This window comes from Arthrobacter sp. HLT1-20 (assembly GCF_054510895.1).
Genome location: NZ_JBTNDR010000001.1, coordinates 1 through 115343 on the forward strand (window position 1 = coordinate 1; position 115343 = coordinate 115343).

At 63.1% G+C, this 115343-nt stretch carries 100 protein-coding genes and 3 tRNA genes (1 of these 103 running past the window's edge); 62 read left to right on the forward strand and 41 right to left on the reverse strand.

The window, feature by feature from the left end; genetic code table 11:
- Positions 1–331 precede the first annotated feature (331 nt).
- Positions 332–1318 carry an EamA family transporter RarD gene (gene rarD, locus ACX80Q_RS00005; protein ID WP_459328486.1) on the reverse strand — a complete coding sequence of 329 codons (987 nt, stop codon included), beginning with the start codon at positions 1316–1318 and terminating at the stop codon, positions 332–334.
- 73 nt (positions 1319–1391) lie between these two features.
- Complete coding sequence (locus ACX80Q_RS00010; RefSeq protein WP_459328487.1) at positions 1392–2492, reverse strand: hypothetical protein; 1101 nt, start codon at positions 2490–2492, stop codon at positions 1392–1394.
- Between the two features lie 222 nt (positions 2493–2714).
- On the opposite strand from ACX80Q_RS00010, the gene ACX80Q_RS00015 reads away from it, so the two are divergent.
- The 6 genes from ACX80Q_RS00015 to ACX80Q_RS00040 all read left to right on the forward strand — a co-directional run bounded on the left by ACX80Q_RS00015 (position 2715) and on the right by ACX80Q_RS00040 (position 12433).
- The gene (locus ACX80Q_RS00015) at positions 2715–3806 is read left to right on the forward strand and encodes a putative Ig domain-containing protein (RefSeq protein ID WP_459328488.1); all 1092 of its coding nucleotides are present in this window, start codon (positions 2715–2717) and stop codon (positions 3804–3806) included.
- Between the two features lie 180 nt (positions 3807–3986).
- A complete protein-coding gene (locus ACX80Q_RS00020) occupies positions 3987–5393 on the forward strand; it encodes an FAD-dependent oxidoreductase (RefSeq protein ID WP_459328489.1) in 1407 nt (468 codons plus the stop codon).
- A 157-nt stretch (positions 5394–5550) separates the two neighbouring features.
- Entirely contained in the window at positions 5551–7401 is a 1851-nt protein-coding gene (locus ACX80Q_RS00025) for a DUF7927 domain-containing protein (RefSeq protein ID WP_459328490.1), read from the forward strand.
- 232 nt (positions 7402–7633) lie between these two features.
- Complete coding sequence (locus ACX80Q_RS00030) at positions 7634–9355, forward strand: sigma-70 family RNA polymerase sigma factor (RefSeq protein WP_459328491.1); 1722 nt, start codon at positions 7634–7636, stop codon at positions 9353–9355.
- 130 nt (positions 9356–9485) lie between these two features.
- Positions 9486–10994 carry an amino acid permease gene (locus ACX80Q_RS00035; protein WP_459328492.1) on the forward strand — a complete coding sequence of 503 codons (1509 nt, stop codon included), beginning with the start codon at positions 9486–9488 and terminating at the stop codon, positions 10992–10994.
- A 98-nt stretch (positions 10995–11092) separates the two neighbouring features.
- On the forward strand, positions 11093–12433 hold the full coding sequence (locus ACX80Q_RS00040; RefSeq protein ID WP_459328493.1) for an anaerobic C4-dicarboxylate transporter family protein: 1341 nt from the start codon (positions 11093–11095) through the stop codon (positions 12431–12433).
- A gap of 14 nt (positions 12434–12447) precedes the next feature.
- On the opposite strand, the gene ACX80Q_RS00045 is transcribed toward ACX80Q_RS00040, so the two are convergent.
- The gene (locus tag ACX80Q_RS00045; protein WP_459328494.1) at positions 12448–13614 is read right to left on the reverse strand and encodes an N-formylglutamate amidohydrolase; all 1167 of its coding nucleotides are present in this window, start codon (positions 13612–13614) and stop codon (positions 12448–12450) included.
- Between the two features lie 164 nt (positions 13615–13778).
- On the opposite strand from ACX80Q_RS00045, the gene ACX80Q_RS00050 reads away from it, so the two are divergent.
- Positions 13779–14555, forward strand: a complete 777-nt coding sequence (locus ACX80Q_RS00050; protein ID WP_459328495.1) for an oxygenase MpaB family protein — start codon at positions 13779–13781, stop codon at positions 14553–14555.
- Between the two features lie 7 nt (positions 14556–14562).
- On the opposite strand, the gene ACX80Q_RS00055 is transcribed toward ACX80Q_RS00050, so the two are convergent.
- Positions 14563–15198: a DUF2461 domain-containing protein gene (locus ACX80Q_RS00055; RefSeq protein WP_459328496.1), complete on the reverse strand. Its 636-nt coding sequence runs from the start codon at positions 15196–15198 to the stop codon at positions 14563–14565.
- A 150-nt stretch (positions 15199–15348) separates the two neighbouring features.
- On the opposite strand from ACX80Q_RS00055, the gene ACX80Q_RS00060 reads away from it, so the two are divergent.
- Both ACX80Q_RS00060 and ACX80Q_RS00065 read left to right on the forward strand, forming a co-directional pair.
- Positions 15349–15813 (forward strand): Fur family transcriptional regulator, encoded by a 465-nt coding sequence (locus ACX80Q_RS00060; protein WP_459328497.1) that lies wholly within the window; start codon positions 15349–15351, stop codon positions 15811–15813.
- Between the two features lie 5 nt (positions 15814–15818).
- The gene (locus tag ACX80Q_RS00065) at positions 15819–17285 is read left to right on the forward strand and encodes a catalase (protein ID WP_459328498.1); all 1467 of its coding nucleotides are present in this window, start codon (positions 15819–15821) and stop codon (positions 17283–17285) included.
- Between the two features lie 216 nt (positions 17286–17501).
- Here the strand turns inward: ACX80Q_RS00065 and ACX80Q_RS00070 are convergent, their stop codons facing one another.
- Complete coding sequence (locus ACX80Q_RS00070) at positions 17502–17831, reverse strand: ankyrin repeat domain-containing protein (protein WP_459328709.1); 330 nt, start codon at positions 17829–17831, stop codon at positions 17502–17504.
- Between the two features lie 83 nt (positions 17832–17914).
- Complete coding sequence (locus ACX80Q_RS00075; RefSeq protein WP_459328499.1) at positions 17915–18763, reverse strand: hypothetical protein; 849 nt, start codon at positions 18761–18763, stop codon at positions 17915–17917.
- Positions 18764–18915: 152 nt separating this feature from the next.
- On the opposite strand from ACX80Q_RS00075, the gene ACX80Q_RS00080 reads away from it, so the two are divergent.
- From ACX80Q_RS00080 to ACX80Q_RS00095, 4 genes are all read left to right on the forward strand, one after another.
- Entirely contained in the window at positions 18916–19617 is a 702-nt protein-coding gene (locus ACX80Q_RS00080) for a histidine phosphatase family protein (protein ID WP_459328500.1), read from the forward strand.
- Positions 19604–20950, forward strand: a complete 1347-nt coding sequence (locus ACX80Q_RS00085) for a sensor histidine kinase (protein ID WP_459328501.1) — start codon at positions 19604–19606, stop codon at positions 20948–20950. Before ACX80Q_RS00080 ends, ACX80Q_RS00085 begins: the two co-directional genes overlap by 14 nt.
- Positions 20947–21621: a response regulator gene (locus tag ACX80Q_RS00090; RefSeq protein ID WP_459328502.1), complete on the forward strand. Its 675-nt coding sequence runs from the start codon at positions 20947–20949 to the stop codon at positions 21619–21621. The genes ACX80Q_RS00085 and ACX80Q_RS00090 overlap by 4 nt, the downstream gene beginning before the upstream one ends.
- A 306-nt stretch (positions 21622–21927) precedes the next feature.
- Positions 21928–25401: a M66 family metalloprotease gene (locus ACX80Q_RS00095; protein WP_459328503.1), complete on the forward strand. Its 3474-nt coding sequence runs from the start codon at positions 21928–21930 to the stop codon at positions 25399–25401.
- Between the two features lie 112 nt (positions 25402–25513).
- Here the strand turns inward: ACX80Q_RS00095 and ACX80Q_RS00100 are convergent, their stop codons facing one another.
- Positions 25514–26290 (reverse strand): VOC family protein, encoded by a 777-nt coding sequence (locus tag ACX80Q_RS00100; RefSeq protein ID WP_459328504.1) that lies wholly within the window; start codon positions 26288–26290, stop codon positions 25514–25516.
- Positions 26291–26472: 182 nt separating this feature from the next.
- Positions 26473–26961 (reverse strand): YajQ family cyclic di-GMP-binding protein, encoded by a 489-nt coding sequence (locus tag ACX80Q_RS00105; protein WP_103464955.1) that lies wholly within the window; start codon positions 26959–26961, stop codon positions 26473–26475.
- 242 nt (positions 26962–27203) lie between these two features.
- Between ACX80Q_RS00105 and ACX80Q_RS00110 the strand changes: the two genes are divergently transcribed.
- The 4 genes from ACX80Q_RS00110 (at position 27204) to ACX80Q_RS00125 (ending at position 29371) form a co-directional block, all read left to right on the forward strand.
- The gene (locus tag ACX80Q_RS00110) at positions 27204–27581 is read left to right on the forward strand and encodes a hypothetical protein (protein ID WP_459328505.1); all 378 of its coding nucleotides are present in this window, start codon (positions 27204–27206) and stop codon (positions 27579–27581) included.
- A gap of 231 nt (positions 27582–27812) precedes the next feature.
- A tRNA-Tyr gene (locus tag ACX80Q_RS00115) sits at positions 27813–27897 on the forward strand.
- Between the two features lie 95 nt (positions 27898–27992).
- Positions 27993–28727, forward strand: a complete 735-nt coding sequence (locus ACX80Q_RS00120) for a hypothetical protein (protein WP_459328506.1) — start codon at positions 27993–27995, stop codon at positions 28725–28727.
- Between the two features lie 269 nt (positions 28728–28996).
- Positions 28997–29371 carry a sunset domain-containing protein gene (locus ACX80Q_RS00125; protein WP_459328507.1) on the forward strand — a complete coding sequence of 125 codons (375 nt, stop codon included), beginning with the start codon at positions 28997–28999 and terminating at the stop codon, positions 29369–29371.
- Between the two features lie 64 nt (positions 29372–29435).
- Here the strand turns inward: ACX80Q_RS00125 and ACX80Q_RS00130 are convergent, their stop codons facing one another.
- Positions 29436–29702 carry a hypothetical protein gene (locus ACX80Q_RS00130; protein ID WP_459328508.1) on the reverse strand — a complete coding sequence of 89 codons (267 nt, stop codon included), beginning with the start codon at positions 29700–29702 and terminating at the stop codon, positions 29436–29438.
- 194 nt (positions 29703–29896) lie between these two features.
- Here ACX80Q_RS00130 and ACX80Q_RS00135 point away from each other — a divergent pair, with 194 nt between their 5' ends.
- Both ACX80Q_RS00135 and ACX80Q_RS00140 read left to right on the forward strand, forming a co-directional pair.
- Complete coding sequence (locus tag ACX80Q_RS00135) at positions 29897–30349, forward strand: hypothetical protein (RefSeq protein WP_459328509.1); 453 nt, start codon at positions 29897–29899, stop codon at positions 30347–30349.
- Positions 30336–30716 carry a thioredoxin family protein gene (locus tag ACX80Q_RS00140; RefSeq protein ID WP_459328510.1) on the forward strand — a complete coding sequence of 127 codons (381 nt, stop codon included), beginning with the start codon at positions 30336–30338 and terminating at the stop codon, positions 30714–30716. Before ACX80Q_RS00135 ends, ACX80Q_RS00140 begins: the two co-directional genes overlap by 14 nt.
- A gap of 76 nt (positions 30717–30792) precedes the next feature.
- Here the strand turns inward: ACX80Q_RS00140 and ACX80Q_RS00145 are convergent, their stop codons facing one another.
- Entirely contained in the window at positions 30793–31071 is a 279-nt protein-coding gene (locus ACX80Q_RS00145) for a putative quinol monooxygenase (protein WP_459328511.1), read from the reverse strand.
- Positions 31072–31145: 74 nt separating this feature from the next.
- Positions 31146–32087 (reverse strand): DNA-3-methyladenine glycosylase family protein, encoded by a 942-nt coding sequence (locus ACX80Q_RS00150; RefSeq protein ID WP_459328512.1) that lies wholly within the window; start codon positions 32085–32087, stop codon positions 31146–31148.
- Between the two features lie 113 nt (positions 32088–32200).
- Between ACX80Q_RS00150 and ACX80Q_RS00155 the strand changes: the two genes are divergently transcribed.
- Positions 32201–32773: a hypothetical protein gene (locus tag ACX80Q_RS00155; RefSeq protein ID WP_459328513.1), complete on the forward strand. Its 573-nt coding sequence runs from the start codon at positions 32201–32203 to the stop codon at positions 32771–32773.
- Positions 32774–32839: 66 nt separating this feature from the next.
- On the opposite strand, the gene ACX80Q_RS00160 is transcribed toward ACX80Q_RS00155, so the two are convergent.
- Positions 32840–33763, reverse strand: a complete 924-nt coding sequence (locus ACX80Q_RS00160; protein ID WP_459328514.1) for a LysR family transcriptional regulator — start codon at positions 33761–33763, stop codon at positions 32840–32842.
- 145 nt (positions 33764–33908) lie between these two features.
- Between ACX80Q_RS00160 and ACX80Q_RS00165 the strand changes: the two genes are divergently transcribed.
- The gene (locus ACX80Q_RS00165; RefSeq protein WP_459328515.1) at positions 33909–37361 is read left to right on the forward strand and encodes a bifunctional proline dehydrogenase/L-glutamate gamma-semialdehyde dehydrogenase; all 3453 of its coding nucleotides are present in this window, start codon (positions 33909–33911) and stop codon (positions 37359–37361) included.
- Between the two features lie 97 nt (positions 37362–37458).
- Here ACX80Q_RS00165 and ACX80Q_RS00170 read toward each other — a convergent pair whose 3' ends face one another.
- From ACX80Q_RS00170 to ACX80Q_RS00185, 4 genes are read right to left on the reverse strand one after another with little or no spacing between them, the layout of a single operon-like run.
- A complete protein-coding gene (locus ACX80Q_RS00170) occupies positions 37459–37860 on the reverse strand; it encodes a VOC family protein (protein WP_459328516.1) in 402 nt (133 codons plus the stop codon).
- 54 nt (positions 37861–37914) lie between these two features.
- Positions 37915–38325: a helix-turn-helix transcriptional regulator gene (locus ACX80Q_RS00175; RefSeq protein ID WP_459328517.1), complete on the reverse strand. Its 411-nt coding sequence runs from the start codon at positions 38323–38325 to the stop codon at positions 37915–37917.
- A 9-nt stretch (positions 38326–38334) separates the two neighbouring features.
- Positions 38335–38904 carry a P-loop NTPase family protein gene (locus tag ACX80Q_RS00180; RefSeq protein ID WP_459328518.1) on the reverse strand — a complete coding sequence of 190 codons (570 nt, stop codon included), beginning with the start codon at positions 38902–38904 and terminating at the stop codon, positions 38335–38337.
- Between the two features lie 9 nt (positions 38905–38913).
- On the reverse strand, positions 38914–39351 hold the full coding sequence (locus ACX80Q_RS00185; RefSeq protein WP_459328519.1) for an SRPBCC family protein: 438 nt from the start codon (positions 39349–39351) through the stop codon (positions 38914–38916).
- Between the two features lie 111 nt (positions 39352–39462).
- On the opposite strand from ACX80Q_RS00185, the gene ACX80Q_RS00190 reads away from it, so the two are divergent.
- Positions 39463–40848, forward strand: a complete 1386-nt coding sequence (locus ACX80Q_RS00190) for a cystathionine beta-synthase (protein ID WP_459328520.1) — start codon at positions 39463–39465, stop codon at positions 40846–40848.
- 24 nt (positions 40849–40872) lie between these two features.
- The gene (locus ACX80Q_RS00195; RefSeq protein WP_459328521.1) at positions 40873–42036 is read left to right on the forward strand and encodes a cystathionine gamma-synthase; all 1164 of its coding nucleotides are present in this window, start codon (positions 40873–40875) and stop codon (positions 42034–42036) included.
- A 122-nt stretch (positions 42037–42158) separates the two neighbouring features.
- On the opposite strand, the gene ACX80Q_RS00200 is transcribed toward ACX80Q_RS00195, so the two are convergent.
- Both ACX80Q_RS00200 and ACX80Q_RS00205 read right to left on the reverse strand, forming a co-directional pair.
- Positions 42159–46193, reverse strand: coding sequence for an alpha-N-acetylglucosaminidase TIM-barrel domain-containing protein (locus ACX80Q_RS00200; protein WP_459328522.1), 4035 nt, complete (start codon positions 46191–46193; stop codon positions 42159–42161).
- A gap of 182 nt (positions 46194–46375) precedes the next feature.
- Entirely contained in the window at positions 46376–47545 is a 1170-nt protein-coding gene (locus ACX80Q_RS00205; protein ID WP_459328710.1) for an ROK family protein, read from the reverse strand.
- A 367-nt stretch (positions 47546–47912) separates the two neighbouring features.
- Here ACX80Q_RS00205 and ACX80Q_RS00210 point away from each other — a divergent pair, with 367 nt between their 5' ends.
- Complete coding sequence (locus ACX80Q_RS00210; protein ID WP_459328523.1) at positions 47913–48596, forward strand: transglycosylase family protein; 684 nt, start codon at positions 47913–47915, stop codon at positions 48594–48596.
- A gap of 97 nt (positions 48597–48693) precedes the next feature.
- Here the strand turns inward: ACX80Q_RS00210 and ACX80Q_RS00215 are convergent, their stop codons facing one another.
- Positions 48694–50109: an amidohydrolase gene (locus ACX80Q_RS00215; RefSeq protein ID WP_459328524.1), complete on the reverse strand. Its 1416-nt coding sequence runs from the start codon at positions 50107–50109 to the stop codon at positions 48694–48696.
- Between the two features lie 175 nt (positions 50110–50284).
- On the opposite strand from ACX80Q_RS00215, the gene ACX80Q_RS00220 reads away from it, so the two are divergent.
- The 18 genes from ACX80Q_RS00220 (at position 50285) to ACX80Q_RS00305 (ending at position 72593) form a co-directional block, all read left to right on the forward strand.
- Positions 50285–51034 carry an SDR family oxidoreductase gene (locus ACX80Q_RS00220; protein ID WP_459328525.1) on the forward strand — a complete coding sequence of 250 codons (750 nt, stop codon included), beginning with the start codon at positions 50285–50287 and terminating at the stop codon, positions 51032–51034.
- Between the two features lie 248 nt (positions 51035–51282).
- Positions 51283–51375 (forward strand): K(+)-transporting ATPase subunit F, encoded by a 93-nt coding sequence (gene kdpF / locus ACX80Q_RS00225; protein WP_459328526.1) that lies wholly within the window; start codon positions 51283–51285, stop codon positions 51373–51375.
- A gap of 9 nt (positions 51376–51384) precedes the next feature.
- Positions 51385–53040 carry a potassium-transporting ATPase subunit KdpA gene (gene kdpA, locus ACX80Q_RS00230; RefSeq protein ID WP_459328527.1) on the forward strand — a complete coding sequence of 552 codons (1656 nt, stop codon included), beginning with the start codon at positions 51385–51387 and terminating at the stop codon, positions 53038–53040.
- A complete protein-coding gene (gene kdpB, locus ACX80Q_RS00235; RefSeq protein ID WP_459328528.1) occupies positions 53037–55157 on the forward strand; it encodes a potassium-transporting ATPase subunit KdpB in 2121 nt (706 codons plus the stop codon). The genes kdpA and kdpB overlap by 4 nt, the downstream gene beginning before the upstream one ends.
- Before the next feature lie 4 nt (positions 55158–55161).
- Positions 55162–55758 (forward strand): potassium-transporting ATPase subunit KdpC, encoded by a 597-nt coding sequence (gene kdpC / locus ACX80Q_RS00240; RefSeq protein ID WP_459328529.1) that lies wholly within the window; start codon positions 55162–55164, stop codon positions 55756–55758.
- Positions 55759–55761: 3 nt separating this feature from the next.
- Positions 55762–58326, forward strand: coding sequence for a DUF4118 domain-containing protein (locus ACX80Q_RS00245; protein WP_459328530.1), 2565 nt, complete (start codon positions 55762–55764; stop codon positions 58324–58326).
- Positions 58327–58336: 10 nt separating this feature from the next.
- Positions 58337–59011 (forward strand): response regulator, encoded by a 675-nt coding sequence (locus tag ACX80Q_RS00250; RefSeq protein ID WP_459328531.1) that lies wholly within the window; start codon positions 58337–58339, stop codon positions 59009–59011.
- Between the two features lie 82 nt (positions 59012–59093).
- The gene (locus ACX80Q_RS00255; protein ID WP_459328532.1) at positions 59094–59693 is read left to right on the forward strand and encodes a PadR family transcriptional regulator; all 600 of its coding nucleotides are present in this window, start codon (positions 59094–59096) and stop codon (positions 59691–59693) included.
- A gap of 59 nt (positions 59694–59752) precedes the next feature.
- Entirely contained in the window at positions 59753–61213 is a 1461-nt protein-coding gene (locus tag ACX80Q_RS00260) for an MFS transporter (protein WP_459328533.1), read from the forward strand.
- Between the two features lie 96 nt (positions 61214–61309).
- A complete protein-coding gene (locus ACX80Q_RS00265) occupies positions 61310–61972 on the forward strand; it encodes an MOSC domain-containing protein (protein WP_459328534.1) in 663 nt (220 codons plus the stop codon).
- Between the two features lie 66 nt (positions 61973–62038).
- On the forward strand, positions 62039–65704 hold the full coding sequence (locus ACX80Q_RS00270) for a DUF1349 domain-containing protein (protein ID WP_459328535.1): 3666 nt from the start codon (positions 62039–62041) through the stop codon (positions 65702–65704).
- Between the two features lie 478 nt (positions 65705–66182).
- The gene (locus ACX80Q_RS00275) at positions 66183–68189 is read left to right on the forward strand and encodes a DEAD/DEAH box helicase (protein ID WP_459328711.1); all 2007 of its coding nucleotides are present in this window, start codon (positions 66183–66185) and stop codon (positions 68187–68189) included.
- Positions 68190–68442: 253 nt separating this feature from the next.
- Positions 68443–68514, forward strand: a tRNA-Thr gene (locus ACX80Q_RS00280).
- A gap of 64 nt (positions 68515–68578) precedes the next feature.
- A tRNA-Met gene (locus ACX80Q_RS00285) sits at positions 68579–68652 on the forward strand.
- A gap of 161 nt (positions 68653–68813) precedes the next feature.
- Entirely contained in the window at positions 68814–69479 is a 666-nt protein-coding gene (locus ACX80Q_RS00290; protein ID WP_459328536.1) for an NAD(P)H-binding protein, read from the forward strand.
- 10 nt (positions 69480–69489) lie between these two features.
- On the forward strand, positions 69490–71064 hold the full coding sequence (locus tag ACX80Q_RS00295) for a Na+/H+ antiporter (RefSeq protein WP_459328537.1): 1575 nt from the start codon (positions 69490–69492) through the stop codon (positions 71062–71064).
- A gap of 4 nt (positions 71065–71068) precedes the next feature.
- Positions 71069–71611, forward strand: coding sequence for a GNAT family N-acetyltransferase (locus ACX80Q_RS00300; protein WP_459328538.1), 543 nt, complete (start codon positions 71069–71071; stop codon positions 71609–71611).
- A 67-nt stretch (positions 71612–71678) separates the two neighbouring features.
- A complete protein-coding gene (locus tag ACX80Q_RS00305; protein WP_459328539.1) occupies positions 71679–72593 on the forward strand; it encodes a hypothetical protein in 915 nt (304 codons plus the stop codon).
- Here the strand turns inward: ACX80Q_RS00305 and ACX80Q_RS00310 are convergent.
- Positions 72590–73153: a GNAT family N-acetyltransferase gene (locus ACX80Q_RS00310; RefSeq protein WP_459328540.1), complete on the reverse strand. Its 564-nt coding sequence runs from the start codon at positions 73151–73153 to the stop codon at positions 72590–72592. The genes ACX80Q_RS00305 and ACX80Q_RS00310 overlap by 4 nt on opposite strands.
- 173 nt (positions 73154–73326) lie before the next feature.
- On the opposite strand from ACX80Q_RS00310, the gene ACX80Q_RS00315 reads away from it, so the two are divergent.
- The 3 genes from ACX80Q_RS00315 (at position 73327) to ACX80Q_RS00325 (ending at position 75767) form a co-directional block, all read left to right on the forward strand.
- Positions 73327–74199: an HpcH/HpaI aldolase/citrate lyase family protein gene (locus tag ACX80Q_RS00315; protein ID WP_459328541.1), complete on the forward strand. Its 873-nt coding sequence runs from the start codon at positions 73327–73329 to the stop codon at positions 74197–74199.
- 128 nt (positions 74200–74327) lie between these two features.
- On the forward strand, positions 74328–75245 hold the full coding sequence (locus ACX80Q_RS00320) for a DUF2797 domain-containing protein (RefSeq protein WP_459328542.1): 918 nt from the start codon (positions 74328–74330) through the stop codon (positions 75243–75245).
- A 276-nt stretch (positions 75246–75521) separates the two neighbouring features.
- Complete coding sequence (locus ACX80Q_RS00325; RefSeq protein ID WP_459328543.1) at positions 75522–75767, forward strand: DUF3188 domain-containing protein; 246 nt, start codon at positions 75522–75524, stop codon at positions 75765–75767.
- A gap of 110 nt (positions 75768–75877) precedes the next feature.
- Here the strand turns inward: ACX80Q_RS00325 and ACX80Q_RS00330 are convergent, their stop codons facing one another.
- On the reverse strand, positions 75878–77434 hold the full coding sequence (locus ACX80Q_RS00330; RefSeq protein WP_459328544.1) for an MFS transporter: 1557 nt from the start codon (positions 77432–77434) through the stop codon (positions 75878–75880).
- Between the two features lie 79 nt (positions 77435–77513).
- Here ACX80Q_RS00330 and ACX80Q_RS00335 point away from each other — a divergent pair, with 79 nt between their 5' ends.
- From ACX80Q_RS00335 to ACX80Q_RS00365, 7 genes are all read left to right on the forward strand, one after another.
- Entirely contained in the window at positions 77514–78080 is a 567-nt protein-coding gene (locus ACX80Q_RS00335; RefSeq protein WP_459328545.1) for a TetR family transcriptional regulator, read from the forward strand.
- 38 nt (positions 78081–78118) lie between these two features.
- Positions 78119–78568: an FAS1-like dehydratase domain-containing protein gene (locus ACX80Q_RS00340; protein WP_459328546.1), complete on the forward strand. Its 450-nt coding sequence runs from the start codon at positions 78119–78121 to the stop codon at positions 78566–78568.
- Positions 78568–79008 (forward strand): MaoC family dehydratase, encoded by a 441-nt coding sequence (locus tag ACX80Q_RS00345; protein ID WP_459328547.1) that lies wholly within the window; start codon positions 78568–78570, stop codon positions 79006–79008. The genes ACX80Q_RS00340 and ACX80Q_RS00345 overlap by 1 nt, the downstream gene beginning before the upstream one ends.
- Positions 79005–80336: an MFS transporter gene (locus ACX80Q_RS00350; protein WP_459328548.1), complete on the forward strand. Its 1332-nt coding sequence runs from the start codon at positions 79005–79007 to the stop codon at positions 80334–80336. The genes ACX80Q_RS00345 and ACX80Q_RS00350 overlap by 4 nt, the downstream gene beginning before the upstream one ends.
- Positions 80333–81424 (forward strand): UDP-N-acetylmuramate dehydrogenase, encoded by a 1092-nt coding sequence (locus tag ACX80Q_RS00355; protein WP_459328549.1) that lies wholly within the window; start codon positions 80333–80335, stop codon positions 81422–81424. Before ACX80Q_RS00350 ends, ACX80Q_RS00355 begins: the two co-directional genes overlap by 4 nt.
- A gap of 174 nt (positions 81425–81598) precedes the next feature.
- Positions 81599–82726, forward strand: coding sequence for a fatty acid desaturase family protein (locus tag ACX80Q_RS00360; protein WP_459328550.1), 1128 nt, complete (start codon positions 81599–81601; stop codon positions 82724–82726).
- Positions 82727–82873: 147 nt separating this feature from the next.
- The gene (locus ACX80Q_RS00365) at positions 82874–84007 is read left to right on the forward strand and encodes a winged helix DNA-binding domain-containing protein (protein WP_459328551.1); all 1134 of its coding nucleotides are present in this window, start codon (positions 82874–82876) and stop codon (positions 84005–84007) included.
- A gap of 66 nt (positions 84008–84073) precedes the next feature.
- Here ACX80Q_RS00365 and asd read toward each other — a convergent pair whose 3' ends face one another.
- From asd to ACX80Q_RS00440, 15 genes are all read right to left on the reverse strand, one after another.
- On the reverse strand, positions 84074–85210 hold the full coding sequence (asd, locus tag ACX80Q_RS00370; RefSeq protein WP_459328552.1) for an aspartate-semialdehyde dehydrogenase: 1137 nt from the start codon (positions 85208–85210) through the stop codon (positions 84074–84076).
- A gap of 144 nt (positions 85211–85354) precedes the next feature.
- A complete protein-coding gene (locus tag ACX80Q_RS00375) occupies positions 85355–85774 on the reverse strand; it encodes a hypothetical protein (protein ID WP_459328553.1) in 420 nt (139 codons plus the stop codon).
- Positions 85771–85893, reverse strand: a complete 123-nt coding sequence (locus ACX80Q_RS00380; RefSeq protein WP_459328554.1) for a hypothetical protein — start codon at positions 85891–85893, stop codon at positions 85771–85773. Before ACX80Q_RS00380 ends, ACX80Q_RS00375 begins: the two co-directional genes overlap by 4 nt.
- Positions 85893–86270: a hypothetical protein gene (locus tag ACX80Q_RS00385; protein WP_459328555.1), complete on the reverse strand. Its 378-nt coding sequence runs from the start codon at positions 86268–86270 to the stop codon at positions 85893–85895. The genes ACX80Q_RS00380 and ACX80Q_RS00385 overlap by 1 nt, the downstream gene beginning before the upstream one ends.
- Positions 86267–86905 (reverse strand): hypothetical protein, encoded by a 639-nt coding sequence (locus tag ACX80Q_RS00390; protein ID WP_459328556.1) that lies wholly within the window; start codon positions 86903–86905, stop codon positions 86267–86269. The genes ACX80Q_RS00385 and ACX80Q_RS00390 overlap by 4 nt, the downstream gene beginning before the upstream one ends.
- Before the next feature lie 46 nt (positions 86906–86951).
- Positions 86952–88004, reverse strand: a complete 1053-nt coding sequence (locus ACX80Q_RS00395; RefSeq protein WP_459328557.1) for a WXG100 family type VII secretion target — start codon at positions 88002–88004, stop codon at positions 86952–86954.
- Positions 88005–88099: 95 nt separating this feature from the next.
- Positions 88100–88684 carry a dihydrofolate reductase gene (locus ACX80Q_RS00400; protein WP_459328558.1) on the reverse strand — a complete coding sequence of 195 codons (585 nt, stop codon included), beginning with the start codon at positions 88682–88684 and terminating at the stop codon, positions 88100–88102.
- Positions 88681–89499 (reverse strand): thymidylate synthase, encoded by an 819-nt coding sequence (locus tag ACX80Q_RS00405; protein WP_459328559.1) that lies wholly within the window; start codon positions 89497–89499, stop codon positions 88681–88683. Before ACX80Q_RS00405 ends, ACX80Q_RS00400 begins: the two co-directional genes overlap by 4 nt.
- 10 nt (positions 89500–89509) lie before the next feature.
- Positions 89510–89902, reverse strand: a complete 393-nt coding sequence (locus tag ACX80Q_RS00410) for a GntR family transcriptional regulator (RefSeq protein ID WP_459328560.1) — start codon at positions 89900–89902, stop codon at positions 89510–89512.
- A gap of 6 nt (positions 89903–89908) precedes the next feature.
- Positions 89909–91561 carry a hypothetical protein gene (locus ACX80Q_RS00415; protein ID WP_459328561.1) on the reverse strand — a complete coding sequence of 551 codons (1653 nt, stop codon included), beginning with the start codon at positions 91559–91561 and terminating at the stop codon, positions 89909–89911.
- Between the two features lie 101 nt (positions 91562–91662).
- Positions 91663–92679 (reverse strand): isopenicillin N synthase family dioxygenase, encoded by a 1017-nt coding sequence (locus ACX80Q_RS00420; RefSeq protein WP_459328562.1) that lies wholly within the window; start codon positions 92677–92679, stop codon positions 91663–91665.
- A gap of 122 nt (positions 92680–92801) precedes the next feature.
- Positions 92802–93767 carry an NUDIX hydrolase gene (locus tag ACX80Q_RS00425; RefSeq protein ID WP_459328563.1) on the reverse strand — a complete coding sequence of 322 codons (966 nt, stop codon included), beginning with the start codon at positions 93765–93767 and terminating at the stop codon, positions 92802–92804.
- Positions 93767–96010 (reverse strand): RNA degradosome polyphosphate kinase, encoded by a 2244-nt coding sequence (locus tag ACX80Q_RS00430; RefSeq protein WP_459328712.1) that lies wholly within the window; start codon positions 96008–96010, stop codon positions 93767–93769. The genes ACX80Q_RS00425 and ACX80Q_RS00430 overlap by 1 nt, the downstream gene beginning before the upstream one ends.
- Positions 96011–96092: 82 nt before the next feature.
- Positions 96093–97079, reverse strand: coding sequence for a mycothiol synthase (gene mshD / locus ACX80Q_RS00435; protein WP_459328564.1), 987 nt, complete (start codon positions 97077–97079; stop codon positions 96093–96095).
- A gap of 321 nt (positions 97080–97400) precedes the next feature.
- Entirely contained in the window at positions 97401–98099 is a 699-nt protein-coding gene (locus ACX80Q_RS00440) for a winged helix-turn-helix transcriptional regulator (RefSeq protein WP_459328565.1), read from the reverse strand.
- A gap of 143 nt (positions 98100–98242) precedes the next feature.
- Here ACX80Q_RS00440 and ACX80Q_RS00445 point away from each other — a divergent pair, with 143 nt between their 5' ends.
- The 5 genes from ACX80Q_RS00445 (at position 98243) to ACX80Q_RS00465 (ending at position 103138) form a co-directional block, all read left to right on the forward strand.
- A complete protein-coding gene (locus ACX80Q_RS00445; RefSeq protein ID WP_459328566.1) occupies positions 98243–98977 on the forward strand; it encodes a permease in 735 nt (244 codons plus the stop codon).
- Between the two features lie 187 nt (positions 98978–99164).
- The gene (locus tag ACX80Q_RS00450; protein ID WP_459328567.1) at positions 99165–99767 is read left to right on the forward strand and encodes a nitrobindin family protein; all 603 of its coding nucleotides are present in this window, start codon (positions 99165–99167) and stop codon (positions 99765–99767) included.
- Positions 99768–99838: 71 nt separating this feature from the next.
- Positions 99839–100936: a CAF17-like 4Fe-4S cluster assembly/insertion protein YgfZ gene (gene ygfZ / locus ACX80Q_RS00455; protein WP_459328568.1), complete on the forward strand. Its 1098-nt coding sequence runs from the start codon at positions 99839–99841 to the stop codon at positions 100934–100936.
- 91 nt (positions 100937–101027) lie between these two features.
- Positions 101028–101591, forward strand: coding sequence for a PadR family transcriptional regulator (locus ACX80Q_RS00460; RefSeq protein WP_459328569.1), 564 nt, complete (start codon positions 101028–101030; stop codon positions 101589–101591).
- Positions 101592–101632: 41 nt separating this feature from the next.
- Positions 101633–103138 (forward strand): DHA2 family efflux MFS transporter permease subunit, encoded by a 1506-nt coding sequence (locus tag ACX80Q_RS00465; protein WP_459328570.1) that lies wholly within the window; start codon positions 101633–101635, stop codon positions 103136–103138.
- Here the strand turns inward: ACX80Q_RS00465 and ACX80Q_RS00470 are convergent.
- Positions 103077–103808: a GNAT family N-acetyltransferase gene (locus ACX80Q_RS00470; RefSeq protein WP_459328571.1), complete on the reverse strand. Its 732-nt coding sequence runs from the start codon at positions 103806–103808 to the stop codon at positions 103077–103079. The two genes, ACX80Q_RS00465 and ACX80Q_RS00470, sit on opposite strands and share 62 nt — an antisense overlap.
- Before the next feature lie 301 nt (positions 103809–104109).
- Between ACX80Q_RS00470 and ACX80Q_RS00475 the strand changes: the two genes are divergently transcribed.
- From ACX80Q_RS00475 to ACX80Q_RS00485, 3 genes are all read left to right on the forward strand, one after another.
- Positions 104110–106845, forward strand: a complete 2736-nt coding sequence (locus tag ACX80Q_RS00475) for an autotransporter outer membrane beta-barrel domain-containing protein (RefSeq protein ID WP_459328572.1) — start codon at positions 104110–104112, stop codon at positions 106843–106845.
- A gap of 94 nt (positions 106846–106939) precedes the next feature.
- Positions 106940–108406, forward strand: a complete 1467-nt coding sequence (locus tag ACX80Q_RS00480; protein ID WP_459328573.1) for a SpaH/EbpB family LPXTG-anchored major pilin — start codon at positions 106940–106942, stop codon at positions 108404–108406.
- Between the two features lie 78 nt (positions 108407–108484).
- Entirely contained in the window at positions 108485–109381 is an 897-nt protein-coding gene (locus ACX80Q_RS00485; protein ID WP_459328574.1) for a class C sortase, read from the forward strand.
- A gap of 172 nt (positions 109382–109553) precedes the next feature.
- Here ACX80Q_RS00485 and ACX80Q_RS00490 read toward each other — a convergent pair whose 3' ends face one another.
- From ACX80Q_RS00490 to ACX80Q_RS00500, 3 genes are all read right to left on the reverse strand, one after another.
- On the reverse strand, positions 109554–110579 hold the full coding sequence (locus ACX80Q_RS00490) for a 6-phosphofructokinase (protein WP_459328575.1): 1026 nt from the start codon (positions 110577–110579) through the stop codon (positions 109554–109556).
- Between the two features lie 125 nt (positions 110580–110704).
- Positions 110705–110956: a hypothetical protein gene (locus ACX80Q_RS00495; protein ID WP_459328576.1), complete on the reverse strand. Its 252-nt coding sequence runs from the start codon at positions 110954–110956 to the stop codon at positions 110705–110707.
- A 68-nt stretch (positions 110957–111024) separates the two neighbouring features.
- A complete protein-coding gene (locus tag ACX80Q_RS00500) occupies positions 111025–112368 on the reverse strand; it encodes a PspC domain-containing protein (RefSeq protein ID WP_459328577.1) in 1344 nt (447 codons plus the stop codon).
- Positions 112369–112482: 114 nt separating this feature from the next.
- Between ACX80Q_RS00500 and ACX80Q_RS00505 the strand changes: the two genes are divergently transcribed.
- Complete coding sequence (locus ACX80Q_RS00505; RefSeq protein WP_459328578.1) at positions 112483–113757, forward strand: ATP-binding protein; 1275 nt, start codon at positions 112483–112485, stop codon at positions 113755–113757.
- A complete protein-coding gene (locus tag ACX80Q_RS00510; RefSeq protein ID WP_459328579.1) occupies positions 113754–114410 on the forward strand; it encodes a LuxR C-terminal-related transcriptional regulator in 657 nt (218 codons plus the stop codon). The genes ACX80Q_RS00505 and ACX80Q_RS00510 overlap by 4 nt, the downstream gene beginning before the upstream one ends.
- Before the next feature lie 76 nt (positions 114411–114486).
- Here ACX80Q_RS00510 and ACX80Q_RS00515 read toward each other — a convergent pair whose 3' ends face one another.
- Positions 114487–115343 carry the 3' portion of a pyridoxal phosphate-dependent aminotransferase gene (locus tag ACX80Q_RS00515; protein ID WP_459328713.1) on the reverse strand. The gene runs 376 nt beyond the window's last position, so the window shows 857 of its 1233 coding nt (coding positions 377–1233); the start codon falls outside the window, past its right edge; its stop codon occupies positions 114487–114489.

Here is a 115343-nt window from a genome sequence, read left to right on the forward strand (position 1 = left end):
TCTCTCTCCCTATTTTGGTTTTGTGGCCCGGGGCTGTTCCCCCTCGTTTTTTCTTCTCCCCCCCCCCCCACAACTGCCTTCCACACGCCGTCGAGAGCTCCCCCGGCCGTGGTCCGCAAGGTCTCATCGAGAGGCACCAGTGCATGGTCCGTGGGCTCGATGCAGGCTGCGTCCAGTCCCAAGCCAGCGCTGGCGGGGGGTGCGACCCGTGATGCCGAACTCGGCAGCCCGGCGGCTCAGCTGCAGAAACCTGCGCGGTAGATAGGCGTCTGGCGGGGGCGCAGGCTAGGTTAATGCTGGTGCCGCCCATCATGCCCTGCTCCACAAAAAGCTAGAGCGCGGCCACCTTCCGCAACCGGGACGTGCGGCGGTAGTTGGCCAGCATGTCCACCACCAGGATGATCAAGGCAACCCAGACAATGGAAAATCCGATCCAGCGTTCCAAGCTCATATGTTCGCCAAAAATGGTCAGCGCAACAATGAACTGGATGACCGGCGTCATGAACTGCAGCAGGCCAATGCCCGTCATGGACAACCTGCTCGCGGATGCGCCAAACAACAGCAGCGGCACAGCCGTGATGATGCCGGAGGCCGCAAGCAGCCAGAAGTGGCCAGGGCCGAACCCCGTCAAGGTGGCCTGTCCCAGAACGGTCAGCACAGCCATGGTGGCGAGGGCGAAGGGGGCCAGCACCGCCGTTTCTATGCTGAGGCTGGTGATGGCATCAACCTTGCCACCCATACGGTTCTTCACAAATCCGTAGCTGCCAAAGCTGAAGGCTAGTACCAGAGCAATCCAGGGGAGTTTGCCGTAGCTGAAGGTCAGCACCACAACAGCAACGAAGCCCACTCCCACAGCTGTCCACTGCAGCGGTCGGAGCTTTTCCTTGAGGACCAACACGCCAATCAGTACGGAGACCAGTGGGTTGATGAAGTAGCCCAGGGAAGCCTCAATGGCGCTGCCTGTGGTCACGGCGAACACGTAGGTGAGCCAATTGATCACGATGAGGAAGCCGGCAACCGTCAAGGTTCCCATGATGCGGCGATTCTTCAGCGCAACACGTACTTTTCCCCAGCCACGGCTTACGGTGATGACAAGGGCGCAAAAGAAAAGCGACCACACCACGCGGTTTGCCACGATCTCGATGCTGTTGGCGGGCATGAGCAACAAGAAGTAGATGGGCAGCAAACCCCACAGCCCATAGGCCCCCACACCATAAAGGACGCCGGTTGCTGCTTCCGAGCGTGCAGGCTTGCCGTACTTCAGCCGATTCTTCGTAGGATTGTTGATTTGGGGTTCTTTAACGCTCACAATCCCCATAACAACACCGATGCGAAATAAAATCCACGTCCACTTCGAATCGAGTGGACGGCAAGCGGCTCCCGTACAGGGTTTAGAACACGTGCTGGACGTTACCGCTCAGTACCGGGGCGTTATTGGCGCCATTGGATTGGAATCCCAAAATCTTGATGGGATTGGTTCCGGTGGCTGTGATGGAGAGGTTGGAGAGTGCGCAGCCGGTCAGCAGCCACTGATTGGCGCCATGGTTGTTTGCCTTGATGTTGGTGTACCACAGGGTGTTGCCGCTGAAGGTGGGAGGCAACAGCCCATCGACTACAACGCCTGCCCCGGGATCGGCGCTTGTGCCGCCAACGGGGAATGCTGCATTGCTGGTCCAGCGCGGACCGCCGCTGCCGTTGCTGTGGTTGAAGGTGTTGCCGGAGACTGCGCCATGATTCCAGTTGTCCGAGGTCTGGCTGCCGTAAGGGCTGGTTTTTGCGTATGCGTAGTAGGCGCCGTAGCAGTTCACCACAACGTTTGATGTGACAGTCAAGTTGCCACAGCTGTTCCAAATCGCTAGGCGGTTTGCTGTGAAGATGTTCTCGGACAGCGAGCAGTACTCGGCACGGTCGGTGAAGGAGACACCAAAGTAGCACCTGACAAAGGTGTTGCCCTGGATGTGTCCGCGGTAGGAGAAGTAGTCATCGCCCGTGGAACCTGTAACCACCACGCCGGCGCCGAGCCAGAAGTTGAAGTCACAGTCAGTGATGCGGAAGCTTGTGCAGCGGGTCAGCTTGATGGCCGTGTGTGCGAAGTTTGCGGGCTGGTTCAGCGGATCCTGAGTGCGGCCCTGAAGGGTCAGTCCGCGAATGGTGATGCCCATCTTTGACGTTGCCGTGAAGGCTGTCATGTTCTCCGTTGCCACGGTGATGATGGCGCCGTTTCCCTCAATCAGGGTGTTGTTGGGCAAATCAACCGTGGCTGCCAAGGTGTAGGGGGCGCCTGCCACCAGTTGGACCTGCGGAGTCGCGGCCAGCACAACCGCCCAGTCATCGCCCGGGCTCAGCACGGGAAGCGCGGTCGCCCCAGTGGCGGCCTGTGCGGCGGGCGAGAGGGCCACCCCGGCCAGGGCGCCCAAACCAGCAACGCCTGCACCGGCCAGGAGGCCGCGCCGGCCCAACGACGAGGAAGGTCTGGAGGTTTGACGTGCCATGTGGGATCTCCTGTAACAATCAATCGCTGACGATGAAACTGAACTAATGTGACTCAGAATACACATCCGCTGTCTCGGTGGTGCAGGAATGCATGAAATGTGACGAGACCGGACTGCGTGCAGCCGTCAGAGTTGCACCATCAAGCACTTTTAGGGGAGTCATCAATGAGGCAGTGGCGTGGAGCTAAGTCTGTGCTGGCCGCTTGTGCCGTGGCTTTTCTGATGGTCAGTGGGAGTGTGATGGTGGCCGGGACTGCCCAGGCCTCAGTGTCCGCTGAAGTTGCCGTTCGCATCGAGGCGGGCCCACAAGTCAACCAACCGCTGGCGAATTCAGGGTGCTATCCCAGCGGGCTTTCCCGCAGCTACAGCGTGGTCACGTTCCGCACCACCACCTCGGGGACCGGAAGCTTCAGGGCTGCTGTGACGGCTCAAAATGGCGAGCTGGTGGCGGCGCTCTACGACGGTTCCTTCACACCCACCAATACAGTTGCGCGCTGCCTCAAACGCACTGTTGGTGCTGCTGCCGGTGACAGCGCCTCGATCCATTGGAGCGCCCCAGCCTCGGCGGATTCAACGGACGCCCACACGTGGTCACTGGTGGTTTTTGCTGACGCAGCCACAGCCGTGGATGCGTCTGTATCCCTGACCAGCAACGGGACCGTGAGCATTGAGGGCCAGCCATTGACTTTGCTGGCCGAGGACTTGGCCGATGCCGCTGCGGGACAACGCTACGAAGGCACCGTGGCGAGCATCAACGGGACGCCGCCGTACAAGTATTCCGGCACGGGCTTTCCAAGCGGGTTGGCTATCGACGCGCTCACGGGCGCCATCAGCGGCACCCCCGCCGCGGGAGGCGCCTTCATGCCGGTCGTTACCGTTACAGATTCAGCAGCCACGCCAGTCACAGCATCCAAGACCCTGCCCTTGATAGTGGTTGCCGAGGCTCCGCCCACAACCCCCGCGCCCACAACCCCCGCGCCCGCAACCACAGCGCCGGCAACCACAGCGCCGGCAACCACTATTCCGGAAACCACTGTTCCCTCCACAACGCCACCGGCGGAGACAACGCCGGCAGCAACATCATCCGCGCCCACAATTCCGGCAGAAACCGCTCAACCGCCCACAACCCGGGGTGCAACAGAATCGGGGGCAAACAGCCCGGCGGGGGCAGCCTCGGCTGCAGGGGCCGGCACGGGGAAGCTCCCCACGACAGGCTCCACAGTCCTGGTTACGGCAGCCGCGGGGTCAATAATCCTTGCCGCGGGACTTGTCGTCACCGGCGGAATCAGGCGCGGAAGGGCTCGCCACAGCTAGCGCTCGCGCTGAGGGGACCGGCCCTCCCGTACGGTGAGGGTTTAGTCACTTTCATTCGGCGGCCCTTACCGGTCCCGCAGCTTGGCAATTAGACTATGAACGCGGCGCTTAATTAGCGCTTCCGTGCGTAACCTTTGTATCTCTAGATGTTGCGATTCACAGTTCGGAAGGACTTCTTTCTTGGCTAATTCAAGCGCCACCCGCCCATTCCGTGTCGCCATCATTGGCTCCGGCCCGGCGGGCGTTTATGCGGCAGATATCTTGACCAAGTCTCAGGAAGTGGCTGGTGGCGATGTTCAGGTCAGCATCGACATCTTTGAATCGCAGCCGGCACCCTATGGCCTGATCCGCTATGGCGTTGCCCCGGACCACCCCCGCATCAAGGGGATCGTGAACGCCCTGCACAAGGTGCTGGACAGGGGAGACATCCGGTTCTTTGGCAACGTCACCTACGGACGGGATCTGCTCCTGAGTGATCTGCAGTCCTGCTACGACGCGGTCATCTTCGCCACGGGTGCCACCAAGGACGCTGTCCTGGACATCCCTGGTGTTGACCTTCACGGCTCCTACGGTGGCGCCGATTTTGTCTCTTGGTACGATGGCCACCCCGATGTGCCGCGCACGTGGCCGCTGGAGGCCAAGGAAATCGCCGTCATTGGCAACGGCAACGTGGCCCTGGATGTGGCCCGGGTGCTCTCCAAGCACGCCGAAGACATGCTGGTGACCGAAATCCCGGAGAACGTCTACGCCGGTCTGGTGGAATCGCCCGTGACGGATGTCCACATTTTTGGCCGCCGCGGTCCTGCACAGGTCAAATTCACCCCGTTGGAACTGCGCGAACTCAGCCACTCCCGCGACGTGGACATTGTCCTCTATGAAGAGGACTTTGACTTCGATGAGGCATCCGACGCAGCCATCAAGAGCAACAACCAGATCAAGACCATGGTCAACACCTTGACCAACTGGCTCGCGGAAGACCACGACGAAAACCGTGTTCCGGCGTCGCGCCGTCTGCACTTGCACTTCCTGCACACACCCGTGGAGATCGTTGGCACGGACGGGCGCGTGTCCGGGATCCGTTTTGAGCGCAATGAGCTCGACGGCACGGGCAACGTCCGCGGCACCGGCGAGATGCTGGACTACCCGGTCCAGGCCGTCTACAGGGCCGTGGGGTATCTGGGCTCGGAGCTGCCCGAGGTCGATTTCGATGCCCGCAAGGGTGTTATCCCGAACGACGGCGGACGGGTGTTGGGTGCCGACGGAACCCAGATTCCCGGCATCTACGCCACCGGCTGGATCAAGCGGGGGCCCGTGGGCCTGATTGGGCACACCAAGGGAGATGCCTTGGAAACCATTGGCTGCCTTCTCGAGGACCGCCTCACCCTTCCCCAAGCCCAGCGCCCGGGCGAGGATGAGATTGTCCAGCTGCTGGAAGCTCGCGGGGTGGACTACACCACCTGGGAAGGCTGGAACAAGCTCGATGCCCATGAAAAACAGTTGGGCGCGGCCGCCTCGGAGGCCGGTCCCGTGCAGCGCGAGCGCGTTAAGGTGGTTGACCGCGACGAGATGGTGAACATCTCCAAGTAGGTAGATACTCCGCAATTCTGATGTGCCCGAGAATCCGTCAAATATGAACTAGTTCACATTTGACGGATTTTCTCGTCATAAACAGTGGCGGCAGCACTCTCACCCTATGACCAGCCGAATTCCCGGTTGGCGTCAAGGTGAAAGTTGATTGCTACTCATGACGAGAAAAACCCTTTGGCGGGGGCACAAAGTTGCCGGTGCGGTGGCTGCCATTGCAGTGGCCGGAACCATGGTGGCAAGCGCATTGCCCGCATTGGCCAGCACCACGGCCGCTCCCGCCAACATTTCCGCCGAGGCAGCGCCAGCCGTGTCTCCCAACCCCGAACTTCCGCAACGTTGCGGCCTGAATCTGGCCATGGTCTTTGACATGTCGTCGTCCATGACCAATGACGACGTCAAGGGCGTCAAGTCGGCAAGCACCGCAGCCGTTGCTGCACTGCAAGGTACAGGTACTACCCTGGGCGTCTACAGCTTTGCCACCTTCGCAACGCAGCAGTTGGCGCCAACCTCCCTGGCCACCGGGCAGGGAACAGACAGCGTGAAGGCGAGCATCGACGGGCTCGTCCGGCCCGGCGATTCCCAGGCCTGGTTCGGCGGCACCAACTGGCAGCAGGGCCTGAACATTGTCCCCACCGACGGCTACGACGGCGTGATCTTCTTTACCGACGGACTTCCCACCTTCTTTGGTCAAACCCCGCTCAATGAAGAACAAAACGGTGCCAGCGGGAATGGTGGCACGGGCCAAGGCGGCGACAGCAACGTCATATCCTCCCTGGATGCTGCCATCCCCGAGGCCAACCGGCTCAAGGACGCCGGGACGCGGGTCATTGGTGTGGGAGTAAAGGGTGCCGATGCTGCCCGGCTGGCCCAGATCTCCGGCCCGAATGAGGGATCCGACTACTTCACCACCAACTATGACGACTTGGCGAAAATCCTGAAGGACATCGCCACAGCAGGATGCACTGGCACCTTGAACGTGAACAAGGCCGTTGAGGCCTTCGGCTCCACGAACACCACACCCGGCGAAGGCTGGAAGTTCGATGCCACACCCGCCAATGCCGCCGCATCCGTGCTGACCACCGGCGCCAACGGCCAGGCCGGCATTGCCTTGGACTTTCAAGCCAAACAGCCTGTCACCGTGACCATCAAGGAACGGCAGCAGCCGGGCTACACGGTGGTGCAAAACGGCGGCTACAACGCCGTGTGCACCCGTGACGGTGCGCCGCTGGCCGTGGCAAATACTAACGACGCCGGCAACGTTGGCTTCGAGGTCACCGCAGTGGCCGGCACCGTCACCTCCTGCACAGTGACGAACAAGGCCCCCGTCATGGCATGGACCATGGCCAAGACCTCTGATACGCAGGGCTTGGTCAGCCCGGGTGACACCATCAATTACACGGTTGAGGCACGCAACACCGGTGAGGGAACCGTGGATGGCATTTCCTTCCGTGACGACCTTACCGGCGTCTTCAAGGCTGCCTCATTTGTTGCCGGCTCAGCAAAACTCACAGTAGCCGGTGGTTCCCCAAGCAACGTGGCTGACCCCACTGCCAAGGTGCTGACTGCGGGGCCGTTCAGCCTGGCCAAGGGCACCACGGCAACCCTGAAATATCAGGTCACAGTCAATGACGATGTCTTCGGAGCAACCCTAACCAACTCGGTCACGGGGTCGGGTAAGGTTCCGCCCGCTGAATGTGTTGACGAGAAGCCCTGCACCACCACCCACATCGTCACACCCAAGCCCACCACGTCGGCGAGCGTATCCCCGAGTGCGACGCCGACCCAGAACGCGACGGCTACGACCAAGCCCACCACGCCTGCCGCAACGAGCAAGGCCGCAACAACCGGAACAGCGGGCGGCCCGACAGGGAGCGCGGCAACAGCCGTGGCGGACAAGGACTTGGCGCAGACCGGAGCCACGGCATTCCTGCCCTTACTTCTTGGTGGGTTGTTGACGGCCGGCGGTGTCACCATGCTGCTGCTTCGACGGATTCGCCGCACGCACTAGGAGTCACGGGTAAGGACTTCTAGGAGAAGTACGTTTTGCCGTCGCGGGCGGCCCACTGATGAACAGATGGGCAGCCCGCGGCATTGGTGGTTAAGGCAAAAAAAGTTTGTTCAAAAAGTTATCAATTGTCGCGTCATGATTCTCGGCTTATGCACTCACAGTGCAAAAGCAGTCCATGAACGTAGACTAATCATTCCTGCGAGCAGGCCTCAGCCAGCGTAGAGGGGACAAGTTGACTCGGAATCACGTTGATGAACCCGGCGAAGGTACTGGCATCACGCCTGCCGGTGATGAAGCGATGCTGCTTCAAGTGCGCGCCGGCAACACCGAAGCCTTTGCTGGCCTGTACGAACGCCACGTTGGCTCCGCCATGCTTACCGCGCGTGGATACGCCCGCAATCCCAGCGACATTTCTGATCTGGTGGCGGAGGCCTTCGCCAAGGTGCTGGAGAGCATCCAAGCTGGACATGGGCCCACCGTCTTCTTCCGCGCGTACCTGTTGACAACGCTGCGCCGCCTGGCCACCGCCAAACGGGTCGCGGATGAAAAAAATGTCCCCACGGATGACCTTGAAGCGGTCATGGAGGCTGCACCGCACAAGAACCCGGCCGTGGCGGCCTTCGAGACGGAGGTTGTGGGCAGGTCATTCCAGGATTTACCCGAGCGCTGGCAGGCAGTGCTTTGGTACTCCGAAGTGGATGGCATGACCCCGGCGGACATGGCCCCCATGATGGGCATCTCCGCCAATGCCGTGGCCGCCCTTGCTGTGCGTGCACGTGAGGGCCTGAAACAGGCCTACCTGCAAAATCATGTATCAACTGCCGAAGCCGGGTGCAGCTACTACGCTGGCAATCTGGGCGCCTACGCGCGTGGCGGGCTGACGCGGAGGCGCTCAGACAAAGTCGAGGCCCACCTGCAGGACTGTTTGCGTTGCACCGAAACGTTGCTGCATCTCAATGACGTGGGCGCGGGAATGCGGTCCATCATTTTCCCCGCGCTGCTGGGTTTCAGCCTTGCCGGGAAGGGCACCATCGGCGGCTCAGGCGTTGCCTTGGGCGTGGGAAAGCTGTCTGCCAACGGAGGCAAGGGGACGGGTGCCGTGGCGGGCGCCGTCGGCCCAGTTGGCGCGGCCGTGGCCGCCTCTGCGATTGGTCTGCTTCTGGTCGCCGCTGCGGTGGGCGCCGCCGTGTTGCAACCCAGCCTGAATGCTGGCAGCAATCCCGCCCCCATTGCCTCATCCATGGATGTGGAGAGTCCCGCAGGCATTGCCCAGCTCCCGGCCGCGCCAAGTGTCCGGGCCTTGGAGCCCGCGCCTCAGCCCACGGAGAGCCAGGCCGCTGGGCCGCCGCTGGGAAGTGGCCATGACGTGGGCCAAGGCGTCCAGCTGCCACCAGCCACATGGCGAGCATCGTTGGTCCCTACGGCGAGGCCTGCGCCATCGCCACGCCCAAGTCCGCACGCTCCCAGGCCGACTTTGACGCCGGATCCTGGCTCCCCGCCGTCGCCCACTAAAACAGCACCGTCACCAACCCCAGCACCAAGCCCAACGCCAGCACCGTCGCCAAGCCCAACGCCATCGTGGGAAGGCGGGAACATCTCGGCCTCGGCAACCATTTCGCGCTGGGGTTTCCCTACTGCAACGGTCCGGGTGAGCCTCACCCATGCCAGTGAGGAAGAACTTCGCAACGCCACAGTGTCCTTCACCATTTCCAAATATTGGGTGGAGCTGCCGCTGGGCATCAGCGGTCCAGACGGTTGGGAGTGTGTGGATGCCTCGAGCGCAATGCTGGGCCAAGTCATCTGCACCGCAGCCAGCTGGCAGCAGGGGGAGGCAAGTTTCGATCTGACGGTGCCAACCATGAGCATCATGAGCGGCTACCCCCTGGAGCTCGCGGCCGCTGCGACTGGCGCCGCCGATTTGAGCGAAACCCTGCTTTTCCCCCCTCCCAACTGACGTGTTCGACATGACACAACATGTCGTACGAAAGTCTCGAATAGTGAGACAAAGTTCAGTGAAAGTGATTATTCTGATAGTGATCGCTACTGTGGGCTAGTTGAAAATACCTGAAGATTAAGCGGTTTACATGAACTTGTTCAGAACTAAATCGATCGAGCATTCTCTAGCAGATGCCGACGAACCAGGCCACGGCCTCAAACGAACCCTCACCACTTGGGACCTGATGATCATGGGAATTGCCGTCGCCGTTGGCGCGGGCATCTTCTCTGTTGGCGCAAAAGCTGCGGCTCATCATGCCGGACCGGCCGTCACCATTTCCTTCGTTTTGGCGGCCATCACCTGCGCCTTGGCCATCATGTGCTACGCCGAATTTGCTACGGCAATTCCAGTCACCGGCAGCGCCTACGTGTTTACCTACGCCACAGTGGGCGAACTCCTGGCCTGGATCATTGGCTGGAACTTGATCCTTGAATTGCTCATGGCGGCCTCGGTGATTGCCAAGTACTGGGGTATCTACCTCAGTAACTTCTTTGAGGCAGTGAACCTGGACATTCCCTCAAACTTCGCGTTGGGTCCGGTGACAGTGTTCTGGGGGCCGCTGGTTGTTGTTGCTGTCTTCACGTTCATTCTTGTCATGGGCACCAAACTTGCTGCCCGCATCAATAACGTCTTCACCCTGATCAAAATTGGGATCGTCCTCTTTGTGATCGTGGTGGGTTTCTTCTACGTCAAGGTGGAGAATTACCAGCCGTTCGTTCCGCCGTCCCAGCCGGCAGTTGTCACTGACACCTCCTGGCAGGTCCAGCCGTTCCTGTCATTGCTGACCGGCGCCGACCCGTCCATGTACGGCTTTGTTGGCATTGTCTCCGGTGCGGCCCTAGTGTTCTTTGCCTTCATTGGTTTTGACGTTGTGGCCACCAGCGCCGAAGAAGTGAAGAACCCTTCCAAGACCCTGCCCCGCGGCATCTTTGCCGGCCTGGCAGTTGTGACAGTCTTGTACATCCTTGTCACCCTGGCCGTCACCGGAATGGTGTCCTACAAGGATCTGGCCCAGGTTGCTGATCCATCGCTGTCCACGGCGTTCTCGCTGGTGGGTGCCGAATGGGCCGTCGTCATCATCTCCCTGGGTTCCCTCATTGGCCTGACCACTGTGATCATGGTGCTGCTTATGGGCTTGGCCAGAGTCATGATGGCCATGAGCCGCGACGGCTTGCTGCCTCGTGGATTGAGCAAGACCTCTGACCGCCACGCAACGCCCGCGCGGACACAAATCCTCAGTGGCGTTTTTGTTGCCATCTTGGCTGGTTTCACGCCGGTGGAACTGTTGAGCGAAATGATCAACATTGGCACCCTCAGTGCCTTCGTCATGGTGAGTATTGGCATTTTGGTGCTTCGCCACAAGCGCCCGGACCTGAAGCCCGCATTCCGGGTTCCCTTTGGGCCGGTGATTCCCGTCCTTTCAGCCGTGCTGTGCATTTACCTGATGCTGAATCTGGCAACGCTGACCTGGGTATTCTTCGCCGTTTGGGTTGCCATTGGCTTGGTGTTTTACTTCAGCTACGGGCACTGGAACTCGCGTCTGCGTCGCGAAGAAGCGCTCGCGGCAGCCGAGAAAACAGGCGCGCCGCAGCTGTAACTGAGTGTGCCAAAAAACTGGCTGCCCCCATCCGACCCTTTCTTAGGGGACATCCGGTATCGTTTTGACGAAATTGGGTATTCGGCTGGGGGCACCAAATGGAGACAGTTCGGTTCGTCATTGAATTGCTGGTGGTGTTGGCTGCCATCGTCATGGGCACCAGGGCCAGCGGGGTTGGCTTGGGCCTGTGGGGCGGTGCTGGTGTAGCCGTGCTGGTGTTCATCATGGGCCTTCCGGTGGGCTCACCGCCGGTGGATGCCCTCCTGATTGTCATGGCCGTGATCGTTGCCAGCGCCACCATGCAGGTGGCTGGCGGCATCGACTGGATGGTTTCCATTGCTGCGAAACTCATTGCAGCGAACCCCAAACGGATCACTTTCATAGCGCCGTTGGTGTCCTTCCTCTTCGCTGTGGGGGCCGGTACAAGCAACATCCTGTACCCGCTCCTGCCGGTAATTTCTGATCTTTCGTACCGCAACGGGGTGCGGCCCTCACGCCCGCTTTCGCTGTCAGTGGTTGCCACCGGTGTGGCGCTGGCCTGCAGCCCCGTTTCTGCCGCGATGGCAGCCATGGTGACCCTTACGGCCGTTGGGCCCTACAATTTTGAGCTCATTGACATCATCAAGGTCACCTTCCCGGCAGCCTTGATAGGCATAGTTGTTGCAGCGTTCGTGGTCAACAAACTGGGCAAGGAGATTGAAAACGATCCCGAGATCCAGGCCAAGATCGCCGCTGGGGTCCTGGCAGCACCGGGCGCCGGCGGACACGCTGCTGAGGTTCAGGTCACCGTCACGAAGGCTGGCCGTAATGCTGCGTTGATCTTCTTTGTGGGCGTTGCCGCCATTGTTGTCTTTGGGCTGTGGAAGGACCTCCGGCCCGCCGATGCGGACGGTCAACCCATGGCCATGACCCCCATGATCGAGGTCATCATGCTTCTGGTCGGCACCTTGATCCTGCTCGTCTGCAAGCCCAAGGTGTCCGAGGTTCCCGGCACCACAGTATTCAAGGCGGGCATGGTCTCAGCCATTGCGCTCTTTGGCCTGGCCTGGCTGACGGACACATTCCTGAGCGCCCACAAGGATCAGATCGCCTCAGGTGTGGGGGCGCTGGTGCAGCAAGCCCCCTGGATCTTCGCCCTGGGCGTGTTCCTGGTCTGTGTGCTCACCACCAGCCAATCCACGGCTACAAGAACTGTGGTGCCCATTGGCCTGGCTGCGGGAATGGCCCCGGCCCTCCTCTCAGGAATGTGGGCAGGCGCCTTTGCCGGCATCTACCTGCTGCCCACCAATGGTTCACAGATTGCCGCGGCAAACTTTGATACCAGCGGTTCCACCAAATTGGGAACCAAACTCTACGATCACTCCTTCTTCATTCCCACGCTGGTGCTTGCCGTGGCCACCCTGATTCCCGGGGCGATCCTGGGAGCGATCCTCAGTTAGCCGGCGGCGGGGGACTACTCCGGACGAGCCGCCAGGTAGGCGCGGAACTCGTCCCAGCTGTTTTTGCAGGAACGCGCCACGTGGGCTGTCCAGGCCTTGTCCTCCTCGGGCCAGTCGACGCCCGGCCGCTGCAGCGCGGCAGTGGCTTCAGCACCGAGCAGGTATTCCCGAAGGAACTCCGCCTGGACAGCGCCAAGAGCAATGTGGCTGGCTCCAGCCGGACGGCGGAAGGTTGAATCCGTCAATTCGCGGAACAAGGCGCCGGAGGCGATGATCTCCTGACTCCCCAAATAGGGCTTGTTCAGGGCCACCGCTGCTGGGTCCGGGACCTGAAAACCCAGCCTGTGGCATTCGGCGAGGATCCGGAGCATGGCCGGATCCATTGTGACAACGTCTGTTCCTCGAGGCTCACCCTTCGCGTCCCCCCGGTTGGACAAGGCCACTACCTCCGGGAGTCTGTCCGCTTCGGCCCGCTCCACATTGACTGCCCCCTCCCGGGTGGTCGTGTGATTCATGGTGTCGTGAAATGACAAGGTGAACACGTGCCCCGGGATGCCGCTGCTGGCTGCACGCGCCGTTGCGGACTCCACCACGGCGCCGCGCAGGCTGTCGCGGGTCGACTCGTACACTTCCAGTCCGCGGTGGGCCACCTCTTCAAAGACGTCAACCATGTGCTGGAGCTCGGCGTCACTGGTGGGAACCTTGAGCAGCGGGTAAAACGAGAAGGTGACGGGACGGATGGTGTCCACGCCACCGAGGTCCACCTTGTTCCAGGTGCCGGCCGCACGGACACGTTCAAATGCCTCCCGAAGCTGAGCCCTCAGATCGGCGGGCCTGGCCCGGTTCGGATCCCGCAACAAGCGGGGGTGCGGGTTCTGGACGTAAACAATGTTCGGATCCGCCGCCGCCCAGGCCTGACAGACGGGACCGGTGGTGCGGTCGCTGTAGTCGAATTGAAGGCGGTGGGTAAATTCCGGGGCCAGGAACTCCACGAGTTCTTCGGGGACGGCATCCCCCGCATGGGGCGTGGAAACCACCAGATCGGCAGCCGCAATGGCATCTTCCAGGGTCCTCCCGTTGTCCTTACCCTGGTAGTACGTGATGTCCGCACTTGAAAAGGTTGTCCCGGCTGGAATTACCACGGGGGAGCCATTGGCTTGCGAAGTGGACAGAGCTGACATGGGAATGACCGGACCTTCCATAAAGGGCGGAGAGAAGTGTTTTGAGCCTACCGGTGCGTACAGTCGCTGGAAAGTGTTTGTGCAGCACGCCTGCTTTTGTGTCAGGCTGGCTGTGCGGAACCGGCAATGTCCGCCCAGTGGACGACGGGGATCAAGGAGAACTGATGGTGCAGGAGCGGGGCATTGCCAACATAGCGCCCGAATCCGTCATGTTGGCGGGGGCGGGCCGGGCCATCCTGCTGCAGCTGGCCAACCCGGGAGTTGGGTATGGGGTTGCGCATCATTCGCACTTCGCGAACAATCCGCTCCGTCGCCTGCACGGGACGTTGGGCTACATTTACGCCCTCACCAACGGCACTCAGGAGCAGCGGGCAAATGTGGTCCGGCAGGTGCTACGGGCACACAGCGGGGTGAGCTCGGCGGCGGCCAGCACTCACCCGGCCTACGACGCACGGGATCCGCGGCTGCAATTGTGGGTTGCTGCAACACTGTACGACTCCGGCATGCAGGTCTACAGCCTGGTCTTCCCAGCGCTGTCTGCGGCAGAGGCCGAAGCCGTCTACCTGGACTACGGTGTGCTGGGAACGGCATTGGGGATGCCCGCCGAGTTGTGGCCCGCCTCAACGGCTGACTTTAACCAGTACTGGGACAGTCACGTGAACCTGCTTCGTGTTGATGCGACCATCCGTGGGGTGGCCAACGAGATGCTGGCGGCCAGGAACGCGCCCCGGTGGATCAAAGCGCTCATGCCACTGGCACGCTTTCTCACTGTAGGGCTGCTGCCTGCACCAGTTAGGGAGCAATACCATTTTCGCTGGACGCAGCGGCAGGAGCGCGCATTGCAAGCCTTCCTGTGGATGCTCCGTTGCGCCGTCAAAGTTACCCCGGCCCGGCTGCGCCATGCCCCCATGCGCTATTACCTCAGGCGTATTCCCGGATAGCCCGCAGCTACGGGGCAGCGTAGCGAACCACCCAATCCACCAGGGGGCGCAGCTGCTCCCAGTGGCCGGCCACGTGCTTGCCTGCGTCCACGCTTTCAAGCCAGTCAGGTATTCCCAACGCCATGGAGGCGCTGAGAGTCTTGTGTTTGAGTAGCTCGGCCCGCCCGTGGTCCTTGGGGAAGCCCCTCGGGACAGTCTTGAGGGTCTCACCCTCAATGCTGAAACCGGAACCGGAAAGCCCGGCGAGGATGGCCGCCAAAGCGTTTCCGCTGACCGTTGCATCCACTGCCGCGCGGTAGCGAGACAGCTGGGCGGGGGAGAAGGAATGGTAGCCGCCACCCATCAGCAGGCCGTCGGCACTGAGCTGCAGATAAAAGCCCACACCCTCGTGGTTAGACAGAAACATGCCCTGCGCCGTCTTGTAGGGCGTCTTGTCCGTGCCGAACCGCACGTCCCGGTAGGGCCGGAACAGCTTGGCCGCACCAAATCTGGACTCTAGCGAATCCGCCAGCGCCTGCAGCGGGAGCCGCACATCGGCGTCGTACGTGTCCTTGTGCTCCACCCACCAGGCCTTGTTGTTGTTGTTTTCCAGTGCTGCGTAGAACTCCATTGCTGTTGCTGGAATGCCCGTAAAAGTGTTCATGGACCGAGCCTAGGGACACGGCGGCGAGGGCGCCAGGGGTAGCGCGGCCATGGTGCATATGTACGGGCCGAATCGGGGCTGTGCAGGAATTAATCCAATATTAACCCAGCCTTACTGGACTGAGTCCAGAAAAGCTGCCATGATGGACCCATGGTTGAAGAACGGGCGCTGGAGGAGATGTTGCGGGCAGTTTCACTGCGCGTGACCCGGCCTCGCGTTGCCGTTCTTGCTGCAGTCAACTCTCATCCGCACGCCGATGCCGACACCATTATTGGTGCCGTGCGGGCTGTTCTGGGCAGCGTGTCCAAACAGGCCGTGTACGACGTGCTGGCGGCACTGGTGGAGGCCGACTTGGTGCGCCGCATTGAACCGCAGGGCTCTCCGGCCCGCTTTGAAACGCGGGTGGGGGACAACCATCACCACGTGGTGTGCCGCTCCTGCGGGAACATTGCTGACGTGGACTGCGCCGTGGGCGAAGCTCCATGTTTGCATGCCTCCAACAGCCACGGATTCGTCATTGACGAGGCCGAGGTCATCTACTGGGGCATGTGTCCGGACTGCACAGCCAAAAGACTTGTGAATCAACAAAATCCGACTATCACTAGGAGCGAATAGCAAATATGACTATCGAAAACACCTCCCCGCTGACCACGGCCGCAGGCGCCCCGGTTGCCAACAACCAGGACAGCATGACAGCTGGCCCCCGCGGCCCCATGCTCCTGCAGGATGTTTGGTTCCTGGAGAAGCTGGCCCACTTCAGCCGCGAGGTCATCCCCGAGCGCCGCATGCACGCCAAGGGCTCCGGCGCCTTCGGCACCTTCACGGTGACCAACGACATCACCAAGTACACCAAGGCTGACATCTTCGCCGAGGTGGGCAAGAAGACGGAAATGTTTGCCCGTTTCTCCACCGTGGCCGGCGAACGCGGCGCTGCCGACGCCGAGCGCGACATTCGCGGCTTCTCGCTGAAGTTCTACACCGAAGAGGGCAACTGGGATCTGGTGGGCAACAACACCCCCGTGTTCTTCTTCCGCGATCCCCTGAAGTTCCCGGACCTGAATCGTGCAGTGAAGCGCGATCCCCGCACCAACATGCGCAATGCCGAGAACAACTGGGACTTCTGGACTAACCTGCCCGAGGCGCTGCACCAGATCACGATCGTCATGTCCGATCGCGGCATCCCGGCCAGCTACCGCCACATGCACGGCTTCGGCTCGCACACCTTCTCCCTGATCAACGCCGCGGGCGAGCGTTTCTGGGTCAAGTTCCACCACATCACCCAGCAGGGCATCAAGAACCTGACCGACGCCGAGGCCGGTGCACTGGTTGCCGCGGACCGCGAGTCCAGCCAGCGCGACCTCTTTGATTCCATCGAAAACGGTGACTTCCCGAAGTGGAAGCTTATGGTGCAGATCATGCCCGAAGCCGATGCTGACACCTACAAGTACCACCCGTTTGACCTGACAAAGGTCTGGTCCAAGAAGGACTACCCGCTGATCGAGGTGGGCGAGTGGGAGTTGAACCGCAATGCGGAGAACTACCACGCCGATGTTGAGCAGTCCTCCTTCACCCCGGCCAACGTAGTTCCGGGCATCAGCTTCTCCCCTGACCGCATGCTGCAGGGCCGCTTGTTCTCCTACGGTGACGCAGCGCGCTACCGCCTCGGTGTGAACCACCATCAGATCCCGGTGAACGCGGCGCGCAACAACGTCAACACCTATCACCGTGACGGTGCGGGCCGTGTTGATGGCAACCAGGGCCGCACCCCCGGCATCGAACCGAACTCCTACGGCCGCTGGCCCGAGCAGCCGGCCTACGCCGATCCGGCACAGGCCATTGGCGCCGTTGCTGACCGTTTCAACTACCGCGAAGACGATGCCAACTACTTTGAGCAGCCAGGCATCCTGTTCCGCGAAAAGATGACGCAGGAGCAGCGCCAGGTGCTCTTCGAGAACACCGCGCGAGCCATCGACGGCGCCTCGGCGGCCACCGTTGAGCGCCACATCTTCAACTGCACCCAGGCCGATCCGGCCTACGGTGAGGGTGTCCGCAAGGCCATCGAAGCCCACCAGGCGTCCAAGGCTTAGTCCCCGCGCCCTCCCAAGACGGAGCCGCTGGCGCGCCTCCGTTTTGGGTCCCTCGGGCGCGTGGGCCCAGCCACGTACGACGGCGGCACGTGCCTTTCGCTTCGCAGCGAAGGGCGGGTGCCGCCGTCGCACTTTAACATTCGTCGCAGCCTGCCGAACGTACAGTAGATGCCGATCCGGGGGCCCAACATCGACCACAACTGTACGTTCGGCAGGCTAGGGGAGCAGGTGTTCGCGGCCGAACATGGCGGCAGCGGCACGTGCCGAGGGGGTTCCGGCGTCGAGATCGGCCCCTGCGGCAATGAGCAGGGCAACCACCTCATCCTCGCCCTTGAAGAGTGCGCCGGCCACGGGGGTCTGGTCGCGGCCATTGCGCAGATCGGGATTGGCGCCCCTGGCCAGCAACAGGGCCACCGTTTCGGCCTGGCCACTGTAGGCGGCGAGCATCAAGAGCGTGTTGCCCGCGGAATCTGTCTGGTTGAGGTCGAAGCCATGGTCCAGGAATTCCGTGAGCTGGGCGCTCTCGCCGGCGCGGGCAAGGTCCATGGCCAGTGCTACGAGGCGCTGGGTTTGGCCGTCATCGAGGGTGCCGTCAGTGGCGGCGTGGTCTTGGGGTGCTGGTTCGTGGCTCACCCCTCCAGCCTAGCGGCACAGGGGTCCTTGGCTAGTGGAGGGCTAGTGGAGCGGGCCGGGGGAGGCCGGTGGGCGTTAGGCCCAGCTGCGGGCAGATCCAGAGCCCCCGCAAGAACAAATTCCGCCACCGGATTACGGGACCCACCATGGCGGCGGCCAAAAATGTTGATGGTCGCCTCGCCGCCATCACCCATCCCGACCGGGCCGCCGCCATCCCACTGTTCACAGGCCCACAAGGTGGCGCCCGAAAAGGGCGGATCGGCGCGGGTGAGCAGGGATTCCAGGGTGGCGGCAAGTTCCAGGATCCTTTCAACTCCCAAGTTCCTCAGCATGACTGAAGGGGGTTCCGGGGCGGTGGTCCAGTGTGAGCCGCCAAGCTGAACGATGCGGAATGCCCCTGATGGCAGCGCGGGCGGCGGGGTCTCCGGGACGTCAAGGCTGTGCAGGGCCTGCCGCAATGCAGAGTCAGCGCCCGGTGTTACAGCTTCAACAAGCCGGTCATGGGCGGGGGGCCGCAAGATGCTGGAGGGTGCCGGAAGTTCGTCACCCTCCAGGAACACGTGCACGGTAGGCGTTGAGGTTTCTGCCACCGGCTCCCCGATGGCATCCCCCACCGGCTGCCAGTTCAGGGACACATAGATATGGCCGCGGACAGGGCCGTGAAGGTATTCCGTTGCAGCAATGAGTCGGCGGTAGCACTGCAACAGGTCGCCGGCGGAATCACTACCAAATGCCAGGGCCGGATCATTGAGCCGGATGACAAAGTGCCCGGTGGTCAGGGCAGCTTTGGGCCGGCGGATGCCCCAAAATGTCGAAGCAAACAATTGTTCACGCACTGCTGCCATGCCGATCCTCCATCCCGGACACGAGGTGAAAGCATATCCCACATAAGGCCGTTGCCCCGCGGTGATGATGGCGCCGTGACGGCCGGTGACACCAGCCCCGCCCTGGCACCCAATGCGGCACACAATGCTGGCGAGTAGGACAGAATGGAAGCATGCGACTGATCTTGATTAGGCACGGCCAAACCCCCAACAACGTCCTGGGCCTCTTGGACACGGCAGTGCCGGGGCCGGGTCTGACATCCTTGGGCGGGCTGCAGGCGGAGGCGCTGGTGGATGCCCTGGCAGGTGAAACCATTGACGACCTGTACATTTCAAATCTGACCCGCACAGCATTGACGGCCGCACCCTTGGCTGCCGCGCGCACGCTCACCCACACCGTCAAGACCGGATTGCGCGAAATTAGCGCTGGCACCTTGGAAATGAAGGGCGATAGGGCTTCCGTTGAGGCGTATCTCCTGACCCTGAAATCATGGCTTACGGGCGATCTTGAGGTCCGCATGCCCGGCGCTGAAACGGGCCGGCAAGTGCTGGAACGCTTTGATGCGGTGGTTGCGGAAGCGGCCACCCTGCGCGGCGACGGCACTGTTGCCATGGTCAGTCACGGTGCCATGATCCGGTTCTGGGCAGGCTACAGGGGCATCAACCTCGACTGGTCGGATGCCAAATATCATGACCTCTCCAACACAGGAATTGTCATCCTGGAAGGTGAGCCAACCCCGAGCAGCAGCCCGGGAGGGTGGGAGATCCGCGCGTGGCATGGCTCACCGGCCGGCGGGCTCAAGGGCCTGGAAGAAGACGGACCCACAGCAGAACTGACAGCAGAGGCCATAGTCAACGGACATGAAAACGGCTAAGAACTCCCCAACACACCCCGGTGGGGTACCCGCACCGTTGGAGGCGATGACCTCCGCAGTGGCCCCCACCAACGAATCCACGCCGTTCAGCACAGTAAATCTGTGGCGCATGAAAGGGATCAGCTGGGTTTGGCTGGCCACGGCTGCCATGTGCATTGCCCTGCTCGCCGTGGGGGCGCCACTGAACATGAACCTGTACGGCATGTCGCTGCCCTTTGGACTGGGCCTGACAATCCTGCACGTGGCATCGCTGGGCCTCACGGCGGCCAGGCCGGTTGCCGGGGTGCTGGTCTCCATCATTCCGATGACGATTCTGCCGTTGGTTTCCATTCCCGTGGGCGCAGCGCCCATGCCCTTCAGCGTGGTGGCGATCGTTACACAAGTTCTTGTCATCTGTGTGGCTGGCTTGCGCGCCCACTGGATGGTGGCGGCAGGTGCCTGGCTGGCCAGCGTTATGGTGGGTGTTGTTTCCAACTACCTGACCCTGGGCGGGGTCCAGTCCGACGGCGCGCAAAACAATGTGGTCATTTTTGCTGCCGTGTCTGGCGGGCTCATGGTGGCTGCCGTGGTGGCCCAGCAATGGCAGCACCTGCGCGCGGAGCTGGCAGCCGAACGCACTGTAAGTGCGGAGGAGCAGTCGCGGCGCCGTCTCGCGGAGGAACGCACCCGCATTGCCCGCGAACTTCACGACGTGGTGGCTCACGGCATGTCGGTGGTGGTGGTGCAGGCAACCACCGCCAGCTACCGTCACGCAGGCCTGAGTGATGAGCTGAAACAGGAATTTGATGACATTGCCGCCAACTCACGCCGTGCCATGACGGAGATGCGCAGCATGCTCGGTTCACTGCGGAACGCCGAGGCTGGCCGTGAGCTGGGGCCACAACCCACCCTGGACGATCTGCCACAACTTTTTGCCTCGGCCCGCTCTGCGGGAGTGCGCATCGCCGAACCCGCGCTGTCCGACGTCGAACATCATGAAATTGGTGAGATCATTGCCCTGACCACCTACAGGATTGTTCAGGAAGCGTTGAGCAATGTCATCCGGCATGCCCCGGGCGCCACCGTCCGGGTGGGTTTTGCGGTGCACAATGGCACCCTAACCGTTTCGGTGGTCAACTCCAGCTCAGCCGTGGGGGCCGTCATGGCGCAGCTGGACAAGGGTGCGCACGTGGGCCAGGGTCTCATTGGAATGCGTGAACGGGCGGCCATTGTGGGCGGCTCCGTGGTGTGTGTTCCCACGGCTGGCGGCGGTTTCAGCGTCACAGCCAAGCTGCCGCTGAGCGCTGGCACCTCAAACGCGGGAATGTCAGGCAAAGGAGGCGGCCAGCTGTGAGTATCAGGGTGCTTGTTGTGGATGACCAGGCCATGGTCCGGGAGGGGTTCGCCGCCCTTCTTGGCGCCCAGGATGACATTGAGGTGGTGGGCCAGGCCGAGAACGGTGCCCGCGCCGTGGAGATGGCGCGGGAGCACCGCCCGGACGTGGTGCTGATGGATGTCCGCATGCCAGTCATGGACGGCCTGGAGGCGGCCCGGCAGATACTCGCTGGCGCACCGCAGGAAGCTGAGAGCACTATTCATGTGCTGATGCTGACAACCTTCGATGTTGACGACTACGTCTACGACGCCCTGCGCCTGGGTGCCAGCGGCTTCTTGCTCAAGGATGCGCTCGCCGACGAACTGGTGGCGGCAGTGCGGATTGTGGCCTCTGGTGAAGCCCTGCTGGCCCCGTCGGTGACCAAGCGGCTGATTGAGCAATTTGCCGTTGCTGGCGCTAGGCCCGTGTTGTCCAGGGAACGTCTGGATGGGCTAACCGACAGGGAACTTGAGGTCATGACGTTGCTGGGGCGCGGCTTCTCCAACCAGGAAATTGCTGCGGAGCTGTTCATCGCCCAGCAAACGGTCAAGACGCATGTCAGCAAGATCCTGGCGAAGCTCGGGTTGCGGGACAGGGTCCAGGCAGTGGTGCTGGCCTATGACACGGGGCTGGTTGAGCCGGGCTCTTGAACGCCCCGCTCACTAGCTAAAAGGTGGAGGCTGCCGCTGGCTCTTTGGCCAGTTGACTCGGCGCGTGCCTGTCCGATGTGCCAGACATTTTGTTATCCATAACTTAATTGCTGGTACCGGTCTCATTTTGGCTCGCAATAGTGTTACTTTCTTCTCTAGCAGCTGATGGGGGCCAGCAGCTGTGGGCGGTGTCCTTGCGCCCGCGTTGGATCCTTTCGTCCTATCTGGACAGTGCGCTTCAAGCCACGATTTCTACGCTGGGTGCTGTGCTCACGGGTGCAGGCGCCCCTGACACCTAGGAACGCAGTGAAGAGAACCTCGCCTTTCAAAGGCCAAAGAAGTACCACCGGCAAAACAATCCTCGCAGGGGCAGTGCTCGCCGTTTTGGTGGGGTCCACACTGCCCGCCACCGCCGCACCCGCCGTTCCGCTGAACGCATCGGCGTTTGTGCTGGCTGCGGGAACTGCCGCCATTGACATCAGCGGTGTGAGCATCACCGGCCAACTCACCGACGTCACCCGCGATGTCCTGCTGAACCCCTACACCGTGGGCGAAAAGGTCAACTACACCTTCAAGGTGAGCAACACCCGCGCCCAGACGGTGACTGTTGTCCCGCTTTCCGGAAATTTTAAGCCGTTCATTCCAGCCGACGGCGGCGGAAACTGCCGCTACATAAACCTGCCGGCCGGTGCCAGCTACAACTGCACCACTGCCAAGCACACAGTCACGGCCGCCGACCTGGCCGCGGGCTACTTCAACACCACCACCTCATGGCAGGTGGGCGCCGAGAGCAAGACGCTGTCGACGCCGCCGGTGAACCTGCGTTCCGGTGCCGCAACGGCCGTTGGCCAGCTGAGCATTTCAGGAACGCCAGCCAACCCGCAACGCAACACAACAACCTCGCCGTATGTCGTGGGTGAGGCTGTTGACTACAACTTCACCATTCGCAACAACAGCACCAGTTCAGTAGAAGTGGCCACGGTTGCCGGTGCATTTGCGCCGTTCCTGTCCGCCGACGGTGCGGGCAATTGCAGCCAACCCAGCCTCGCCGCAGGGGCAAGCTACAGCTGCACCACGGCCAAGCACACAGTGACCCGCGAGGAACTGGACAGGGGCTACTTCCTGCCCATCACCTCATGGCGCGCGGACACGGCAACTGTTGCCGTCACCACCGATCCGGTCAAGCTCGGGACACCCTTGGTGGACCCCCTGGCCGGCTACCTGAACGCCGCCCCCGCCGACCGCGGGCTGGGCTTCCACGACGTTGACAAGACAGGGGCGCCGCGGGCCATCCGCAACGACCTGTCCGCCGGCGCACTGGGCGGCATGGTGGAATTTGCCCAAAACCTCACCGTCAACCCGGCCGGAAACGACGCCGCGGAGATGCCGGACCTGGTGGCCCAACGCCAGGCACTGTTGCTCTTCACGCCGTCGCAGGCCACCAGCAGCGTCAGCGTCGCGGCCAGCGTCAAGGGCGTTGCCAAGGGCGTGTTCACGCTCAAGGCCCCTGCCTCACTGCCCGAAACCGATGCGAACTTCCCGGCCGGACGCCCCTCGGTGGTGTATTCCAAGCGGGCGTGGAGCGTTGACCTGCCGTGGGATGTGGTTGTCCCCGGCCTGGCACTGACGTTCACGGCGGCCGACGGCGGCACCGGAACCCTCCCGGCGTCGAACATCACCATGGCGCCGCCGTCAGAACTTGTCATCAACAACATTGAACTGGGCATGCTGACCACGCCCAACATGAGCGGGGACCATGCGTTCATCAACAAGCCGGCGCAGGCTGCGGCCGACTACTTCCAGACCATTCCGGTGTCCAAGCTGGTCATGGCCAAGTATGAATCGGTGCAGCTGAACAAGGTCATCGTGGCCAACGGCAACGTCTACACCCCGGAGAATCCTTCCGTGACCAACGGCGATGTGTACTCGGGCGACATGCGCGAAAACGTGGGCAAGGCGCAGGTCTCCACGGGCATCAACCTGGCCAACTTTGGCCAGACCTCCGGGCCCATGAACCAGCAGCAGCCGTCCCTGTACAACCAACGGATCATCCACCATTCGGCCGGCCTCTACGCCAACGGTCGAGCCGAACACGGCCTGTCCGGCGGTAACGGCATGGCCACGGTGTACGCCACCAGCGGCAACGAACTCAGCCACGAGCTGGGCCACTCCTACGGACTGGGCCACTACCCGGGCCAGAACTCCTCGCTGCCCGGGGACGCGGCAACCATCAACGCCACCCACCACGCCGATTCCGGCTGGGGCTACAACGCCTACCGCGGCGCCCTGCGCAGCAACTTGCGCATGGGTGATTTCCAGCCCAACGGCGTGAGCATCAACAACCTGCCGTTCACACAGACCTTCGGCGGCGCCTACAACTACCTGGTGGATGCCATGTCCGGGGGCTGGGTTGAGAGTAAGTACTCGAACTACACCATGCACACCGGCTACAGCGCGGACAGGATCCAGGAATCGTGGGCCAACGTGGTTCCGGATCTGGCCTACCCCAGCGGCTACCGCAACTGGGATGCTGCCTCTCAGTCCTTCGTTGACGCCAAGGTGCTCAATCCCGCGTTCAGCTCGTTGCGCCCCACAGCCGTGGGGGTGCCGGTGGTGACACTGCTGGGCGGCTATGTGCCGGCCGACTCCACCAAGGCGGTGCTGTACCCGGCCTTCCGTTCCAACTGGGGCAATGCGTTCACCTACCCGGCACCGGTTCAGGACGCCCCGGCGGCCACCCGGGTGTGCTGGATGGACGTTGACTTCCAGAATGGATCCGCCAAGCAGTTTGCCCTCAGCGGCGGCGTCAGCGGTGTCCCCGTTGGCAACGCGCTGCAGTTCAATATCAACATTGCCCAGGCTGACAAGCCCACCGGCGCCCAGCTGTCCTGCAAGCAAAACGGCGTGACCAGCCAATACGGCAACAGGATCGACATCGCCACGGACAGCCCGGCCATGCCGGCAGCCGTGACGATTGGCCAGGACGCCGGCTACACGGCAGTGCGCGACGCCGAACTGCCGGCCCTGCAAACTGAGCTCGAAGCTCTTGCCGGCAGCAGCTTCCCCGTCCTGGGGCAGGCTTCGAAGGCTTCGTTGACCAGCTGGAAGGGCAGCCTGGGGCTCTTGAACCCGGCAGCCAAGACTGTTGCCGAGAAAATCCTCAGCATGGATGCGGCCGCTGCGAATGCGGAGAAGTTTGTGGGCTACTACCAGGACACCATGGCCACCCCCGCCACACAGGCCCGGTTCACGGAACTGCTCAGCAGTTCGGGTCTGACTCCCTCTACGGCCACCCCGGTGGTTCCTGCCGGTGCGGCCATCAAGGTTGATGTTGGCACCAATGGAGTTGCGGCCGGGCATTGCCTGAAGCTCTATACGAACGCCGACGGTTCGCTGGAGGCCCGTGTTCCCAGGGGGGACATGGTGGCCACCGAATGCACCGGCGCAGCCAATGAGAAGTGGGCCATGGATGCCCGCGGTGCCGTGCACAGCGTTGCCCGCCCGGATCTGTGCATCACCAGCACCAACCCGAGCAGGCCCAGCAATTGCGACGCCTCCAACGTGTCCCAGCAGTGGGTGTACCAGGCTGACGGCCATTTGAACTCGGTGGCCTCGCCGGGCTACTCGGTTGACCTGAACAGGGCCACCCGCCTGCCCATCCTGTACCAGACCTCGGGTGGCAGCAACCAAAAGTGGATGGGGCTGGCCGCCAGCACCGTGCCGGCTCTGGTTCTGCTTGACGCCGCGACCCTGAAGAAGCTGGGGGAGCTCGGCCTCTAACGTTAAGCAACTAGCCCGCAGAAATCGACGAAAATATGCGTTTTGGGCGCATTTTTCGTCGATTTCTGCGGGCCAGTTTGTTGTGAACGACGGCGCGCGCCTCCTCGGGTGCCTAGGCCGGGGGCTGGACCAGCTTGAACATGGCTCCCGTGCAATCGGTCAAACCGGCAATCCTGCCGTAGGGGGAGTCCTCCGCGGCGTTGATGACCGTGCCACCCAAGGTGAGGGCCAAGGCCACTGTTGCGTCGACGTCGTCCGTCTGGAAGTAAACCTGCCAGTTGGAAGGTGCCTCGTCCGGCAGGTAAGCTGCGGCGTCCATGATGCCGGCCAGTTCACGTTCGCCGGCCACAAGATTGGTGTAGCGGAATTCGGGGGTGTCGCTCATGACAGAGGTCTGCAGGCCAAAAATGTCCCTGTAGAAACTCACTGCGGCCGGGTAGTCCTTGCTGTGCAGTTCATGCCATGCGGCGGCGCCGGTTTCCTCGTGAGCCTGAAAACCAGTGTGGCCACCAAATTCCCACAGACCCACGGAGGCGCCGCTGGGATCGCCAAGCATGGCCATTTTTCCTTGTTCCGGCACATCCATGGGCTCCATGTAGGAGATGGCGCCGGCGTTGGTGGCTGCCGACATGGTCGCGGCAATGTCATCCACACGCAGGTAGGTGCTCCACATATCCGGGTAGCCCTGGCCGCCGTCCTGACTCTGCATGAGTCCGGCTACGCTGTTACCGTCCTTCAAGGCCGTGGTGTAGCCGCCATACTTCTCTTCATCCCCCACCTCGTAATTCCAGCCGAAGAGGGCAGTGTAGAACTCGCGAGAGCGGCTCATATCCGAGGTCATCAGGTCAATCCAGCACGGTGCGCCGGCGGGGAAATCTTGCGATGTCATGGCAGCTCCAAAATACACATTGTTGGCTAGGAAATTGTTGGCTAGGGACAAGGGAAGACTATGCCCGCAGGTGAGCTGCGGGCAAGGGCAAAAAAGCGCCCGCCCAATGAACACTTGCCCACTGTGCGGTGGGTGAGTTCTTCGGGCGGGCGCTTTGAATGCGCTGCATCCAGCCTGTGAGGCTAGCGCATGTTCACGAACTGCAGATCGGCGTCCTCGAATTTGCGCAGGAGAGCCATGACTTCCTGGAGGTCGTCGCGGCTCTTGGAGCTCACACGGAGCTCATCGCCCTGAATGGTGGACTTGACGCCCTTGGGGCCCTCGTCGCGAATCAGCTTGTTGATCTTCTTGGCGATGTCCTGGGCGATGCCCTCCACGATCTCAGCCTCGAGGCGGTATTCCTTGCCCGAGGCGTAAGGCTCACCGGCGTCCAGAGACTTCAGGGAGATGCCGCGCTTGATCAGCTTGGATTCGAAAACGTCCATGACGGCCATGACGCGCTCTTCGGAATTGGCCTTGATCAGGATCTTTTCGCCGCTGAAATCGATCTCAGCGCCGACTCCCTTGAAGTCGTAGCGCTGGACTACTTCTTTCTGGGCCTGGTGCAGCGCATTGGCCACCTCTTGCTTGTCGACCTTGCTGACGACGTCGAATGTTGACTCACTAGCCATGATTCCTCCATGTGCGTGGAAATTTGAGCGATTGATCTGGATACAAGCGTAGCGCCCGAGGGCCCCAAAGCGTGGGTCCCCGGCGGAGAGGGCCCCGCCGCGAGCTTGCGAGGGGTGGGAGCCGTTGGGGAGAAGCGAGGTTTAGGGGCGCTCACAGTTTCCTCAAAGGGTCTGTACTGCCCGTGCACATTTGCCATTGGCAGAGTTGACGTTGTTGAGACCGCCAGTAATGAGGAGGACCCATGGCCGCCAATGACCCAGTAGCGTCAGTGCCCCGCAACGAGCCCACACCGCAAGGTTTAGGAGAAAAAGTTGCCAGAGCCAAAGCCAAGCCCGCCAAGAAAACTGTAGGAGCAGCTGTAGGAACGGCTGTGGCGGCGGCAACGCTGGCGGCTGTGACGGTTTTGAGCGGCCCCTCGCTGTCTGGTGCACCGGCGTCGGGCCTGAATTCGGCGAGCATCGTCAGTTCGCCGCCCAACTCGGCCTCCTCGCGGATCGCCGGAGTGCAGCAGGATGTGGCACGGGCTGTGCAACTGGGACAAATAACCGCAGAGCAGGCAGCCTTCCTGGAAAACCAGATCGTGAAGCGGATCCAACTGGGCACCTCGGACGTGGTCTAGGCCCCAAACCGCCGCCCATTTCGCTTGCATGCGTTTTGGCGGCTTGTGAGCGGTTGCTGAACCGCCCACAAGCCGCCAAAGCGCACAGGTGCCGGAAAACCGCTGTTTTGGGGTCGAAGCTGGGCCGCTAGAGATCTCGATTCGGTTTTTCGGCAAAACCCTAGTACAGTTTTACTGCTCCCACTTGTTGGGGGCGAAAGTTGAACCTGATGTTGAGGTTTGACTGGCCATGGCAGATTACCCGAGCGGCCAAAGGGGGCTGACTGTAAATCAGCTGGCAACGCCTTCACTGGTTCGAATCCAGTATCTGCCACCATACGGGAAACCCGGAACCACAGCGAGAAATCGCTTCGGTTCCGGGTTTTTTGTGTTCTGTGCCGCTCACGCCGCGGGCGGAACTACAGTTAAGGTATGGAATACGTTGTGCCTCTGATTATTGTGCTGGTCGTCGTCATCGCTGCGGTTCTCGCGACCAGAATCCTTGGGCGCCGGGGCCGGGCAACCTCGCCGGCGGGCGCCGCTGCGGCCAAGACCGGCACGCCGTCACGCCGTGGCAGGGAGGCAACGCGGGAGGAGGCCGAGGAGGCTAGTGCCAGGCTCACCCCCGAGGTGCACCGGGTCATCTATTCCTTGATAGCCCAGAATCAGGTGCTCAATGCCGTTAAGGAATACCGCAGGGCCACGCGCCTGAGCCTGGGCGAATCGGTGGCTGCCATCGCCGCGCTGGCACAATTCCCTCAGCCGTCACCGGAACAGGCAAAGGCGGAAGCCGCACTGACGGTGGATGACATCATCAACGCCGCCCCGCAGCCAGCCGCCGTGCAGGAGCCGGCAATCGTGGAGCAGCCAGCAGCCGGGCAGGAACCGGCAATCGTGGAGGAGCCAGCCGCCGTGGAGGCGCTGACTCCGGAGGTCAACGCCGCTCCGGTTGCTGGCAGCAAGTACCGCTACCGGGCCATCGTGGCCCACGGCGACGAGGTCCGTGAAGTGGCCAGCACCCGCCTGAATGAAGAGATTTTCAGCCAAATCCGCGCTCTGGCCCTTGCTGGCGACCACGACGGCGCAGCCCGCCTTCTGTGCAGCCATGCGGACATCGGTGTTGCCGAGGCAAGGGAGTTTGTGTCAATGATTGAACCGAACCCGTAACCTCCAGCGCGGCGCAGCGACGTAGTGTTCATGAATTTTCCGCCCGGCTGGATCGAGTGGGGCGTTGCATTCACGCCATAAGTTTCTGCTCTAACTCCTTGGGGAAAAAAGAAATCATCCGCTAGCGGTCCCACTCAGGGCCTGCGCCGACGCGTCCTTGTGACCCTGACGGCCTTGGCTCTGGTGGTCCCGATTGTCAGCATCCCCGCGAACGCCAGGCTGCCACGCCGGCCTGGCGGGTTGCCAGCTTCTCTGCCAGCCCTGCCACAGTGTATTTCGACGCTGACGGGTCCACCCCCAACAAGGCCGTACGGACGTTCAAGAGCAATTCCACCTGCTACCTGAAGACAACATTTGCGGCTTCTGTTTCCGGCAAGTGGTCCGTCCGGTGGGGCACGCAGGGGAGTGTTGCTGCGGCGTCGAGCGTACAGGCCTATGTGAAGGTTGTGCCGGCGCCCAAGCCAACATCTGCAAAACCGGCTAGCAAGTGGCGCTGCCCCGCGTGGGCGCCCATCAAGGGCGACGCCCCCAGTAAGATCTACCACCTCAAGGGGCAGCGCTTCTACGTGAAGACCACCCCTGAAATTTGCTTCTCAACAGAAACCGCGGCGAAGGCTGCCGGTTACCGCAAGTCGAAGGTCTGAGCCTTCCCGTACGGCAACAAAAACGCCCGATTCCATGACGGAATCGGGCGTTTTTTGTTCGGTGTCAGTTGATCTCGGGTTCGCCATCAAGGACAAAGCCGTCCTGGTGGTGGATCAGCTGGCGGCCCATGCCGGCGTCGAGCTGGATCCAGAGGCACTGGCGGTCGCTGCTGAGCGTCTCCACGCGGCCGGACAGGCGCCAGCCGCGGCCGTTGACCAGGGCCACCGGCTGATTCTTGCTCAGTGCCGGCCAGACCTCGTGGTTCTCGGGGTCAATGAATGCGCGGTGGTGGATGGGGCGTGTCATGGGGTCTCCTGAAGTGAAAGTCATCGCTGCTTCCTTTTCTATAGTCAATAGCGCCAGTATCCACGTCCCGGGTGAATTGGCTGTGAATATCATGTGTCCGCCCGGAGACCTTTCCTTGAAGGATGATGCTCGACGCCGGTGCCCGGGCGGGCGCGATCCTCACGTGCCGCCCGGCAGCGCCATGTTCTAGAACTACGGCTTCTTCACCATCCTGGCCTTTGTCCCGTTCATCCTGGGCTTCAACCATCCTGGGCTTTGACGCCTACGGGATCGGCGCCGTGTTCTCGGTCTTCGTGGCGCCCCTCGTTCAGCGCCGGTTCGGAGCAACCTGGGCGCTCATGGGTTCACTGCTTGGCCCCATGGTGATCCTGACCGGGCTGGCCCTGGCTGCCGGGCATTCGGTCACCACGCTTGTGGTGTTGACTGCCATCTCCGGCGCGCTGGCCCCGTTCATGGCTGCCAAGATCGCCGCACACTTCAACGCCTCAGCCACCTTCTATGTTGCAGCAGTTGCTGTGTTGATCAGCGCTGTAGTCATCTTTGCCGGCCGCAAGTTCCTGACGGCGCACGAGCCGCACAGGGTCTGGACGGCCAGCCAGGCTCACGCGTTGAGCGAAACCACTGCCATCCAATGGTGCTCTCACGTACGGTTAACCCATGGCTACAGTTGATATCACCACAGAATCTTTTGGTCCCACGATTGAGGGCAACGACATCGTGATCGTTGACTTCTGGGCATCCTGGTGCCAGCCCTGCGTGCGCTTTGCGCCCACCTATGAGGCTGCCTCCGAGAAGCACGACGGCGTGGTGTTCGCCAAGGTGGACACCGAGGCCGAGCAGCAGCTCGCCGCCGAGGCAAACATCACTTCCATCCCCACGCTGATGGCGTTCAGGGAAAAGGTGCTGGTTTTCGCCCAGCCCGGTGCGCTCAACGGCACACAGCTTGACGAGGTCATCACGGCCGTCAAGGCGCTGGACATGACTGAGGTTCACGCCGCCGTGGCAGCCAAGCAGGCCGAGGCCCCGGCTGCCGAGTAGAGTTCTTCGCGCAAACGCCAAGAGGCCCGTCATCAGCTGGTGACGGGCCTCTTGGCGTTTGCCGGGCAGAAGCCTGTTAGAGGCGTTCCAGCTTGGCCGGCTCAGCCAGCAGGGCGCTGAGGGACTCGTCCAAGTCCTGCACCGCGATGCCCTTGCCGTGCTTTTCCAAGTCCTCTTCGGTTGCCCACTGCTCAGTCAGGACGATCTTTTCCTCGGATTCCTCCGTGATCTCATACTGGATGCAGCCGGTTTCTTCAATGACCTGCTCAATCGCGATCTCGAGGGCGAGCTTCACGCGGAAGAATTCGCCCTCATTGGGGATGAACGTGGCCTGTAGGTTGATGATCTCACTCATGCCACAAGCCTAGGCGATGGCGGGGCCGGGGCTGGAAGCAGTTCCGCAGTGTGAACGCATCTGGGTTTGGGCAACTAGTGCCCGCGGTGGTCCGCGATGGTCATGCGTGGGCCAAACGCCGGCTTGCGGAAACCGCTGAGCTGGAGCATTCGCACCACCCGCTGCCGGTGCCCGCGCCACGGTTCAAGAAGTTCCAGCATGCCAGCATCGTCCACGGGTTTCCCCGCCAGCGCCCAGCCCACATAGGCGGCCAGGTGGTAGTCGCCCACTGCCACCTGATCGGCGTCGCCATGCGTGCGTTGGGTGACTTCCGCCGCCGTCCACACGCCAATCCCGGGGATGCTTTGCATCTTCGCGCCGGCGTCCGCTGCCGGCAGCTGTGCCAAACGCTCCAGGCCCGACGCCGATCGCAGCATCCGCAGGACCGTGGCCGAGCGCTGTGGCCCAACACCCGCCTGGTGCCATTCCCAGGACGGAATCGTGGCCCACTGGGCGGGGGTGGGGGCCACCAGGAGATCGTGGGGAACATCTGAGCCAACGCCCGGAGCCTTGGCACCGAATCTGCGCAACAAGGTCGCATAGCTGCGATGGGCCTCCAGCGATGTGACCTTTTGCTCCAAGATGGCAGGCACCAACGCGTCAACCATCCGCCCGGTGGAGGGCAGCCGCACGGCATGGTGCCGGCGCCGGGCTTCCCTGACGGCGCGGGGGAGCGTTGCCGCAAACCCGGGGGTGTCGAAGGCAGACCAGTCATCGTGGACGCCCAGCAGTGCGGGAACCGTGGCCAGTGCATGTTCGCCGCCGGACCCCCACGTGCGGATGCGCAGTTCCTGGCCGTGTTGGGTGATGCCCACGGTGGCGGGGCCGCCGGCCGTGTTGAAGGCCAGCCAGGCTGCATGAGGCGCCAGATGAACGGTTTTGTCCCGCGGGCCGCGGCCAATGATGCCCAGGGTTTCGTGCAGGGAGTAGGGGCCGCCGGCATCCCACAACATGGCGGGTCCTTCTGCGGCGGTCATGAATCCATGGTGGCACATGGGGCTGACACTGGACGCCGTGGCAGGCCAACGGTAGCGTCAAAGCCAGCAGAGAGGGGGACGTTATGCAAATCTTGGGTCAGCCAAGTTGGCGGATGAGCGAGGATCTCTCCTGGCCAATGAGCGTGGCGCTGCACATTCGAGACGCCCTGGGGCTGCCGGCCACCAAACCCTTTTTCATCCCACCGGTGACCCCTGCTGTGGCCGAGCACCTTGCTGTGACGGGTCCGGAGCTTGACCTGGTCCTGGCCGCTGACTGGACCCTGTGGTTCTCCGACTTGCTGGCCGACCACCTGGACATGCCCAGCAACGCAGGCATCGAGTACATGTCACTGGGGGATCGGGATGCCGGGTTCCGGTGCCTAGTGGAGTCTTGCTTTGAGGCTGCCCGGACGGCTGCCAACAGTTCCCGGGCTGCCTACGATGATTACTTCCAGCGAAACCTCAGGGGCCAGGGGATGATGATCACCTCTCTGGTGGCGTCCCTTGAAAAGGAGCTGGGGCACAGGGCCGCAGCTTTTGACTTGGATGTACGGATCCTACCGGTGGAGGGATTATGGCTCCATCGGGACTCTGAGCATCGGGTGCTCATGAGCCAGGCTGCCCGCCGGGACAAGGAACAGCTGCGCCACCTGCTGGGCCCCATCGTGAGGGAACTGGCGCAATAAGCCAGCCGTCCGGCGTCGTGCATGGGAAGAGTGCGCGCCATGGGTGAAGCTGCTGAGATGCATGGCTCAGGCAGTGAGTGACCGCGCTGATTGCTCCAGAATTTCCCGGCACGCCAAAAGCGCTGGGCGACGGCGGCTGGCACGCCGCGCGGAGGTGAAAACCGTGCGCCGGGGGAGCCCGGGCAAGTCGATAAGGGTCAGTGCCGGCGGGCGCCCGGTCCACATGAGGTCCGGCATCAGCCCCACAGCGTTGCCGGATTCAATGAGCCTGATCTGCGCCTGCAGATCGGCTGTTTCGAAACGTACATCGGGTTCAAAGCCTGCCTGCCGGCACGCTTGTTCGGCCCAGTGCCGGGATGCAGCGCCCCGGGGTTCCATGACCCAGGGCAGCTGTGCCGTGTCCTCAAGGCCTCTGATGGGACCTGTCCGCAAGCGGCTCATGCCTCCGGCGACGCCCTCGGAGGGGACCGCCAGCCTGATGGCGTCAGTGGTGAGCGTGATCCTGTCCAGCTCCGGATGCAGGGGAGCGGCGTGGCCGGGATACTGCTCAGCCACCACCAGGTCAAAGTCCCGTGCCCACGTCTCATAGAGTGCCGTTTCGGGTTCGCGCTGCACCATTTCAATCCGCACATCGGGGTACGTCGCCGCCATGGCCGTGAGCATGTCCGGCAGCAACGCCAAGGCCGCCGATTGGAACACGGCCAGCTTCACGGTGCCGGTCACAGTGGTCAAAGAGGCGGACAGGTCAGCCTCTGCGCGTTCCAGGGTCTCCAAAAGCTCCGTGGTGTGCTCCACCAGAATCTCCGCCTGGGGTGTCAGCTGCACGCGGCGGCCCACCTTGAGCAGGAGTGGCACGCCCACTTCCTTCTCCAACAGGGCCAGCTGTTGGGACACGGCGGACGGGCTGTATTGCAGTGCCGCGGCCACGTCAGCCAGGGTCCCCCTCAGATGTAATTCACGCAGCAGACGAAGGCGTTTGACGTCCAGCATGGGCACCTCCAAAAGGATTAGTAAAAATGACTATTATTCATCATAAATCACCACTTTTGCTTATTGAACAAAGGTCTCATACTTGTGACTAGAAAAGCTTTTTATCCTCCCCTTGGCACCAGCAGAAATGAATGCATCAGCAACTATGACTAGTTCCGTCGCCGCGGCCACCTCCGCAAACATTCCGGTTCCCAGCAACGATCTTGCGCAGGAAACCATCGCCCTTGTCCGGCACTGGCTCACCGAAGCCGCCACGTTCCCGGCGGACGTCTCGGCCCAGCGCCTGGCCGGCGTCCTGAAGGACCCCAACGGCCTTGACTTCACCGTCGGTTTTGTTGATGGTGTGGTCCGTCCCGAGGACCTGGCCGTTGCCGCCCGCAACCTGGCCATCCTGGCCCCCAAGGTTCCGGCGTTCCTGCCCTGGTACATGCGCAGCGCCGTCCGTGTCGGCGGCATGATGGCCCCCATCCTGCCGGGCATTGTCATCCCGATTGCCCGCAGGGTGCTCCGCGACATGGTGGGCCACCTCATTGTGGATGCCACCGACGCCAAGCTGGGCCCGGCCATCGCCAAGATCCGCAAGGGCGGCGTGGACCTGAACATCAACCTCCTCGGCGAAGCAGTCCTGGGCGAGAACGAAGCCGCCCGCCGCCTTGAGGGGACCCTGAAGCTGCTGGCGCGCGACGACGTCGACTACGTCTCCATCAAGGAATCCTCCACCGTGGCACCCCACTCGCCGTGGGCCTTCGACGACGCCGTGGACCACATCGTGGAGAAGCTCACCCCGCTGTACACGCTGGCCAACTCCTTCCCCAAGGCCAAGTTCATCAACCTGGACATGGAGGAGTACAAGGACCTCACCATGACCATCGCGGTGTTCAAGCGCATCCTGGACAAGCCGGAGTTCAAGAACCTGGAGGCCGGCATCGTGCTTCAGGCCTACCTGCCGGACACCCTTGCTGCCATGATCGATCTGACCGAATGGGCCACAGCGCGCCGCGCCGAGGGTGGCGCCGCCGTGAAGGTGCGCATCGTCAAGGGCGCCAACCTGCCCATGGAGCAGGTCCAGGCCTCCGTCTTCGGCTGGCCGCTGGCCACCTGGGGTACCAAGCAGGATTCGGATACCAACTACAAGCGCATTGTGAACTTCGCGCTGACCCCCGAACACATTGACGCCGTCCACGTTGGCGTGGCCGGCCACAACCTCTTCGACGTGGCCCACGCCTGGCTGCTGGCCAAGCAGCGCGGCATCGACACCGCCACCGGCCAGTTGGAATTTGAGATGCTGCTCGGCATGGCCACCGGCCAGGCCGAGGCCGTCCGCAAGGATGTTGGCTCCCTGTTGCTGTACACACCCGTGGTTCACCCGGGCGAGTTCGACGTCGCCATCGCGTACCTGATCCGCCGCCTGGAAGAGGGCGCAAGCCAGGACAACTTCATGTCCGCCGTCTTCGAGCTCTCCGATAACGAGGCACTGTTCCAGCGCGAACAACAGCGCTTCCTGGCCTCCCTGGCCGACCTGGACACCACCGTTCCGCCCACCAACCGCGTCCAGGACCGCAACCAGCCCAGCGCGGAAGCGCCCGTGGATTCCTTCGCCAACACCCCGGACACAGATCCGTCACTGGTGGCCAACCACGCCTGGGGCAAGGACATTCTGGCCCGCATCCCCGGTTCCCTGCTGGCCGTTCGTCTCGTCGCGGACACCACCGTCACGGAACTGGCCGCGTTGAACAGCATTGTTGACACCGCCGTCGCTTCCGCTGCGACCTGGGGCGCCATGAGCGGTGCCGAGCGCGCAGCGATCCTGCACCGTGTCGGCGACGTGATGGAGTCCCGCCGCGCGGAGTTCATGGAGGTCATGGCATCGGAGACCGGCAAGACGCTTGACCAGTCCGACCCCGAAATCAGCGAGGCAGTGGACTTTGCCCACTACTACGCCGAGCGCGCCAAGGACCTGGAAACGGTCGACGGCGCCACCTTTGTCCCGGCGAAGCTCACCGTGGTCACCCCGCCGTGGAACTTCCCCGTGGCCATCCCCGCCGGATCCACCCTCTCAGCCCTTGCCGCCGGCTCCGCCGTCGTCATCAAGCCCGCCCCGCAGGCCCAGCGCAGCGGATCCCTCATGGTCCAGGCCCTCTGGGATGCCGGCGTGCCGCGCGACGTCCTGGCACTGGTCCAGCTTGGCGAGAACGAGCTGGGCAAGGCCCTGGTGGCACACCCCTCCGTGGACCGCGTGATCCTCACCGGTGGTTACGAGACCGCTGAACTGTTCCGCAGCTTCCGCACCGACCTGCCCCTGCTGGCAGAGACGTCCGGCAAGAACGCCATCATCGTTACTCCCAGCGCCGACCTTGACTTGGCTGCGAAGGACGTGGTCCAGTCCGCGTTTGGCCACGCCGGCCAGAAGTGCTCCGCGGCATCGCTGGTCATCATGGTTGGTTCCGTGGCGAAGTCAGCCCGCTTCCGCAACCAGCTGCTCGACGCCGCCGCCAGCCTCAGCGTTGGCTACCCGGAGACCGCAACCACCCAGATGGGCCCGGTCATCGAAGCGGCCAGCGGGAAGCTCCTCGGCGCACTGACCACCCTGGAGGCTGGCGAAAGCTGGGCCATCGAGCCCCAGCAGCTCGATTCCACGGGCCGCCTCTGGTCCCCGGGCGTCCGCACAGGTGTTGCGGCGGGCTCCAACTTCCACCTGACCGAGTTCTTCGGCCCCGTGCTGGGCGTGATGCAGGCAGAGACGCTCGAGGAGGCCATTGCCATGGTCAACGCGATCGACTACGGCCTCACCAGCGGGCTGCACTCGCTGGACTCCGCGGAAATTGGCCTCTGGCTGGACACCGTCCAGGCCGGAAACCTGTACGTCAACCGTGGCATCACCGGCGCCATTGTGCAGCGCCAGCCCTTCGGCGGCTGGAAGAAGTCCGCAGTGGGTGCAGGCACCAAGGCCGGCGGACCCAACTACCTTGTTGGTTTGGGCTCCTGGGAAACCGCTGAAGCCACGGCCACCGAGCCGCTGGGAGACGCGGCCGCCAAGATCGTTGCCGCTGCCACGGAGCTGTCCGCCGAGGAACAAGCATTCCTGCTGCGCGCATTGCACAGCGACGCCGCAGCATGGGCTGCTGAATTCGGTGCGGCCAAGGATGTCTCGGCTCTGTCTGCCGAGCGCAATGTGTTCCGCTACCTGCCGCTGAACCCGCTGGTTCGCCTGGCAGAAGGCGAATCCATGGCCAAGCTCCTGCGCGTTCTTGCGGCAGGAATCCTGGCCGGAGCAACCCCGGAAGTCTCCTCCGGCGTCGCGCTTCCCTCCGCTGTGCAGGCCCTGCTGCTGAGCCTGCGCATCAACGTCACCATGGAGTCCGACGCCGAATGGCTGGGCACCGCCCGCGCCTTCGGTGCCGGCCGCATCCGCTTGATCGGCGGAGACGCCAGTGCTGTTTACGAAGCAACCGGCGGACGACCGGATCTGGCCATCTACCGCGGTCAGGTCACCGAGGCCGGCCGCGTTGAGATGCTCCCGTTCCTGCACGAGCAGGCAGTCAGCATCACGGCGCACCGCTTCGGCACCCCGAACCACCTCTCGGACGGCCTGATCTAGCCCTAACCCTCCCCGCTGCCCAACTGAGACGCAGTAGTTGCTAGAAACCGCGTGGTTTACAGCAACTACTGCGTCTTAGTTGTTTAAGTGGCTGCGGTTAGCCCTGCGAGACGCGGACCATGTTCCCGGAGGGGTCCCGGAATGCGCAGTCCCGAGGACCCCAAGGCTGGTCCGTGGGTTCCTGCAGCACCTCGGCGCCGGCGGCCGTTGCCTTCTCAAAGGTTGCCGCCAGATTGTCGGTGCTGAACACGAGCATGGGGAGCACTCCCTTGTTCAGCAGCACCGCCATGGCGTCGCCGTCGGCCTTGGAACGGCCGGCATGCGGTTCGGAGATGACAATGCCCAGGCCCGGCTGGGTGTCCGTGCTGAGCGTGACCCAGCGGAATTCCCCGGACTTGACGTCATTGCTGACGCTCAGGCCAAGGGCATCGCGGTAAAAGTCGATTGACTCCTCGGCGTCGTTGACTGTGATGTTTGTGTATTGCAGTGAAATAGCCATAGGACGAAACTATCCCCGCGGAGCCCTGCTGCGCTTCTCCATTCCTGCTCAACTCTACTGAGAGCGGTTGACCCTGGCCGGCCCGGTGGTGTTCTTGGCAAAGCACGGCGGCATGGCCTCAATGGCACTGTGTTCCCTGGCCCCGTAGCTGCTGGGGGTCTCGCCCATGATCTCGGTGAACCGCGTGCTGAAGGAGCCCAGCGAGGTTGCCCCGACACTCATGCAGGCATCCGTCACGGACACCCCGCTGCGCAGCAGTGCGGCAGCTCGTTCAATGCGGCGGGTCATGAGGTAGCTGTACGGCGATTCGCCATAGGCTTCCCGGAATTTGCGGGAGAAGTGGGCCGTGGACATGAGCGCCTTCGCGGCGATCGTGGGCACATCTAGCGGCAGGGCGTAGTCCCTGTCAATCATGTCCCGGGCCCGGCGCAGGTGGGCCAGATCGGCCAGTTCCTCGGGTGTCATGGCTTGAGGCTACCAGCCGGCGGCGAGGGAGCGGCGAAGGCTCTTCACCCAGTGTTCCGCCTCCCGGGGCGAGCGCAGGCGCACAATCTGCAGCTCCGGCTGCGCTTTTTCCAGCGCCGGCACCGCGGCCTTGAGCTTGCTGCGGGTCCGCCAACCCCAACGGATGATATGGTCCCGGTCGGTGAACACCCGGTGCAGCGCAGGCTCCACGTTGCCGTTCCACAATTCCTGGTGCCGCAGCCGGCGCCCCACGGTGCGGCGGATGAGGCGCCACATGGAAACCGGCATGGGGAAATCCAGCCAGATGAGGGTGTCCGCCCGCTGTGCCAGCATGCCCCGGGCCTGGCCGTACTGCCACTCCGTCACCCAGCCACGGCCCTGGGTGAGACGGTCGACGTCGGCCATGAAGTCCGTGCGCTGCGTCCAGTTGGGTCCGTGGAACAGGCTGTCTATCTCCGTGTGGGGAACCTGAAGCAGCTGCCCCAAACGCCCGGCAAACGTTGTCTTCCCCGCACCGGAGACGCCTGCCACCAGGATTCGTTGCGGGTGCGCGCGAAGGGGATCGGTGGCGGAGAGCATCCCGTGATTCTATGCGTTGGCCTCGGCATAGGCCTTGAACGCCACCATTGACTTGTAGCTTTCCTTCGGGAAACTGGCACCAAAGAGCAGACCAACCACCTTCATGAAACCCTTCATCTCAAAGATGTTGTGCGCCACCCACTGGGTGGCCGTGCCGTCCATGTCAATGAACTGGTTCTCGCAGATGTTGTGGACGCCCTTGGCGTCGTAGTTACCGTCAAAGTGGTCCGGCAGCTCCCGGCGCACAATGGTCTCCACCATTTCCATGGTGCCGCGCCCGCGTTTGAACGTGAGCTTTGAGGTGGCTCCGTTTTGGCCCGGAACACCTGCCAAAGGCTCAAAGGAGAGAAGGCCGTCCATCCAGTGCTGCATATTCTCCGGATTGTCGAACAGCTCGATGAAGCGTTGCCGGGGTACGTTGACAATGATGTCTTGGGTGTATTCCATGGCCGAATCCTATACCCGCACACGGCTGCGCGCAGGGGGCGGGGTGGTGGGCCGCCAACAAGGCGTCATGCCCGGTGGTCACGGCGGCCGCTTACCGATACGTTTGGACTCATGAAGTACGCGAACTCAGTCCTTGACCTGATCGGCAACACCCCCTTGGTGAAACTGAACAAGGTCACCGAGGGCATTCAGGCAACCATTTTGGTGAAACTTGAGTACATGAATCCCGGTGGATCCGCCAAGGACCGCATCGCGGTGAAGATGCTGGACGAGGCTGCCAAGGAGGGCCTGATCCTGCCCGGCGGGACCGTGGTGGAACCCACCAGCGGCAATACCGGTGTGGCGATGGCCATGGTGGCCCAGCAGCGCGGCTACAACTGTGTGTTTGTGGTCCCCGACAAGGTGGGGGAGGACAAACGTGCCGTGCTGCGGGCCTACGGCGCCGACGTTGTGGTGACGCCTACGGCGGTGGCGCCGGACAGTCCGCAGTCGTACTACGGTGTCTCCGACCGTTTGGTCACCGAGATTCCCGGCGCCTACAAGCCCGACCAGTTTTCCAACCAAAACGGACCGCTGAGCCACTACGAAACAACAGGTCCGGAGATCTGGGCTGACACAGCGGGCAAGGTCACGCACTTCGTGGCAGGCGTGGGCACCGGCGGGACCATCTCCGGCACGGGCCGCTACTTGCGCGAGATCTCCAAGGACCGGCCCGCCACTGAGGGCGGGGAAGTGCAGATCATTGGCGCCGATCCCGAAGGTTCCGTGTATTCAGGCGGCACCGGAAGGCCTTACCTGGTTGAAGGCGTGGGTGAGGACATCTGGCCGCCCTCCTATGACCCCAAAGTGCCGCACCAGGTCATCGCCGTGAGCGACAACGACAGTTTCGCCATGACCCGGCGCCTGGCACGGGAAGAGGGGCTGCTGGTGGGCGGCTCCTCCGGCATGGCTGTGGTGGCCGCACTGGAGGCGGCCAAAGACCTGGGTGAGGAGGCCGTCGTCGTCGTCCTGTTGCCGGACAGCGGCCGCGGCTATTTGGCAAAGATCTTTGACGACAGGTGGATGCAGTCGTACGGTTTCCTGAAGGCCACGGACGAGCCGGCCATTGGGGAACTGCTCCAGGCCAAGACGGGGCAGCTTCCGGACCTGGTCCACATCCACCCGAATGAGACAGTCCGGGACGTCATCAACCTGATGGCCGAATACGGGGTCTCGCAGATTCCCGTGCTGTCCGCCGAGCCGCCGGTGGTCATGGGCGAGGTGATTGGGTCGGTGGATGAGCGCACACTTACGGGCAAGCTGTTCCGCCACGAAGCCAAGCTGACGGACAAAATCCGCGAACACATGCAGGCCCCGCTGCCCATCATCGGCTCGCTTGAGCCCATCGCCGCGGCGCGTGCCAAGCTGCAGGATGTGGACGCGCTCATGGTGACGTTTGTGGGTGCACCCGTGGGTGTGCTGACGCGCCACGACCTGCTGAACTACCTCAACGACTAACTTTTCACCACGCTAGGAGACACCATGACTGAAGGATTCAACACCCGAGCCGTTCATGCCGGCCAGACACCGGACCCCACCACGGGTTCCGTCATCGTGCCGTTGTACCAAACCACCACGTTCGCCCAGGACGGCATTGGCCAGCTGCGCAATGGCTACGAGTACGGCCGCGGCACCAACCCCACCCGCGATTCCCTCCAGGCCCAGCTTGCGGCCCTCGAAGGCGGCGATTTCGCGTTCAGCTTCGCCTCCGGGCTGGCCGCCGAGGACGCCCTGATCCGGGCGCTGCTGCTCCCGGGCGACCACATCATCATGGGCAATGACGTCTATGGCGGCACCTACCGGCTCATCAACCGGGTCCTGTCGGTGTGGGGTATCAGCAACGCTGCCGTGGACATGTCCGACGCCGGCGTGCTGGCTGCCGCCGTTGCCGCGGGTGGGCCGGAGGGCAAGACGAAGATGGTGTGGGTGGAGACGCCGTCGAACCCCATGATGAAGATTACCGACATTGCCGCGCTCGCCGAGGTGGCGCACGCTGCCGGGGCGCTGCTGGTGGTGGACAACACCTTCGCCTCCCCATATCTGCAAAACCCGCTGGCCCTCGGCGCGGATGTCGTGGTGCATTCCACCACCAAGTACATTGGCGGGCACTCGGACGCTTCCGGCGGGGCGATTGTGCTCTCCGATCCCGAGGCCGCCGAGAAGATCGGTTTTGTGCAGTTCGCCGTGGGCGCAGTGTCAGCCCCCATGGAGGCGTGGCTGACCACCCGCGGGCTCAAGACCCTGGGGGTGCGCATGGACAGGCACTGCAGCAACGCGCAGGAGATTGCCGAATGGCTGCTGACCCGGCCCGAGGTGGAGCGCGTGCTGTACCCCGGCCTGCCCGGCCACCCGGGACACGCGCTGGCGGCGAAGCAGATGCGCGGCTTTGGCGGCATGATTTCGGTGCAGTTCAAGGGCGGCGAGGCGGCGGCCCGCAAGGTTGCCGAGTCCACGCAGTTGTTCACCCTGGCCGAGTCCCTGGGCGGGATTGAATCGCTCATGAACTACCCCTCGGAGATGACGCACGCTTCCGTCAAGGGGACCGAGCTGGCCGTGCCGGTCAATTTGATCCGGCTGTCGGTGGGCATTGAGGACGTTGCCGACCTGATTGCCGACCTGGAGCAGGCCCTCAACACCCTCGGCTAGAATCCCCACACACAGACGCTCTCGCAGCAATGGTGCAATTTTCACAAACGCTATCGCAGTGAACTGCGAGAGCGTTTGTGAGAATCCAGCCATTGCTGCGAGAGCGTTTGGGGTTGTTGCTGCTAGATGTGGCGTGCCCGGCGGCGGGCCAGTGTCAGCACAGTTCCCAGCAGCAGAACCACCATGCCCATGAGCAACAGCGGCGTTGACGCGGCACCGGTGTTGGACAACTGGGTGGTGCCGTCCGTTGCCGACGGGCTGATGGTGTTCGACGGCGTTGCGCCGGGTGTGCCGCTGTCTGCCGTTTTCGTCGCGCTCGCCGTGGCGCTTGGCGACACGGACGCCGTCGCCGTCGCCGTCGCCGTTGCGGACGCGGACGCCGTTGCCGTCGGTGTTGCCGTGGGGATGGCGGCGATGACGAGCGGCGGAACCGAAGCCGAGATGTTGCCGGCAACGTCTCTTGACCGGTAGGTCAGCGTCAGCGCGCCGTCGCCCGCAGCAAAGGGCGCACTGTACGTGCGCCAGGTGGTGCCGCCGTCGGTGCTGGATTCAATGGACGCCACACCGGAGCCTGCATCGGCAGCCGTGAACGTGACCGTGCGCTGGGAAACACTGCCTGCAACTGTGGGGCGGATGGTGTCCACCTTCACCGGGCCCAGCGTCTTGGGTTCTTCTTCGAGGCCACTGGCGGAAACCGATCGGTACTGCACGGTGGTGATGCCCTCGGGGAGTACCACCGGTGCGGCGTACGGGGACCAGGCCCCGTCGCCGAAGCGGTACTCGGTCCGGCCGGCCCCGGCCCGGGCGGCATTGGCGGGCGCCTCGCCCGCGACCTCTGTTGTAAGGGTCAGGATGGGGGCAACCATGTGCCAGCCGGAGGCGGCAGCCGCGGCGATGCTCGCCGTGGTGACAGGGGCCGCCTCAGGGTCGGCACAGGTGACGCGGGCGTTGGCCCAGTCGGCGCGGTCAAACCAGTTAACTGTGCCCTCGGTGACCTTCAGTGTCAGCTTCTCGACTCCCTTGATGGGGACGTTGATGGACTTAGGCTCGCCGCCGGTGACCACGCCGCTGTTGTACAGCTCAACGCCGTCGCCCAGTACCAGGAAGGTCACGGACGGGGTCTTGCCCGCCTGGTCCATGGTGCCGTCAATGCCGGCCAGAGCCTGGAAGACGCTGCAGCGGCCGCCCACGTTGAACTCCAGTGTGGTGGGAGCCTGCACACCCAAACCTGTTGCGTAGCTGACGCCGTTCAGGGTCAATGGACGGCGCACGCGGGTTGCGGCGTCGCCAATCTCGGTGTCGCGGGCAACCAGGCCGTGTTCGGCGCCAAAGTCAGCGCTCAGGAACGGCAGGTGCGACAACTGGGTCACGCCGTTTCCGGGTGCCGCCGGGGCGGGCTCGTCCCCGCCGCAGGTCACCTGCGCATCGGCCCAGTTGGCACGGTCAAACCAGTTCACGCCGTTCGGGTCCACGTTGAGCGTCAGCAGCTGAACGCCCGTGACATCCACGGAGATCTTCAAGGGTGCCTGCTGTGTAGCTCCAGTGGAGGCCGTGAAGGCGCCCGAGGTGTAGATGTTGGTGCCGTCTCCGAGCACATTGAAGATCACGTTGGGTGCCTTTCCGGCGGCGTCCATGGTGACGTCGATGCCAGCCGTGGCGGAGAAGTTGGTGCACTTCCCGCCCAGGTTGAACACGATGGTGGAGGGCGAGTTCACGCCCAAGCCCTTCTCATACACAGTGCCGCCCAGGGTGATCTTATTGCGCACCTTGGTGCCGTTGTCGCCAATGGCCGTGTTGCGCCCAATCGGCCCCAGCGACGAGTCCGACTCGTTGGAAACGAACGGCAGCTCGGACAGTTGGGTCTTGCCATTGCCCGGGGGCGCCGGCAACACGGGCTGGGCTGGGATGAAGTCGTTGACCTCGTTGTAGCGCACGACGGCGTCAGCCGCCAGGGCGTTGATGTCCCCTGCCGCTGTGGTGGCGTAGCCGCCGGCTGGCTCGTAGGGGCCCGTGCCGTTGACGAACGCCGCGCCCATGGCACCGAAGTTCGGGGCGGTGCCGGCTCCGCTGCCGCTCATCTTCTGCTCCAGGGAGGTGAAGTAGGCGCTCCAGCGGGCCTTGTAATAGCCACCCACCAGGCCGTTCCATTCACGGTTGGCGTAGTCGTTGAGGTCGGACATGCCGGGGGACCAGAGGCTGACGATGGAGCGCTGGTCGGCCTCCATCCCGGCCTTGTCCGCGGCAACGGTTGTGAAGTCGCGTGCCTGCTTGAGCCAGCTGCCCAGCAGCTGCTGGGAGTTGGTGCCGGCAATCGTGTCCATGAGATCCATGGAATCCAGCCACAAGGTGGTGAGTTCGTCGAAGTCCGTGACTTCACCGGCGTCGTACGCCTTCTTGATCTTGGGCAGCATGGTCCGGGAGAGGTTGGAGAGCACCTGGCGGGAAACATCCATGAGGTCGTACTTGTAGGTGTCGGTGGCCTTGACGGCCGGGCTGGCGGCCAGGAGCTTGGGCAGTGCCGTGGCGAACACGGCCATGTCGTAGCGCTGTGAGCCGGGGGACCACGCAGCCGCGGTATTCACCGTCAGGGACGGTGCGGCACCAAACAGGCCATCGGCAGCCTCGCTCCAGCCATCGTTGGCGGGAAGGTCGTAGGCGCTCTGGCGCAAAACATCCCAGGCAGCGGCGGCATTGGCATCGGCCACGCCGTAGCGGCGCTGGGCGAAGTCGCTGAACCACGCGGTGAGGTCCGTGGGGGCGCTGCGCCAGGCCAGGCCGGCAAAGAAGTCAAAGGCCGCCGGGTTGTTGTCGCCGCCCTCGGGCATGATGGCCAGGCCCTTCATGGCACTGCCGGGCTTGTTCAGCCATTCAAAATAGCGCGTGTTCTGGACCGAGATCTGCGAGCCCATGGTGGTGTGCCCGCCAAAGTTCCAGATGGTGCCAAAGGCGTAGGGGATGCCCTTCCACGTGGCGTCGCGGTTTTGGCCGTTGTACCGGTCCGAGATGCCGTCCACGATGAAGGTGGTGGCCGGGTTCGCAGCCGCTGCAACTGCCTGCGGCGGGTTGTTTTGCCAGCCGAGGAGAACCCAGATGGCATCCTTGTGGGAGGTCTGCAGGGCCGTTTCCACGGCCACCGTGGCCGTGGAAACGTTGACACTGCCCGGGGTGCCACCTTCATGGAGCAGGTCCATCTTGTACATGGAGGAAGCGCCCAGGCGGGTGGTGGAGGCGTCGTAGAAAGCCTTGGCGATCTGTGGGAACACAACATTGTTGGGGTCCAGCCAGTCGGGGCGTTGGTAGCCGCCCACCCAGTTGCCTTGCGGGACCACTGAGGCCGTTGGGTTCTTGGCCTTGAAGCCGGCCGGAACCGTGCCGAAGTAGCCCGGCAGAACGGGCACCATGCCCAGGGACCGGATGTAGTTGGCAATGTCCTTGCCCAGGGCCGCGCGCTGGTTGACGGTGTTCAGCGTGATCGGGTGGGGATCTGCTGACATGTTCTGCAGCAGCCACCACGGCTGGTGGGCGGCCTGGGGGATCCAGGCTAGGATCTCGGCCTCGCTGTAGCCAAACTGTTTCAGGACATCCAGGTAGATGGCCTCGGTGCCCACCGGCATGAAGACCTCGTTTAGGCCGTGGAGGGCAAAGGTGTCAATCATGTCCTTCCACTGCTGCAGTGAACGGTAGGCGCCCGTGTAGCCGTCTTCGACGTCGTTGTTAACAAAGCGGTGCTGAACGTTGGCTGTTTTCTGGATCAGTGCGGTGCCGGGGAGCGTTGCCGGCAGCTTCAGGGAACTGCTGTTCCACGAGGTTGACTGATGCAGGACTTGACCAACATAGGCATTGAATCCGGCCAGGATAGTGGCGGGGGAGGAGCCTTCAATGCTCACCCGGCCGGCAGCGGCCGTGACCTTGTACGTGTCCTGCCCGCCATTTTTGGCGATGATCTTCAGATCAAATTTGCTGGCGTCGGCACCTACCAGCCTGTCCAAGACCGTTGCAGCAGACTCAGCGCCGGCGCCGATCTGGGCCGCCATGGGGGCCGCGGGCACGGCGCCGGCGGGGGAGGTGGGGCTCAGTAGTGAGGCGGCCACGGCCACGGCGGCTGTGGCGGCTCCGAGGCTAACTAGCTGGCGCCAACTTTTTCGTGAGGTTTTCATGCACAAGTGTCCTTTGCTGGGGCGGATGCCTGGCAAATGAACAACTTTTCCTGTGCCTGGCATGACGAGGGCAATGCGGTGTTATGCATAGCATAACTACATTTTGCAAAGGCATTGTAATATTACTCACACTTTAATTTCCGGACCTTTGTGCCCGCCAGGTGGCAGGCTCCGAACGGGCGTTAGCCGCCGAAGACGTTCGCCCTAAGATCCGCCAGGGCTGTCAGCAACGCACCTTGGACCACGGCGCCGTCGGCATGGGTGGCCAGCTTCACCGGGACGGGAACCAAGGTGCGCTCATCAAGCGCCTTTTGCAGGGGTTCAAGGAGGGCGTTGCCCGCGCGGGTCGTGCCACCGCCCACCACCACCAATTCCGGGTCTAGCGCCAGGAGCAACACCACGAGGGCATCGGCGATGCCCTCAACAAATTTTTGGACCCGCACGCCCGCCATCGCGTCACCGGCAGTGGCCAGAGTGAACACTTCCTGCATCAAGTCCGCGTCGCTGCGCCCGGCGTCGCTGCCGTCAGTGGGGTGAAGCTGGCGAAGGTCATTCAACAAGTCCAAGCGGACATCCGGCCAGAGGTGACTTGGCAGGGAACCCACTTCCCCGGCAGCGCCGTGGGCACCACGGTGGAGTCGCCCATTGAGGATGCTTCCGGAGCTGATGCGGGTGCCCAGCATCAGGTAAACCATGCTGTCACTGCCTTGGCCGGAGCCCTGGGTGAATTCTGTTTGCGTGGCCAAATTCGCATCGTTTTCCAGGCGCACGGCGGCACCCATCAAGGCGGACAGCTCGTCACGCACCAACCCGTTGGCCCAGTGGGGCATGACGAAGGAATGTGTCATTTCGCCGGCGTTGTTGACCACGCCCGGCACGCCGACCGTCACGGTGTGCAGGGTTCGCCCGGCCAGCTCCGGCCGCTCCAGCAGTTCGGTGACCATGCCGTTCACCATAAGGGGTGTCAGTGGGGTGCCGGCCGGCGGGTGGACCCGGCTGGTCACCAGCAGGTCCCCGCGAAGATCAGCCAACTGGAGGTCCACCTTATTAGGGCCAACATCAACGCCCGCCACGCAACCGGACTCGGCCAGAAAACGGAACCGCCTGGCTGGCCGGCCGGAATGAAGCGGCTTCTCCACGGGGCTCAGCTCGGCAATCCAGCCCTTGGCAGCCAGCTCGGCCAGCCCGGCCTCCAGAGTTGGCCGGGAGAGTCCGGTGGCCTCCTTGAGCTCTGTCAGCGTTGGCTCCCAGTCGTCACGGCGCAGGACTTGGAAGATCGCCCGCGCATTGATGGCGCGCATGTGGGAGGTATCGCTGACGGTGGGGCTGCCGGCTGCCGGGACGTAATTCATCACGCGTGAACCATAACGCACCTGAACCAGTGTGACCGCATGTGTTGTGAGTACATGGCGGGTCGGCGTGAGGTGCTGTACAGGGCAAATTGTGGGCTCATCGCTAAATACACCATCAAACTGAGAGAAACGGTGACGAATTAATTACAATTTACTGATTTGTGTATCGATTTGGTATCGACGTATGGTTAGTCATGCCCTACTGGGCGGGCGGCACTTTTTGCCCCCACGATTGCCCGGGCCTTCCAACACCGCACACCGTCATGCGGAAGGCCACGGAAACAACCTCCATATCTACAGGTTGGACGGTGGCGCACGGATGTCCGGGGACGGATGGAGCGCAGGTGGCCTTCGGGAGAATGCATCGATGAAAAACTCCACAATTACACGCAACATCGGCCGCATCTTGGCCATTGGCGCCCTTGCCGGGGGCGGTCTAGCCGTTGCCGGAACCGGGGCCAATGCGGCCGACGGCGGCACCTGGGACGCGCTCGCCCAGTGTGAAAGCGGTGGCGACTGGGCCATCAACACGGGCAACGGATTCTCCGGCGGCCTGCAGTTCACGCCCAGCACCTGGGCGGCGTTCGGCGGAACCGGTTCGCCGGAAAATGCCTCGCGTGAGGCGCAGATTGCCGTGGCGGAACGCGTCCAGGCCGGTCAAGGTTGGGGAGCATGGCCTGCCTGTGCCGCCCAGCTTGGTTTGAGCGGCGGCGGTGGGCAAGCCTATTCACCTGCTGCTGTGCCTGCTGCCCCTGCCCCGATGGCGGCACAGGCAGCTGAGGTAGTGCCCGTGGAGCAGGCTCCAGTTGAGCAAGCACCCGTGGAGCAGGCGCCGGCAGAGCTGGCACCCGTTGCCGAGGCGCCCATCGCTGCTCAGATTGCGCTCAGCGGCGAGAGCTACACCATCCAGTCCGGCGACACCCTGAGCACCATTGCCGACAAGCTGGGCATCCAGGGTGGCTGGGAGACGCTGTTCCAAGCAAATGCGGACACAGTGATACACCAGGACCTCATCTTCACCGGAGCAGTGCTGCAGCTTCCGGCCCAGTAAGTACTGGCCCAAAACCAACTGGCCCGCAGAAAACGGCGAAAATTGCGTCAAAGACGCATATTTTCGCCGTTTTCTGCGGGCCAGTTGTCTGTGGGTGCTACGTGCGGGGAGCCGCGGCACCAACCCGGGTGCCGGCGTCGTACGTGTAAACCTGCTTGCCGCCGATGAATACGCCCATCGCCCGCGACATCACATCGAGAGGATCGCCGCTCCACAACACCACATCGGCGTCCTTGCCCACTTTCAGTGAACCGATCCGGTCCGCCAGGCCCAGCACCCTGGCCGGGTTGAGGGTGATGGCGCGCAGGGCGGTTTTCCGGTCCAGACCTTCCTTAACGGCCAAGGCGGCCTGGTGGACCAGGAAGTTGATGGGCACCACGGGATGGTCGGTGATGATGGAAATTTCGACGCCGGCCGCCGCCAGTTTGCCCGGGTTGGCAAGGGAGCGGCCACGCAATTCTGGCTTGGACTTGCTGGTGAACAGCGGTCCGATCAGTACAGGGGTGCCCCGGGCGGCCAGAACGTCACCCAGCACGTGGGCCTCTGTGCCGTGGTCAATGACCAGGTCATAGCCGAACTCGTCGGCCAGGCGGATGGCTGTGGCGATGTCATCGGCGCGGTGGCAGTGCTGGCGCCAAGGGATCTCGCGGCCCAGCACCATGGCCAGGGCCTCCATGTGGGCATCGCGGGGGCGGGGCTCCGGCAGGGCCAGCCAGTTTTGTGCGGCCATGAACGCCGCCCGGATCACCAGCGCCGTGCCCATGCGGGTGGAGGGCGTCTGCTTCTTTTCGCCATAAACACGCTTGGGATTCTCGCCCAGGGCCGATTTCAAACCGCTGGGGGAGCGCAGCACCATTTCCTCGATGTACCGGCCGTGCGTGTGCAGGGCCACCGCCAGCCCGCCGATCGGGTTGCCGGAGCCGGGGTTCACGTTGACGGTCGTGATGCCGCCGGACAACGCGTCGTCAAAGCCGGGGTCAAAGGGGTCCACGGCGTCAATGGCGCGGGCGGCGGCCATGACTGGATCCGTCATCTCGTTGACGTCGTTGGTGGATTCCAGCTCACCCTCGGGATCCATGCCCAGGTGAACGTGGGCGTCGATGAATCCGGGCAGCAGCCACTGGTCCTTGGCATCTAGCACGTCGGCGCCCTCGGGGACGGCAATGGAAGCGCCCAGGCCCAGGATCTTGCCGCCCTCAATGAGCACCGTCCCGGTGAACGGTTCCCCTTCAATGGGGACCACATGGGCGTTGGTGATGGCCAGAACTCGCCGTTTGGCAGCGGCTGCGGCCTCCCGAATGGTGGCACTGATGGAGGCCGTGTTGGTGGCAGCTTTGGCGGGGGCTGCCGCCTTGGCCTGCTTCTTGCCTGCCTTGCCGGCGCCCGGGACCAGCTTGCCCGGGATGGCGCCGGGCGTTCCTGCCGGCGCGGCCGCCCTGCGCGTGACCCGACCTGGCACAAAGCCGGCCCCTGAAGTTCCGCCGGGCTTCGGTGTGGGCAATGAGGGTGTCATGACGGCCTTTCGCTAAGCAATGGGGACTCCTCCAAGCTACATCGTTAACTTATGCGTTGAACTCCCGACGGGTTCTGCGCATGAGTGTCTATGCGCGGAACCCAGCCCGGGTTCTACGCATAAGTTCAGTCCCCCCGTGCCGTGCCGGCGGCTCCGGCGCACATAGGCTGGGGCCATGCACAAGAAAATTGCCTTGATTACGGGAGTGGGTCGCACGGTGGGGATTGGCGCCGCCATTGCCCGCACCCTCGCCGCCGACGGCTGGGACCTGGTCCTGAACTATTGGCAGGAGTATGACGCGCGCATGCCCTGGGGTGAACAGCCCCACGACGTCAGCACCCTCACCACCGAACTTGAGGCCGCGGGCGCCACAGTGTGGGCGCTGCCGGCGGACCTGGGCGACCCGTCCGCCGTCGACCGTCTCATGGCGCACATTGCGCAGGAAGCGGGCCCGCTGACCGGCATGGTGCTCTCGCACTGCGAGTCGGTGGACTCCGGGATCCTGGACACCCCGCTGGAAAGTTTTGAGCGGCACTTTGCCGTCAACACCCGCGCCAACTGGCAGCTGATTGCGGCCTTTGCCCGGCAGGCCATGCCCAGCGGCGGCGCCATTGTTGCGCTGACAAGTGACCACACGGCGTTCAACCTGCCGTACGGGGCATCCAAGGGGGCGCTGGATAGGATTGTCATGGCCGCAGCCAGGGAGCTGGGCGGGCAGGGCATCAGCGCCAATGTGCTCAACCCGGGCCCCGTGGACACCGGCTGGATGGATGAGGACACTCGCACGGCACTGGCGGCGATGCATCCGGGCGGGCGGCTGGGCACCCCGGCCGATGTTGCTCCCACCGTGGCGTTCCTGCTTTCCCCCGGCGGACGCTGGGTCAACGGCCAGCTGATTAAGGCCGACGGCGGCTTCTCGGCCTAACAAATGCGCCAAGGTCACCCAGACCTCCTGGTGAGCTTACAGGTGATTCCGATTTTGCATTTCAACGTCGGCGTCATCTTTATGCTCACCAGGCGCAGGCGCAGCGGCGGGGCGGGGCGGGCTGCTGTCATGAACCCGTCAAGATTGCCCGGAACAGCGTAAAGAACACGTAAAAACCAGCTCCAAGCCCACACCACGGGTGTGCGATTGAGAAAGACATCAACGCACATTGTGAAAGTAGGACTGTTGTGGATTTAGTGACGTGGCTAGTTTTGGGGCTGGTGGGGCTGGCTTTGCTGGTGTATCTGCTGGCCGCCCTCATCCGCCCCGAGAAGTGGTGACCGGACACCATGGACCTTAATATCTTCTCGCTGGCCACCCAGCTGGCCGTACTCATTGTGGTGCTGGCTGCCCTGCACCAGCCCCTGGGCAAATACTTGGCCAGCACATTTACCAGCCACAGACATGTGGCTGTGGAATGCGGCCTCTATAAGCTCTCCGGCATTGACCCGCAAGCAGACCAGCATTGGAAGGTGTACCTGCGCTCGTTGCTCGCGTTCAGCATTGTTTCCATCGTGGTGCTGTTCCTGGCCCAGCTGCTGCAGGGAATCCTGCCCTTCAACCAGGGCCTGGGGGCCGTGGACCCGTGGGTTGCCATGAACACGGCGGTCTCCTTTGTCACCAACACCAACTGGCAGACATATGTCCCGGAAACCACCCTGGGCTTTGGCGTCCAGATGATGCTGCTGGCCGTGCAGAACTTCCTCAGCGCAGCTGTGGGGCTGGCCGTTGTGGTGGCCCTGATTCGCGGCCTCACCAGAGCCCAAACCAGCAACCTTGGCAACTTCTGGGTAGACCTGACCCGCGGCGCCCTGCGCGTCCTGTTGCCGCTGGCAGTGATTGGCGCGGTGGTCCTGATGGTCACAGGCGTCATCCAGAACTGGGGCGGCACCAGCATCCACACCCTTGTCACGGGAGCACAACAAACAATCCCCGGCGGCCCCGTGGCCTCGCAGGAAGCCATCAAGCTCCTGGGCACCAACGGCGGCGGCTACTTCAACGCCAACTCGGCCCACCCCTTTGAAAACCCCACGGCATTCAGCAGCTTGTTCCAGGTGTTCTTGATCCTGGTCATCCCGTTCTCTCTGCCGGCCATGTACGGGCGCATGGTGGGCGACAAACGCCAGGGCTACACAGTGCTGACCGTGATGGTGGCGTTCTGGCTCATGTCCACATCCTTGATGGCGTGGGCAATAGCAGCCTTCAGCGGCGGCGGCACCAGCGTGGGCGAAGGATTCGAGCAGCGCCTGGGCGTTGCACCCAGCGCCCTGTTCGCAACAGCCACCACCCTGACCTCAACCGGGGCCGTGAACGTGGCCCACGATTCCCTGCCACCCCTGGCTGGCGGACTGGCCATGCTGAACATGATGCTGGGCGAGATCGCTCCCGGCGGCGTGGGCTCGGGCCTGTACGGCATGCTGATCCTCGCCGTGGTGGCCGTGTTCATTGGCGGCCTCATGGTGGGACGCACCCCCGAGTTCCTGGGCAAGAAGATTGGCGCACCGCAGATGAAGCTGGTGGCCCTGTACATCCTGGTCACGCCCACACTGGTATTGCTGGGCACGGCCATCACCGTAGCAACACCGGCGCTCGCAGCAGCGGCACCCGCCGAGGGCCCGCACGGCTTCAGCGAAATCCTGTACGCCTTCACCTCTGCCGCCAACAACAACGGCTCGGCCTTTGGCGGCATCACCAGCTCCGGCCCCGGACTCGCCACCATGTTGGCGCTGGCCATGTTCTTTGGCCGCTTCCTGCCCATAGCCCTGGTCCTGGCGCTCGCCGGCTCCCTGGCGAAGCAACGCAAAATCCCCGCCACCACAGGAACCCTGGCCACGCACGGTCCGCTTTTCGCCGTGCTGCTCGGTGGCATCTCCTTGATCCTGACCGCACTTACCTACTTCCCCGCGCTCGCCTTGGGCCCGGCTGCTGAAGGACTGCTGAAATGAAGCTAAACACACTGCTTGCCGCGCTGCCCCTGGCCGTCCGCAAGCTTGATCCCCGCCAAATGATCCACTCCCCAGTCATGTTTACAGTGCTGATCGGCTCCATAGTCTGCACCGCGGTGAGTGTCCAGCAGCTGGCCATTGGCTCCGAATCGGCAGTCTTCTCCCTCATTGTCACGGTGTGGCTCTGGCTGACGGTGCTGTTCGGCAACCTGTCCGAGGCCATCGCCGAGGGCCGCGGCAAGGCGCAGGCAGACAGCCTCCGTGCCGCGCGTACCTCAGTCATGGCACGACGCCGGACCCGCGCCCTGGTGCCGGCCGGTGCGTCCGGCGCGGGCCGGGACAGCGACGGACAGGTTGAGTACGCGGAGGAACTGGTTGCTGGCACCGATCTTGAGGTGGGTGACATTGTCATCTGCGAGGCCGGGGATCTGATCCCCAGCGACGGCGACGTCATCGAGGGCCTGGCCAGCGTGGATGAATCCGCCATCACCGGAGAATCGGCACCCGTGATCCGCGAATCGGGCGGCGACAGAAGCTCCGTCACGGGCGGCACCATGGTGCTCTCGGACCGGATTGTCATCCGTATAACGGCGGCCAGTGGCAAGACCTTCTTGGACAGGATGATCTCCCTGGTGGAGGGCGCCACCCGCCAAAAGACGCCCAATGAAATCGCGCTGAACGTGCTCCTGGCCTCGCTGACCATCGTGTTCTTGGTATGCGTCATGACGCTGGCCCCCATGGCGAACTTCGCCAGCGCTCTTCCCACCCCGGTGGTGCTGGTGGCGCTGCTGGTCTGCCTGATCCCCACCACCATCGGCGCCCTGGTCCCGGCCATCGGCATCGCCGGCATGGACAGACTCATCCAGCGCAATGTCCTGGCCACCTCGGGCCGCGCCGTGGAAACCGCCGGTGACATCACCACCCTGTTGCTCGATAAAACAGGAACCATCACCTACGGCAACCGTCGCGCAGTTGCCTTCATAGCGGCCGACGGCGTGAACCAGCACGTACTCATCGAGACGGCACGCTTGTCCTCGCTGGCAGACGAAACACCCGAGGGTCGCTCCATTGTGGACCTGGCCGAGGGTGCCAAGCAGGGGGATGGGGCGGACGCAACAGCAACGCTCACCTTCGATGTGGACGTGATCGAGTTCAGTGCCGTGACCCGCATGAGCGGGCTCAACCTGCCGGTGGGCCATGCTGCCAACGCAAGCCAAACCGTACTTGAGGTGCGCAAGGGGGCGGCGTCCGCCGTCGAACGTTATGTGAAGGAACGCGGCGGATTCCTGCCGGCGGAACTCGAAGATGCGGTGCAGAGGATCTCCGGAACCGGTGGCACGCCATTGCTGGTTGCCACGTACAACGGCGAGCGCGCGCACGTTCTGGGCGTGATTCATCTGGCGGATGTGGTCAAGCCCGGGATGAAGGAACGGTTCGCCGAGCTGCGGGCCATGGGCATTAAGACCATCATGATCACCGGCGACAACAAGGTCACCGCGGCCGCCATTGCCGCGGAGGCAGGGGTGGATGACTTTGTTGCCGAGGCCACCCCGGAGGACAAACTGGCTGTCATCAAGGCTGAGCAGGCGGCGGGGCGGTTGGTGGCCATGACGGGGGACGGCACCAATGATGCCCCCGCACTGGCTGCCGCTGATGTGGGTGTGGCCATGAATTCGGGCACCAGTGCGGCCAAGGAAGCGGCCAACATGGTGGATTTGGATTCGGACCCCACCAAGCTCATTGACATTGTGGGCATTGGCAAGCAATTGCTGATTACACGCGGTTCGCTGACCACTTTTTCGGTGGCGAATGACGTGGCCAAATACTTTGCCATTGTGCCGGCCCTGTTTGCCGCAACGTTCCCGGGGCTGGGGCTGCTGAACATCATGGGGCTGTCCTCACCCGAGAGTGCCATTCTCTCCGCGGTGATCTTCAACGCCCTTGTCATTGTTGCGTTGGTGCCGTTGGCGCTGCGCGGGGTGAAGTACCGTGCTGTTTCTGCGGCTAGGGCGCTGTCACGGAACCTGCTCATCTTTGGCCTGGGCGGCGTCATCGCCCCGTTCATCGGCATCAAGCTCATCGACCTGCTGGTCTCCCTCATCCCCACGATTGGTTAATAATATGAACGCCTACGGACGTCAACTTTTCACGGCTTTGCGGTTCCTGCTGTGCGCCACCCTCTTGTTGGGCCTGGCGTACCCGGCGCTGGTCTTTGGCCTGGGCCAGGTAGTGGCCCCGGCCCAGGCCAACGGCTCCCTTCTGACAGTGGGCGGCAAGGCAGCCGGTTCCTCGCTGCTGGCCCAGCCGGTCACCGGCACCGCCTACTTCTTCCCGCGGCCCTCGGCGGTGGGATGGGACCCGGCGACGTCGTCGGCCACCAACTTGGGGCCCAACCAGGCCGCGCTGGTGGAGGCGATTGCCACCAACCGGGCAGAGGTGTCCGCACGGGAGAAGACGGCGCCGGCCGATGTGCCCATCGACGCAGTCACGGCCAGCGGATCGGGGCTGGACCCGGACATTTCGCCCGCGTACGCGGCCCTGCAGGTGCCGCGGGTGGCGGCCGCCAACGGGCTCAGCGAAGCAGCCGTGCGGGAGCTGGTTTCACAGAACACCAGTGCTGGCGTCAACGCCTTTTTGGGCCAGCCGTCGGTGAACACCACCACCTTGAACGCCGCCCTGACGGGTGTGCAGAAAACCGCCACGGGCCTGCGAGAATAAACTATGACGCGCGGCATATTGCGGATCTTCCTCGGTGCAGCCCCCGGGGTGGGCAAAACCTACTCCATGCTGGAGGAAGGTCATGCCCAAGCCGCGGCAGGTGTTGACGTGGTGGCAGGCATTGTCCTGGACCACGGCCGGGCCCAAACCCGCGCGCAACTTGCCGGACTCGAGGTCCTGCCGGCCCGGGCCATCAACTACCGTGGCACCGATTTTGAAGAGCTGGACGTCGCTGCCCTGTTGGCGCGGCGTCCAGCCCTGGCCTTGGTCGATGAATACGCGCACTCCAACATTCCCGGGGCTGGCAACGCCAAGCGTTGGCAGGATGTGGAGGAGCTGCTATCCGCCGGCATCGATGTGTACTCCACCGTCAACGTCCAGCACCTGGCCTCGCTGGGGGACGTGGTGGAGACCATCACCGGCGTCCGCCAGCAGGAGACAGTGCCGGATGACGTTGTGCGCCGGGCGGACCAAATAGAACTCGTGGACATCCCGCCGGAACTGCTGCGCCAGCGCCTCAGCACCGGAAACGTTTACGCCGCCGACAAGGTGGATGCCGCGCTGGCCAACTACTTCAGGCTGGGAAACCTCACGGCGCTGCGAGAGCTGGCGCTGCTGTGGCTGGCCGACCGGGTGGAAGAAGGCGTGGCCGCCTACAGGGAAAGCCACGGCATCGCCACCAGCTGGCCCACCCGCGAACGCGTTGTGGTGGGTCTGCCCGGCGGGCCGGAGGGTGAGGTGCTGCTGCGCCGTGCGGCCCGCATCCTTAGCCGGGTCAGCGGCGGGGAACTGCTCGCCGTGCACGTGCCACGGTCCGACGGCGTTTCCGGGGACGCGCCGTCGGCCCTTGAAGGGCAGCGGCAACTGGTCACGGACCTGGGCGGTACCTACCACTTTGTGGGCGGCTCGGACCCCGCGCAGGCGCTGCTGGATTTTGCTAAAAATGTGGGCGCCACCCAGATCGTCATCGGTTCCTCGCGGCGCAAACCACGCCTGGGCTTCCTCACGAGCGCCGGGGTGGGGGCCCGGGTGGTGCGCGACGCCGGCGACATGGACGTCCACATGGTCCCGCACCCCCTGAGTGGCTCCGGCGGGCCGGTGCGCAACAGGGGCGAGTTGAACAAGAAACGCGTCATTGCGGGGTTCTTCCTGGCCGTGGTGCTCCCCATCCTGGTGGAGATGATCACGGGCGCCTTGAGTTTGCAGACCACCATGGTGGTCCAGCTGGCGGCGGCAATCGCCGTTGCCCTGGTGGGCGGACTGTGGCCGGCGGTGTTGGCAGCCGTGTGGGGGAGCCTGCTGCTGAACTACTTCTCCGCGCCTCCGGTGGGGACCCTGAACATCAGCGACCCGGAAAACCTGCTCACGTTGGCAGTCTTTCTGTTGGTTGCCGTAGCCGTTGCCCTGGCCGTGGACCAATCCGCCAGGCGCTCGCGGGAAGCCATCAGGGCCGGGGCCGAGGCCGCCACTCTGAGCGAACTGGCCCGCGGTATCCTCGCCTCCCAGGACACCGTGCAGGTGCTGTTGGAACAGCTCAGGGATCATTTCGCGATGCGCGCCGTGACCCTTTTTCGCTGCACCCAGCCCGGCCAGTCCTCCCATCCCGGCGGCCAGGACGGTAGCGGCTGGCGCATGGAGGCATCCGTGGGGGATGAGCCGCCGTTAGTCCCCGAGCAAGCTGACACGGTTGAGGAAGTGTCCGAGCACTGGATGTTGGGTCTTTCCGGCCGTATTTTGCCGGCCAGTGACAGGCGCCTACTGAGCGCCTTTGGTGCGCACCTGCTGGCCCTGGAGCAACGCGAGGCGCTCAGCGTCACACAGCGCCAGAACCTGCAGCTGAGCCAGGACAACAACATCAGGACATCCGTTTTGCGGGCGGTGTCCCATGATCTGCGCACACCCCTGGCCGGGATTAAGCTGGCCGTCAGCAGCCTGCGCCAAACGGAGGTGACGTTCAGCCCCGAGGATGAAGCCGAGCTGCTGGGCACCATTGAGCACTATTCGGACAGGATGGATGCCCTGGTGGGAAACCTGTTGGATATGTCCCGCCTGAGCGCCCAAATGGTCAGCCCCGTGGTGGGCCCGGTGACGTGGCAGGAAGTGTTGCCGGCCGCCCTGCATGGTGTCCCCTCGGACCGGGTGCGCCGGGAACTGCCACCCAACATGCCCGCCATCGACGCCGATCCCGGCCTGCTGGAGCGGGTCATTGCCAACATTGTGGAGAACGCCGTGAAGTACGCCCCCGACTCGGAAATCCTGGTGGTGGGCTCCATTGGCGGCAGCGGCAGCGCCACCATCAACGGCCACCCCGCCAGCGAATTACGCGTGGTGGACCATGGCAAGGGAGTGCCCGCGGCCGAGGTCATGGCCATGTTCAAGCCCTTCCAACGGCTCGACGACGTCTCCTACGGCCCGCAGGGCGGCACGGGTGTGGGCCTGGGCCTGGCCGTTGCCAAGGGCTTTACCGAAATTATGGGCGGGGTGCTGGAGGCGACACAAACCCCCGGAGGTGGATTGACCATGATCATCAGAATGCCGCTTTCCACCGGGATCATGAGAACACTTTGAGGACTGACTTTTGACAACAGTTTTGGTAGTTGACGACGAACCCCAGATTTTGCGCGCCCTGCAAATCAACCTGCACGCCCACGGCTACACGGTGATAGCGGCCCCGAACGGGACCGCGGCGCTGGCTGCCGCCCAAACCCAGGCGATCGACGTCGTGGTCCTTGACCTGGGGCTGCCGGACATGGACGGCCTGGACGTGATCGCGGGGCTGCGCGGCTGGACCGAGGTGCCCATCATTGTGCTGTCCGCCAGGCACGGTTCCCACGACAAAGTTGAGGCCCTCGACGCCGGTGCCGACGACTACGTGACCAAGCCCTTTGGTCTGGATGAGCTGCTGGCCAGGCTGCGGGCGGCCACGCGGCGTTCCGGCGCCCAGACTGCCGAACCCCGGGTGGAGACGGCCGAATTCACTGTTGACCTGGCCAACAAGCAGGTGTTCCGGCAGGGTGCGGCCGTGCGGATGACGCCCACGGAGTGGAGTGTGCTGGAGCTTTTGGTGCGCAACCCGGGCCGCCTGGTCAGCCAGCAGCAGATCCTCACGGAGGTGTGGGGCCCTGCGTACGCCAAGGAAACCCACTATCTGCGTGTCTACATGGCGCAGCTGCGGCGCAAGCTGGAGAACGACCCCGCGGCCCCCCTTCATCTTTTGACGGAGGCGGGTATGGGGTACAGGTTCGCACCCTAGAGTCTGGGTGTGATGGAGTGCACAATGATTTAGTGCCGCCGCGGCCTTATGTAGTCATAAAGCAATTAGTAAGATTATGACTATGACAAAACGTTCGCCCCTGGCGCTTGCCGTGCTGGCCCTGCTGCTGGAAGCGCCCATGCACCCCTACCGCATGCAGCAGCTCATCACCCTGCGCGGCAAGGACAGGGTAGTGAATGTTAGCCAACGCGCCAGCCTGTACAGCACCATCGAGCGGCTCACCCGCGACGGCCTGATTCGCGTTGCCGAGGTGGAGCGGGACGGGGCGCGGCCGGAGCGCTCCGTGTATGAAATTTCCGACGCCGGACGCGCCGCCGCCCACAGCTGGCTCACCCAGATGCTCTCCGTCCCCAGGCACGGCTTCCCGGAATTCCATGCCGCCCTGGCCCACGTGCCCGTGCTTGAACCGGGCGAACTCGCTGGGCTGCTGCGCACCCGCCGGGCGGCCCTGGCCGCTGAATTACAAGAGCTGGAAGATGAACTTTCCGGAGTTGCGGGATTCCTGCCCCGCGTGGTTCTGCTCGACGCCGAACTCGTAGTCCGCACGCGCGCCACGGAACTGGCGTTCCTGGACGATGTCCTGGCCGAGCTGGACTCCGGCGCCATGACCTGGAGCCAGGAATCCCTGGCCGAACTGTCCAAGGCCAACGAACCACATTAACCATGCCGTCCCGCAGCCCGGTCCCACAACGTTGCACCACTTCACTAAAGAGGAACAGCATGAAAACCACAGCACCACCCATCGGGCGGGCACGCTCCATAGCCTTGATCTCCTTGTTCATGGCCTCCTTCATGGAGCTTTTGGACGCCACGATTGTCAACGTTGCCCTGCCGGATATTGAGCGGGCGCTCGGTGCCAACAGCGCCCAGCTGCAGTGGATGGTGGCCTCGTACACGCTGGCCCTGGCCATTGGCCTCATTACCGGCTCCCGGGTTGGCGACATCTACGGGCGTAAGAAAACCTTCATCGTCGGCCTGGTGATCTTCACGGTGGCCTCCGTGTTGTGTGGCATGGCCATGAACCCGGAAATGCTCATCGCCTCCCGCGCCCTGCAGGGCTTTGCCTCCGCGGCCATGATCCCGCAGGTACTGTCCAGCCTGCAGGTCATGTACAAGCCGTCGGAGCGTGCCGGTGCCATGGCAGGATTCTCGGCCCTTGCCGGTGTCGCCGCCGTCTCCGGCCCCATCCTGGGCGCCATCTTGACCGACGCGGACATCTTTGGCTGGGGCTGGCGCACCATCTTCTTCGTGAACATCCCCGTGGGCATTTTCGCCGTCATCTGCGCCGTCAAGTACGTGCCCGAGTCCGTGGCGCCCGTGCGGCACAAGCTGGACCTGTCCGGCGTCGTAATTCTTGCCGTGGGCATGCTGGCCATCCTCTACCCGCTCACCATGGGCCGGGAGGAAAACTGGCCGCTCTGGACGTTCCTCATGATGGGCTTTGGCCTGCTGGTGCTGGTGGGCTTCGTTCTGCTGCAGCGCCGCGAGGAAAAGAACGGCGGCGAGCCCCTGGTGGCCGTTTCCCTGTTCAAGAGCCGCCCGTTCGCGGCCGGTATTGCCATGATGTTCCTGTTCTTCATCCCCATGAACGGCTTCTTCCTGATCCAAACCTTGTTCCTGCAGCTGGGCCTGGACTACCCCATCCTGAAGGCCGGCCTGACTATGATTCCGTTCTCCATCATGGTGCCCGTCCTGGCCGGCATCTCCGCGGCGATCTTGGCCCGCAAGATTGGCCGCGTGGTGCTGCAGCTGGGGCCTCTGGTTATCGCCGTGGGCTTCGTTGTCCTGATCGTCACGGTTCACGCTGTGGGCGGAGCCGTGACGCCGTGGCACCTGCTGGCCGGACTTGCCCTCAGTGGTGCGGGCTTCGGTATGGTGGTGGCTCCCGTGGGCATCTTTGTGCTCTCCGAGGTTCCCACCAGGTTTGCCGGCAGCGCCTCGGGTCTGTTCAACACCACCAGCCAGCTCGCCGGCGCACTGGGTGTAGCCATCATTGGCACCATCTTCTTCAACTCATTGGAAACCAGCACCGCCACGAGCCAGTCGGCCGTGTTCATCGACGGCTTCACGTTCACCATGTGGTGGATGGCGGCCGGCATGGTCCTGGCCTCCGTTGCGGCCACCTTCCTGCCCCGCTGGGCCTCGGAGCAGGATCCTGTTGGGGACTTGGTGGACGCCTAGGATTTACCGCGCCGGCTCGCACTGTTCTGCGGCGGACCCAGCATGGGTTCGCCGCAGAACGGTGCGCAGGGGCGCCCCGTGTTCTAGGGTGGGTGCATGACCAACCTCGCTCCGCCGGCAGGCTCACTCCTGGCCATCTGCCGCGTCCACCAGCTCATCACCACCGCAGCGGGCTCAGGTGTCACGGCCATCGACAAGCGCGCGGTCCACGGGCCCGTCAAGCTGCGGACGTTTGGTGTGTTTGGCGATGTGAGGGCCGACTCCGAGCACCACGGTGGCCCTGACAAGGCTGTCTATGCCTACTCACAGGAGGATGCTGAGTATTGGAGTGCAGAGTTGGGGAGGCCCATTCCGCCGGGTCTTTTTGGCGAGAACCTGCGCACTCAGGGCATCGAAACCACAGGTGCCGTGATCGGCACGCGCTGGCGCATCGGCGCGGCCCTGCTGGAGGTCACCTCGCCGCGCGTCCCGTGCGCCACCTTCGGGGAGCGGATGGACGAGCCGCAGTGGGTCAAGCGCTTCACCGCGGCCGGCCGGGTGGGAACCTATCTCCGGGTTCTGGAACCCGGCGCCGTGCAGGCGGGGGACACCATCACCGTTGAACATGTGCCCGGCCACGGCATCACCGTAGGAAAGTTCTTCAGCGATCCCAGCGAGCAGGATGCCACCACGCTGATCGAACTCCACCATACCGGGCAACTCACATTGAATGATCATTATTGGAAGAAAGTTCGTCGGATCTTGCAGAAAGACTCATAACGCTGCGGAACTTAACAATCAAATTGTGATGGACAGCACATGTTATCGATAACTACTGTTGAAAACATGACTAAATATCCTACGTGGTACCTGCGCAGCGAGACATCCGGGGTGAATGTTCGCGCCTGGGGTGCAGGACTCCTGGCCCTTGGCCTGGGACTTGCCCTGGTTACCGGCGCCTTGCCCGCCCCCGCGCATGCCGCGGACCCCACAGCTCCGCTGCCGGCAACCGGCCTGAACACCTCCAATGTGGGCTACTACGCGTCCACGCCAGTCACCCCGGACAAATCGGTCATGCCGGTGCACGCCGCCAACCGAACCCTTGTGAATGTCACCGACTTTGGTGCGGACCCCACAGGCGTGAAGGATTCGGCTCAGGCGATCAAGGACGCCATCCGGCACGCCAAGAGCCTAAAGGCCCCCACCACCATTGCGTTCCCGTGTGGCAGCTACACCATTTACCCGGAAATGACGGAAAAACGAGAGCTCTATATATCAAACACTGTGGGCGGAAACCAGGAGTTCGCCACCAAGAACATTGGCATTCTCGTTGAGGACATGAACGACGTCATTGTTGACGGCATGGGCTCAGCCATCACCTACCACGGCAGCCAAACTGAATTCTCCGCCATCCGTTCCGCCAACGTGAGCTTCAGGAATTTCACCACCGACTGGTACTCACCGGGAGTCCTTGACCTGACGGTCCTGAAGACAGGCGTCATCAACGGCCAGGGATACCGCGACTACAAGCTCAACGCCGGAACCACTTACACGATCAACGGCGCAACCGCTACGTTCATGGGGGAGAAGAGCCCCACCACGGGACTGCCCTACTGGACCCAGGCCCCCGGTGAAACCATGGGCTGGCAGAACCAGATCCGCGACCTCGCCACCGGTGAGACACTGCGCCAGGGCTCGGGCATTCCGTTGTGGAAGAACTCCACGTCAGTTGCGAACCTCGGCAATGACATCATGCGCGTCACCTACTCAGGCGACGTTGATCCGGGTGGCTCGGGCCAGGTCTACGAAACCCGCAGGCACGCCCGCGACCACTCGGCCGTTTTCGTCTGGGAATCGGACCGTACGGCTGTGCAAAACCTGACCATGCATTACATGCACGGCTTTGGCATGGTGGGGCAGATGACGAAGGACATCACCTTCGACAAGATCACCATGCGCACAGATGCCGGAACCTGGCGGCAGACGGCAGGGTTTGCCGACTTCCTGCACATGTCAGGAGTCAAGGGCAAGGTCCAGGTCACGAATTCACTCTTCGACAACCCGCATGATGACCCCATCAACGTGCACGGAACCTATGTGCAGGTGAAGTCGATCAACCGGGCCACGAACACTGTTGTGTTGCGTTACGAACAGTCCGACGCCACCGGCTTCCCCCAGTTCTATGTGGGGGATGAGCTGAACTTCCTCAAGCGCAGCACCATGCTAGACGCCAGTGCGGGCGGCTACAAGGTCAAGGCCGTCTCCGGCCCCACCGGCACCGACACGTCAGTGGACCTGCGGGAAATGAGCGTCACCTTGGATAAGGCGCTGCCAGCGGAACTGGCAGTGGACACCTTCGTTGCCGAGAACCTGACGTACACCCCCGAGGTTTACCTTGCCGGCAACACCTTCAAGTCCACACCCACCCGAGGCATCCTGGTCACCACACCCAAGAAGGTTGTCATTGAACGCAACCACTTCGACCAGATGGGGATGGCCAGCATCTACATCTCCGCCGACGCCGTGGGCTGGTACGAATCCAGTGCCGTCAAGGATGTGACCATCCGCAACAATGTCTTTGACAGGCCCAGCAGTAACTACGGTGCCATCTGGATTGAGCCGTTCAGCACCGAGGTGGTGCCAGGCAAGACAGTTCACCAAAACGTCAAGATCGATTCCAACAGGTTCTCACTGAAGCCCAGCGGCCAGCTGGTCAACGGAAAATCAGTGTCCGATCTCAGCTTCACCAACAACGTTGTGAACCACTACGCACCCACCACGCCAGTGGATCCCAAGAGCGTCTCCAGCAAGCCGATGTTTGACTTCACCGGCAGTGCCAACATCACCATTTCCGGCAACCAATACGCGCCGGGGTTCAACCTGCGTGCCAACACGGCGTCGAACATGGCTGCCAGTGAGGTCCACGTTGTTGGCGACGGCGTCCTGGTCAACGAGGACAACATCAACCTCGACGGCGTGCCTGTGTCCCAGCTTGACCCGGCACTGCGCTGGTTGCGGGAGGACAGTTCCCGGTGGAGCGCCGTGGACAAGAACACCGTGACCATCAAGTCCGGCGTCAACGGACTGTGGGCCAGCCAAAACGTGGCAGCCAACATGCTGGTGCAAAAAGCCCCCACAGCGGGCGACGGCGAGATTGTGGTCAAGGTCAGCGGGGCAACGAAGAGCCAGTATGAGGAGTCGGGGGTCATGTTCTATGGCGACGACGACAACTACGTGGCGCTTCAGCGCAAGCACGCCGGCGGTGCGCCCGTGCTGGCCCTGGTTACCGAAACTGCCGGTGTTGGCAATGAAAGCACCCAAATAGCAGCACCCGCCAACGCCGAGCTCTGGTTCAAGCTCAAGCGCACAGGTACCAGTTACACCGGCAGTTACTCCACCGACGGCGCCGCCTTCACCAGCGTCGGCACCATCACGAACACTGCCGTTGGTGCCACCGCCAGGGTTGGCCTGCTCACCGGCGGAATCAGCGACGCCAACACGCCGTTTACGTACAGTGGCATGGCGGTCAACGGCAAGGCGCAGCCCATCTTTGCCAACATCGTCACACCCGGCCCGCTGGAATACAAGGCTGCACTGGCCGACCCCAGCTGGTCAGGAATTGACTTTGGTGCGGCTAAATCGCCCCTGGCATGGATGAAGTACACCGACTCCTCGGTGAAGTCCATCAGCACCACTTTTGCCCCCAAGGTTGCGGGTACCAAGGTTCAGGTGATCTTCAACGACAAACCGGCCAAGGCCAATGCCAATGGCAGCCACACCTTCAAGCTGATGGCCGGACCTAACGTTGTTGAGGTCAACACGATGGGTGCCGACGGCGTCGCCACCCAGGCCTACCGCTGGGTTGTTGTGGCAGATCTGCCCACCAAGCTGCCCGGCACCCTTGTCAACTGCGAGGCAGTTGTGGAGCCCACGCCGTCGGTAACCCCGAGCGCGACACCGTCCGCGACACCGTCTGCCACACCCTCGGTAACACCTTCGGCCACGCCTTCGGTAACACCCTCGGCGACCCCGAGTGTGAAGCCGAGCGCTACGCCGTCGACCGTTCCCACCAACACCGTCAGTGGTGGCGTCAGCTCCGCAACGGTGGCACCGGGCGGGACCCTGACCATCACGGGCAACGGCTTCAAGCCCGGCACCAAGGCAACGTTTACGCTGCATTCGGAGCCGGTCCTGTTGGGCGCAGCGGTGGTTACCCCGGACGGCTCCGTGACATTGACCGTCAAGGTGCCGGCCAGCGTACCTGCCGGCAAACACACGGTGGTCATTGCCGGCACCAGCGCCGCGGGCCAACCGGTGGAGGTCAGCATTGCGCTGAACATCACCGGTGCCAGCCAGCCCGCCACCACGGGTGCCGCCACCACGGCCCCCTCAGCCGATGAGCTGGCAAACACCGGCGCCAACGAGGTCCTCCCGATCCTGGCCTTTGCCTTGCTGGCCTTGTTCGCCGGTGCGGCAACCGTCTTGGTCCGCCGCCGCCGCAGCCACGGCTAAGCGGTAACCCCCACCAACTAACCCGCAGAAAACGCCGAAAATCTCATGAAAATCATGAATTTTCGCCGTTTTCTGCGGGTCAGTTGTTTAAACACCCACCCCGGCACCACGGCCGGGGCCATCGGAAAAACACGATTTCGCGGTGTTTTTCCCCCACGGCTGCAGGCCAGCTGTTTGCGGCGGGAGGGGCATGTGCCGAACCTCACTGGCCGGCATCGACTTTAGCTCTGTCGTGGCGGTAAGGTATGCCCTACAATTTAAATATCCCCCACTCCGGTATCTCCTTTTATTTTCTGCCCAATTTTTGAGGCAGGAGCCTGAAGTGTTTGGGGCCCGCAATGTATTTGTGCGGGCAAGTAGCGTTCATAGGGGATTGCCGGCAAAGAAACGCCATGCGGTGTTGGTTTTTACAACATCGGCGGCCGTACCAACGGCGCACTACATGGCGAGAGATCCTGCCCGGGATGCCGAGTAGCGGCTGGATTTCTGCAATGCGGCAACCTCGCCGCTTGGCCCTATGAATGAGGACATTTTGACCATGCCCGAAAACTTGACAGAAACTTCCACGGAGACCGAGGAAGAAAAAGAAACTACTTTCGCTGACTTGGGTATTGACGGCCGCGTGCTGTCTGCCCTGAGCGACGTTGGCTACGAGAAGCCCTCACCCATCCAGGCCGCCACCATTCCGTTGCTGCTTGAAGGCCGCGACGTTGTTGGTTTGGCGCAGACCGGTACCGGTAAGACTGCAGCATTCGCCGTCCCCGCACTGTCCCGCATGGCTGAGCTGATGGACCTCAACGGTCCCACCAAGGACACCCAGATCCTGGTCCTGGCACCCACCCGCGAATTGGCCCTGCAGGTTGCAGAAGCTTTCACCTCGTACGCCAAGTACATGGACAACTTCTCCGTACTCCCCGTTTACGGTGGCTCGGCTTACGGCCCGCAGCTGGCCGGTTTGCGCCGCGGTGCACAGGTTGTAGTCGGTACCCCCGGCCGCGTCATCGACCACCTCTCCAAGGGTTCACTGGACCTGTCCAACCTGCAGTACCTGGTCTTGGATGAAGCCGATGAGATGCTGCGCATGGGCTTCGCTGAAGACGTCGAGCAGATCCTGTCCCAGACGCCGAAGGAAAAGCAGGTTGCCCTGTTCTCCGCGACGATGCCTGGCCAGATCCGCCGCATCTCCAAGCAGTACCTGAACAACCCGGCCGAGGTGACTGTAAAGTCCAAGACCACCACGGGCGCCAACACCCGCCAGCGCTACTTGCAGGTCATGGGCCCGCACAAGCTTGATGCCTTGACCCGCGTGCTTGAGGTTGAGAACTTCGAAGGCGTTATTGCGTTCGTTCGCACCAAGATGGCTACAGAGGACTTGGCTGACAAGCTCAAGGCACGCGGCTTCCAGGCTGCCGCCATCAACGGTGACATCCCGCAGCAGCAGCGTGAGCGCACCATTGAGGCCCTCCGCGACGGCAAGATCGACATCCTGGTGGCAACTGACGTTGCTGCCCGTGGCCTTGACGTTGAGCGCATCACCCACGTGATCAACTACGACATCCCGCACGACACCGAGTCCTACGTGCACCGCATTGGCCGTACGGGCCGTGCCGGCCGCTCGGGTGACGCCATCTTGTTCATGACTCCCCGTGAGAAGTACTTGCTGCGCGCCATCGAAAAGGCCACCCGCCAGCCGGTGGACCAGATGCACCTGCCGTCAGCAGAGACCATCAACACCCTGCGCATGGGCAAGTTCGCTGAGAAGATCACCGAAACCCTGGCCAGCCAGGATGTTGCCAAGTTCCGCGACCTGATCGCATCCTACGAGCAGGAGCACGACGTTCCCGCCTCGGAGATTGCAGCAGCCTTGGCTGTCATGGCCCAGGGCGGCCAGCCGTTGCTCGTCAACGACCTGCCGGCAGCTCCCGAGTACCAGAAGAAGGAACGCTCCAAGGACGGCTTCGGCTCCCGCGGCCCGACCCGCACCCTGACCGAAGGCAACGCCACCTACCGCATCTCGGTAGGCCGTCGCCAGCGCGTCATGCCCGGCTCCATTGTTGGCGCCATTGCCAACGAAGGCGGCCTGTCCTCCTCGCAGATCGGCGGCATTGACATCCGCGCCGATCACACCTTGGTGGAATTGCCGGCAGAGCTGAGCAAGGACCAGTGGAAGGCACTGAGCCGCACCCGCATCAGCGGCGAGCTCATCAACCTCGAGCTGGACAAGGGACGCCGCCCCACCGGTGGCAGCGCCCCCTACCAGGGTGGCGGAGAGCGCAATGACCGCGGCCAGGGCGGTTTCAAGAAGAAGTTCGACGGCGATCGCAGCGGCGGTTTCCGTGGCGGAGACCGTGACCGTGGCGCAGACCGTGGCGCTGACCGCGGCTTCAGCAGCGACCGCGGCCAGGGCCACACCGGTCATGGTGGCGGCGACCGCCGTCCCCGCCACGAAGGTGGACAGAGCTTCAACGCCAAGGGCAAGTGGTAACAACCACGCCCTAGGGCACTAAAAAGGGCCGGTTATCCAAAAAGATAACCGGCCCTTTTTCCTGCCCAACCCGCCATGTGACGCAACTCATGGTGGATGCGTCAAGGAGGCCAAAAGCCCTGACTTTCCGGGGTTTTTGACCTGAATTTGTTCGCTCTATGGGCCGAATGCGGGCCGTGCGCGCCGTCGGAAGGAATTTTGGCATGGCTCGATTTCACTTCCAGCAAATCCACTGGTAAAGTATTTTCTCGTTGCCCCCCTAGCTCAGTGGTAGAGCGCGTTCTTGGTAAGAACGAGGTCACCGGATCGATTCCGGTGGGGGGCTCGCAAATGAGAAGGCTCGTGTCAAGACGGTTTTGTCCGGGGTGGCACGGGCCAATCTCATTTATGGCGGCATAGCTCAGTTGGTTAGAGCGCACGACTCATAATCGTGAGGTCCCGAGATCGAGTCTCGGTGCCGCTACAGAAAGGCCCCCTTCGCAGCGATGCGAAGGGGGCCTTCTTGTTCCCCCAAACTTTCTGTGGCGCCGGAGCCGTCGCCGCGAATGCTCCTGCTCCCAGCGCGTGCCAAGACGCATGCCGTAGGCTGCCCTCAACTGTCCAAACGAATGTGAGGGAGAAGTAATGAAGAAGGTATTGATCATTGGCGGGCACGGAAAGATTGCCCTGCTGTTGGCGCCGTTGTTGACGGCGGCGGGCCTGGAAGTCACCTCGGTCATTCGCAATGCGGCCCAAATCGACGCCGTGGCAGCCACCGGAGCCACGCCCTTGGTGCACGACGTCGTTTCCTCCTCGGTTGCTGAGCTCGCCGACGTTTTTGCCGGCCAGGACGCAGTGATCTGGTCCGCCGGGGCCGGAGGTGGTAGCCCCGAGCGAACATATGCCGTGGATCGGGACGCGGCTATAGCCTCCATTGACGCGGCCGTGGCAGCCGACGTTCAGCGCTACATCATGGTCTCTTATTTGGGTGCCAGGACGGACCATGGGGTCCCGCCGGACAATAGCTTCTTCGCCTATGCCGAGGCGAAGGCGGCCGCCGATGAGCACCTGCGCGCGGCAAGTTCCCTGGCGTGGACCATCCTGGCCCCCGGCGCCCTGACCGACCAGGAGGCGAGCGGCCTGATTGAGGCGACTCCCGCCGTCGAACGCAGCCCCTCGGATGCACGCAACACCTCGCGCGGCAACGTGGCCCTCGTGGCGGCGGCTGTGCTCCAGCACCCTAAAACCATCATGCGAACCATCGAGTTCACAGACGGGCGCGAGTCAATCGCCCAGGTGCTGACCCCGTAAAGTACATTGCGTGGAACAGCTCGCATTGATCATCGGACTCTTATTCGCCACTGTGCTTGCGGTCGGGTTGGGAGACAAGCTCAGGCTGCCTTACCCGGTGCTCATGCTCATCATGGCGGGGGCTCTGACCTTCATTCCGGGATTCCCGGACCTGCGGATCGACCCCGAGCTGATCTTGCCCATCTTCCTCCCACCGTTGTTGTTCGCCACGGCGCAGAAGAGCTCCTGGGCCGTGTTTCGGGTCCGCTGGCGGACCATCATCATGCTGGCGGTGGCCTTGGTGGTTGTCTCAACAGCCATGGTGGCCGGTGCCGCCTGGCTGTTGATTCCAGGCATTGGCATCCCTGCCGCGATCGCGCTGGGCGCCATGTGCGCGCCGCCTGACCCGGTGGCCGTGGAGTCAGTGGCCGGGCGGGTCCACATGCCGCGGCGGCTCATCACTGTCCTGCAAAGTGAAGGGCTGTTCAACGACGCCGCAGCCATCGTCATCTTCCAGGCTGCCGTGGCCAGCACCATGGATGGCCAGCCGTTTGGCGTGGGCGTGGTGGGCAAATTCCTGCTCGGCGCCGTGATTGCCGTGGCCGTTGGCATGCTCATGGGCTGGGTGACTGGGGTGATCACCAAGCTCATCACCTCCTCCGTGGCCCGCAGCGCCGTGACGCTCATTGTTCCCTTCGCGGCGTACATTCTGGCCGAGGAAGTTCATGCCTCGGGCGTCATCGCCGTGGTGGTCACCGCCCTGGAGATCAAGCGGCACGCCCGCGCGGAGGACGCCACGGAGCGCATCACCCGCGCCGCGTTCTGGGATGTGGTTGAGCTGCTCGTGACGGGCCTGGCCTTTGGCCTGGTGGGCCTGGAAGTCCGGGAGGTCATCAGGACTGAGGGCTCCGACATTTGGGGCATGCTGCCAGCGGCTGTGGCCATCAGCGTCTTGGTGATTGTGGTGCGGTTCCTTTGGTTTGGCTTGCTTGCGCTGCTTTCCAGGAAGCACGACGGCGACCTTCCGCCCACCAGCCTCACGGACGTCATCATCCTCACCTGGTGCGGCATGCGCGGGCTGGCAACCTTGGCGCTGGCCCTGGCGCTTCCCACTGTGCTGCCCGCTGGGGAAGCCTTTCCCGCACGGCATGAAATCATCGTTATTGCCTGTGCAGTGCTGCTGACGACGCTGGTCCTGCCGGGGCTCACGCTGCCGTGGCTCATGCGGGTCCTGAAGGCCACTGACGACGGCGTAGAGGAACGTGAGGCGGCCAGGCTGCTGGCCCTGCGCGCGCAGGATGCGGCCATTGCCGCCCTGCGCGACAACGAGGTCATCAAGAACCTGCCGCCGGAAAAGCTGTCCCTGGTCAAGGACAAGATGAAACGGCTGCACGCGGAACTCCTCGATGGCAGCCTGAAGAATGAAGACACTGACGAGCGCCGCCGTCGTGGTCGGGAATTGGCCATCGCCGTGCAAACCATTGCCCTGGATGCAGCCCGCGCTGAGGTCCTGAGCGCCCGCAACGAGCCGGAGGCCGATCCGGAGGTGGTGGACAGGGTGCTGCGGCAGCTGGACCTGCGCACCATGATCATGCCGGAGAGCTAGGAGCATGACTGTGCGGACGGAAAACCTGGTCTTGTCCCGCCCTGACTTGGGGGATGTGGCAGACCTCCATGCGATCTGCAGCGACCCGCGGGTGTGGACCCACTTCCCCAGCCTCAGGCACACAGCTGTGGGGCAAACCCGTGCCCTCGTGGAGCAATTCATGGCCCTGTGGGAACGGGACGGGCTGGGTCCGTGGGTTGTCAGATTGGCGGGCGAGCCTAAACTTGCGGGGTACGGCGGCTGTTCCATCAGGGGAGCCGCCTTCTGGAACCTGGGGTACCGCTTGTCCCCGGACGTCCAGGGCAGGGGCCTCGCCACCGAACTTTCCCGGGAAGCCCTGGCTCAGGCGAAGCTGCACCGCCCGGAGCTGCCGGTTGTGGCCTACCTGCTGGAGCACAATGCGGCATCCGCACGGGTGGCCCAGAAAGTAGGCCTGTCCTTGGTCCATCGCGGCCCCGACGCCGGTAATCCGGACAAGGATGCCATCCGGCTGGTCTATGCCGACGGCCAGCTCAGCAGTGAGCAGCTGGCGGTGGTTCTGCTCTAACCGGCGGCGTCTTGCCGGAGCTGGCCTGCGCTCCGCGCAGCTGGGGTCCCGGGCCTATGCTGGGGCCATGGAACCCCTTCCCGATGGATCGCCCTGGGCACTTCCCGACGCATCCGCCGGCGCGTGGCTCAAGCCCCTGATCGACGCGCCATGGCATGACATGCACGCGGTGGTGCCCCGTGGATTCGAAGCCTACGCCAGGATTTTTCATCCCACGTGGCGTGACCGCCCGGAAGGCACACTGACGTGGCACGGCCACGAGGCGCCCACCGAGTGCGGGATCGAGGACCAAGTGGTGGGCTGGTCCGTCGTCGCGGAAGCCTTCGGAAAGCAAATGCATGCCCTGGCCCAATTCGGGCGACTAGTTGGGCCAGAAACACCCATGCTGGGGCCCTTGGACGCGGCAGGGTGGCGGTACGGCAGCCCGGAACCCGGGAATCTCCCACCAGCAATACTGGCGGCGGCCGCGGTCCACCTCAGCGCACACACGGCCACGCCGGACCGTGGCGTGACTGCCATTTGGAACGGCTGGGGCGGACTGAGCAGTTCCGCCGGCTACCTGGAGTTATCCTTCGCCAACGGGGCAGCCGACGGTGAGTTTGTGGGAGGCATGGCAACGGTGGGAGAGGGGCCGGGTTCCGGCTTGCTGCCTGCCGAGGTGGTCAACGGGGAAACGCTGGAGTTACCCGGGCGCAGTTACTACCTTTTCGACGCCGGGCCGCGGTTTTACACCGATCCGGGCTGGGTGAACCTCGCGCCCTGGCACCATTCCCCGGACTCGCCGCAGTCGCCCAATATCCTGTGGCCCGCAGACAGGACATGGGTGCTGGTCTCGGAAATCGACTTTGACTCCACAGTGGTGGCGGGCAGCCGCGAACTCATTGCGGCACTGGCACAGGATCCGACCATCGAAGCCCTGGTGCTTCAGGAAGGAGCCGACCTGACGTGGGATGCCGACGTCCCCAACCGCCCAATTGACTAGCTGACGCTACCTGGGCCCGCTGCGGGATCAACGCGCAGAATGGAAAACAGCAGGGAGTCCCGCCGGGCGCCGTTGACCAGCCGGTGGGAGCGCAGCAGCCCCTCTTTCTGGAAGCCACTCTTGTGGAGCACGCGGATTGAGCCAATATTTTCGGGATGGCAGGTGGCTGTGATGCGCTCCAGGGCGAGGGTGTCGAAACCCAGTCCGAGCAGATGGCCAACGGCTTCGGTTGCGTAGCCTTGTCCCCAACAGGAGCGCTTGAACGTGTATCCGAGCTCACCGTTGCGGTCCAGCGGATCGGTGGTCCAGACGGACACGGAGCCAATGACCTGGCGCTCCAGAACCGCCGCAAGCGTGAACCGTGCCGGGGTTGTTGGGGAGGTTGACTGTGTGGCCTCCTCGACGAACGCGGCCGTCTGCTCCAGCGTGTTGGGTCCCCAGCTCGAGTAGCGGGACACCTCGGGGTCCGAGGCGTACTGGTGGACGTCCGGGATGTCAGCGGTGGTGAAGCCCCGGAAGCTGAGCCGGGGCGTCTTTGGCAGGAGTGCGGGGGTGCTCATGGTGTGCCTTTCACTTGTGTGCGCAGGGTCACGAGTTGTGCTTTCCCCTCGTAGTATTCCTGCACGATCCCTAGACGGCCTGCGCGGAGACTGGTGCATTCAACCAGTCTTGACGCTTAAGGATTGTGGAATGCCACATCGAATCCTCAGCCATTGGCGTATACGGTAGATATATGTCTAGCACCGTTGGCAACGAAGCCGCCTCCAAGCCCGTCCGCACCCGTAACATCCCGGCAGAAATCGCCCGCTCCTGGCTCCTGGTCCCCGCGACCCGTCCCGAAATCTTCGACGAAGCCGCAAACTCCCGTGCCGACGCCATCGTGTTGGACATCGAGGATGCTGTTGACCCCAAGAAGAAGGACGCGGCCCGTGCCGACGTAATCAACTGGCTGCGCAACGGTGGCCAGGCCTGGGTCCGCATCAACGACGTCCACTCCGACTTCTGGGCCGACGACGTGGCAGGCCTGCGCAACACCCCCGGCCTGTTGGGCGTCATGCTGGCCAAGACCGAGCAGGCCGAACAGGTCAAGGAGACCTACCACCGCCTCGACGGCAAGACCCGCGTCCTGGCCCTGGTTGAGTCCGCCCTGGGCATCGAGGAAGCCAACAACATTGCCCGCGCCGAGGGTGCCTTCCGCCTCGCATTCGGCTCTGGCGACTTCCGCCGCGACACCGGCATGGCTGCCGACCGCGAGGCCATGGCCTACCCGCGCGCCAAGCTGGTCGTTGCCAGCCGCGTGGGCAACCTGCCCGGCCCCATCGACGGACCCACTGTTGGCACCAACCACCCCATCCTGCGCGAACAGTCGGCCATCACCGTCTCCATGGGCATGACCGGCAAGCTGGCCCTGGCCATCGACCAGACCACCATCATCAACGAAGTCATCAGCCCCACGCCCACGGACGTCGCCTGGGCCACCGACTTCATGAACGACTTCAACGCCCGCGGCGGCATGATCCGCGACGGCTCCGACCTGCCCCGCCTAGGCCGCGCCGAGAAGATCATGAAGCTGGCAGTCGCCTACGGCGTCCAGCCCGCACTCTAAGGCATTGGCTTCCGCAGCGCCGCTGGCGTGCCGGCGTTCCCTCGCTCGCAGTAAGATTTTCCGCTCGTTCCTCGCCGGAAAATCCATCCTCGCTCCGGGAACACCAGCCCACCAGCGGCGAGCTGACTGTGCCTGAGGGCGGACTGGTCCGTGGCGTCTCTTGGAATGTTGACGGGCCTTCGCTGTCCGTGACCATGGACGACGGCGACTCCTCTGTGCCGCTGACGGCTGGGCAGTGGCTCCGGTTCAGGATTCGCGCCGGAGATGGCGTGCCGCCCCGGTATTGCCTTGGCTACGTGAGCGTTGCGGGGGCTGCCCAGTCACAGCACATCCCCTGCCCGTCGGGGCTGTCTGCTGAGCGCGGCTTCCAGTGCGGCTCGTGTTTTGCTCGGGACGATCTGCGCCACATGCACGACTTCCACCGCAGTGGCTATGCGCCGGCGGGGATGCGGGATTACCTGGCCCAGCCGCACTGGCTGTACATCGCCACGTTTGCCGACGGCACCACCAAGGTGGGAACCGCCTCGCAACTGAGTAAATGGCGCCGCCTTGCGGAGCAGGGCGCGGTGGTGGCCCAGTATGTGGCGCTGGCCCGCGATGGCGCCGTGGTGCGCCTGCTGGAAGACTCCGTGACCAACGGGTTGGGCCTGACGCAATTTGTGCGCGCGGCAGCCAAGCTGGCTTCCCTGCTCTCACCCCTGCCCATAGCGGAACTGGAGGCAGGCAATCAGGCGGCGGCCGGCGTCGTCCGGGAATTCCTGCAAAACCACGGGCTCGAGGGCTTTGAGGTTGTTAGGGAGCGGTGGGAGCCAAGCTCGTTCGCCCACGCCCTCACAGCCGGCGGGCCCAGGGTTGGCTATCCGCAGCCGTTGGATCGGGGCACTCACGGCATGCGGATCGAATCCATGCTGGGACCCTGCGCCCTAGTGGCTGTTGATGACTCCGAGGTGTCCTTTGTGGTGGACCTTGCGGGGCTGAAGGGGCGCAAGATCTTGTTTGGCGACTACACCACAGAGGTGCCGGCGCTGCAGGAGTCCCTCTTCTGAAACCTGGAAGCTGGCACAAGCCCCTCGGCCGCCAGTGGTATTTGGCCCCAAGTGGTTGGTGGCGCTGGGGCTTGAGACCGGCGGCTGACCGGCGGCACGTTTGTCTCATCGACTGCTGACCGTGGCCACACAATGCTGCCTGTAGCCATGCAACTCGCGGCTAGGGTCAGCAATCGCACCGAGATGCAAAAGGCTCCCTGGCGCGGCTAGGGAATCCCGGCCTCCCCAAACTCGCCGTGGGCCCACTCGGGCCCCTCGGCCGGTAGACTTGGGCCCGTGCTTAACGACTTTTGGGAAACCGCTCCGCCCGCCTACAAATACGCCGTTTTTGGCGGCATGGGGCTGACCTTCATCGGGATCATCATCATTGTGATCGGTGCCCTGACAAAAACACCCTCCATGACCTTCATCGCCTTGCCGTTCATTGGCGTGGGACTTCTGGCGCACATGGCGTCCCTGGGCCTGCGCGGACGCAGCATCCGCAAGGAACTGAAGGCCGCGGAGAAGCGCAGCAAAGCTTAACCAAGCGACGGCGTGCCAAACGGGTGGGGACACATGAAATTTCATAGGTCCCCACCCGTTTGGCACGCCGTCGGCGTATTTGGTGCCGGCGTTTTTGGTGCCGGTGCGCCTTAGTGGTCCACCGGCTCCGGGTTGGCCACGGCACTGCGCAAGGCCCACAGGCACATGAGTGCCGCGCCCAGCATAAGTGCAACGCTCACCATGGCAACCGTTCCGGAACCGGAATCGAAGGCGTGCTTGGCTGAGCTCAGCAACGCCTCGCCCTGCCCGGCCGGCAGCGTTCCGGCAACTTCGATGGCACCGCCCAGGGTTTGTGATGCTGTTTCCCGGTCCGCCTCGGCAACGCCGGCCGGGAGCACCACGTTCATCCGGTAGGCGGCAGCCAGGATGCTGCCCAGAATGGCCGTTCCCAGAACCGAGCCCACCTCATAGGCAGTCTCCGAGATTGCCGAGGCCGCGCCAGCCTTGGCCGGCGGTGCCGCGGAGAGGATGAGGTCGTTGGAAATGGTCTCCGCCATGCCAACACCGGCTCCGAGGACAACAAAGGCCGCAATGATGCCGGCCACGGAACCGTCAGTGTTGAGCCAAACGATCAAGAAGCCCATCGCGTTTAGGAGCAGTCCGGCCGACACCAGCCACGACGGCCGGACCCGGCTGGCCAAGGATGCGGCCAGCAGCCCGGAAACGATGGTGATGGCAAGCCCCGGAACCAGCACAAAGGCGGCGTTGGTGGGGGAGAGGCCCACCACCAATTGCAGGTGTTGGGTGATGAAGTACAGGAAGCCCACCAGCGCAAAGATGCTCAGCAGATTCGCCATGACACCGCCACTGAACACGGGGTTCTTGAACAGCGTCACGTCCATCATGGGATTGTCACGGCGGAGCTGGCGGCGCACAAACACGGCGCCCAATGCCAGCCCCACCACGATCAGGACGATGTTGGTGACGGAGAGCCCCGACTGGGCAATTTCCTTGATGCCGAAAATGGTGGGCACCATGGCGCCGAAGGACAGCAGAATGCTCAGGGCATCAATCGTGCCAGGGGCGGGATCCTTGGACTCCGGCACAAAGATCGGGGCCAGGATCAGCAGCGGTATCAGCACCGGCACCGACATCAGGAAGACGGCACCCCACCAGAAGTGCTCCAGGATGAATCCGCCCACAATGGGACCCAGCGCGGCGCCACCGGAGAAGCCAGCCGCCCAGATGGCGATGGCTTTGCGGCGCTGATCCGGGTGTAGGAACAGGTTGCGGATCAGGGACAAAGTGGAAGGCATCAGCATGGCGCCAAACAAGCCCAGCAGCGCGCGGTAGCCGATCAAGGCGCCAGCCGTGGGGGCAAAGGCTGCCAGAACCGAGACGATGGCGAAGCCCGTGCTACCAATCAGCAGCAGTTTGCGCCGGCCGAACCTGTCAGCCAGGCTGCCCATGGGCACCAGCAATGCCGCCAGCACCAGGGGATAAACGTCGATGATCCACAACAGCTCCGAGGCCGACGGTACCAGCGCCAAGGAGATCGAGGGGATGGCAAAGCTCAGCACCGTGTTGTCCACTGAGACCAGCAGAACGGGCAGCATGAGCACCGCCAGGGCTATCCAGGAACGGATGCCGGCGCGTGCCGGGGCCCCGGTGGAGTCGAGTTTTGAGGTGTTTACTGATGTGGCCATGTTAAAGATTCTATACCGTCCAGCCGGTTTACTGTACCGTCTGGACGGTGCATTGCCTCACATCTTGTAGGCTTGCCTCATGACTACACAACCCTCAGCCCGTGAGCGGGTCCTTGCTGCCTATGAGGACCTGCTCATTGGCGATGGCCCGCGCGCAGCCACCCTGGAAGCCGTTGCTGCTGCCGCCGGTGTCTCCAAGGGCGGCCTGCTCTACCACTTCAAGAGCAAGGAAGCCCTGACGGAGGGGCTGCTGGCGAAGTTGCGCGCATGCGCCGAACTGGACTTCGCCGCTATGGCGCAGGACCCCGAGGGCTGCGCCAAGTACTACGTGCGGACCAGCGTTTTTGGCGACACCCCCTTTGACCGGGCCATTGTGGCGGCCCACCGCCTGATTCAAAGTGACGACGACGCCGTCCGGCACGTTTTCGCCGAACTCCACGCCCGCTGGTTTGAGCTGATCTTGAGCGATATTGGCGATCCTGCCGTAGCCCGCGCGGTGATGCTGCTAGGCGACGGCTTGTATTTCAATGCGACACTTTTTGGCTTCCCCGCCGTGGTGGCAAGTCCGGCCAACGCACAGGAAAAGGTGGATGTAGCATCACTGCTGGACGTGGTGGACAAGATGCGGTCCGGCACGCGGTCGTAGTGTGCTTTTAGGCATGGCCGGGCTATACGCTTAAGCCCATGAGTATCAATCCCGAGCTGCAGGGGCGCAGCTACCGCTTAGGCGAAATTTACAGTGTTGGCCGCGAATCAATTCGGGACTTTGCCCGTGCGGTCAAGGCCACCCATACAGCCCATTTTGAGGTTGCTGCAGCCCAGGAATTGGGCCATGCGGACCTGGTGGCCCCGCCCACCTACGCCATCATTGTGGCACAGCGGGCAGACGCCCTGTTGATCAACGACGCCGATTCCGGGATCGACTTCTCCCGCGTGGTCCATGCAGAACAGCGCTTCACGCACCACCGGGCCATTGTGGCCGGGGATGAACTGGTTGCTGAACTCCACGTTGACGCCGTTCGCGGAATGGGTGGTGGCGCCATGATCACCACCCGCGCAGAAATTTCCACAGTGGCCGGCGAGGCAGTGGCCACCACAGTGTCAGCCATCTTGGTTCGCGGGGAGGGACAGTAATGACTACAGCATCATTGAACATTGCAGATTTGAGCGTTGGGACCGAGATCGGCGCACGCGTCATCGAGATCTCCCGCGCCGACCTCATTAAGTATGCTGGCGCGTCCGGTGACTTCAACCCGATCCACTGGAACGAGCGCTTTGCCCGTGAGGTGGAACTGCCCGGTGTCATTGCGCACGGCATGTTCACCATGGGTGCCGCCGTACAGTTGGTGACCGACTGGGTGGGCAACCCCGCCGCCGTCGTATCCTATGGAACACGCTTCACCAAGCCCGTCCCCGTCGCCGACCTTGATGGTGAGCCGGGGGCCGTTGTGGCCGTGACGGGCGTTGTTGGTGCGTTGGATTCCGACGCCGGAACGGCCCGGATCGACCTGACCGTCACTTTGGACGGTCAAAAAGTTTTGGTCAAGGCACAAGCCACGGTCCGCTTGGCGTGAGTGAAGTTACCGCCTGGCGCAACGGTGTCATCACCGCGTACGCCGGCTCCGGGCTGGTCTTTGCCACCTGGGTTTCACGCATTCCCGCCATCCGCGACGATCTTGGCCTGAGCGCGGGACAGGTGGGGCTGATGCTGCTGTGCATGTCCCTGGGCTCGTTTGTCTCGGTGGCGGCCTCCGGCCTGGTGGTGCTGCGGCTTGGCTCCAAACTGACGTCACGGCTGGGCAGCATCATCCAAGCCATCGGCGTCATCATCATGGGCCTGGGGGCCACCGTGTTTGCGGACACCTTTGTGGTGGGCACGGGCCTGGTGATTGTGGGACTTGGCACTGGCAGTTGGAACACCTCTTCAAACATTGAAGGGGCCGCCGTTGAACGGGCACTGGGGCGGCACATCATGCCCCGGCTCCACGGATCCTTCAGCATTGGCACGGTGGTGGGTGCCGGTCTGGGCGCCTTGGCGGCTGCCATTCACCTGCCGGTGGCGATTCATCTGTCAGTGGTTGCCGTGGCCGTCTGCATTGCCGTGTTCATTGGTGCCGGCCATTACCAGGCAGACAAGCTCAATTCCACGGCCGCCATGGTTGACCTCGGTGACTCCGGCGCGGTTCCGGGCACGGGCCCCATCCCCATCGTCGGGGCCAAGAACTCCAGCCCCAAGAGCCCCACCAAAGACGAAGCCAAGGTGGCCGCTGCAGCAAAACGCGATGGCAAGGCCAAAATTGCCGCCGCCTGGCGGGATCCGCGCACCTTGATGCTCGGCGCCTTGGTGCTGGGGCTGGGCCTGGCCGAAGGCGCAGCCGGTGACTGGGTGGCGCTTGCCATGGTGGACGGCTACGGCACAAAGGACTCCATCGGCGCCATTGGCTACGGCATCTTCGTTTCAGCCATGACCATTGGCCGCTTCGCCGGAACGGTGCTGCTGGATAAGTACGGCCGCGTCATTGTGCTGCGGGTGGGTGCGGCGCTGGCCGTGGTGGGTTTGGGCCTGTTTGTGTTTGCCCCCTCGGCGGAAATAGCTTTGGGCGCGCTGGTCCTGTGGGGTCTGGGCTCGGCCTTGGGCTTCCCCGTGGCGATGTCGGCTGCCTCGGATGACCCGGAGCACGCCGCGGCCCGCGTGTCGGTGGTTTCCACCGTGGGATATGGCGCGTTCCTGGGCGGTCCGCCGCTCCTGGGCCTGCTGGCTGAGCATGTGGGCGTGCTGCACTCGCTGCTGGCGGTCCTGGGCCTACTGGTGGTGGCGTTCTTCCTGACCCCCGTGGTGCGCAAGCCAAAGTATTTGGAGAACGCAGGCAATGGGCGCAGTGCGGCTAATGTTGAATTGTGAATGAGCAAAAGTTACTAAGTTCCCTGACAACGTTGCACGTGGGCGGCCCCGCCAAGAACTATGTTGTGGCCACCACCGAGGCGGAAATCATTGCGGCCGTCAAGGCAGCGGACGGCGCCGGTGAGCAGCTCCTGATCCTGGGCGGCGGCTCCAACCTGCTCATCTCCGATGACGGTTTTGCCGGCACCGTGGTGAAGATCGCCAGCAGCGGCTACACAGTTGATTCGCAGGATTCCTGTGGCGGTGCCTCCGTTGTGGTCCAGGCAGGCCACGACTGGGATGACTTTGTTCACCAGAGCGTGCTGCATGCCTGGAGTGGGCTGGAGGCGCTCTCCGGCATTCCGGGCAGTGCCGGCGCCACACCCGTGCAAAACGTGGGCGCCTATGGCTGCGACGTCTCCTTGACCATTGCCGCCGTGCGGACCTGGGACCGGGAGAAGAACGCTGTCCACACCTTCACCAGCTCGGAGCTGAAGTTTGGCTACCGGGAATCCCTGCTCAAGGCCACAACCGTCAACGGATCGCCGCGCTACGTGGTGCTCAGCGTGGAATTCCAGCTCCTGCTGGGGCGGATGAGCGCGCCCATCAAGTACGCGGAACTGGCCCGCACGCTGGGAGTTGAGATTGGCCAGCGGGCAAATTCCCTGGACGTCCGCCGTGCCGTGCTGGCCCTGCGCGCCTCCAAGGGCATGGTCCTGGACCCCGCCGACCGCGACACCTTTTCCACCGGTTCCTTCTTCACCAACCCCATCGTTTCCGCTGAGGTGGCCGCCACGCTCCCCGCCGATGCGCCGCGTTGGCCTGCCGGTGATCTGGTCAAGCTCAGTGCAGCGTGGCTCATTGAACACGCCGGGTTCGCCAAGGGCTACGGACTGTTGGGTGAGGTGCCCGCCACCTCCCAGACGGACGACGCCGGGACGCCGCCTCGCGCCTCCCTCTCCACCAAGCACACCCTCGCCATCACCAACCGTGGTGGTGCCCGTGCCGAGGACATCCTGGTGGTGGCCCGGGAGGTTCGGGACGGCGTCGTCCGTACATTTGGGATCACGCTGGTGCCGGAACCGGTGTTGGTGGGCTGCTCGCTGTAGCCACGCCCGCACCACCGCGCCCGTCCCCGGCACCACCCCATACCCGGGTAGGGGGTCAAGACGGCTCCCGGGTGTGATGTGCACCGGCGCAGGTTTTCATAGTGTTAATGGAAAGATCTGTCCTTTCTATTAGCTTGGTGCTTCCATTTGCGAAGCCCGGCACGAGGAGTACCCATGTCGTCGGCAACACTTGATAGCCCGGATGTCTTGGACGAGAGCGAAACTCTCCCCACGACAACCAAGAAGCGCCCGGCACGGGACCGCCACGTCACCGACTTCATCCAGCTGACCGAGCAGGTTCGCGCCGCCGGCTACATGGAGCGCGACATCAAGTGGTACGTGATCCGGATTATCCGCCAGAGCATTGGCTACCTGGCCGTTTTTGCCTTGTTCCTGACGTTGGGGCAGAGCTGGTGGCAGCTTGTCACGGCCGTACTTTTCGCTTTCATGTGCACTCAAACCGCGTTCGTCTCGCACGACGCCGCCCACCGCCAGGTCTTTGCCTCGGCCAAGAAGAACGCGTGGCTGGCCCGCATTGCCGGCAACCTGTTTGTTGGCCTGAGCTACGGCTGGTGGATGAACAAGCATGGTAAGCACCACCTGAACCCGAACAAGATCGGCGTCGACGGCGACATTGACCCCGGCGCCCTGGTCTTCGACCCCGAGAACGCTGCCAAGCGCAAGGGCTTTGCCAAGTGGTTCGCCCGCCGCCAGGGCTATTTCTTCTTCCCGCTGCTGACTCTTGCCGCACTGGATCTGCACATCTCGGCTCTGGGCCGTGTCCTGGACCGCAAGCAGATCGTGCCCGAACGCAAGGCCGAGATCGCTTTGCTGTTCGTCCGCCTCGTGCTGCTGCCGGCCTTTACCATCTGGTACCTGGGTTGGGCGATCGGCCTGGCGTTCATCGTCGTGCAGATCATGGCACTGGGCCTGTACATGGGCGGTTCCTTCGCCCCGAACCACAAGGGCATGCCGCTGGTACCCAAGGACGTCAAGATTGACTTCATGCGCCGCCAGACCCTCATGAGCCGCAACATCACCGGCGGCAAGTGGGTTGACGTGGCTATGGGCGGACTGAACTACCAGATTGAGCACCACTTGTTCCCGACCATGTCCTCCCGAAACCTCAGGGCCGTCCAGCCCATGGTGCGCGAGTACTGCGCCGAGCGGAACATCACGTACACCGAGACCACCCTGGGCCAGTCGTACATGATCGTGATGCGTTACCTGAACCGTGTAGGCCTGGGCCAGCGCGATCCGTTCGAGTGCCCCATCACGGCAAACATGCGCACCGCCCGCTAATCCCCAGCTGCTCCCACCACTCGCAAGCTCGTGGCGAGTCCCCGTGGACCCGCCAACTGGCCCGCAGAAAACGCCGAAAATTGACCAAAATTGTTGATTTTTCGGCGTTTTCTGCGGGTCAGTTCTGTGGGGGGATAGATTGGGGGCATGAACCCCCGCGTCACACCCACCGTCTTGGCCCGGCTGCGCCTTGCGGCCCAGGGCATCCTGCCAACGTCCACCAGTCCCAGCCCGGGGCCGGTGGACGTTGTGCGTTCACTGGCAGCCCTTCAGGGGCAGGACTTTCCGGGCGCGCTGTGGTCCATTGGCCTGCGCGCACCGTGGAGCACACGCGCCACGGTGGAAGCAGCGTTCAACAGCGGCGAACTGGTTCGGTCCTGGCCCATGCGGGGCACGCTGCACGTGACGCTGGCCGAGGATTTGGGCTGGATACTGTCCCTCACAGCCGAGCGCATGGAGAGGAGCCTGGCCACACGCCACCGCCAGCTGGACATCGCTGCGCCGGATGTGGAGAAGGTGCGCGAGCTCGCCTTGACGCTGTTGGGGCAGACGGGCGGCCGGGTGACGCGGGATGAGCTGTTTGCCGCCTTCGAGCGGGCCGGCCAGGGCACAAAGGCCCAGCGCGGCTACCATCTGCTGTTTCTGCTCTGCCTCCAAGGAACCCTGGTGCAGGGCCCCATCAACACTGAGGCGGGGAACGGCAACTCCCAATTCTTTGTCAGCTCGGAAGAGTGGATCAAGAACCCGCGTACCCTGAACCGCGAACAGGCCCTGGCCGAACTGGCGCTGCGCTACTTCAGTAGCCACGGCCCGGCAACCATCAAGGACTTTCAATGGTGGGCCAAGCTCACGCTCAAGGACATCACCACGGGACTTGACCACGTCAAAGATCAGCTGACCAGCGTGGAATGCGAGGGCGTCAGCTACTGGCTGGCGCCGGAAACGGCGCAGCTGCTCGGCGGCACGGTACCCGGGGCGCGGTCGCTGATACTGTTGCCGGGCTTTGATGAGTATTTGCTGGGGTACACGGACCGCAGCGCCGCACTGGCTCCGGAGCACGCCCCGCTGACGGTGCCCGGTGGCAACGGCGTCTTCAAGGCCACTGTCATCCACGGCGGACAGGTGACCGGAACCTGGCGCAAGGCGCAAGGGGCGGCGGAGAAGCAAAGGGAACTGGCCGGCGTCGTGCTTCCGGAACTGTTTGGCGAGCTGAGCCCAAACCAGAACCGAGCCCTGGAAAAGTCCGCGGCCAACTACAAGCGTTTCCTAACCCCCAACTGAGACGCGGTTGTTGCTAAAAATCGCGTGATTTATAGCAACAACCGCGTCTCAGTTGGGAGGAGGAGGTTACAGCGTGCCGGTGGCGATCTTCAACATGCGGCGCAGCGGCTCGGCGGCACCCCAGAGGAGCTGGTCGCCCACAGTGAACGCGCTGATGTATTCCGGGCCCATCTCCATCTTGCGAATGCGGCCCACGGGGACTTCCAGCGTGCCGGAGGCGGCCACGGGGGTCAGATCGGCCATGGAAGCTTCCTTGGTGTTGGGCACCACCTTGGCCCACTCGTTGTCGGCGGCCAGCAGGGACTCGATCTCCGCCACTGAGAGGTCCTCGCGGAGCTTGAGCGTCAGGGCCTGAGAGTGCGAGCGCATGGCGCCGATGCGCACGCACAGGCCATCCATGATCACGCGGTTGGTAGCGGAAGTGCCCAGGATCTTGTTGGTCTCAACACCTGCCTTCCACTCTTCCTTGGACTGGCCGTTGCCCAGATCGGCGTCGATCCAGGGGATCAGTGAACCGGCCAGCGGCACGCCGAACTGCGAGGAGTCAACGCCGTCGCGCTGGTGGGCCAGGACCTTGCGGTCAATTTCCAGAATCGCGGATGCCGGGTTGTCCAGTTCACTGGACACCACGGAGTTCAGCGTGCCGAACTGGTTCAGGAGCTCGCGCATGTGGCGGGCGCCGCCGCCGGAGGCAGCCTGGTAGGTCATGGAGGTGCCCCACTCGACCAGGCCGTTCTTGAACAATCCGCCCAGGCCCATGAGCATGCAGGAGACGGTGCAGTTGCCGCCCACATAGTCGCGCACACCAGAAGCCAGACTTTCGTCGATGACGCCGCGGTTGATGGGGTCCAGCACAATGATGGAGTCGTCATTCATGCGCAGGGTTGAGGCGGCGTCGAGCCACAGCCCGTCCCAGCCGCGGCCGCGCAGCTCGGTGTGGACGCGCTTGGTGTAGTCCCCGCCCTGGGCTGTGACAATAATGGGAAGTTTGGCCAAAGTATCAATATCAAAGGCGTCTTCGAGCTTGCCGGCGTCGCCGGAGCCTGCAATCGCGGGGGCGCTGCCGCCGGCGTTGGAGGTGGAGAAGAAGACGGGGTTGATATCGCCGAAGTCGCCTTCGTCCTGCATGCGCTGCAACAGAACGGAACCGACCATGCCGCGCCAGCCAACCAGGCCGACGGAAGGAATACTGTTATTGGTCATGAAGCCCAGTTTAGTGGTGCGGGGCCAATTGGCTGTAGTTCGTTTCACCAAGCGAACAAGTACGACGCCGTTCCGCACCAACGCGCGACGCTGCGGCCGTGGCGCAACCAGGGGCATGCCCCGCATCCACCACGGGCAAGGCGCCTACTCCGGGCGGATCAAGGTGATGCCACGGGCCTTGCGCAGTTTCTCGGCCCTGTGTTCGCGGGCAAAGTAGACCCAGCTCCAAGGAACGAAGATGCCGGACAGCAGCAGCGGAATGGTGTTCTTCAGCGCTTCCTGGTGTCCGGCCTGAATCCAGTGGATCACAAAAAATGCAATGCAGAACGCGTAGATTGCTGAGATTATCAGTGAGATGGCCAGCAGCCCGCCGGCGCTGGTGACGGGTTTGACAGCACTGCCCACCGAGCCCTTGTACACGCCGTATTCCTCCACTGTCATGCCCTGGCGGAAGGCCTCACGTTCCACCTCAGATTTGTAGAACCCCTTGCCGCGTTTCTGTGCTGGCCGGGATCCGTGCTGGCCCGGAGGGGCTTGGTGTGCTCCGACGGTTTTCTTGCTCATGGCAAGACCAGCTCCCGCAGCCCGGAGAGCTTCTTCAGCAGCCCCTCGGCGTTCGGGCCGACCGAAACGGCCTGCAGGTGCCATGCCGTGGCTTGGTCCATCATCAGTTGGTCCAACATCAGTATGTGATGTTCTTGGCGCGATCAGGGTTTTCGTGTTCCCATTTTTCGCGCAGCCGTGCTGTCCTGAAACCGATCCAACTGAGCAAAAGCATGAACGCGGCCGCCCCGAACATGACGGGGCCGCCCACAGGGTACTGGCTTGCCACCAGGAACCAGATGCCGCAGCCAATGAACCCCACGGCAAAGACGATGGGGATGGAGCTCTGAATGCGGATGTTCTTGGGTTTGAGTGGCGTCTGGGATCCGTTGACGTACATGCCGCGCGTGTAGGCGTGGGGGCCGTACTGGCTCCGCATCCTTTTGCGGTCACGGATGAGGTTGTTGTGGTGGGGTTCGTACGGTTCCGGTTGGCTGTCCTGCTGCGTATTTGTCATTGGTTTTTCTGGTGTCCCAGCAGTTTCTCAGTCAGTAGTGTGCGGGCTTGCTCATCGCTGAAGACGCCGGGAATTTGGACTGTTGGTGCGGCCCCTGTCCCGGAGGCCATTTCCCATCCGCCGGGGCAGGTCCGCATCGCAACATTGCTTAGATTGCCTTGTTCATCCGTGCAGGTGAAGATCATGGCGGCTTTCTGATTGTCACTGGCAAACAGCCTGGCCATGTCCAGCCAGCCGGCTGCCAAATCCGCATCGGCCTGTTGTGCCGAGGCGTACCAGCCGCCCAAGCCGCGGCCCTGCATCATGAGGTTTACTTCACCGTTGAGGAAGTAAACAACGCCTGCTCCTTGGTCGGGGGACGTGAAGGCCACCGACACCCAGCGGGTTGAATTGCCCATCGCATAGATCGTGGCGGCGGCCAGGCCCTTGGGCGACATGGTCTCGCCGTCTTCTGCAACCAAGAGGCCGCGGGCAAGGAGGGACGAAGCGCCGGCAAGCAGCATGTCCTTGTTCTCGGCAGGATACTCGGCCTGAAGGGTGGCGGCGCCAACAGCGGCCGCCTGGTTTTGGAAGCGGGACAACATGTACTGGATTTCGGCGATGCCAAATCCGCCCATGGATTCATCAACGGTCATGCTAGGTCTCCCTCAATTGGTCCAGCGGATTTTCTCATATGTTCGGTCACCAGTTCCATGGCAGCAGCTTGCCGGGGTCTTTCACAACATCACTGACTGCATCAACTGTATTTTTGGCAGTGTCATTCGCGAAGTCGTTCGCTGCCTCAATTGCTTTGGGACCGTTCTCACCCAGCCATTGGGCTCCGGCTTCGATCTTGTCCCAATTGTCGTAGATGGCTATTGCCCCGGCCGCCACGATCGCAAAGGGTTGTTGCGGCCCCGGTATCAAGGCTGCGGCCCCGATCCCTGCCCTGACCAAGTCTGCGGCGCCGGAATCCGTGGCAGCCTTGATGTTGCCGCCGAGGTCACCGTCCCTGTATCCTTCGCCGATGAAATTGCCATGGGCCATCTTATTAATCCCCGACACCGCGTCAATGCCTACGCCGGCCCACCCGAGGCCCGTTCCGAGCCCCTTCAGGGCGCTGGCCATTCCGGGGCTGGTGGCCAGGGATTCGGCGAACTTCCCGCTCTGCAGCAGTTCTGCGCCGTTGTTGAGGAACTTGGTGGTGGGTCCCATGTTGAACCAGCGGGTGTCCAGGAACGCGGAAACGGCGCCCGGTGTTCCCCAGGCGGCCTTCAAGTCCTTGGCGTGGAGCAGGAGGTCGCCGGTGAAGGCGATGTTCCGGGCTGTCGTCAGGGTGTCCGGAACAAACTTGTAGATGTCCCAGGGGCGTTTGACGTAGTTGTCAAACCAATTCCCGTTGGGGTCATATTCCCAGAACGGCTTGTCGCCGCCATCACCTTTGTTGCCAGAGGGGACACCGGATGGTCCGCTCAAACTGGCAACCGAGCTTGCCTGTTCCTGCTCAGTGGCATTGATCTTGAGCTGCTGGGCTGTCTCGTCGAGCATGGTGGCGGTGCGGGAAAGGATGCCGCGGTGCTGGCCGCGCCACCGCGAAGCGAAGCGCTGTGCGTCCGGGCCCTGCCAGTAGCGCGGCAGCTGGTTCACGGCGCCGTCGATCAGCCGCTGCGCCTGGGTGAGGGATTGGGCTTTGCCAGAGAATTCCTTGGCCAGTGCGCGGAGTTCTGCAACATCAGCGCCCAACATTTCAGACATGGCTACTCCGGAAGGCTCGGGGACAAAAGCAAGTTCACTTTGAGCTTAGTGGCGGCGGAATTTTGCCGCGATGGGGCGGACTCCCCATCGGCCGACTATTCCGCCTGGAACTCGGTGTCGCCCCTGGCCCACAGGGTAATTCGGTACTCGGTGCCGTTCTTGGCCGTGTGCCAGCCCTCCAGCGGGGAGGCGCCGCGGAAGGACCATTCGTGGCCCAGTCCCGGCGCCTGCGTGTCCCCGGAAACGTCCGAGTTGATGACAGTAACCACCGCAACGTTGCAGTGCTCCATGGCCTGCTCAAAGATCTGCCCGCCGCCAATGACCCACACTTCGTCGCCGCCGGGCGAGAACTGGGCTTCGACGAGGGCTTCCTCCAACGAATCGAGCACGACGGCGCCACTCGCCTCGGGCGTGGAACCCCACCCCTGCTGGCGGGTCACCACAATGTTGGTGCGCTGGGGCAGGGGGCGGAACTTGTCCGGGAAGGAATCCCAGGTCTTGCGGCCCATGACAACCGGATGGCCCTGTGTTACCCGCTTGAAGTGGGCCAGATCCTCCGGCAGATGCCAGGGCATGCCGCCGTCGGCGCCAATGACACCACCGTTTGTTTGCGCCCAGATCATGCCAACAATGGGCTGGCTGAAACGGTAAAAAGTGGGGATGGAGGGTGACTCACTCATACAGCGATCGGCGCCTTAATCGTGGGGTGGTGCTGGTAGTTGACCAGCTCGAAATCGTCAAAGGAGTAGTCGAAAATTGACTCCGGCTTGCGCGTGAAACGTAGCTGCGGGTACGGGTACGGCTCGCGGGAGAGCTGCTCGGCAACCTGCTCCAGGTGGTCGTCGTAGATGTGCACGTCCCCGCCGGTCCAGATGAACTCACCCGGCTCCATGTCCAACTGCTGCGCCACCATCATGGTCAGCAGCGCATAGGAGGCAATGTTGAAGGGCACGCCCAGGAAGGTGTCGGCGGAGCGCTGGTACAGCTGGCAGCTGAGCTTTCCGCGGCCGTCCTCGGTGGGGGCAACATAGAACTGGAAGAAGGCGTGGCACGGCGGCAGCGCCATGTTTTTCAGCTCACCCACGTTCCAGGCGGACACAATATGCCTGCGGGAGTCCGGATTGTCCGCCAACGACTCCATGACCTGGCTGATCTGGTCGATGTGCTCGCCGTCCGGGGTGGGCCAGGAGCGCCACTGGACGCCATAGACGGGACCCAGTTCGCCGGCGTCGTCAGCCCATTCATTCCAGATCTTGACACCATTTTCCTGCAACCACGCCACGTTTGAGTCGCCGCGCAGGAACCACAACAGTTCCATGGCCACGGACTTGAAATGCACGCGCTTGGTGGTGATCAGCGGGAAGCTTTCACTCAGGTCAAAGCGCAGCTGGCGGCCAAAAACGCTCCGCGTGCCGGTTCCGGTGCGGTCCGACTTCGCTGTGCCGTTGGCCAGCACGTCGCGCAGCATGTCTTCGTAAGGGGTCTGGATAGTCACGCCCACAAGTCTACTTGCCGCGCTGGTTCAGACGCCCCTGCACCAGTGAGATCAACGTCTTACCGTCCAGGCCGGCATGAGTGCCTGCCTCCAGGAGATGCTCGACGGCGGCCATCACCTCCGTGGGGGTTTCCGGCTCAGTTGGGGGTCCAGCCGGGTTGGACACCGCAACTACCGTGCCCTGCCGGCGGTTGGTGGTGACCAGTCCGGCGGCCTCCAGCTCCTTGTAAGCACGGGCCACGGTGCCCGCAGCAACTCCCAGATCTGCGGCCAGGCTGCGAACAGTGGGCAGGCGGGTGTTGGCGCGAAGTTCGCCCACAGCAATGAGCGAGGCTATTTGGGTCTGCACCTGTTCGTACGGTGGGGTGGCCGTCCCCAGGTCAATGACTATGCGCGCTTCCACTCGACGCTACTTGTTCAACGTGGCTGTGGCGGGGTGCTCCGCAGTGGCCTGGGGTGTGAAATCGACGGGGCCCAGGCGCCGCAGGGGATAGAAAACCACAAGGGCCGCAAAGACGAGGCACCCGGCGCCGAAAATGCCGGATTCAAAGTGGGGCGCCAGCGGGTTGGGGTCCGGCGCCACAGGAACCATGACCAAGAGCATGCCGAGAATCGCGTACCAAGCGCCGGTGACCGTGCGGGCCACACGGAACAGGGAACGGCGGCGCAGTGTCCTGTCAAGGGATAGGGAGGCATTACCCATCCCGGGGCGGACAAGGACAAATCGCGCGGCGACAAGGCCAGCGGCCAAGATGACCAGCGAAACGATGCAAGGGACCAGATACATGGCCTTGGGGGTGGGCAAACCATCCCAGGTATTGCGTCCGCCGGACGTCGCAACGGCGTAGGCGTTGATCAGCGCCAGGGCAAGCCCAACAGCCGCCACCACAAAGGAGATGTACATCGGCCAGGGGAGCCACACCCCGAGTTTGGTGCGGGGCGGTCCCGGGGTGGCGTAGTTGCGTCGCAGCAGAAATTCCACGGCCGCATAGGTGAGCAGGATGAAAAGCGCTGGCATGGCCACCACACCCATGGGCCCAAGCCAGTGTCGAAGGGCATAGCCCAGCGCCCCGCCAACAATCGCGGCTGGCAGAACTGCGGCAACGGCCGCGTCTGTTAGTTTTGCCGCGGCTGGACCATCATCGGAGTCAAGCCGCGTGGAAGTCTTGACGCCAGACAAGGTGTTGTATCCGGCGTCGTCAGTGGGAGTGTCAAGGAATGGCGGCTTCCACAGCAGCATGGCGATTAATACGAGCCCGTTGAAGATGCCCAGCCAATTCACCCATGAGGTGGTGTCTGAACCCGGCGCGGGCTGGGAGAGGTAGTTTCGGGCAATCGCGGCCAAGCCCGACGCCACCGTGGCGGACACCCGCAGCAGCCGGTTCATGCCAATAACCCGCAAGGTTGTGTTTTGCTCGGGAGACAAGGCCTCCAAGGAACGGCGCGATGCGATCAGCCGCATGACGAGCAGCGTGCCCGCCACAAGGATGGCCAGTGCTGCTGTCAGTGCGGTTGCCAGCACGTATCCGGGAACCCTGCCGTGCCGGGTCAAGATTGATTGGCCCGTTTCTCCAAGAACGACGCCTTTGGCAGAGATGAATTCTGGAGCAAAAAACAGGAACGGGAGCGTCGCGGCCGTCACGGCAAAGACGCCAAGAACCGTGCAGCCGAGTGCCGGCTGGACGTAGTCGCGGATCCTGCGGTATTCAAGGACGGCCACCCGCCTGGCCGATTTTGGTGCCGGCCACGAGGCCTGTCCAATCGCGTGGACGCCAACAACGGCCACCGCCGGGGCCATGAGGGCAATCCACGGCACGGTCGACCAAGGATTGTCTTGTACTTGGTCCGGATCGTAAATCCCTGCCTGGGCAGCACCGGCCAGGCTGCTCAGCACCCACGCAATGATGCCAGTCCACAGGGCATGATTGCGGATGTGCTCCAGCGACTTTGCCGCCGCCTGGTTCCATACAAATAGCCGCAGCGCCAAGTACGTTGCAACGGTGGCAACAACCCCCACCGTCCCTGCAAGGATCAGCGCTTCCATCCAGTTGATTCCAAACACGATCGTTCCCCCAACGTCTTTGTATCAAGCGTACGGTACAAAGATTGGGTTGGAAAGAAGGGCACGGACCGCCCAGTCAGGCAGTCGGCGAAACGGTGAGGCTATTGGGACAACAAATCCGCATGCTGGGCGGCAACAACGTTGGGGTGGGCGCGGAGCCGGTAGCGGAGGGCGTTGTCACCGTAGGTCTGAAGGATGGGGCTGTTGCCCGGGTCCGCGGACAACCCCCGGGCCTTGGCCTGAAATTCCGGGCTGACGGCGAGCTGGGGCATGGTTGCGTCCAGGGCCGGGTTGAAAAAGAACGGCAGGGAGATCCTGTCGGTGCCGCGCAGAGGTGAGATGACCCGGTGCAAGGTGGCCTTGAGGTAGCCGTTCGTTGCCAACTCAAGCATCTCGCCAATGTTGACCACAAAGGTTCCGGGCACCTGCGGCGCGTCGATCCATTTGCCCTGATAGTCCACCTGAAGACCACCCTTTTCCGGCTCGACGAGCAGGAGTGTCAGCACACCGCCGTCGCGGTGGGAACCGACGCCCTGCACGGGCTCCGGGTTGGATTCGCCCGGATAGCGCACAATCTTGAGCACAGGGAACGCCTGAGCTGCGAACGCCGCATCAAAGGTGTCCTCGGGTGCCCCCAGTGAGAGGGCCAGGGCCCGCAACAGTTCCAGCGAGATGGCACTGAGCCGGTTGGTCCATTCGGAAACGACGGCGCGCATCTCCGGCAGCCCCTCGGGCCACAGGTTGGGACCCTCCAGACGCCAATAGTCAGCCACCCCGGGGCCGGGCGCCACGGCGTCGCGCTCCACGCCGATGTCAATCTGCTCGCGCCAATCCACGCCCCCGTCGGTGAGTTCGCCGCCCATGCGGGTGTAGCCGCGGAACTGGGGGCTGTGGATGTTCTCCACGGCAAGCTTGACTTCCTCGGGCAGTTCGAAGAACCGGCGGGACACCGAGAGCATGGCGTCCGTGAGTTCTTGAGGCACCCCATGGCCGGCCAGGTATAGGAACCCCACCTCATGCATGGCGTCCCGCAGCTCACTGCGAAACGCGGCGGCTTCCTCTGGGCCGGCACTGAGCCGGGAGAAGTCCAATACTGGCAGTGAATCGAGTGACGGCATGCTATATATCCTTTACGGCGACGTTGGCAAGCGAAATCCCTTATTCGCTCCAATGTTACGTACCTCAGGACGTTAATGGGGAAGATTATGTCGATTTGCTACAACTTGGGCCGGATGGGTCGCTAGTCCTCGTAGGGCTTGTGCTGCTCCAGCGCCACAATCCGGCCAGGATCGGCAACCGAAACATGGGCCACCAGGACTTCTCCGGGGGACAGATGCGGGTCAAGGATGGGAAGCCTTTGGGCAAGATCCTTGGACATGTGCCCGGCCAGGGTTGCCAGAACTGTTGGCATGACGGGGCGGTGCGTACATACGGCGGCGGCACTGGACCGGGTCAGCAACTTTTCAATCACCGAGCCGGCCTTGCCTGGATGCCGCTTGTGGTCAGCCTCCGTCAACCACGGCACCACCCGGACCTTGGCCTTGGTGGCCTGTGCATAGGGGGAAATGGTGGCAATGCACCGCATCCAGCCGCTGGTGTAGACCTTGCCCGGATGCCACGACATCAGCAGGCGCTGCAGGTACAGGGCCTGGCGCTTGCCGGTTGCAGCCAAAGGGCGTTCGCCCTCGGCCCGCGTCCATGCGGCCCGCGGCTTGGCCTTGGCATGCCGGACTATCAGCAGCGGCCACGTTTCCAGTGCGCTGGCCTCATGGGCAGCCACCAATGCTTCCAACGGCTCCACGTCGGAAGGGTTGGACAGCAGCCCGCGCGCCTTGTTGGGGCTGCACCAAGCAACTGCGTCCACCTCTTTGCCGTCAGGGATCGGTGGCATGTCATCCACGGGTGCGGCCCAGTAGTGGACTTCCTTGTTGCCGGGTTTGACGGCATAGCGGATGGAGGACAGCGGAATGCCCAAGGTGATGGGCAGGCCCACCTCCTCAAACACTTCACGCACAGCGCATTCGGGCAGGGTTTCGCCCTTGTCCAATTTTCCCTTGGGCCAGGACCAGTCGTCGTAGCGCTGCCTGTGGATGAGCAGAACTTCCAGTTTTTTCTTCTTCACCCGCCAGCACAGCGCGCCGGCGGCATAGATGGAGACGTCGGTGCCCTCAACCACCAGGTCCTCGAGGTGTTCGGTGCTGCGCATTACCGGTGCAGTGTTGAGTGCTGGCGTGAACGGCTGGCAAGCAGCCACGACTGGATGTCGAGGAGGGGCTTGCCGTCACTGTCGAGGTGGTGTCGCTTCCATTCGCCGTCGTTTTCCAGGTGCCAGCTGGCAGTTCCGGAGTCCAGGTAGCGGGTCAGGAGTGAGTGCACCTCTGCAATGTCCTCCCGGTTGGAGAGCCGCACCAGTGCCTCAACGCGGCGGTCAAGGTTGCGGTGCATCATGTCGGCCGAGCCAATGTAGACCATGGGGTCCCCGGCGTTGGCAAAGGTGAAGACGCGTGAATGTTCCAGGAAGCGGCCCAGCACCGAGCGGACGGTGATGTTTTCGCTCAGGCCCGGAACGCCCGGGCGCAGCGAGCAGATGCCGCGCACAATCACGCCAACGTCCACACCCGCCTGCGACGCGCGGTAGAGGGAGTCGATGATGGCCTCATCCACCATGGAGTTGACCTTGATGCGCACCTGGGCGGGCAGGCCGGCCTTCTTGTTGGCGATCTCGGCGTCAATGCGCTCGATCAGGCCAGACCGCACCGAACGCGGTGCCACCAGCAGCCTGTCAAAAGTGGTTTTGGGGGCGTAGCCGGAGAGCTGGTTGAACAGCTTGGACAGGTCCTCGCCCACCTGGTTGTCCGCCGTGAGCAGGCCCAGGTCCTCGTAGTACCTGGCCGTGCGGGGGTGGTAGTTGCCCGTGCCGATGTGGCAGTAGCGGCGCAAACCATCTTGTTCCTGGCGGACCACCAGGGAAAGCTTGCAGTGGGTTTTCAGGCCCACAATGCCGTACACCACGTGCACGCCTGCCTGCTCCAGCTTGCGGGCCCAGGAAATGTTGGCCTGCTCGTCAAAACGGGCCTTGATTTCCACGAGTGCCAAAACCTGTTTGCCGGCCTCGGCAGCATCCACCAGGGCATCCACAATGGGGGAGTCGCCGGATGTCCTGTACAGGGTCTGCTTGATGGCGCGAACCTTCGGATCGGCGGCAGCCTGTTCAAGGAATGCCTGCACCGAGGTGGAGAAGGAATCGTAGGGGTGGTGCAACAAGATGTCACGACGGCGCATGGCGGCAAAGACGTTGGCCGCCTTGGACGTTTCCGAGGCGTTCAGGTCGCGGGAGGTGTGGGCCACATGCTTTGGGTAGCGCAGATCCGGCCGGTCAATGTTGCCAATGATGGACAAGCCGCGCAGATCCAGGGGTGCCGGCAGCGAATAAACCTCGGTGTCCTGCACATCGAGCTCACGCACCAGCAACGCCAAGATGCTGGGGTTGATGTCAGTGGCGACTTCAAGGCGCACGGGCGGACCAAATTTGCGCCGCAGCAGTTCCTTTTCCAGCGCCTGCAGAAGGTTCTCGGCGTCGTCCTCTTCAACCTCAAGGTCCTCGTTGCGGGTCACCCGGAAGGAGTGGTGCTCCACAATTTCCATGCCGGGGAACAGCTGGTCCAGGTGCTCGGCGATGACCTCTTCCAACGGGATGAACCGGGCAACACGCCCCGGCACGGTGCCGGCGCGCGGCCCGTCCACCGAGACAAGGCGCGGCAGCAAGTCCGGCACCTTGACGCGGGCAAAGAGCTCCTTGTCGCTGACAGGGTTGCGGACCACCACGGCCAGGTTCAGGGACAGGCCGGAAATGTACGGGAAGGGGTGAGCCGGATCCACTGCCAGGGGGGTGAGGATGGGGAACATCTTCTCGGCAAACATCTTGGAAAGCTGCACCTTGGACGGGTCGTCAAGTTCTTCCCAATGGACCAGGTGAATGTGCTCGTAGGCCAGGGCCGGGCGGATCTGGCTGGCAAAAACGTGCGCATGCCGGGCCTGCAGCTCATGTGCGGCGTCGCTGATCTGCTCCAGAACCTCCAGGGGGCTGAGCCCGGCGGGGGAGGGCACCGCCAGTCCGGTGGCAATGCGGCGTTTCAGGCCGGCCACCCGCACCATGAAGAACTCATCCAGGTTGGAGGCAAAAATGGACAGGAAGTTGACCCGCTCCAGCAGATGCAGATCCGGGTCCTCGGCAAGTTCCAGCACGCGGGCGTTGAAGGCCAGCCAGCTCAGTTCCCTGTCCAGGAACCTGTCGGGGCTGATGTCGCCCTCCGGAATGAGCGTGGGCTCAAAATCCGGGATCTCGATCCTGTCCTGGGTGGCCCGTGAGGCCGGCACTTCACCCGAAAAGAACCGTTCCTGGCCGTTGGATGCCCTGGTGTTCACGGATCCCTTGTATTCGCGCTTCATCGACAAGTCCTCATAGTTGGTGATGCTTTGAAACAACATTACAAGTTTGGGCCATGGCACGGGAAAATTTCCCGTGCACGGATCAGGAGGACATGGGCCCGTACATCACAGAGGAGTCCCACTTGGTGAATCCCAGTTTGCGGTACAGCGCCACCGCAGCCTCATTGTCGGCGTCAACGTACAGCATGATGGCTCGCAGCCCCGCGTTTTGCAGGTGGTCCATGCCGGCCCTGGTGAGGGTCTTGCCGAGACCCAGTCCCTGGGCTGCCGGGGTCACCCCCACCACGTAGACCTCGCCGATGGCCGCCTGGCCCGAGCGTGCCGGGTGGATTTTAGTCCAGTGGAAGCCCAGAATCTCATCGTCCCCATTGACGGCCAGGAAGAACCCGGCCGGATCAAACCACGGCTCGTCCATGCGGGCCTGCAGATCGGCGCGGGTCAAGGAGCCCTGCTCCGGGTGGTGGGCAAAGGCCGCCGCATTGGCAGCCAGCCACGCGTCCTCGTCCTGGTTGGGTACGAAGGTCCGCAGGGTCACGCCGTGGGGGGCCGGGTAGTCCTCGAGCCTTGGCGCGTGGGGCTGTGAGGTTTGCGGGGCCTGGCGGACCAAACGCATGCGCCACAGTTCGCGGATGGCGCGGTAGCCGTAGCTGGCGGCAAGATCGGCCGCCGCCTCATGGTCGCCGTGGGACCAGGCCTTGATGCCATGGAGGCCGCGGACTTCCACCAGCTTGTCGGCCAACATGGCGCCCACGCCGTCGTTCCGGTAGGCGGGGTGGACCACAAGCTCCAATACGCCTTCGTTGCCGTCAAGGACCACAATGGCCACACCGGCCAGGTCCTCGCCCACAGAGGGTGAGGCGTCTTCCGGGGCGTAGGTCAGCAGGGTGAGAACGCTGTGCGGGCCCGCCTGGGTGGATTTAAGTTCCACCAGTGTTTGCTCCGAGAAGGGCGGGTTGCCGTCGGCATCTTCAGCCGCGTCAATCACCGTCTGGATCTCGCGCAGAATCTCAGGGGCGGGGGCGCCTGCGATTACGGTCACTGGCCAGCTGTCAGTCTTTGCGGGGCTCATAAGCACAGCCTAGTAGGCCTGCCGCAGCTAACGCGAGACTGCCCATGAATAGTTCGCCGTCAGGGGTTGCCCGGCAACGCGCCAAGGCGCCACGCCCGGTTGTGCTGGTTTGCATGTGGGCAAGGAGGTGGCATACAGTTTGAGGGCAGCAAGATGGGGCAACCCAACACAGCTTGCAGTTTGTCTGGGGGGATGCACCAGTGGGGTGTCCTCGATACGTTCGACCCGTATGTCCTCCACCAAATACGCAGAAGGTCCGCAGCGTTTGCTGCGGGCCTTCTGCGTTGTGTGCCATGCGGCAACGAGGTTGGCGACCAGGCGCTAAACGTCAGCCATGTTGCCGTCGGGCAGGCGTGAAACCGTGAGCCGGTACCCAACGTTGCGAACGGTGCTGATCAGGCTCTCATTTTCCGAGCCGAGCTTTGCTCGCAGGCGCCGGACGTGGACGTCCACCGTGCGGGTACCTCCGTAGTAGTCGTAGCCCCACACCTCATTGAGCAGCTGGGCCCGGGTGAACACCCGTCCGGGGTGCTGGGCAAGGTACTTCAGCAGTTCAAATTCCTTGTAGGTCAGGTTCAACGCCGTGCCGTGAACGCGGGCCGTGTAGCTGTCCTCGTCAATGACAATCCCGGCGGCCTGGATTTCCTGGTGGGTGCCATCCTCGGCGCTCGCGGCACGGGTCAACGCCAGGCGGATCCGGGCCTCCACTTCTGCCGGCCCGGCGGATTCCAGGATGACGTCGTCGGCAGCCCATGACGCGGTCACGGCGGCCATGCCGCCTTCGGTCAGAATCAGCAGTAGGGGCACACTGATTCCCGTGGCGCGCAGGAGCTGGGTCAGGGAGCGGGAGCCAACAAGGTCTTTTCGGGCATCGACCATGATCAGGTCCGACGGCTTGGCATCCAACAGGGCGGTAGGCACGGCGGGCAGAATGTGCACGTGGTGGCTCAAAAGTTCCAGCGCAGGCAAAACATCCACGGAGGAACCGTGGTTGTTGGTCAGCAATAGAATCTGCGACATGTCTTCCTAACAAAGTGCTGTGAATGCGCATCTTTGAGCGACGAACCACTGACAAGCCCCTGATGGGGTGTGCGGGAAAAACTAAACGCCTCCGCCACAGGGTTGTTCCACAGTGTACCGGCAGAATAGGGCAGGATTGATGTGTGAAGTCATCTACAGCCGGTCTTATTGGAATCGTTGCCCTAGCACTGCTGGTGGCGGGGCACTATCTGGGGCTTGGCTATGCCGTGGGAGTCAGTATCGCGTTGGCCGCCGTGTTCGGCTACGGCTGGCCGCACTACCTGGGGATCCCGGCCAAGAAAACCCTGGGCACCGTCATCGCCCTGACCGGGTCGGTGGCGGCGCTGACGGCGGGATTCACCAGCGGCGTCGACTACCTGGTGTGGACACCCATCTTCATCGCCATAGGATTCGGCGCCATCATGGTGGTGCAGCTGATTCGCGGCACAGGCCAAAAGCACCGGCTGGAATCCACCCTGGGTTCCGGGGCTGGCGTGCTCGTGGCGGGATTCGCCTGCGGCTGGGTGGCCTCGTTCAGGTTCCTGGGTGAACCGGGCATGACGCTCATCGTTGCCATCAGCACCGCCGTGGCGCTCATGGTCGGCATGCTGCCGTGGCCGGACAGGGTGGTGGCGCCGTTGGCCATTGTGCTGGCCGCGTTGGCGGGCCCACTGGCGGCGCTCATGTTCTCCGATGTGCGCATTGTGCCCGCCGTTGTTCTGGGCGTGCTGGTGGCGGCCATCGTGGCGGCCTTCCGGCGGTTGCGGACACTTACCGGCCATCAGAAGCTCAGCATCGGTTCAGTCGCCGCAGCACTGGCACCCGTATTGTCGATGGGTGCACTGGTGTATTTCGTGGAAAAAATGCTCTTGTCCTAGAGTCGCCGTGCCCACTGTCAATATTCACTGTCAATATCCGCAGTCAAGAACATTGTAGGATGGCATCATGAGCGTACTTGCCTTGGAAATTTTCTTCATTTGCCTTTTGGCGTTGGCCGGCGTGGCCATGGCCTGGTTTGCGGGTTTGGTGGTGTGGCGCCTTTTCAAGGGCCAGCAGTAGTTCGCCATGCCTATTGAAATCCCCTCGGATCTAATCCCGGAGTTGGTGCCACTTTCCTGGCTGCTTGGCACCTGGACCGGCGCTGGCCGCCTTGGTTCAGGCGAGGAAGATTCTGAATACTTCGCCCAAACAGTCACCTTCAAGGCCAACGGCCTGCCGTATTTGCAGTACACGGCGGAGTCCTGGCTCACCGACGAGGAGGGGACCGTTTTGCGTCCCCTGTCCGTCGAGACAGGCTTCTGGCAGCTGGACCGGACCTTGAACGACGCCGACGGCGGCCCCGGCCTCATCCCCGCGGACATTGTGCCCGCGTTGCGAACGGCCGACGACGTCGAAGCCTTGCGCAACGCCGATGATGGCTTCGACATCATGGTCAACATCGTCCACCCCGGCGGCATCTCCGAGCTGTACTACGGCGCCATCAAGGGCCCCCAAATCCAACTGTCCACCGACGCCGTCATGCGCGGCGCAGGGGCCAAGGACTACACCGCCGCCACGCGCATCTTCGGCCTGGTCAACGGCGATCTGTACTGGCGCTGGGATGTGGCCGCCAACGGCAAATCCCTCGACGCCCACGCATCAGCAGCCCTGAAAAAAGTCACGCCCTAACACCACAGGGCCGGGTTCTTGTGCCTGCGCTCCCGCGGAATAGGTCACTACTAGAAGGCGTTGCACCCGTTATGAGCTATTTGAGTCCTTTGTTGAACCGATCAGGTGCCGTGCAGGCTGGCGGCCTTGATGCAGGTGTGGCCGCCCACTATGGGGATCCCAACCGTGAGCAGCGCCTGTTGGCCGGGTATCTGGGCAAAGCCGGCAGTGCTGTGGTGGACCTTTCCCACAGGGGCGTGGTGAGCGTGTCCGGACCGGACAGGCTGAGCTGGCTCAACACCCTGTCGTCCCAGCAGCTGACCAATCTGCAACCCAACACTGGCACGGAGCTGTTGCTCCTTACGGTCCAAGGGCGCATCGAGTACGACGCCCGCGTTGTGGACGACGGCCAGATAACTTGGCTGGTGGTGGAAACCGCCGAGGCGGAACCGCTGGCGCAGTGGCTCAACTCCATGAAGTTCATGCTGCGCGTGGAAATCACTGACGTTTCCGCCGACTGGGCCGTGCTCGGCTCGGTTACCGAGGTGCCCGACTGGGACAAATTCCTGGTCTGGGTTGATCCGTGGCCGCACCTTGCCGTGGGCGGGTACAGCTACGCCACCGTTGCCGAGGACCAGCACCCCGGTCTGGAGCGCCCCTGGCGTGAATACCTTGTTCCAGCCGCCGAGCTGGAGGCGGCCGTGGGCCAGCGGCCCCTCGCTGGCGTGTGGGCTGCCGAGGCTCTTCGTCTGGCTGCCTGGCGTCCGCGCCGGGGCGCTGAAACCGATGAGAAGTCCATTCCGCACGAGCTCGATCTGATGCGCACGGCCGTGCACCTGTCCAAGGGCTGCTACAAGGGACAGGAAACAGTGGCCCGGGTCCACAATTTGGGCCACCCGCCGCGACGCCTGGTGTTCCTGCAGCTTGACGGTTCCTTGCACACCTTGCCTGCTCCCGGCAGTGAAGTTTTCCTGGAGGACCGCGCGGTGGGCCGGGTTACGTCCGTGGCACAGCACTTTGAAATGGGCCCCATTGCGCTGGCGCTCATCAAGCGCACCGTGGATCCTGACGCTGTCCTGATGGTCGACGACGACGGCGAGAAGTACCCTGCCAGCCAGGAGATCATCGTAGCCACCGACGCCGGCCAAGTCGTTGGCCGGCAAACCGGCTTCCTGCGCGCACCGCGTTAATTGAGATCCACTTCACGGATGGGGACCATTGCATCCAGATAGTCCACCTGGAATACTTCATGTGGAATATCTGGGCGGAAGGATAGTGGACATGGTGCGGGAAACCCCTTTGACACCACTGGGAGTAGCAGCCTTGGGGCTGCTGGTTGAGCGTCCCATGCACCCCTACGAGATGTACCAACTGCTCATGCAGCGCCACGAGGACCGCCTGGTGAAGATCCGCCCGGGCACGCTCTATCACACGGTGGGCCGCCTGGCGGCTGCCGGCATGGTGGAGCCCACCGGCACAGACCGGGATGGCAACCGACCGGAACGGACCACCTACGCCGTACTTCCCCAGGGGAAGAAAGCGTTGGAGAGCCGCATCAAGGAACTTCTGTCAACACCGGTCAACGAGTATCCCTGTTTCCCACAGGCCTTGGGGGAGGCACACAACCTGCCTCCCGGCGTCGTGCTTGAACTTCTTCAAACACGCCTCACAGCGCTGGAAGCCGGCCTTGCTGTCCTCAACGCCGACGCCGCCCTAGCCACATCGAGGGGCGTGGCTAGAAAGTATTGGATCGATGTTGGGTACCAACAGCATCTGCTGCGAGCCGAAATTGATTGGGTGGGTGGCCTGCGGGCCAACATCACCGATGGCACCATTCCGTGGTGAGCCACACACAGCAAGAACTTCGTTTAGATTAAGGAACACCCATGGAAATCGTGGCAAAACCCTGGCCCGCATTGTGGGCACTTGTTCTGGGTTTCTTCATGATCCTTGTCGATTCCACCATTGTCTCGGTGGCCAATCCCAAGATCATGGAAGGCTTGAACACTGACATCAACTCGGTCATCTGGGTCACCAGCGCCTACCTGCTCGCCTACGCTGTCCCGCTGCTGGTGACAGGGCGGCTGGGCGACAAGTACGGGCCTAAGAACCTGTACCTGGTGGGTCTGAGCGTCTTTACCCTGGCCTCGCTCTGGTGCGGACTCTCCGGCGACATTGGCATGCTGATCCTGGCCCGCGCAGTGCAGGGCCTGGGCGCCGCCATGATGACGCCGCAAACCATGGCAGTGATCACGCGGATCTTCGCACCGGACAAGCGCGGCCCCGCCATGGGCCTCTGGGGTGCCACGGCAGGCGTTGCCATGCTGGTTGGCCCCATCCTTGGCGGCGTGCTGGTGGACGGCCTTGGCTGGGAATGGATCTTCTTTGTCAACGTGCCCGTGGGTATCGTGGCCTTCGTCATGGCCTGGCGCCTGGTTCCCAAACTGGCGACACACCACCACAAGTTTGACGTGTTGGGCATCCTGCTCAGCTCCGTGGGCTTGTTCATGCTGGTGTTTGGCATCCAGGAAGGCGAAAAGTATGACTGGGGCACCATCGCCGGCCCCATCTCCGTGTGGGGCCTGATCATTGCCGGGTTGGTGGTCCTGGTGCTGTTCGTCATCTGGCAGGCCGTCACCAAGGGCGAGCCGCTGGTGCCGCTGCACCTGTTCAAGTTCCGCAACTTCTCGCTGGCCAATGTGGCCATCATGTCTATGGGCTTCAGCATCACCGCCATGAGCCTGCCGCTGTTCTTCTACTATCAGCTGGTCCGCGGCATGACGCCCACCGAGTCGGCCCTGATGATGATCCCCATGGCCTTGTTCTCCGGCATCCTGGCGCCCTTTATCGGCAAGCTGGTGGACATCGTGAACCCGCGCTACGTAGCCTTCACGGGCTTCATCCTGATGTCCGTCTCGTTGCTGTGGACGGCCTCCCTGATGAGCGCCGACACTCCCATCTGGCTGTTCCTGCTGCCCAGTGGTTTGTTGGGCATTGCCAGCTCGGGTATTTGGGCGCCACTTTCGACGACGGCCACCCGCAACCTGGGGCCCCGAGAGGCGGGCGCAGGCGCCGGAATCTACAATACGACCCGGCAGATTGGCGCGGTCCTGGGCAGCGCGGCCATTGCCGTGCTGATCACGGCCAGGCTCAGTGCCGAACTGCCAGCTGGTGCTGCCGCAGGCGCCCAGGGCATGGGCGGGCAGCTGCCCGCGGCCCTGCATGAGGGGTTCTCGGCGGCGATGGCGCAGTCAATCATCCTGCCGGCGGCAGTGGTGCTGCTGGGTGCGGCCATGGCCATCATGTTTGCCAAGCCGCGCCCCGTGTCAGCTATTTACGCCGGTTTTGATGACTCTGAAGAGAAACCTGCGTCTGCAAGCCAGCAACACTAAAGCCCATTGAGGTTGCCAGGGCATGGGCTGCGGCATTGTTGATGTCCGCCTGCCATTGCACAATCAGGCCGGCAGCGAGGGCTTCATGGGCGGCAATGCTGGTGGCCAGCCGCCCCAGGCCCTGGCGCCGGACGTTGGGCGCCACCAAGGTGCCCAACTGTGCCAGCAGGCCCTGGTATTCGGAGTAGGCGCTGCACGCCAAGGGCTCGGCGCTGGGCTCCCCATGGGTCATGAGCGTAAATTTGTGGGCCCGGTGGGCAAGCCCCACGTCATTCACGTCGTCGGGCGGGCACAGTGCCTGAAGGTCCAATGCCGCTTGGGCGCCGGTTGAGACGTGGACCGTGTCCGCGGGCTGGTGCAGCGCCAGGTCATCCGCGTAGTACAGGCCTTGGGTACCCAGGCCGCGTCCGCCGTCGTTCTTGGTCAGGCGCAGCATGATCGAGTGGTCGCTGAGCTCGTCGTCGTCCAATGCCTCGGCCATGTCCAGCAAATGCTCCGGCCCCGTGAGGATTGACTGGTCCCACAACCTGATGAAGGTCAGGGAGGGGCTCTGGACGGCGTGGGTGATGCGGCCGCCCAGGTTGCCATTCACCAGGGAGTCCGCGGGAAGATTCAAGCCGCGCTCCCATGCCAGCCGGACAATGGGGGACGAGCTCAGATCGAATGTCATACATTAAACGGTAACGCCCCACGCCCTCCCCGGAGCAAATACACGCTGCGGGGCGTTTAGCGCATCCGGGGCTTTCCCTCCGCCCCGCACGCACAATCCGCCCCAGTTCAGGCCCCCGCCACTCTAGTGACACATTTTCAAAAACAGAGTGGTGGGGCAGGAAATGCTGAGTGCTTGGGCGGAAACTAGAGTGCTGGCCGCCAAATAATGAGGTGTCCGCCACTCGTGTTTGACGAATCGAGGTCTCCCTACGATGATTGCGCGCACCTTGCGCAACCATTATTCCTCTGGGGGAGTTGTCATGCGTTTTTCCTCGCCAGTCCGACGGCGGCGCGAAGGCCAGCGTTTTTCCGAAGCCGCGCGTGTTCCGGCCAAGCCCGCCATGCTGCGGATTGCAGCAGGCATGCTGGGCCTGGCATTGGTGGCCGGCGCGGGTGCCGGTGCCGTGGTCTCCGCGTCAGCCGCTGAACAGCCAGCCACGCCCGAGGCCACGGAATCGGCCACCGCCCAGACCGTCAAGGCGACTTCGCCTGCGCCCGTCCCGACAGCCCAGGAGCAGGGACCCGCAGCCCCGCAGGCCCCGGCAAGCAGCGCGCCGGCCCCCGCCGAAGTACCGGCGCCAGCCGTTCCGCCGGCCCCGGCCAGCAGTGCACCGGTCCCCATCAGCAGTGCGCCGGCCCCGGCCGAAGTACCCACGAGTGTACCCACGCCCACGAGCACTCCGGACGCAGCAAAGGTTCTGCCTCAGGCTCAGGCACTGGCAGCCGCCATCACGCCCCTGACCTGCCAGAACGGAACCGTCTACACCATAGACAGCGATGGCACGCTCCGACTGGTCAACACCAGCACCGCAGCGCAGACAACGATTGGCGACATCAGCTCAGAGAACGATCTGAACGCGCTGGCACTCACCCGGGACGGCCAATATGCCTACGCAGTGGACGACACGAGCGACGACGGCGACGTCACCGTCTACCGCTATGCGTCCGCAACAGGAGTCACCACCTCGCACAACGGGGTACGGAACCTTAACGAAGAAGGGGGCACCTTCGTGATGGGTGGCATCAACCCTGCCACCGGAATCTACTACTACGGTCGGGTCGTGAATTCCAGGCTGGAACTCTTTGGGTTCAACACAGCATCGAACGCCAACATCGGACGCGTGGGGTTCATTGCCATCACGAATGATTCCTCTGGTGCGTCGCGCAGCAACGGCGACTTAGTGTTCAGCTCCGACGGCATCATGTACTTCGTGGCCAGCTCCAACACCACGGCGTCCGACTCAAACGCCCTGATGCGGGTGGACCAGGCGCTTCCCGTGACCTCCAGTTCCGCAACCTTGACAGCAACGCGGATCAACTACTTGAACATCAATAACGAGGCGCAGCGCTTCAATGGAATTGCCTTTGATGCCGGGTACCTCTACCTGGATACCTCGGGGCGGGACTTCTACAAGGTTGACCCCAGCAGTGGGACCATTGTGGGCGCAAAGAAGACTTTGAGCAATGGCACCCCCGTGGACATGGCATCCTGCCAGTACCACAACACGCTGCTGGTTCAAAAGGATATTGGCGGCCGTATTGTGGACACGGACCAGTTCACCCTGACGGCTGCCGTTGGAGGCACCCGGATCGGCACGGCCGGTACCACGAGTGGTTCCTCCACTGGCTTGCAAACCGGTGCTGGCGCCTTCGCCTCCAGCGTGCCGATCAGCGGCACCACGGTTGTGGTCAGCGAAACCGGGGCCGCCGGGGCCGATCTGGCCCGCTACACCTCCACCTTCGTCTGCACCAACCAGGCTGGTGGAATAGTTCTCAGCGGCACCGGAACAACCGGCACATTCATTTTCCCGGGGCAGACCACCAGCGGCGTGAACATCAAGTGCGTGTTCACCAACTCCCCCAAGGGCGCTAGGGTCACGGTGACCAAAACCTGGGTTGGCGGCATTGCTGGCGACTCCGCCAACTTCACCGCCAACTCACTCACGGGCACGTCCGTGGCACCCGACGGCGGCACTGTCATTTCCGCGGACATGCCACAGGGAACAACTGTGAATGTTGCCGAGACGCTGGCAACAGGCAACAGCGGTGCGTACTCCGCCCAGCTCAGATGCACCGACTCTCAGGGCAACGCCATGGGCCAGGGAACACTGGCGGGCACGTTCGTCCTTGCCAGTCTGGACGTCACCTGCGACTTCACCAATACGAATGCCGCAGCCGCCGTGACGGTGGAAAAAAAGTGGATAGTCGACGGAGTGGCTTACGAGAACGGCCAGCAACCGCAGGGCATCAGTGCCGCGTTGACACTCACCGGCCCGGGCACTGCCGGGGCCACAGCACAGGGCTGGAGCACCCAACGCACCGGGTACTTCACCGGCAACACGGTCGCCATCGCTGAAACTACCACCATTGATCCTTTGCTCAATTGCCAGCTAACCAGGTCGCAGGTCTCCCGCCCCAATGGAACAACAGTCTCAGCCACGGTGCCCTATACAGCAAGACTCGTGACAGGCGCCAACCGCTACATCATCACCAATACGGTTACCTGCCAGAGCGAGCTGACGTTGCTGAAGTTCATTGACAGCAGCAACGGTGGCAGCTTGAAGCCAAGCGACTTCACACTCTCGGCGACACCGGGCAGCGGAACGGCTCTGCAGGTTCCAGGGTCGAACCAAATAAGTGCCGCCAATACCAGGACAGTGGTTGCCGGCAGGGCCTATGTCGTTAGTGAGTCGAGCAGCCTCAAACCCGCCTACCTGCAGCTGACTTTGCAGCGCTACACGGGCTCCTTCAACGCCAACGGAACCCTGGCCGATCCCACGGCATGGGCGGATGCTGCCTCAATGACAGTTTCTGTGGCAACGGGCCAACATGCGGTTTACCGCTTCGTCAACACCAGTGCCCCGGCGTTCGCCCTGCCTCTGACGGGCGGCACCGGACCGGTTTTCTACCTGCTCGCTGGCGGCGGGCTGCTGCTGCTGGCGGCTGCGATGACCGCCTGGTTCGTGGTGCGAATGATCAGGTCCAAAAGGGCTTAGGAACAACGCGGCCAGCTATGCCGCAAGCACGCCTTCTTTCCAGCAATTTCAACTTCAACTGAACGTCACTCCATCTCAGATAGGAATGCACATCATGGCAATTCAACGGAATCCGCTGACGCGGCGAATCACCGCAGGGCTCGGCATTGCAGCCCTGGCCGCCGCGGCCCTGCTCGGCAGTGTCCTGCCAGCCAACGCAGCAGACCCAGGCCCCGGCAACATCAACCCGGCAACCACCAAGTCGCTGACGATCCACAAGTTCGCCCAGCCAGGCACCTTGGGCACTGCCCCGGACGGCAATCCGCTCCCCGGCTCAGCCACGAGTGGCCTGACGGCATTGGACGGGGTCACCTTCAAGATACAGAAGGTGACAAACATTGACCTCAGCACCAACGCTGGTTGGTTGGCAACAAAGAACCTGACGCCAGCGGGGATCGATCCGGCCAATCTGGGTGCAGCCGTCTCCGGGCTGACCGCCAATGGCGGAGTGTTGACCTTCCCCAACCTGGCCCAGGCCGTCTACCTGGTCACCGAAACGGACCCGGGTGCCCACAACATCGCCTTTGCCGCCAAGCCGTTCCTGGTGACGCTGCCACTGCCGAACAACAGGGACAACACCTGGATCTACGAGGTTCACGTCTACCCGAAGAACTCCCTGACCTCGGTCACCAAGGCAGTCGACGATTCCATGGCCAAGGGGCTGGGCTCCGACGTCACCTGGAACATTGGCGCTCAGGTTCCCAACGTGTCACAAGGCAATACCCTGATGTCCTTCGCTATCACTGATGCCCTTGATTCCCGGCTGTCCTACAAGAGCGCTTCCGTTACCCTCGCCCCGGCCACCGCGACACTCATCGCTGCTACGGACTACAACATCGACACGACCACGACTGCTGGCACGGTAGCCATCAATTTCACTGCGGCGGGCCTGCTCAAGCTCCGCCCGGGCGCGCAGGTCAACGTTGGACTGGTCACCACCGTCACGTCCCTCGGCCTTGAAAACGGCGTCATCACCAACCGTGCATCCACCTTTGTCAACGGCACCAAGTTCACCTCGAATCAAGTTCAGAGCACCTGGGGGAACTTGCTGATCCGCAAGGTTGCAGGCAACGACCAGACGAAGACACTGCAGGGTGCCGAGTTCCAAGTTTACGCAAGTGAAGCCGACGCCAAGGCCGGAAGCAACCCCATCGCCGTTTCAGGCAGCACGGTCTTCACCTCCGGCGTTGACGGCATGGTGACCCTTGACGGCCTGCGGGCCACGGTCAACGGAACCGCCACAGTGGTTGACTACTGGATCGTGGAGACCAAGGCCCCCGCCGGCTACACGATTGCCACCGATGTGAGCCAGGCCAGCCCGAAAAAGTTCACCGTCACAGCCGGCAAGGTTTCCACAGTTGTTGACATCACCGTTGCCAACCCGCAGACCCCGCCGTTCATGCTGCCGCTCACCGGTGGCCCCGGAACCGTGGCCTTCATGACCATTGGCTTTGGACTGCTGACCATTGCTGCCGGCGTTGCCTTGCGCAAGCGCAGCACGCGCCGGGCAACACAGTCCTAGTCTCCGCCCGCTTTGGCCCCGGTGGGGGACGTGCCAAACGTCTCCCACCGGAGTCCTGATTGAGGAGTTCGCCTGTTCATGGGATCAAACAACGCCTTGGCTCGCGCCGGTGCGGGTTCCGGCTTGCGGAGACGGCTTCCGGTCTCGGTGCTTCTCATCGCAGCGCTCATTTTTGTTGGAGTCAGTGTTCTCCTCTATCCCAGCACTGCAAGCTGGTTTTCCCAGCTGCAACAGTCACGGGACGTCAATCAGTATGCCAGCAGTGTCCAGCGCCTTGGCCCGGAGGGCAGGAGTGCGGCCATCGTTGCAGCCCAGGACTACAACGGGACGTTGACCGGTGGGGCGCTGCTTGATCCATTCAGCCAGGCGCCGGCGGGTGACTTGAGTGCGGCAAGCGAGCTCTACCGGAAACAGCTTTCCTTGAGCCCGGACGGTGTCATGGCCCGGCTGCAGATTCCATCCATCAACGCGGACCTGCCCATTTTTCATGGCACCAGTGACAGCGTTTTGCAGCGCGGGGTGGGTCACCTGCTCGGCACTGCCCTCCCGGTGGGCGGTCCGGGCACGCACGCCGTTTTTACAGGGCATACGGGGCTTCCCGAGGCCACCCTCTTCACTCACCTGGAAGAGGTCCAGCTGGGCGATTCGGTGGAGTTGGAAGTCTATGGCGAAGTGTTGACGTACAGGGTCACCACGATTGAGGTAGTGCTTCCCACGAAAACAGAATCCCTGCGACCAGTTCAGGGCAAAGACCTCATTTCCCTCATCACCTGCACCCCCACCGGAGTCAACACGCACCGCCTGATCGTCACCGGCGAACGAATCACCAACCCCGAGCTCCAGGACCAGCCGGTGAGCGCTTCTGCAGCACTCGGCCCGCCTTGGTGGGCCGCAGGGATGGGAATGGCAGGGCTAGCATCAATCAGCATCCTGCTGGTGGCCGCGCACCGTGGCCGCCCACGCGAAGAATCCTAGGACATCCCCCCGGTGTCCTAGGTAGGTCCACACCGCCGCACCCCCAGGCAGCGGGACGGACAGCATCACCGGAAGGGGCCCTCGATTCCCCCAGACGAGGGTCCCTTTTGGTTTGAATGCGCAACAACAAAGCGCCCGCAGCAATGAATGCTGCGGGGCGCTTTAGTTGCTGCTAACCGAACAGGATGGCGGCTTCGTCATAGCGGTGCTGCGGAACTGTCTTCAGGTTGCCCAGGGCCGACTCGAAGGGAACGTGCTCAATTTCGGTTCCCTTAAGCGAGACCATGGTGCCCCAGCGTTCTTCCACCACGGAGTCAACCGCCGCCATACCCAAGCGGGTGGCCAGCACCCGGTCAAAGCTGGAGGGGACGCCGCCGCGCTGGATGTGGCCCAACGTGGTTGCGCGGGTCTCGATGCCAGTGCGGGCCTCGATCTCCGGGGCCAGCTGGTCGGCAATGCCGCCCAGGCGGGGGCGGCCGAACGCGTCCAGGCCGCGCTGGGAGTGGGGGGAGTCCTTGTGGTCGGGGACAAAGCCCTCAGCCACAACCACCAAGGGGGCGCGGCCGCGATCGTGGGCTTCCTGCACCCACTCCACGATCTGGTCCATGCTGGTCTTCTGTTCCGGAATCAAGATGGCGTGGGCGCCGGTTGCCATGCCGGCGTGCAGGGCAATCCAACCAACGTGGCGGCCCATGACTTCGGCAATCATGCACCTGTGGTGGGATTCGCCGGTGGTGCGCAAACGGTCAATGGCCTCGGTGGCGATCTGCACGGCAGTGTCAAAACCGAAAGTGTAGTCAGTGGCGTCAAGATCGTTGTCCACGGTCTTGGGCACGCCAACAATTTTCAGCCCCGCGTCGGTCAAACGGCGGGCCGCGGCCAAGGTGCCTTCGCCGCCAATGGCAATCATGGCGTCAATGCCCAGGCGTTCCATGTGGGCCTTGATGACCTCGGGGCCGCCATTGCCCTCAAACGGGTTGGTGCGGGAGGTGCCCAAAATGGTGCCGCCCTGCTTGGATATGCCGCGCACCATTTGGCGGGGAAGGTCCATGATGTCGCCTTCAACCACGCCACGCCAACCATCACGGAAGCCAACAAATTCGTGGCCGTGAACCTTGATGCCCTTCAGGACGATTCCGCGGATCACTGCATTCAATCCAGGGCAGTCTCCGCCGCTGGTGAGAATTCCAATCTTCATGAGTATTTAGGTCCTTCGAGGGGATGGAGTCAATGTGGGTTGAGCGCATCATTGAGCTCCTCTGTAGACCATTCTAGACGTTCATGTGATCTCGGCAACTCGCAACCGCATCCGTGGACAGTTCCCTATGGGGTGTTCCTGCGCAGAAGGTTGATGGCCCCGCCGGCCACCATGGCCACCCCGGCCCCGAACAGGAGCCAGATGGCTGTTTGCCCGGCGTCCAGGGATAGCCCTGCCTGCCGCGTGAGGATGATGAGGGTTCCCAGGGCCACCACGACCGCGCCCCAGACTATGGTGCCCACCCGAACCGGGTGCTTGCCCGGCTCAGGGTGCTTGACGACGTCGGGGAACTCCAGGGGTTCTGTGGGATTGGACATGAGTGGCTCCGTTGCAGTGTTGGGACTTGCGGTGGTGGGGGTTGAGTTGGCAGTTGACGGGACTGTCATCACTGGCCTGCCACGGGAACCACAGTGATGTCACTGGCAGCTCCTTGCAAGGTGATGATCAGCCCGTATCCCTTGGCGTTGGGGTTGAGATCAGTGGTGGATTCCTCGGCAATGGCGCCGCCGTTGTTTTGACCGTCAATGGTCAGCGAGGCCGCAGCCAATTGACTCTCAATGCGGACGGGAATGCTGGTGGGCACCTTGATAATCACTGTGGAGGCAGCCAACTCGAGTGGGACCATCACGTCGGAGGTGAGGGTGGTGCCGTCGTCGAACCTGGTTAGGTCAAGGGTGGCGTTGCCCAGCACCAGTGAGCGGCCGGCTTCGGCGGCGCCGACGGTGGCCGGTGCCCAGTTCATCTCCTGCAGCGGTGTGAACGCCCCGTTGTGCAGTGGCAGGCTGAACAAGCCGCCGGCCACCAGGGCAATGATCGCGAAGGCGCCCACACCGCCGGCTGCTCGGCCCATGAGGCCTGCCACGACGATGGCCACACCCGCGGTCATGCCAGCGGCCGCCGCTGCCGTGGCCACCTGATAGCCGTTGAGGTCAATGATGTTGGTGGCGTTCAAGATCAGGACCGCCGCCCCCACCATGATGGCCAGGCCCAAGGCGAGCAGGCTTGCTGGAGCACTCAGGCGGGGTGTTTGTTTGACCGGCTTACGGGGTTGGGGGGCAATCGGGCTGAACTGCTGTGGGGGTAGAAAAGGGGCCTGTTGTGCAGTGTAGGCAGCTGCAGGCGTGTGGGGACCGGCCGGGTAGGGTGCACTGAACAGTTCAGGATCCCCAGATGCCGCGGCCGCGTAGGGCTGCGTGAACTGCTCAGTCACACCACCGTGGACAGGCTGCGGCCCCTTGTCCTTGCCGGTGCGCAGCGCCCAGTAAATGATCCCGGCAACTGCTGCAATCCAGAACAGAGGCCAGGGGAACCAGCCGTCATGATCGCCCCAAACCAAGCCTTGACCCGGGCCAATCAGGCCTAGGAACGTCACAATGGCGGATCCGGTCATCCCCGTGGACCAGCTGCCCCTGGCCACTTCCTCAACGTGGATGCGGCCATCGGGCTCGGGCAATAGGGCCCACGCAACGCCATAGGCCAGCAGCCCCACACCGAAGAAGAGGGTGAGAACCACGGCGAGGCCGCGAACTATGACGGGGTCAATGCCCCATCGCGTGGCCAAGCCGCTACATACGCCGCCCACCCAACGGTTGGGGCCGCGTTGCACACCCAGACCGCGAATCCAGTGGAAGAACTTGGCTGATTCGGGCTGAGGGGCGGGTGCGGCTTGTGCGAAGGGTTCCGGGGTTGGGGCCTCGGCTGGATCTGGGGTGTCCTGGGAGTTGTTCATAGTTCCATGGTGGTCCCTGGAACGTTCGCTGAACATCGGGGGTGACCCTGAAAGAACCCTGATGCGCCCCCGAGAACAGGTACGGGTTGGGCCGTACCGTGTTTGGATGGAACCATGAGCACAAAGATGTACCGTTCCCAATCGCGGGTAGTCGCCGGGGTCGCGGGTGGATTGGCCGAACACCTTGGCATCAAGGTGGGGCTGGTGCGCGCCATCCTGGTCGGCGCCAGCTTTTTCTATGGGGCGGGGCTGGTCTTCTATGCCTGGTTGTGGCTGTTGGTCCCCCTCGCCGGGGAGGACAAGGCCAGCGGCGGAAAATTGCTGGATGCGGATGGGAACCCGCGGTTGAAACTGTTCCGGCCGGCGCCGGGAGCCCCGGGCGTTTCTGCGCAGCCCGCTCCGCGGCCGAAACTGTCACTGGGCCTGAAGGAGGTGCTCATTGGTGGCGGCCTGCTCATTGCTGCTGTGGTCCTGATGAGCCAGCAGCTGGGTCTGAACCTGGATTTGGGCACCGTGATTCCGCTGCTTGCCATTGCATTCGGCGCGGTGTTGGCGTGGATGCAACTGGACAACACCCGCCGGGTTGGGCTGCTCAGCGCAGCCAAAATGGATACGCCCAGTGCGTTGTGGCGGCTGGGCGGCGGCATTGCCCTGGTCATTGTGGGGGTCATCGTGATTGTCACGGGATCCGGTTCTTGGACGTTGGTGTGGGCGTCGGTGGTTGCTTCGCTGGCGGTACTGGCAGGCGTGGGGCTTGTCCTTGCCCCTTGGGGTTTGAAGTTTTGGCGGGACTTTCAAAACGAACGGGCAGGGCGCATTCGTGAGACGGAGCGGGCGGAAATCGCCGCCCACCTGCACGATTCGGTGCTGCAGACACTTGCCCTCATCCAGAAGAGCGCCAATTCCCCTTCAGATGTGACCCGGTTGGCGCGTGCGCAGGAACGCGAATTGCGGGAATGGATTTATCAGGATGGCTCACACAGCACAGGTGCCCTGGTGGAGCGGGTCAAGGCTGTGTGTGCTGAAGTGGAGGACCTGTACGGGCAGGCCGTTGAAGTGGTGGCCGTGGGGGACGCTGAACTCACCGAACGCAGCCATGCCCTGGTCCAGGCGGTACGTGAGGCGGTCCTTAACGGGGCCCGCCACGGTGCCACCACCGTCTCCGTCTATGTTGAAGCGGGACCGGCGGGAGTTGACGTCTTCGTGAAGGACCGCGGGCCGGGCTTTGACGTCTCCAGCGTGCCTGCGGACAGGCTGGGAGTGCGGGAGTCCGTCGTCGGACGCATGCAGCGCAACGGCGGGAGCGCTGAGATCATTAGTTCAGCGGACGGCACGGAAGTCCGGCTGCACCTGCCCAGTGAAACACCAGCCACCGAGGAAGCTAAATGACAATGCCGCCAACACCCATCAGGGTCGTGATTGTGGATGACCACGCCATTTTCCGTTCCGGTCTCAAGGCAGACCTTGGCCCGGATATTTTGGTCTTGGCAGAGGCCGCCACTGTTGAGGAAGCCATCGCTGCAGTTGGTGCCACCTCGCCCGACGTGGTGCTGCTCGATGTGCACCTGCCGGGCGGTCGGGGGCAGGGCGGGCGGGAAGTCATCGCCGGGTGTGCTGCGCAGCTGGCCAGCACAAAGTTCCTGGCGTTGAGTGTTTCCGACTCGGCCGAGGACGTGGTTTCCGTTATCCGTGCCGGTGCCCGCGGTTATGTTACGAAGTCAATTTCCGGTGCAGAGATTTCCGACGCCGTGCGGCGCGTGGCCGGCGGGGATGCGGTTTTTTCGCCCCGGCTGGCGGGATTTGTGCTTGACGCGTTCGGCACGGCGGAGGTTGCCGTTGAGGACGAGCTGGATAAGCTCTCGGCGCGCGAACTGGAAGTCATGCGCCTGATTGCCCGGGGCTACTCGTACAAGGAGGTGGCCAAGGCGCTGTTCATTTCGATCAAGACAGTGGAAACTCACGTCTCGGCCGTGCTGCGCAAGCTGCAGTTGTCCTCGCGCCACGAGTTGACCCGCTGGGCCGCGGACCGCCGCCTCCTTTAACCCAACTGAGACGCACTTATTGCTAATAATCGATGCGAAATTAGCAACTAATGCGTCTCAGTTGGGATCAGGGTTGTTACTTGGCTGAGCCCAGGAATTCCTGCAGGCGGGACACACCAACGGCCAGATCGTCATCACCCAGGGCGTAGGACAGGCGCAGGTAGCCGCTGGGGCCAAAGGCCTCGCCGGGCACAACGGCAACTTCTGCCTTGTCCAGGATCAGGGCAGCCAGTTCGGCCGATGTTGCCGGGCGGATGCCAGCAATTTCGCGGCCCAACAGGCCACGCACATCCGCATAGGCGTAGAACGCGCCATGCGGGGTGGGGCAATCCACGCCGTCGATCGTGTTCAGGGCCGCGACCATTGCCTTGCGACGGCGGTCAAAGGCCACCTTCATCTCATCCACTGCAGTCAACGGCCCGGCAACTGCAGCAAGGGCTGCCATCTGGGATACGTTGGCCACGTTGGAGGTGGCGTGGGACTGCATGTTGGTGGCGGCCTTGGTGACATCCAACGGCGCAATCATCCAGCCCACGCGCCAACCCGTCATGGCATAAGTCTTGGCCACGCCGTTGAGGATGACCACACGGTCGCCCAGCTCGGGAGCTGCCGTTGCGATCGAGGTGAAGGGAACGCCGTCGTAGGTGAGGTGCTCGTAGATCTCATCGGTGATGACCCACAGGCCCTTGGATGCTGCCCAGAGACCAATTTCGCGGGTTTGCTCGGGCGAGTACACGGCGCCGGTGGGATTGGACGGTGACACAAAGAGCAGGACCTTGGTGCGGGGCGTCAGCGCGGCCTCCAACTGCTCAACCGTGACCATGTAACCCTGTTCGGGGCCGGCAAACACCTCCACGGGGACGCCGCCAGCTAGACGGATCGCCTCGGGGTAGGTGGTCCAGTAAGGAGCCGGGAGAATGACTTCATCTCCTG

Coding starts and splice junctions, on each gene's coding strand:
- rarD (WP_459328486.1), bottom strand. CDS start 1,318: ATGGGGATTGTGAGCGTTAAAGAACCCCAAATCAACAATCCTACGAAG.
- ACX80Q_RS00010 (WP_459328487.1), bottom strand. CDS start 2,492: ATGGCACGTCAAACCTCCAGACCTTCCTCGTCGTTGGGCCGGCGCGGC.
- ACX80Q_RS00015 (WP_459328488.1), top strand. CDS start 2,715: ATGGTCAGTGGGAGTGTGATGGTGGCCGGGACTGCCCAGGCCTCAGTG.
- ACX80Q_RS00025 (WP_459328490.1), top strand. CDS start 5,551: ATGACGAGAAAAACCCTTTGGCGGGGGCACAAAGTTGCCGGTGCGGTG.
- ACX80Q_RS00035 (WP_459328492.1), top strand. CDS start 9,486: ATGAACTTGTTCAGAACTAAATCGATCGAGCATTCTCTAGCAGATGCC.
- ACX80Q_RS00040 (WP_459328493.1), top strand. CDS start 11,093: ATGGAGACAGTTCGGTTCGTCATTGAATTGCTGGTGGTGTTGGCTGCC.
- ACX80Q_RS00045 (WP_459328494.1), bottom strand. CDS start 13,614: ATGTCAGCTCTGTCCACTTCGCAAGCCAATGGCTCCCCCGTGGTAATT.
- ACX80Q_RS00050 (WP_459328495.1), top strand. CDS start 13,779: ATGGTGCAGGAGCGGGGCATTGCCAACATAGCGCCCGAATCCGTCATG.
- ACX80Q_RS00055 (WP_459328496.1), bottom strand. CDS start 15,198: ATGAACACTTTTACGGGCATTCCAGCAACAGCAATGGAGTTCTACGCA.
- ACX80Q_RS00060 (WP_459328497.1), top strand. CDS start 15,349: ATGGTTGAAGAACGGGCGCTGGAGGAGATGTTGCGGGCAGTTTCACTG.
- ACX80Q_RS00065 (WP_459328498.1), top strand. CDS start 15,819: ATGACTATCGAAAACACCTCCCCGCTGACCACGGCCGCAGGCGCCCCG.
- ACX80Q_RS00070 (WP_459328709.1), bottom strand. CDS start 17,831: ATGGACCTTGCCCGCGCCGGCGAGAGCGCCCAGCTCACGGAATTCCTG.
- ACX80Q_RS00075 (WP_459328499.1), bottom strand. CDS start 18,763: ATGGCAGCAGTGCGTGAACAATTGTTTGCTTCGACATTTTGGGGCATC.
- ACX80Q_RS00080 (WP_459328500.1), top strand. CDS start 18,916: ATGCGACTGATCTTGATTAGGCACGGCCAAACCCCCAACAACGTCCTG.
- ACX80Q_RS00085 (WP_459328501.1), top strand. CDS start 19,604: ATGAAAACGGCTAAGAACTCCCCAACACACCCCGGTGGGGTACCCGCA.
- ACX80Q_RS00100 (WP_459328504.1), bottom strand. CDS start 26,290: ATGACATCGCAAGATTTCCCCGCCGGCGCACCGTGCTGGATTGACCTG.
- ACX80Q_RS00105 (WP_103464955.1), bottom strand. CDS start 26,961: ATGGCTAGTGAGTCAACATTCGACGTCGTCAGCAAGGTCGACAAGCAA.
- ACX80Q_RS00110 (WP_459328505.1), top strand. CDS start 27,204: ATGGCCGCCAATGACCCAGTAGCGTCAGTGCCCCGCAACGAGCCCACA.
- ACX80Q_RS00120 (WP_459328506.1), top strand. CDS start 27,993: ATGGAATACGTTGTGCCTCTGATTATTGTGCTGGTCGTCGTCATCGCT.
- ACX80Q_RS00130 (WP_459328508.1), bottom strand. CDS start 29,702: ATGACTTTCACTTCAGGAGACCCCATGACACGCCCCATCCACCACCGC.
- ACX80Q_RS00140 (WP_459328510.1), top strand. CDS start 30,336: ATGGCTACAGTTGATATCACCACAGAATCTTTTGGTCCCACGATTGAG.
- ACX80Q_RS00145 (WP_459328511.1), bottom strand. CDS start 31,071: ATGAGTGAGATCATCAACCTACAGGCCACGTTCATCCCCAATGAGGGC.
- ACX80Q_RS00150 (WP_459328512.1), bottom strand. CDS start 32,087: ATGACCGCCGCAGAAGGACCCGCCATGTTGTGGGATGCCGGCGGCCCC.
- ACX80Q_RS00155 (WP_459328513.1), top strand. CDS start 32,201: ATGAGCGAGGATCTCTCCTGGCCAATGAGCGTGGCGCTGCACATTCGA.
- ACX80Q_RS00160 (WP_459328514.1), bottom strand. CDS start 33,763: ATGCTGGACGTCAAACGCCTTCGTCTGCTGCGTGAATTACATCTGAGG.
- ACX80Q_RS00165 (WP_459328515.1), top strand. CDS start 33,909: ATGACTAGTTCCGTCGCCGCGGCCACCTCCGCAAACATTCCGGTTCCC.
- ACX80Q_RS00170 (WP_459328516.1), bottom strand. CDS start 37,860: ATGGCTATTTCACTGCAATACACAAACATCACAGTCAACGACGCCGAG.
- ACX80Q_RS00175 (WP_459328517.1), bottom strand. CDS start 38,325: ATGACACCCGAGGAACTGGCCGATCTGGCCCACCTGCGCCGGGCCCGG.
- ACX80Q_RS00180 (WP_459328518.1), bottom strand. CDS start 38,904: ATGCTCTCCGCCACCGATCCCCTTCGCGCGCACCCGCAACGAATCCTG.
- ACX80Q_RS00185 (WP_459328519.1), bottom strand. CDS start 39,351: ATGGAATACACCCAAGACATCATTGTCAACGTACCCCGGCAACGCTTC.
- ACX80Q_RS00190 (WP_459328520.1), top strand. CDS start 39,463: ATGAAGTACGCGAACTCAGTCCTTGACCTGATCGGCAACACCCCCTTG.
- ACX80Q_RS00195 (WP_459328521.1), top strand. CDS start 40,873: ATGACTGAAGGATTCAACACCCGAGCCGTTCATGCCGGCCAGACACCG.
- ACX80Q_RS00200 (WP_459328522.1), bottom strand. CDS start 46,193: ATGAAAACCTCACGAAAAAGTTGGCGCCAGCTAGTTAGCCTCGGAGCC.
- ACX80Q_RS00205 (WP_459328710.1), bottom strand. CDS start 47,545: ATGAATTACGTCCCGGCAGCCGGCAGCCCCACCGTCAGCGATACCTCC.
- ACX80Q_RS00210 (WP_459328523.1), top strand. CDS start 47,913: ATGAAAAACTCCACAATTACACGCAACATCGGCCGCATCTTGGCCATT.
- ACX80Q_RS00215 (WP_459328524.1), bottom strand. CDS start 50,109: ATGACACCCTCATTGCCCACACCGAAGCCCGGCGGAACTTCAGGGGCC.
- ACX80Q_RS00220 (WP_459328525.1), top strand. CDS start 50,285: ATGCACAAGAAAATTGCCTTGATTACGGGAGTGGGTCGCACGGTGGGG.
- kdpA (WP_459328527.1), top strand. CDS start 51,385: ATGGACCTTAATATCTTCTCGCTGGCCACCCAGCTGGCCGTACTCATT.
- kdpB (WP_459328528.1), top strand. CDS start 53,037: ATGAAGCTAAACACACTGCTTGCCGCGCTGCCCCTGGCCGTCCGCAAG.
- kdpC (WP_459328529.1), top strand. CDS start 55,162: ATGAACGCCTACGGACGTCAACTTTTCACGGCTTTGCGGTTCCTGCTG.
- ACX80Q_RS00245 (WP_459328530.1), top strand. CDS start 55,762: ATGACGCGCGGCATATTGCGGATCTTCCTCGGTGCAGCCCCCGGGGTG.
- ACX80Q_RS00255 (WP_459328532.1), top strand. CDS start 59,094: ATGACAAAACGTTCGCCCCTGGCGCTTGCCGTGCTGGCCCTGCTGCTG.
- ACX80Q_RS00260 (WP_459328533.1), top strand. CDS start 59,753: ATGAAAACCACAGCACCACCCATCGGGCGGGCACGCTCCATAGCCTTG.
- ACX80Q_RS00265 (WP_459328534.1), top strand. CDS start 61,310: ATGACCAACCTCGCTCCGCCGGCAGGCTCACTCCTGGCCATCTGCCGC.
- ACX80Q_RS00270 (WP_459328535.1), top strand. CDS start 62,039: ATGACTAAATATCCTACGTGGTACCTGCGCAGCGAGACATCCGGGGTG.
- ACX80Q_RS00290 (WP_459328536.1), top strand. CDS start 68,814: ATGAAGAAGGTATTGATCATTGGCGGGCACGGAAAGATTGCCCTGCTG.
- ACX80Q_RS00300 (WP_459328538.1), top strand. CDS start 71,069: ATGACTGTGCGGACGGAAAACCTGGTCTTGTCCCGCCCTGACTTGGGG.
- ACX80Q_RS00305 (WP_459328539.1), top strand. CDS start 71,679: ATGGAACCCCTTCCCGATGGATCGCCCTGGGCACTTCCCGACGCATCC.
- ACX80Q_RS00310 (WP_459328540.1), bottom strand. CDS start 73,153: ATGAGCACCCCCGCACTCCTGCCAAAGACGCCCCGGCTCAGCTTCCGG.
- ACX80Q_RS00315 (WP_459328541.1), top strand. CDS start 73,327: ATGTCTAGCACCGTTGGCAACGAAGCCGCCTCCAAGCCCGTCCGCACC.
- ACX80Q_RS00330 (WP_459328544.1), bottom strand. CDS start 77,434: ATGGCCACATCAGTAAACACCTCAAAACTCGACTCCACCGGGGCCCCG.
- ACX80Q_RS00335 (WP_459328545.1), top strand. CDS start 77,514: ATGACTACACAACCCTCAGCCCGTGAGCGGGTCCTTGCTGCCTATGAG.
- ACX80Q_RS00340 (WP_459328546.1), top strand. CDS start 78,119: ATGAGTATCAATCCCGAGCTGCAGGGGCGCAGCTACCGCTTAGGCGAA.
- ACX80Q_RS00345 (WP_459328547.1), top strand. CDS start 78,568: ATGACTACAGCATCATTGAACATTGCAGATTTGAGCGTTGGGACCGAG.
- ACX80Q_RS00360 (WP_459328550.1), top strand. CDS start 81,599: ATGTCGTCGGCAACACTTGATAGCCCGGATGTCTTGGACGAGAGCGAA.
- ACX80Q_RS00365 (WP_459328551.1), top strand. CDS start 82,874: ATGAACCCCCGCGTCACACCCACCGTCTTGGCCCGGCTGCGCCTTGCG.
- asd (WP_459328552.1), bottom strand. CDS start 85,210: ATGACCAATAACAGTATTCCTTCCGTCGGCCTGGTTGGCTGGCGCGGC.
- ACX80Q_RS00375 (WP_459328553.1), bottom strand. CDS start 85,774: ATGAGCAAGAAAACCGTCGGAGCACACCAAGCCCCTCCGGGCCAGCAC.
- ACX80Q_RS00380 (WP_459328554.1), bottom strand. CDS start 85,893: ATGTTGGACCAACTGATGATGGACCAAGCCACGGCATGGCACCTGCAG.
- ACX80Q_RS00385 (WP_459328555.1), bottom strand. CDS start 86,270: ATGACAAATACGCAGCAGGACAGCCAACCGGAACCGTACGAACCCCAC.
- ACX80Q_RS00390 (WP_459328556.1), bottom strand. CDS start 86,905: ATGACCGTTGATGAATCCATGGGCGGATTTGGCATCGCCGAAATCCAG.
- ACX80Q_RS00395 (WP_459328557.1), bottom strand. CDS start 88,004: ATGTCTGAAATGTTGGGCGCTGATGTTGCAGAACTCCGCGCACTGGCC.
- ACX80Q_RS00400 (WP_459328558.1), bottom strand. CDS start 88,684: ATGAGTGAGTCACCCTCCATCCCCACTTTTTACCGTTTCAGCCAGCCC.
- ACX80Q_RS00420 (WP_459328562.1), bottom strand. CDS start 92,679: ATGCCGTCACTCGATTCACTGCCAGTATTGGACTTCTCCCGGCTCAGT.
- ACX80Q_RS00425 (WP_459328563.1), bottom strand. CDS start 93,767: ATGCGCAGCACCGAACACCTCGAGGACCTGGTGGTTGAGGGCACCGAC.
- ACX80Q_RS00430 (WP_459328712.1), bottom strand. CDS start 96,010: ATGAAGCGCGAATACAAGGGATCCGTGAACACCAGGGCATCCAACGGC.
- mshD (WP_459328564.1), bottom strand. CDS start 97,079: ATGAGCCCCGCAAAGACTGACAGCTGGCCAGTGACCGTAATCGCAGGC.
- ACX80Q_RS00440 (WP_459328565.1), bottom strand. CDS start 98,099: ATGTCGCAGATTCTATTGCTGACCAACAACCACGGTTCCTCCGTGGAT.
- ACX80Q_RS00450 (WP_459328567.1), top strand. CDS start 99,165: ATGCCTATTGAAATCCCCTCGGATCTAATCCCGGAGTTGGTGCCACTT.
- ygfZ (WP_459328568.1), top strand. CDS start 99,839: ATGAGCTATTTGAGTCCTTTGTTGAACCGATCAGGTGCCGTGCAGGCT.
- ACX80Q_RS00460 (WP_459328569.1), top strand. CDS start 101,028: ATGGTGCGGGAAACCCCTTTGACACCACTGGGAGTAGCAGCCTTGGGG.
- ACX80Q_RS00465 (WP_459328570.1), top strand. CDS start 101,633: ATGGAAATCGTGGCAAAACCCTGGCCCGCATTGTGGGCACTTGTTCTG.
- ACX80Q_RS00470 (WP_459328571.1), bottom strand. CDS start 103,808: ATGACATTCGATCTGAGCTCGTCCCCCATTGTCCGGCTGGCATGGGAG.
- ACX80Q_RS00475 (WP_459328572.1), top strand. CDS start 104,110: ATGCGTTTTTCCTCGCCAGTCCGACGGCGGCGCGAAGGCCAGCGTTTT.
- ACX80Q_RS00480 (WP_459328573.1), top strand. CDS start 106,940: ATGGCAATTCAACGGAATCCGCTGACGCGGCGAATCACCGCAGGGCTC.
- ACX80Q_RS00485 (WP_459328574.1), top strand. CDS start 108,485: ATGGGATCAAACAACGCCTTGGCTCGCGCCGGTGCGGGTTCCGGCTTG.
- ACX80Q_RS00490 (WP_459328575.1), bottom strand. CDS start 110,579: ATGAAGATTGGAATTCTCACCAGCGGCGGAGACTGCCCTGGATTGAAT.
- ACX80Q_RS00495 (WP_459328576.1), bottom strand. CDS start 110,956: ATGTCCAATCCCACAGAACCCCTGGAGTTCCCCGACGTCGTCAAGCAC.
- ACX80Q_RS00500 (WP_459328577.1), bottom strand. CDS start 112,368: ATGAACAACTCCCAGGACACCCCAGATCCAGCCGAGGCCCCAACCCCG.
- ACX80Q_RS00505 (WP_459328578.1), top strand. CDS start 112,483: ATGAGCACAAAGATGTACCGTTCCCAATCGCGGGTAGTCGCCGGGGTC.
- ACX80Q_RS00510 (WP_459328579.1), top strand. CDS start 113,754: ATGACAATGCCGCCAACACCCATCAGGGTCGTGATTGTGGATGACCAC.